This is a genomic window from Pedobacter sp. UYP1, from assembly GCF_040547305.1.
In the GTDB taxonomy this organism is placed as follows: domain Bacteria; phylum Bacteroidota; class Bacteroidia; order Sphingobacteriales; family Sphingobacteriaceae; genus Pedobacter.
Window position 1 is genome coordinate 1 of record NZ_JBEPPL010000006.1, and the last position, 115,343, is coordinate 115,343.

Sequence of the window (115,343 nt, forward strand, 5' to 3'; positions counted from 1 at the left end):
AACTTGTACGTGTTTACCTCGCTACGTTTGTAAATGACATCTCTTTAATGAACTTCTCGGCATTACCTCACGGTTGCCTTTTATATGTTGCAATGACTTTCCTTCTAATCCTCAGGTCTTAATCTTCCTGATTCATTCCCAGTATTTCATCGTTTCAATCTTGTTGTTATCGCCTCGTCAACATCCGTTGTAAAGCTTCCCGTTTTTGTTGGGACTGCAAAGGTAGAAATCTTTTTCGTTTTGTCAAGCTTTTTATTTTTTTATTTTTAGAAAGTTTTAAACCCTTTCTGAAGCTTAACAACAACCTCTACTTTACATCCTTTCAATCCTCAGCACTCATCCTTTTCTCTGTTTCACTTCCTCCGAAGCGGGATGCAAAAGTAGGAAAATAAACCCGGATACCAAACAATAGCACACTAATAATTGTATACAATCGCTAACTGCATGATTTACAACACGAAATACTTCAAACTAAATTCCCCCGCAGCAATACCAGGATATTATTCCCCGTTCAAACCAGCCAAAACAAAGAATCCTACCTCTATTTATGTCCAATGCTATTCTGGTCTATGATTCACAACATTCTTATTATTCCCTTAAAACCCTGATAAAATCCACAAAATGCCCAATTACCACCTGAATTGATTCCAAAAAGACTTCAATTATACCCTCGCAAGTACATTTCACCTGTTCAAATCCCCTTTAAACCCCTTTTCACCGACTGTTCAAGCTCTATTGTGGCTGGGTTGTGTTGCACTTTGATACGGACTTCAAACGGAGTTGATACGGGGTTGATACGGCTCGAAGCGTTTCAACCCCGTATCAACTCCGTTTAAAGTCTGTTACAACCTGCTGGAGAACACAGCCAGTAACTTGCCTGAAACACCAGAAAACAGGGGCACAACATTTCCCATTCACTCTAGCACCGTCTCAATGTCGTTCTAACCCACTACAGTGGCACTTTTCTTCCGTAGTGTACTAGAATCACTTGACCTCATAGGTTATTCTATCGCTTTTACTTTACTTCATCTCTTTTACCAAGTTAATTTTGTCTGCATGCCTCAAAAGAAACCTATCCCCTCAGAAAAAACCTCACACCAAACCCATCTCAACCTAAAATTTGTTGAACTGAATCCCTAAACAAGAAAATCTTAAATTTTGTAATTAAGCAACATCCTCAGAAAGCTGGGCAGCTTTCCCTTCCATGGTTTGCTTGTTGATCATAATAACCGCATCATCCAGCTCTTTGGAAGATACCGCAAGAAAATCAATTAATTCCAGCACATCCTGGTTACCCGGAGAATCTTTAATCAAGCTGATCAATGCAAGTATATTACTCAGCGGCCTTCTCACCTGGTGAGAATTTAACCAGGCAATCTCTTTAAGTTGCTCATTCTGGCTCAGCAGTTGCTGCTCATATTTTTTCTGTTTATCAATATCCTGCATTGCTCCTATCATCCGGACAGGCTCCCCATGCTGATCAAAAATTGCATACCCGCGGTCCCTGATATATTTAAAAGAACCATCAGCACACCTATACCGATATTCCGCAAAGAAGTATTTCTGTTTATCCGTAATAATATTCTTAAAAGATTCCATGACTAATACCCGGTCATCCGGATGGATCTTCTGCATTGCTCTGAAAATATCAGGACTTGAATCTTTTGAATATCCATAAGTCTCATTATAGCCTTGCATCCATTTCAGCTGATCAGCTACAAAATCATAATCCCAAATCACATCATTGGTAGCATGGCTCACTGTTTCATATAAATGAAGCAGATCACTAATCTTCTTTTCATCTTTAATCGACTTATCTATATCTACGACCATGACCACATAAGCTCCATCCTTCAATAAAGGAATACGATGGAAAGTTGTCTTGACATAAAAACACTCTCCATTTTTCTTCCGGTGCAGCCAGATTTCAGATTCAGGATCAGCTTCACCACAATGATTCATAAAATTTCTAATTCGTTCATGCTCTTCTTCCGGGCGGATATCGAAGGTGGTCATCTGCAAAAACTCTTGCGTAGTATAACCATATAATTTTTTCATTGCCTTATTGACAGAAAGGATCTTAAAATTTCCTTTTGCCATCACGTAAATTGCGATTGGACTGGTATTAAATAATCTCTGATAATTTAATTCGGTAGTTTCCTGATTTTTCTGATAAAACCGGATAGAGAAAAAAATAATTACGGCCCCTATCACCATAAATATCAAATCCAGCAATACATGAAAATTAAGAAGAGTGTTATGTACTAAAACTACGGAAGCCCAATCAATCAGTCCATGCCCAATAAGCAGCGCCGTGATGCCAATTAACAGATAAAAAACTATTATTTTAAGCAAGGACAGGTTCTTCATTTGACGGGTATTTCTTCTTAACAAGTATCCTATTTATCTAAAATAGTAATCAATTATCAAAGATTTATACTTTTAGCAATTAATCTTTATCAAAAGATATCAGAATATCCTGTAACACAGCTTTTTCCCTTCCTTCTGAAAATAAATAAGATGACGATATTAAGTCTGAAAAAGCTAAACAAGCAGTATGATAACCTATTGGCAGTATGGTAACCTATTGACAGAATAATCGAAAAGCCCCGTCTGCAGATTTTTCTGTGTTTTATTAACTTATAAAAAGAATAGCTTTAATACTGTCGGTTGGATTAATACTGCCCGGTAGATAATAAAACCAGTGTACATGCTTCAACTGCCTCTATATGGTTTGCTTCCAATAGCGCTTCCAGTTCGTCATTCTCTGTTCCGGGATTAAAAATCACACGTTTTGGCTTTGTTTTAAGAATATAATCAAAATAATCAGGCTGTAGATGAGGCCCGATGTATAAAGTGATCGTATCTACATCAGTATGAATTTCTGAAGGTTTTTCAATTGGAATACCAGCAACTTCGCCGGCTTTGATACCTACGTTCACAATCGAATGCCCTTTTTCTGTCAGCATTTTGGCCGCCAGATAAGCATATCTCGCTGGATTAGGACTCGCACCTATGATTAGTGTGTTCTTCATCATTATCTGTTTTTACGCTTCGGTATCATTAAATATCTTGCGATACTATTTTTAAAAACAGCATCCCCCTTAAATTGTTTAGCTAAACTTCAGGATCGCATTTGCACAATTTACACCATCAATTGCTGCAGAAACAATTCCTCCGGCATAACCAGCTCCCTCGGCACAAGGATAAAGGCCAGCAACTTCCGGATGTTGAAAGGTTTCTCTGTCCCTTGGTATACGCACCGGCGATGAGCTTCTGCTTTCAATTCCTACCAGGATAGCTTCATTGGTATAATATCCTTTCATTTTTTTACCAAAAAGCGGAAGCGCATTCTTCAAACTTGTCGCAATAAAATCGGGTAGCATATCTTTCAGCATCACGCTTTTTGTACCTGGCAAGTAAGAATTCTTTGGTAAATCGGCAGAAAGACGGTCTTCGACAAAGTCGATCATCCGCTGTGCCGGAGCTACTAAATTACCTCCGCCCATCGCAAAAGCCTTTTCTTCAATTTCGGATTGAAAATTCATCATCCGCAGTGGATCTTCACCCGGAACATCTTCCAAAGTGACCTGAACCACTGTTCCTGAATTTGCAAAAGGATTATTACGCTTGGATGGTGACCAGCCGTTCACTACAATTTCATTCTCATAAGTTGCACAGGGCGCGATAATCCCACCAGGACACATACAAAACGAGAATACTCCCCTGCTGCCCACTTGTTCAACCAGGCTATAATAAGCAGGTGGTAAAAACTCGCTTCTTACCGGACAATGGTATTGTGCTTCATCAATAATAGCCTGAGGATGCTCGATCCTGACGCCCATTGCAAAAGGCTTGGCTTCTACCAAGATCCCCTTTTGATGTAATAAAGTATAAATATCACGCGCTGAGTGTCCGGTGGCTAAAATAACCGAGTCAGCGGTTAAAGTATAAAGTTCATTAACAACTACCCCTTTAATTTTTCCTGCTTCAATGATAAAGTCGGTGACCTTTTGATCAAAATGAACTTCACCACCAGCTTTTAAGATAGTTTCCCGGATAGCCGTGATAATATGCGGAAGTTTATTGGTTCCGATATGAGGCCGTGCGTCTACCAGAATATCATCTGTAGCTCCATGCTGAACAAAAATCTGAAGTACTTTGTTGATATCACCGCGTTTATTAGAGCGGGTATATAACTTTCCGTCCGAGTAAGTTCCTGCACCACCTTCACCGTAACAATAGTTAGATTCTGTATTAACGATCCCTTCTTTATTGATTAGTGCAAGATCTCTTCTGCGCTGTTTCACGTCCTTTCCACGTTCCAGCACGATAGGTTTCATCCCGTTTTCTATACACTGCAAGGCTGCAAAAAGACCAGCCGGCCCAGCCCCCACAATGATCACTTCTTTCTGAGCGCTTACATCCGGATAATTGACTGTAAATTCTTCTTCGGGGCGGGGCTCATCAATGAATACCTTAACCTGCATTCTGAAGATAACTTTACGGGAACGTGCATCTATAGATCTTTTAAGGATTTTATATCCTTGGATATGTTCTCTATTTATTGATAAAACAGCGGAGAGTTTGTTTAAAATATGTTCTTCCTGGCCTGCTTCTTCCGGGGCGATGGTAATTTCTATCTCTTTTTGCATAAGTTACGTCAGGTATTTATCCCGAATGGCCGCAAAGATAAGAAAACTGAGGTTAAAATAAAGATAGCTGCCAAAACAGGCGATAAGACATATGAACTTATATTTTTACATACAAGTTGTCAGGTTTTTCTCCTTAAATGTAACAAAGGTACGGAAATTGAGTTCTAATGTGTAAATTAACACGTAGAAACCAAAACATGATAAAAATGAAAAAAGCAATATTAGGAGTTATCGCTGCCTTGTTCATCACCACTACCTTAAGTAGCTGTGGTTATAATAGCATGGTTAAACTGGATGAGGATGTGAAAACCAAGTGGAATCAGGTTGAAACACAATACCAGAGACGTTCTGATTTGATCCCTAATTTAGTAAGTACTGTAAAAGGTGCTGCCAAATTCGAGCAAGGTACATTAACTGCTGTAATTGAAGCACGTGCACAAGCGAGTCAGATCAAGGTGAGTGCAGATGATTTAACTCCTGAAAAGCTAGAAAAATTCCAGGCTGCCCAAGGTCAGATCGGACAGGCTTTAGGTAAATTAATGGTATTGACTGAAAACTATCCGGAATTGAAAGCTACACAACAGTTTAGCGATCTTTCGGTTCAGTTGGAAGGTACTGAAAACAGAATTGCTGTGGCCCGTAAGGATTTCAATGATGCTGTTCAATCTTATAATGTTAAAGTAAGATCGTTCCCTAATAATTTAACTGCTGGTATGTTTGGTTTCAAACAAAGAGCTGGTTTTAAGGCAGATGCCGGAGCACAAAATACGCCTAAAGTAGAATTTTAGTAAACGTTTATAACATTTAAGGGTAATGTGTGTTCTTTTAATAAGTCATGCATTACCCTTATCTGTTTAATTTTGATCATTATGCCATTTCTGACAGAACAAGAACAAGACCTGATAACCAATGCAATTGGTGAAGCTGAAAAGTTGACTTCAGGCGAAATTAGAATTGCTGTAGAAAAACATTGTAAAGGTGAAGCTTTTGAAAGAGCTACTGCCTATTTCTCTAAATTGGGTATGGATAAAACGTCACAACAAAATGGCGTGTTAATCTATCTTGCCCATGGTGACCATAAATTTGCCATTATCGGCGACAGAGGGATTCATAAATTAGTACCGGAAGATTTCTGGGAAACTACACAAATCGCTATGCAGGCTCATTTTGCTGGTGGAAATATTGCAAATGGCCTGATCGCCGGTATTGGACTGATCGGTGAAAAGTTAGCAATACATTTTCCTTACCGCAGCGGAGATATTAATGAATTACCGAATGATATTATTTTTATGGATAAGCAGGAAGCAAATTAGATAAGCCCGGATGAAGAAAATATTAATCGCATTATTTCTTACCGTACTCTGTACAGGTGCATTTGCGCAGGATTATCCTGCCAAACCAAATACACTTGTAAATGACTATACGGGCACGCTGTCTGAATCTCAGAAACAACAGCTTGAAAGTAAACTTGTAGCATTTGACGACTCTACTTCTACACAAATTGCGATTGCAATTGTAAAAAGTGTGGGTGAATACGATATAAACGAATACGCATTGGGCCTGGGCAGAAGCTGGGGTGTTGGGGGCGCAAAAAATAGCAATGGTGTCATGATCGTTGTTGCTTTAGGTGACCGCAAAATTGCCATGCAGACTGGCTATGGTGTAGAGGGTGTATTACCTGATATCATCACCAAGCGGATTATTGACAATGAAATTAAACCTGCATTTAAAGCTGGCGATTACTATGCCGGACTGGATGCGGGTACTACAGCTATTATCAAATATACCAAAGGCGAATATAAAAATGATAACCCAAGAGCGGCCAAAAAAGGTGGTGGCTCTGGCGGGATATTAGTTATTATTATCATCGTTGTAGTGATCATTATTATCATCAGAAAAGGTGGTGGTGGAGATGGTGGCCAGGTGATTGGCGGCCGTGGTGTTGGAGAAGCTTTATTCTGGGGCGCGTTATTAGGCAGCGGCAGAAGTTCTGGCGGTGGCTGGGGCGGCGGTGGCGGCAGTAGTGGCGGCGGCGGATTTGGTGGCTTCGGCGGTGGTAGTTTCGGTGGTGGCGGTAGTAGTGGAAGCTGGTAAACTATGTATAAAAGAGATTTAATAACTGCCGAGATTCAAAAACTTGGACAGGCAATAGCAAGAATCCTGGGATTAAAACAGGAAGGCAGACTGGAAGAGGCTGACAATGGTTTAAATGAAATGCTGGAATCCGATTTCGGAATCCTGTTTACAGACCTGGTAGCTTGTGATGCAACAGATTTCATGGCTTTTCTGACGGAGAAAAATTTTCCTTCAGAAAAGCTGGAAATTCTTTCACAAGTGCTTTACCTCAAATTCAACACCACAGTGCTGACTGAAGAAAATAAGTCTGTTGCAGAAAAGCTACAGCTTACTTATCAGACCTTAGAAGTAAAACATCATGTAGTAAACATGAACAATCTAAGCCGTCAAAAAACAGTCACAGACTTTTTAAAACAGCACGCCTGATACAATACAACGAATGGAGATTAAAAAATGGGAAAAGCTTTCCTCCAGATACCTGGTTCAGGAAAGATGGGCGACGCTACGTGTAGATACCTGTAAATTACAGAACGGTGCAGTAAAAGATGATTATTTCGTATTGGAATATCCTGATTGGGCCAATGCGGTTGCGTTAACAAAAGATAATAAATTGATTCTTGTACGTCAGTACCGCCATGCAGCAGATATTATTTCATTGGAAATACCTGGTGGTGTTATTGAACCGGGTGAAGATCCGGAACATGGTGTCAAAAGAGAGTTACTGGAAGAAACTGGTTATTCCTTTGAAACCTGTGAGCTGATTGCAACACTTTATCCTAATCCGGCGACATCTGATAACAGGACATTTACTTATTTATTGACCGGCGGGATTAAGACACAAGATCAGGATCTGGATGAACATGAGATCTTAAATGTAGAAGAATATACGATTGAAGAAGTCAAACAATTTCTTGTGGAGAATAAAATAGAGCAGTCCTTACATACTTCAGCCTTATTTTATGGATTGATGAAATTAGAGGCGATTAAATAATTAAAATAGTATCAAATAATAAAACGGGCTGCTTTGAGTAAAGGCAGCCCGTTTGCATTGGATTAATTTGTATATTTCTTCTTTAAAAGTGCAATATCATCAGCTTTAAGGCCTAATTCTTCAGTCATAAACTGATCTATACTTCCATATTGCTGAGTGATCGCCCTTACAGTAGCGATCAGGTATTCAGGTTTAACTCCAGCCATATCACGGGCTACCTGCTCCTTAATACCAAATTGCATCATCATTTTCACCATCTTTTCATTCTCTGCTTTCCGGTACTCATTCGTAGCCAGATAATCTTGTAAAATAGTTTCATCGGGTACACCTACAGCATGTAAGAACAATGCTGCACCTATCCCTGTACGATCTTTTCCAGCTGTGCAATGGAATAGTAAAGCGTCGGTGTCTGGCATTTTCAATAGCTCCTGAAAAAATGGTTTATATTTATCTTTCAAATGCGCGGTCTGACTATAGAATGAGATCATTAGCGAATCTCCACTAGTGAGTTTCAGCAGGATAGCCATGATATTACCTAAACTTTCACTACCTGCGGGTAATTGTAAGTAGGAAGCACCGGCAGGTAAACGGTCTTTTGCTTTTGCTACTTCTTCATCACTCCTAAAATCAACAACAGATTTGATATGCTTTTGGGCCAGCAATTTAAGATCTGCATCCGTCAGTTTGCTGATTTCTGCAGAACGGTAAACCTTGCCCCATTTAACCTGTGTTCCCTCATTGGTCTGATAACCGCCAAGGTCTCTGAAATTTACAGCACCCTGAACAGGGACCAACCTGGTGGTATCATTAATGGTAATGCCTGAAGCCTGCAGACTGGCCAGTGCAGAGAAGAATAAAACTACTATTGCTTTCATATATTTATCAAAGATTATTTAAGTAACCACATTTTTTGATTGACCTCATCATTACCTCCATATTGCGCACTAACAGCTGCTTTATAATTTGCGGTATTGTTGTTTTGCTCATCCAGCGGATATTGCCAGCGAACTGGGATCGCACCTGATGGGTTAATTCCAGGCCCGTTATTGGCAAACTCAGGAATTCCGGTACGGCGCCAGTTATAAAATGCTTCCCAGGCAGAGTTCTCAAAAAAGGCTACATATTTTTGCTGAAGGATTTGTTTAAGGCCGTCTGCATTATCCCCTTTATAAACTACATTCGGGTGGTTCAGAAAATCATTGATTTTTATCGTAACCTTACCTAAAGTAACACCTTTAACATCACCAATATCATAACTCTGTCCTTCGGTTAATCCGTAGAAACTGATCGAAGCTTTTATCCCGTTCTGGTACCAGTTTGCTGCAGAGCCAGCTGCCCAACGCCTGTTAATTGCTTCGGCAATGTTAAAACATAGCTCTGGATAACCGATCAGCACTGCTGGATCCGGCCCGGTGAAAGTAGTGAAGTAACGTTTGTAGTTTACATAAGAATACATGCCTTTCGCATCATTTGCAGAAAGTGTACTCTGGGTTAACACAGTACTTCCACCAACGTAAGCCGTAAAATCATTCACTGTTTTACCTGCTTTAATTTCTGCTGGTGCAGGGGTCGCCGCAATAAAAGTACGCGGATCCTGATTTGCAGTGGTCAGATCGAGATAAGTTTTACCCAGGTTTTCAAACACGTTGTAAGTTTCATCAGGGTTATAGATAAACTTATTTACTGTCGCATTGTATTTAAAAGCAAGGTTATCACTATTACCTGTTTGAACAGGATATTTACCTGGATTATTTAAGATATCAGCAAATTGTTGCTTAACGTTCAAGTCTGCATTATCATCTGCACGTTTGCTTAAGCTGATCAACACTCTTAAGCGGTAACTATTGATCACTTTCTGCCATTGCAGATAGGTTAATCCATAAATATCTCCGCCTACAACTGTGTTGGAATTGTCCACACCAACACTGGGTTTAATTGCAATCGTGATAATTGAATTGGCTTCATCCAGTAATTGAAGACTTCTTTTGTAAACATCTTTCTGCGCTTCAAATTTAGGAGTCAGATTTTTTGAATCTCCAGCTTCCCCGGCAGGGATATCTCCAACCCGCTGTGTTAACCAGACAAAGCTGTAAGCTTTGAAAAATCTGCCTAAAGCGCTATAAACACTATTGGTAGTTCCAAGTTGTACCTGCGCCTGGCTTTCCATTTGTTTCACGTATCTCAGCAGATCGTAGGCAGTAGCCGTATTACTGAAAGCATAAGCATTCGTTGCCCGGTAATAAGCATTGGTAGAAACAGTAAATTGATTCCATTTACTCAATTGCCCAAATGGTTCCTCTCCTACTGCGTTTGAAGTTTTTTCTACCACACCGCCGCCCCGGTACATGCTCCAGGTCAAATGGTTTAATAAAAGGGCTACGGGAATATTTGAGTTCTCATTCGCTACGTTCGGGTTAGATAATAAATCGCCCTTCTGGCAGCTCCCCAGTGTAAGTGCAATTGCTATCACGCTGGTTATTTTTATAATATGTAGTTTCATCTGTTTTTAAGATTAAAAAGAGGGATTAAAAGCCTATACTGATATTCACACCATAGCGGCGGGCTGTAGAACTTTGCAGATCGCTTTGTTTACCGCCATTGGCTTTGCTGGAAAGGTTAAATCCTGAAGCATACTGATCAAGATCGATGTCTTTGCGTTTAGCAAAATAAAGCAGGTTTCTACCGATTAAAGAGATACTTGCCGATCTGATACCTGTTTTAGCCAAAAACTTTTTAGGTATCGTATAGCCAATCACTACTTCACGAAGTTTCACAAAGGAACGGCTGATCATAAATGGTTCATCAAACAATCCATAAACTCCGTTTTGTACGTAATTTCTCAGTGTTACTGCTTTTGTATTCTGAGCGAAAGTCAGCTGGTCATAGTTATCAATTTTTCCGTTGGTATAATGTGGGGTACCCGAAGTAATCACCACTCCATTTCCTACCATTGCACCGGTTGCATTGATGGTTCCACCGTTAGTACTCTGCCATTCTTTTAAACGCGCATCCCCGTACTGTCCTTCCACCAAATCAATCGCCGTACCTGCATTTAACATCTGTGCATAGGCATAATCAAATATTTTACCCCCGATACGTCCATCAAACTGAAAGCTGAAACTGAAATTTTTATATCCAAACCTATTATTAAAGCCAAACACGAAATCCGGGTTTGCATAGCCTAATAACTGGTTATTGTTTACACCTGCTTGCTGTGCTAATGGTAATCCACTGGCATCATGGATAATTTGTCCATCCGCAGATCTGACATAAGCACGTCCGTAAATCCCGTCCAGACGCTCTCCGACTTTGTAATTGTGGTTATTGATAGCCCAGCCATCTACGCCGTCATAGATTTTGCTTAAAGTTTCTTTATAGGTGGATACGTTGGCCATCACATCCCAGGTAAAGCCACTTTGAGTTTTAACGGGCGTACCAGTTATAGAAAGCTCCCATCCTTTTTTCTTTGAGGTGATCGCATTTACACTTTCAGTAGCATAACTTGTGGAATTGGCAACCGGCAATTGAAAGACCAGCGGGCCGTTGATAGAAGTGAAATAAGTAAAATCAACACCTAATCTGTTTTTCAGGAATTTGATTTCTGTTCCTGCTTCATAAGATTTCACATCAAATGGCTTAATTTGATTATTTGCGATATTCTTTGAGAAATCAACTGATGGCGTGTTATTGTAATAAGTATTCACGTTATAGGTATTCTGATTATCATAAGTAGGGCCGTCATATGAACTGTATAACTCTGTTCCGTAACCGCCATAAGTACCGCCCCCTAATAAATTACCAACCGTATTACCTGTTAAGGCGTTGTATGCTGTTCCAATTGTCGGACTTGTCAATGCACCTCTTACGTCTGCGAAAGAGCCACGCAATTTCCAGAAAGAGATCGCTTCAGGTAATTTAACATAATCACTGACTACTGAACTTAAGGATACTGAAGGATAAAAGAAGACGTCATTACCTTTTGGTAAGGTAGACAGTTTATCTGCACGGCCTGTAGTATTAATGTTCAACCAGTTCTTAATGCCAAAGTCAAAAGTATAATACCCACTGGATACCTGCATTTTAGAGCCGAAGTTGTAAGATTTAACAGGGCCTTGTGAGTTAGCGAGGTTATAAACGCCCGGTAAGGTTAAAGCATAAGTTGTTGCCCAGGTAGAGTTATATTCAAATGTTCTTAAGTTGGCACCCGCAGAACCTGAGAATGAGAAGTCATCACTGATTTTTTTGTTATAGTTAGCCAGGAAATCGTGGTTATGTTCCACTAAAGTCCGCTGATCTTCTCTGTAGTCTCCATACCAGATGTTATAAACACCATTGGATTTATTGAAATAGTAATCATTTACGTATTGATTTAAGTTCGTGGATGGCGGAACTTTCTCTGTACGCATTTGATTCCAGGTGGTAATTTGAGAACGCAGACTGAAGTTCAGGTTATCATTTACCTTATAACTTAATTTCGCATAGCCATTGATGTCTGTTTTTTTATGGCTGTGCAGCCATTCGTTAGCTGTAAAATAAGGATTGTTATGTCTGCCGTATTCTACGAAATTCTGCACCAATCCCGGACGGCCACGTGGACCACCAAAATAGTCTTTAACATCATTGAGGTCCCAGCTGGAAGATCCGTATACTTTAAACTGGTAAACGTAACTGTTAGGGCCGTAAGAAACGTCCGGAATATTTGGTGTGTACTGCGAGTTTAAATTCAGGTTAGCATCCATTCTCCATTTAGAGCTGAAGTTATAACCGCCGTAAAGATTCAGGTTATCAATATTCAGTTTAGTATTCGGAGCCATCCCCTTTTGATAAGTATGACTTACTGAGGTACGCATATCATATTTTTCGCCTGATGCACTTACTGAAACATTGTTCGTACTCAGGAAACCAGTTTGCATGAAATTCTCAAAGTTTTTACCTCCTTTAGAAAGCCATGGTGTTTTAGTCCGGATTCCGGTTACCGGATCTACCGGGCTATCATATTGTGCTACGCCCTGTCCGTCAAATTTAGGGCCCCAGATGTTTGTCCTGCGGTAACTTCCATCCAAATCGTAAAGGTCATTTCCGTAAGCATATTTATAGTCATTTCCATAACCATATTCTGTTTGTGCTTTTGGAACTGCGGTAAATCCTTTTTCCAGCATCGTGCTGCTATTGAATTCAACACTGAAACCACGGTCATCTTTAGTCCCTTTTTTTGTGGTAACTAATATTGCTCCATTTTGACCTCTGAAACCGTATAATGCCGCAGCATTCGGGCCTTTTAATACCGTATATGTTTCAATATCATCAGCACTGATATTCCAGGTATCTGAATTAACAGGTACACCATCTACTACGAATAAAAGGTCTGTACTTCCTCTCAAAACCAATTGAGGACGGCCAAGCAGCTCAGCGCTTCCTCCAACGGTTAATCCGGCAATTTTACCAGTCAGGGAATTAATTGCATTGGGTTCTCTGGCTTTAACCAGTTCGCTTCCTTTAATTTCCTGGGTGGCATAACCAATCTTTTTGATATCTTTTTTGATGCCAAGGGCTGTCACGACAATTTCAGTTAGCTGTTGTGAATCATTCTTCAATTCTATCTGCAATGCAGTTTCTCCATTGACCAGAATTTCCTGAGTCAGGTAACCGATAGAAGTGATCGTAATAGTTTTGCCTTTTGGTACACTTAATGCAAAAGTTCCATTTGTTGAACTTACTGTACCTGTTGAGGTTCCTTTTATTTTTATACTAGCACCAGGAACAGGGGCTTTAGTTTCGTCTGTGACAGTTCCTCTGATTGGCACATTTTGTGCAAATAGCTGTACAGTGGTTAATAATACAAATGCAGTTGTCAGCAGCATTCTTACAAAATTGGGTAGTTTTTTTTCCATGAGCTTTTTTTAGATTATTACTGCACGAAAATATCTGACAGGTATTAGGGAATTGTTTGCTCTGGAATATGATAAAATGATTTATCAGCTTGTTTTAGGGGACAAGTTGCAGATTTCTGCATTTAATGTTAAGAAATTAAAAAATTCAATACTGAAGGAAGAAACCCCTCAAAAAGATGTAACTTATTGATTACAATAGCTTGTAATATTTGCTGGCAGAATTTGATGAGCGGATAGAAAAGGCGGGTATCCGGATTAACTCATTTTGAGTTTCTTCTGAATATCATGTACATAACCTTTAAATTTCTTGTCTGTATCAATCAGGTCTTCTACAGTCTGGCAGGCATAAATCACCGTAGAGTGATCACGGCCTCCAAAGAAAGCGCCAATAGTTTTCAGAGAAGATTTAGTATGGCTTTTGGACAGGTACATAGAAATCTGCCGGGCTTGTACGATTTCTCTTTTACGGGTAGGTGATTTAACCATGTCTACCGGGACTTCAAAATACTCACATACCAGTTTCTGTATGTATTCCATAGAAATCTCTTTCGTCGTGTTTTTGATAAAGTTCTTCAGCATTTGTTTTGCTAAAGAAAGATCAATATCTTTTTTATTCAAAGTAGACTGGGCAAGTAAAGAAACCATAGCCCCTTCCAGCTCTCTGACATTGTTATCAATATTATTGGCGACGTATTCAACAACTTCTTGTGGAAGTTCAATGCCATCTGCATACATTTTCTTTCTCAGGATAGCGATCCTGGTTTCCAGATCAGGAATCTGCAAATCTGCCGAAAGGCCCCATTTGAACCTGCTCAGTAATCTTTCTTCCAGACCAGCCAGATCTTTAGGCGCTTTGTCTGAAGTCAGGATCACTTGTTTGCCTGATTGGTGCAGGTGGTTGAAAATATGAAAGAAGATATCCTGTGTTTTTTCTTTTCCGGCGAAATTATGCACATCATCCATAATGATCACGTCCATGGCCTGGTAGAAATTCACAAAATCATTAATGGTATTATTTTTCAGGGAGTCAACAAATTGCTGGCAGAATTTCTCGCAGGAAACATAGATAACCAGTTTATCGGGCATCGTCCGTTTAATTTCATTGCCTATAGCCTGACCAAGATGGGTCTTCCCCAGGCCAACTCCGCCATAAATCATTAACGGATTGAATGAAGTTCCTCCGGGTTTTGCTGCAACAGCATAACCTGCTGAACGGGCCAGGCGGTTACAGTCACCTTCAATATAGTTTTCGAAAGTATAATTTGAGTTGAGCTGAGGATCTACATTCAGCTTTTTTAGTCCTGGTATTATAAAAGGGTTTTTAATGTCCTTGTTTATAGAAACAGGTATTGGCATAGATTGCATTTTAGCTTCAGCCCCATTCCCGTTGGAGGGCATGTTAGTAGTATAAGGTGAGCCGCTATTGGAAGATTTATCTACTACGATGTTATATTCCAGTCTGCCTTCATCGCCGAGCTGCTTCTTAACAGTCTTGCGCAGCAGACCAACGTAGTGTTCTTCTAACCATTCATAGAAAAATAAACTAGGTACCTGTATAGTTAAAACTTTGCCATCAAGTTTAAGGGCAGAAATCGGTTCGAACCAAGTTTTAAAACTTTGGCTCGGGATATTGTCCTTAATAATTTGAAGACAGTTTTTCCATACTTCGGTACAAGTTTTTTCCATAGTGCCCTAAATATATTAATGATTTTCCCGAAGAATACAGCCTGCGAAAACTGACGTTCCGAGATATCGAAGATTCAAAAAATTATCAACAAAAAAAACTAAAATTTCATTTATTTAGTAAGTACCTAATCAGCAGAGTAATACCATAGTTAACCTAAATTTATTATGTGGATAACTATTTTTTAACATTCAATTAATACTCTCCGAAAACACTGCGTAATACATCGGCAATCTCTCCTAAAGTGGCATAAGCTTCTACTGCGGTCAGGATTAGCGGCATCAGATTTTCTGTTGACTCTGCTCCTTTCCTCAAGTTAGCTAAAGCGATCGCAACATCCTCATTATTTCTTTCTTTTTTTAGTTTATTAATTTTATCCGTCTGGATAGTTCTTATCGATTCATCAATTCTTAAAGTATCTGTAATTCCTTCTTTCTGCTGCGTAAATTTATTCACGCCGACAATCACCCTGGTGGCTTCTTCAACTTCTACCTGGTAGGCATAAGCTGCATCTGCAATTTCATTCTGAATATACCCGTTTTCGATCGCGTTGACAGCGCCGCCCATGGCGTCAATTTTATCAATGTATAACTGAGCTGCCGCCTCAATTTCATTAGTCAGGTTTTCAACAAAGAAAGAACCTGCTAATGGATCTACGGTTTCAGTTACCCCACTTTCAAAAGCGATAACCTGCTGGGTGCGCAAAGCAATTTTAGCTGCTGCCTCGGTAGGTAAAGACAGTGCTTCATCAAAACCGTTGGTATGCAATGACTGGGTGCCACCAAGAACGGCCGCCATGGCTTGATTAGTCACTCTGATGATATTATTCATGGGTTGCTGTGCGGTAAGCGTAGACCCACCCGTTTGGGTGTGAAAACGCAACATCTGCGCCTTCTCATCTGTTGCTCCCAAAGTTTTGGTAATATTTGCCCACATTCTTCTTGCTGCGCGGAATTTTGCGATCTCTTCAAAGAAATTGTTGTGACAATTAAAAAAGAAGGAAAGCCGCTTAGCAAAAATGTTAATGTCGAGCCCTTTTTCCAATGCTGCATTCAGATAGGCTTTTCCATTGGCTAGTGTAAAGGCTAATTCTTGTACAGCGGTAGAGCCGGCTTCGCGGATATGATAGCCGGAAATAGAAATTGTATTCCATTTTGGTACTTCTTTACTGCAGTATTCGAAAATATCAGTAATGATCCGCATGGATGATTTTGGCGGATAAATATAGGTGCCTCTTGCGGCATATTCTTTTAAAATATCATTTTGTATAGTCCCTGAGATCTGCTTGATATCTGCGCCTTGCTTTTTGGCAAGGGCGATATACATGGCAAGTAAGATAGAAGCTGTAGCGTTGATCGTCATGGAAGTGGTGATTTTCTCCAGTTCAATTCCGTCAAACAGTGTTTCGATGTCTTTAAGGGAGTCAATAGCCACACCAACTTTACCGACTTCACCTTCAGCCATTTCATGGTCAGAGTCATAGCCAATCTGAGTAGGAAGATCAAATGCAACAGACAGTCCCATTGTCCCTTGTTGTAAGAGATAATGGTAACGTTTATTGGATTCTTCGGCTGTACTGAAACCTGCATACTGCCGCATAGTCCATAGCCTGCCACGGTACATGTCTTTTTGAATTCCCCTGGTATAGGGAAACTGACCTGGTTTTTCGGCCATCGGCTGTGCGAGGGTATAAGTCGCTTTTATTTCAATGCCGGAGCTGGTTACAAACTTTTTCTCTTCCATATTAAAATAACTGATGAATGTCTTTTTGAATCAATTCCAAACAAAGGTCATATGGGTTTTCAGAAATCGATGCCATATGTTCCAGAACTTTTCTGCTGAGGTCTATGCCGCTTGCTTCTGCAGGTAGTCCTGCTACTGCATTATTCAGCATTGCGATGGTGTCTTCTTTTAGCTTGCGCAATACGTTCCAGCTGACAGGGTTTACGTAGAGCTGCTGGGTTACATTATGTTGGTACTCTGTTCTGATTTCATTTAAAATGATCCCTTGCAGTTCTCTGGCAGAGATTCCCTGCTGGTGTAGTCTGACAAACAAATTCGCAGGATTAATGCGTTCAATAAAAACAATCATTCTTTCGTGGGCCTGCAACCGGAGCGGTAGTAAATGACTGCGCTCTTCTTTTCTGGCTTCAAAAGATTTCAATTGGAAATATTTCTGCACTTTATTCCTGATCAGGTACCAGGCAAAAGCTACGGTAATACTGCCTCCTATAGCCAGAATGGCCACTAGTGTCAAAAAGTATGGTATGTTCATTTGGTTATGTTTGTCTTCAGCAAAAATGTATTTTTATTTCTAGAAATCTCGTAATTTATTCATTTGTGTTGGGCAGCTTTTTTAGAAGCAGTCTAAATTCTTGACGTCAAATTGACGGTCTTGCCATTTTATGTTATACAGTATAAACCATTTGTTATTATCTTTGCAGGAACAATCCTGATTTTGGACTGAGCACCATAAGGATATATTTGTTATTCCAAATTAGAAATATCATGAGTACAGTAGATACAGCGTTTGCACCAGTTTCATTTACTGAAACGGCTTTAAAAGAACTTTTGAAATTAAAAGATCAGCAGGAAATTGCTGACGATTTTGGTTTACGTGTTGGTGTTGAAGGCGGCGGATGTTCAGGTATGAGCTATTTGCTGGGTTTTGACCAGAAAAAAGACGGTGACCAGGAATTTATAATCAATGGAATGAAAATTTTCATGAATAAGGCACATCAGATGTATTTGCTGGGTATGCAGGTAGATTGGCAGGATGGTTTAAACTCAAGAGGCTTTACATTTAGTAATCCGAATGCAGAAAGCACCTGCGGTTGCGGAACCAGCTTTTCAGTATAATTAAAACATTTTCTTTGTAACATTTTAAAAGTCCCGTTGTCCTAACAGCGGGACTTTTTATTTTTAAGCCCGCCAAATTACATCCCGAAGAAATGACCTATACAGAGAATATAAGACTTGCCCTGCAATCTATAAGAAGTAACCGGCTGCGTACAATGCTGACTGCATTAATCATTGCGATTGGTTTATCGGCACTGGTAGGGATTCTAACTACTCTGGATGCGGTAAAAACGAGTATGACAGATGCTTTTTCGAGTATGGGTGCCAATGCTTTTACCATCCGGAATAAGGGTACCGGGATTCGTTTCGGTGGCCCTGGCCAGGAAGCAAAGTCTTCTAAGGCTATTCGTTATGAGGATGCGATTGCGTTAAAGAAACAGTTTGTGGGCCCGGCTACAGTGACGGTAAGTGTGATAGCGTCTGGTGCTGCAACGGCAAAGTATGGGCAGCAGAAAACAAATCCAAATATTAATATCAGGGGTGTTGATGAGAATGGGTTGAAGTCGTTGGGTGCTGATATTGCGAATGGCCGTAATTTCACGCCTGAGGAATCTGATCAGGGAGCAAATATTTGTATTCTTGGTAGTGAGATTGCCACTACTTTATTCAAGAAGGAGTCTCCGATTGATAAATTTATAAATGCCGGGGGCAACAGGATGAAGGTGATTGGTGTGTTGGTATCTAAGGGTTCAGGTATGGGCTTTAGTACGGACAGAGCAATCTTCTTTCCGCTTTACAAGGCTAAGGTGATTAATGCGGCGCCAAATCCTTCTTATACGATCAGTGTAATGGTGTTGAAGCCCGAACAGATGGAGAATGTGATTGGTGAGGCTACGGCTGAGTTCAGAAATATCAGGAAAATTAAGATCAAGGAGTCGAATGATTTCGAAATCACCAAGAGTGATGCACTTGCGCAGACTTTGTTTAAGGATCTGGCGATGATTGCGGTGGGTGGGATTGCGATTGGTGTGATCACTTTAATCGGGGCTTCTATTGGTTTAATGAACATCATGCTGGTTTCGGTGACGGAGCGTACGCGTGAGATTGGAATCAGAAAGGCTATTGGTGCGAATCCTTCTGTAATCAGAAAGCAGTTTTTAATTGAGGCGATCATCATTTGTCTGATGGGCGGGGCTATGGGTATTTTGTTCGGCGTGTTATTGGGGAATGCGATTTCACTGATGATGGGTGGTTCGTTTATTATTCCGTGGTTGTTTATTTTCGGTGGGTTTATATTGTGTGTGCTTGTAGGGGTTGCATCTGGTTATTATCCGGCGAAAAAGGCCTCGAAGTTAGATCCTGTGGAGGCTTTACGTTATGAATAGAGTTTCGTTTTTCAAAAGTCAAAAACACCAGTAGCCATATTGCTGTCGGCGCCTCCTGAAGAGGAGCCAAGGCCAGCAATATGGCTACTGGTGTTTTTGAACCCAATGAGGCACTCCACGGCCTGGTTGGTGGTAAGTCTGGGATTACTACTCAGACCTACCTGTTATACTGAGTTTGATAATACTTTTGATAGTTTCCTGAAGTAACATCACTCAACCATGTTTCATTCTCCAAATACCACTCCACAGTCTTCTCTAAGCCCTCTTCAAACTGCAAGCTCGGTACCCAGTTCAATTTCTCCTGTAACTTCGTAGAATCGATTGCATATCTCAAATCATGTCCTGCGCGATCCGTCACAAACGTAATCAGTTTCGCAGATTCACCTTCTGCCCTACCTAACTTCTGATCCATAATCTTACACAATAAATGGATCAAATCGATATTTTTCCATTCATTATGTCCACCGATATTATAAGTTTCGCCTGTTTTAGCTTCATGGAAAATAACATCAATTGCACGTGCATGATCTTCTACCCATAACCAGTCACGAATATTTTCACCTTTACCATATACTGGAACAGGAAGGTTATTCTTAATATTATTAATAGCTAAAGGAATCAATTTCTCAGGAAAATGATGAGAGCCATAGTTGTTTGAACAGTTTGAAATCACGATATCAATACCATAAGTATCGTGGTAAGCTCTTACGAAGTGATCTGATGAAGCTTTAGAAGCTGAGTAAGGGCTATGAGGATCATAACCTGTACTTTCAGTGAACATCCCTGTATCACCTAATGCACCATATACTTCATCTGTTGATACATGATAAAAACGTTTAGTCTGATAGTCGCCTTTCCAGTATTCTCTGGCTGCATTTAACAGGTTAACGGTACCAATTACATTGGTCATTACAAATGCTGTAGGATCAGTGATTGATCTGTCCACGTGAGATTCTGCGGCAAGGTGGATCACGGCATCAAAGTTTTCCTTTTGAAATAAGGCATTAATCTCTTCTGCATCGGTAATATCAGCTTTTACAAAGCTGTAATTCGGGTTTGCTTCTATGTCTGTTAAATTGGCAAGGTTACCTGCGTAAGTTAATTTATCCAGATTTACGATTTGATAATCAGGATATTTATTAACGAACCTTCTCACGACATGAGAACCAATAAATCCTGCACCACCTGTTATTAAAATCTTCTTCATTATGCTTATTTTTATCTTCTTTTTTTTTATAGGTATGTCGTTATAATTCTTTTGGAAGGCCCAGCTCTGAAGCTGCCCTTGTTAATTCGTACTGATCAAGTTTCTTTAAGACGATATTGAATTCTTCCTTCAGATCGTATTGTAAGTCTTCGTGCAGTTTCACGTATTTTTTATACAGGGCTAACGTTGTTCTTAAAAAGTATGTTTTCAACCGGTCATTAAATTTTGCCATTGGAGAAAGCACACTCTCATTATACCCTGCAGGTATAGTCTTCAGTAAGTACAATCTCAGTTCTGCTTCCGTATTGAGGTCTTTCGTCACTTTATAATGGTGATTGACCCGCCCATTCAACTTTCGGAGAATGACCAGTGCATCTTTGGAAGTTGCCCTCCTGAGCTGATTCAACAGCGCTACTGACTCATCAATTTCTTCTTTGAGTAATTGATGTCTTTCTTCCAGATCAGACTCGTCTTCCAGGAGTTTAAAGTGGAGATGTTCTGTGAGTACTTTATCTTTTGCGATCAGACGAAGCAATAACTTATCCTTTTCTTTATCAGGAATAGCTGTTATCGCAGCTTTAAGGTCTTTATGATCTTTTAATAACATTTAAAATGGGTTATCTTTAATATAATTTTCCCAGGCCCATGCTGATGACATCATTTGATTAATGTCAAGTTCTGCTTTCCAACCCAGCTGTTCGGCAGATTTAGTCACATCTCCCCATACTTGTTCAATATCACCTTCTCTTCTTGCGCCTATAGTATAATTTAATTGGGCTCCGGTAGATTTTTCAAAAGCACCGATAATTTCCAATACTGACGTACCTTTTCCTGTACCCAGGTTGAATACTTCATAGTTGGATGTTGCCTGACCACTTTCCATACGTTTAATGGCAGCAACGTGTGCTTTTGCAAGATCTACTACGTGTATATAATCTCTTATTGCGCTTCCGTCAGGGGTGTTGTAATCATTTCCATAAACTGTTATCGGCCCGCGTTTACCTATGGCAGATTGCGTAATAAATGGGATCAGATTTTGAGGTACACCAATTGGCAGCTCACCTATCAGAGAACTTTCATGTGCACCAACCGGGTTAAAGTAGCGTAAGGAGGTTACTTTTAAGCTTGGGGTAACAGCACAGGTTTCAGTCAGAATTTCTTCTGCGATCTGTTTTGTATTTCCATAAGGTGATTCTGCTTTTTTAACAGGGGCATCTTCAGTCACAGGCAATTTATCCGGCTGTCCGTATACGGTGCAGGATGAAGAGAATACCAGGTCTATTTTACTATCAAAAGCATTAATCAGATTAATTAATGAATAGAAATTATTTCTGTAGTATTTAAGGGGCTGTTGTACGGATTCTCCTACGGCTTTATAGGCTGCAAAGTGAATCACACCTGTAATCTCAGGATGCGCTGCCGCAAACTCTTTTACTTTTGCTTCATCACAAAGATCAAGTTCAGTAAATTCAGGTTGCTGACCAAGAATAGTTTCCAGTTGTTTCAGAATCTTCCGGTTGGAGTTCGCAAAATTATCTACCAGAATTATTTCATAACCTGCATTGATCAATTCTACTGCAGTGTGAGAACCTATAAACCCTGTTCCTCCTGTAACTAATATTTTTCCCATTTGTAATTAGCGGTTGTATGTTGTAAAATCTTTATGTTCTTTATTTACCAGTGCCTCAGCTGGCAGGCTTTTGAAGTAGGCGTAAGTAATTTTCAAACCTTCTGCACGACTCACTTTAGGCTCCCAGTTCAACAAGGCTCTCGCTTTGGTAATATCTGGTCTGCGCTGTTTAGGGTCATCTACTGGCAAGTCTTTGTAGATGACTTTTTGCGTAGTTCCGGTCAGCTTGATAATTTCTTCAGCAAACTGGCTGATCGTAATTTCATCAGGATTTCCAATGTTTACAGGTTGTGCGTAATCACTTAAGAGTAAACGGTAAATACCTTCTACCAGATCGTCTACGTAACAGAAAGAACGGGTTTGTGAACCATCACCAAAAACAGTCAGGTCTTCCCCTCTCAGGGCCTGGCCAATAAAAGCTGGCAATACACGGCCATCATTCAGACGCATTCTTGGCCCATAAGTATTAAAGATACGGACGATGCGTGTTTCAAGTCCATGAAAAGTATGGTAAGCCATTGTCATCGCTTCCTGGAAACGTTTAGCTTCATCATAAACACCTCTTGGGCCTACAGGGTTTACATTTCCCCAATATTCTTCTGGCTGAGGGTTAACGCTTGGATCACCATATACTTCTGATGTAGAAGCAATAATCATCCTTGCTTTTTTATTTTTTGCGAGTCCAAGCAGGTTATGTGTTCCTAATGAACCTACTTTAAGGGTCTGGATAGGTATTTTAAGATAATCTATCGGACTTGCAGGTGAAGCAAAATGAAGGATATAATCCAATTTGCCGGGTACGTATACAAATTTAGAAACATCATGATGAGAGAACTCAAAGTTCTCTAAAGCAAATAAATGCTCAATGTTCTGAAGGTCACCTGTAATCAGGTTATCCATCGCAATAACATGATAGTCTTCTTTAATAAACCGGTCACATAAATGCGAACCCAGAAATCCGGCTGCTCCGGTAATCAATACTCTTTTACGCTCCATTAATCTATTAGTTTACGGCCTATGCTGTTATAATAATATCCCAAATCAATCATCTTCTGTAAATCGTATAAGTTACGACCATCAAAAATAACTTTATTCGCTAGTTTCTCTTCCATTCTTTCAAAATCAGGATTGCGGAAAACTGACCATTCTGTAGCAATTAGCAGGGCATCAGCGCCCGCCAATGCCTCATATTGGTTTGGTGCGTAGCTAACTTTATCTCCAATCTGAGCTTTCACATTTTCCATTCCTTCAGGATCAAAAACGGTAACTGTTGCTCCGTGTTTAATGAGTTCATCAATAATGTATAAAGCTGGTGCTTCACGGATATCATCTGTCTCTGGTTTAAATGCAAGTCCCCATAAGGCAAAGTGTTTTCCTTTTAAATCGTCTTTATAATAACTCAATAGTTTATTAACCAGTACGGTTTTCTGCTTTTCATTGATTTCCATCACTGCTTTCAGAATTTGGAAATCATATTGATTCTCTTCGGCCGATTTAGCCAGTGCTTGTACATCTTTTGGAAAACAAGAACCTCCATAACCTATACCTGGGAAAAGAAAACGTTTACCAATTCTGCCATCAGAGCCTATTCCTTTTCGGACGGCATCTACATCCGCTCCTACCAGTTCACAAAGGTTAGCCACTTCATTCATGAAAGTGATCTTTGTAGCCAGAAATGAGTTTGCAGCATATTTAGTTAGTTCTGAAGAACGTTCATCCATAAATAGAATCGGATTTCCCTGACGTACGTAAGGTCCGTATAATTCGGCCATTAGTTTCTGGGCGCGTTCGCTTCTTGTACCGATCACTACACGATCTGGTTTCATGAAATCTTCTACTGCCACGCCTTCACGCAGAAATTCAGGATTAGAAACCACATCGATCTGGATTGCGGTATGTTCAGCGAATACAGCTTGTACTTTATCTGCTGTCCCAACCGGAACGGTAGATTTATTGACAATAACTTTGTATTCAGTAACCAGTTTGGCAATGTCCTTTGCGGCTCCCAGAATATAGGAAAGATCTGCTGCACCGTCTCCACCGGGAGGCGTCGGCAATGCCATAAAAATAATCTGTGCAGAAGCGACTGCCACCGCAAGATCGGTTGTAAAGGTTAATCTTTTTTGCTCAATATTTCTAAGGAATAATACATCCAGTCCTGGTTCGTAAATAGGTATTTCCCCATTTTGCATTTTCAGAACCTTTGCTTCATTGATGTCAACACAAATTACAGTATTACCTGTTTCAGCAAGACAAGTCCCTGTTACAAGCCCTACATACCCTGTTCCGATTACGGCAATTTTCATATAGATATTTTAAAATATATTTAACTCGTTTAAATTAATAACGCCTTGGTTCATTCGGTCATCCAAATTTCAACAGGCCCTCAGATACATAACACTAAAGCCTAACGACTTAACATATAATCAGAAAATTTTAAATTTTAATCAAGTATCTTCGGCTAAGATAATAAATAAACAACAAAATGCTTTTGCTTTATAATTTTGGTATCGCGCTTTACAGAGTGATTATATTCATCGCTTCTTTATTTAACCAGAAGGCTGAATTATTTCGGAAAGGCAGAGAAAACATCTTTAATTTTATCGAAACCAAGGTAGATGGAAAACAGAAACATATCTGGTTCCATTTTGCTTCTCTGGGTGAATTTGAACAGGGAAGAACTGTTTTAGAACAGCTAAAAAAGAGCTATCCTGCACATAAAATCATCGTTACTTTCTTCTCTCCTTCTGGTTATGAAATCCGTAAGAATTACGCGCTGGCAGATGGTGTTTTTTATCTGCCGCTGGATACCAGAAAGAATGCAAAACAGTTCATAGACCTTATTCAGCCTGAACTCGCGATTTTCACGAAGTATGAGTTCTGGTACCATTATTTCCAATTGCTGAGGGAAAGAAAGGTACCCCTGCTGATTATTTCAGGAATCTTCAGACCTGAGCAGTTATTTTTTAAATGGTATGGTGGTTTTTACCGCAGTATGCTTGATTGTGTAACTCACTTTTTTGTACAGAACACAGAGAGTGTAGAGTTACTGAGTGGATTAAATTACGATAATGTAAGTTTGAGTGGTGATACACGTTTTGACAGGGTAGCGGAAAATGTGCTGACGGTTAAACCTTTACCCTTGATTGAAAAGTTTTGCGGACAGGCCCCAGTTTTTATTGCAGGTAGTACCTGGCCTCAGGATGAGCAATTGGTGGTGCCTTTGCTTGCTGCTAATCCACAATGGAAGTTCATCATTGCGCCTCATGAAATTGGTACTGCACATATTGAACAGCTGATTAAACTGGTTCCGGGAGCACTGCGTTATACTCAATTGAATGATCAGCTTCCTCAAACAGACAGTCAGGTGATGGTAATCGATAATATTGGCTTACTTTCTTCGATTTACCAATATGGGAAGATCGTTTATATTGGGGGTGGCTTTGGTGTGAGTATCCATAATACACTGGAAGCAGCTGCTTTTGGTTTGCCCGTGATTTTCGGGCCTAAATACGATAAGTTTCAGGAGGCAAAAGATTTACTTGTTTTAAATGCGGCAATTACGATCAAGTCGGCGGATGAACTTTCTGCAGCTTTTGAAAAGCTACAGAAAGATACAAATGCGGGGCCTGCGGCGAAAAAATATGTGCAGGATAAAACTGGTTCGACCAGGCAGATTTTAAGCTATCTGGAACAATATATTTAGTTGGAGTGATGGTCTTTAACCATTTTCACCAGGGCAGCAATCCATTGGGGATGATCGTTCAGGCTGGAAACCAACTGTACTTCTTCTCCTCCTAATTTTTTAAATTCTTCACCGTATTCTACTGTTACTTCGTAAAGTGTCTCCAGGCAATCTGCAACAAAAGCCGGGCAGAATACCAATAGTCTTTTTTTACCTTTTGCAGCTAGTTCTTTAAGGGTATCGGACGTGTAAGGTTGTACCCATGGTTCTTTTCCTAACCTGGATTGGAAACATACGGAATATTGTGTAGCCGGGATATTCAGTTCGGCAGCAATCAGCCTTGCAGTATCATGGCATTGCGCGGAATAACAGAATTTATTCACGTCTGTTAATGTAGCGCAGCAATCAGGACTTTTAAGACAGTGCTGACCGGAGTGGTCACATTTTTTAAGCTGACGCTCTGGTAAGCCGTGGAAACTGAATAAGATCTGATCGTAAGTTTCTGGCTTATATTTTTTCGCGTTGTCAGCAAAGGTACTGATCATCATCTCGTTATCATGGAACGAGTTTACGAAAGATACTGGTGGAATAGTTTGCCATTTACCAACAATCTCCATTACTTTCTGGATCACTGATCCGGTACTTGCTGAAGCATATTGAGGAAATAAAGGAATAACCTGGATACTTTCTACCAGTCCGGCTTTCATTCTTTCCAGGGCAGCTTCGATGGACGGGCTTTGATAGCGCATAGCCAGTTCTACATGGTATGCTGAACCTAGTTGTTCCTGAACTAATGCAGTTTGTATTTTACTGTAATATAAAAGGGGTGAGCCATTTTCATCCCAGATTTCTTTATAAAGTTTAGCAGTTTTCGGACTACGGAAAGGTACAATAACACCTTTTACTAATAATGTCCTGCTCAATGTGCCAATGTCAATTACACGTTCATCCATCAAAAACTGATCAAGATATTTACGCACATCTTTTACTTCCGGACTATCCGGAGTTCCCAAATTCACTAATAATACACCCTTTTTTCCCATAGTTTATGTAAAGAAACAACCCAGATAATAACCGGAGTTGCTTTCTGCAGCAAATATACATTATGCTTGATTTGCCTTAGAACGGCTTTTGAATAATTACTTTTTAATGATGAACGGTTTTCTGGTTAAAAAGACTCTAATCTGGCTTTAACCTGCTCCATTAACCACATTGGGGTAGAGGTAGCTCCGCAAATACCAATTTTATCGTTTACACTAAACCAGCTCATGTCCAGTTCCTCTATATTGGAGATGAAATAAGAGTGTTCATTGTATTTTTTACATACATCATAAAGGACTTTTCCGTTAGATGATTTTTTACCGGATACAAAAATTATCCTGTCATAATTAACCACAAAGTTCTCCAGGTCTTCGTAACGGTTAGAGACTTGTCTGCAAATCGTATCATTGGCTTTTACCTCATAGCCGCGGCTTAATAGCTGTTCTTTAATATGATAAAATTTATCTGTGCTTTTAGTGGTCTGACTGTAAAGGGTAAATTTGCCGGGTAAATCTACGTCATCAAGTTCGGCCAGATCCTGGAAAACAATGGCATTACCATCGGTTTGTCCTTGTAAGCCGATTACTTCTGCATGACCGTGTTTTCCGAAGATCAGGATCTGCTCTTTATCATCATAGGAGTTTTTAATCCTGTTTTGCAGTTTTAAAACAACCGGACAGGAAGCATCAATTAAAATCAGGTTATTTTCCAGGGCCAGCTGATAGGTAGAAGGCGCTTCTCCATGTGCTCTGATCAGTACCTTTTCATTACGGAGCTGCTGTAATTGTTCGTGGTCAATAATCCGCAAACCTTTATCGGTTAAACGTCTTACTTCTTCATCGTTATGCACAATATCACCAAGGCAGTATAAATAATCTTCTTCAGCTAAAATATCTTCAGCCATTTCTATAGCATATACTACCCCGAAACAGAATCCTGAGGCTTTATCTATGGTAACGGCTAAATCGTATTTCATATTCTTTATTTTCACTTGATACTACAAAATTACGCAAAAAGAGTTTCATATCAATAACAGTTATTTTTATATCAATACTAATTATTTTTTGCGCGGCTGAAAGATCCTGACCGAAATTGCCTGTAGTAAAGAGATGACAAGAAAAAACATTTGAACGGGATGAAGCAAAATGTTCCAGATAGCGTTTTGTCCGGATAGGAAAGAAATCATAATTCTACTCAGAAAAATGAGCCCCACCGGAAGAATAAGTAACCTGTAATCGTAATCAGCAAGGATATAAAGTGGGCCTCCTATAATTAACAGCAAGTATAAAAGGGCTACGAAGCTATTATTACCAAAATTTCTTAACAGGCGCTGACCTGTTTTTTGTATTAAATCGTTTTGGTATTCAGATACGTAGCTATAAATCAGTTTATTTCCAACCAGAGTTTCCGCTTTAAATTTTTCTTGTTTAACGGCTTTAACGATTTCCAGCGCTTCGGGTATCTCCCCTTTCATCCGACGGTGCCATTCGTATTTTTTATAGGTAGCGGCATCAAAGAACATACATTGGTTTGTTCCTGCAGAAAATGCAGGACTGGAAAAAAGACGGATGAGCCTTAGCGGGATTAAATTCAGGAGTACAAAATTATTTAGCGGCAGCAAACAATAATTGAAAAATCCACTAATAGATTGGGTAGGAATGATGTTGAGGAGCGTCAGGTTAAAAACTTTAGTCCGATAGATCAAACTATTGATCAATCCATCACAAATGATGGTATGGGTACCTAAAAAAAGAAAATATTCACCGGTGGCTTCATCTTCCACTGCACCAGTTTTCTGCTTCCTGAAGTTAAAGCGATGGTCGGCTGCACAGAAACTGGCCAGCTCTGCCGATTGATCTGCATTTTCATTGCGCTGGATAATAACTTCGATGTCGTAGTAGTCTTGTGCTTTAAGTGTGTGGAGCAGTTCCAGTAAAACTGTGGTATCGGGCGCAGCTTCAATCAATATCGACACCTTGTCATCGAAGTGCCTGCCGTAAATACTCAGTTTAGGGTTAGACAGGAAATTAAATAAGGTTACAGAGAACCGAAGGACGAGGAAAATAAGAATGATATAGATTATGGTGAGTATAAGCATACTAGCTTAAATAAACACCATCCTCCTGCCCTGCTACGTCAAGAATTACATCTACATGCTCTTTTAACACAGTAGCCATCTGCAAACCTACGAAATCAGTTGCTATCGGGTATATTTTATGACTTCTGTCTACCAGCACTACGGTACGGATCTTTTTGTGCGGGGTATTCAGGAATACACCAAATCCATAAGCCAGGGTTTTTCCGCTATTTAATACGTCATCAACCAGGATGATCACTTTATTTTTCACTTTAGCTGGTTCCAGGTCAGTTGTTGCTTTAAGGCAGCTGTTCTCTTTTTCCAGATCAATTCTAAGCATAGTCACCGTCAGATCAGAGATTTCCTCTAAAACAGTTTTCAGTCTGAGGGCAAGTTTATAGCCTCTGTCCCATATGCCTGCAAGTACAATTTCCTTCTCATTTAAATTGTCCTCCAGGATCTGATAAGCCATACGGTTAATTTTCTGCTGAATCTGTTTTTTATCTAAAATAAGTAATTGTGAATCGGCCATCTAAATTATGATTGTTTTAAGGGACAAAAAGAAGGATTTATTATCTCAACCAAATATCAGAAAAATAATTTCAAAATGATGCAACGTTTACGAGGTCTGTGCGTCTAATTTACATAAACCAATAAAACCAAGATGATGAAATCGAACTTTTTACTCAAACCAACATTGCTTTTACTGATCACTGCTTCTTTCAGCGCATTTACTTTAAAGGCTCAAAATACTAAAAACGTAGCCTTAAGTAATGTTTCAGGAGTAAGTGTCCATGCAGGAATTGACTTATTTATTACCCAGGGCAATACGGAATCTGCTAAAATAGTAGCCAATAGTAATGTTATCGATGAGGTCGTGATCGAAAATAACGGAGGAAATGTAAGAGTGAGCTGGAAAGAGAATCACGGTTCAAGCTTTTTGAAAAACAAAAGTGCCAAAGTGTATATCACTTATAAAAAATTAAATAGTATAGCTGCAAGCAGCGGAAGTTCCTTAAAGACTGAAAATACTTTAAAGACCGATGCTTTAGATGCAAAGGTCTCTTCTGGCGCAAGTATGACTGCAAGTATCGTTTGTAGGGATCTCCAGATAAAATCGAGTAGTGGCGCTTCATCTTCTTTTTCCGGAACTGCATCCAATCTTGATGTTAAAGCAAGTTCTGGTGCTGGTGTGAAAGCTTTAGACCTAAAGACTGACTACGCAAATGCAACGGCGAGTTCTGGTGGAGATATTGAAATTAATGTGGCAAAAGCATTGGAAACTACTTCAAGCAGTGGTGGTAGTATCAATTATAAAGGAGGGGCAAGTTTAAAAAACAACTCTTCCAGAAGTGGTAATGTGAACAGGATCAATTAATTTTTGAGTTTTTAAAAGCAAACCCCTGACCTATTTGCCATTGGTCAGGGGTTTTTTATTGATTTTATATCTTTATTACTTTTTATAAGGGTAAAATATGAAATTGGCTCCTTCAGGAACAATGACAAATACACACATAAAGTCTTCTGGCTTTTTATAATTCTTCAGGAAGAGTTCTTTAAGCTCAGGTTTTATGATCCCTTTTTCTATAAATTCTTCAACCATCGAAGCCTGAATATTCCAATTGGTATTCAATTCTTCTTTGTTTAAAATCATCTCTCCTATAGATACTGTATGCTGGTGTGCAACAAATATCGGATTCTGAGATACTCCTTCAGCAATAATCTCCAACGCAATTTCTCTGATAGATTCTGCATAAAGTTCCAGATCTTTTTCCAGGCTAACCAACGGGCTGACCTTTTTTTCAGTTTTCCCTTCTTCAGGCTGTTGAGGCAATAACTCTTCTATATCCATCTGTGCTAATTTATTTGATTAGATTTAATAAGACAACATTCTCTACATGTTGTGTGTGTGGAAACATGTCAACCGGTTTAATACGGCTTACTTCATATTTCTCTTTCAATAAAGCCAGATCTCTTGCTTGTGTGGCTGCATTACAGCTTACATAGACAATTTTCTCAGCTTCCATTTCCAATAATCTTTCGACTACATCGGTGTGCATTCCTGCACGTGGCGGGTCAGTAATCACAACATCTGGTTTACCATGTGCTGCAATAAAATCTGTCGTCAGGATATCTTTCATGTCACCTGCATAAAAAACAGTATTTTCGATACCATTCAACTCTGAGTTGAATTTAGCATCTTCTATAGCGGTGGGTACGTATTCTACCCCGATAACTTGTTTTACACTGCCCGCGATAAAGTTAGCAATGGTCCCTGCTCCGGTGTAAAGGTCATATACCAGTTCATCGCCTTTAAAGCCTGCGAATTCTTTAGTGATTTTATAAAGCTCGTGTGCTTGCAGGGAGTTGGTCTGATAAAATGATTTCGCTCCGATCTTAAATTTAAGCCCGTTCATTTCTTCGAAGATGTAGTCTCTTCCTGCATAAGTGATCACATCCTGATCAAATATAGTATCGTTTTTTTTCTGATTAAGAATGTAAAGCAGGGAAGTTATTTCAGGGAAGTTAACTTTCAGGTGCTCCATTAATCCATTCACCTGTTCTGGTTCTGCATAAGCAAAAACAACTACAACCATAACTTCTCCTGTAGAAGAAGTACGGATGATCAGATTTCTCAGGCTTCCTTCGTGGTTACGCAGGTCGTAAAAACTTAAGTCGTTTTTAAGCGCATAGGCCCTTACTTCATTTCTTAGCGTGTTTGATGGTTCTGCCTGCAGATAGCAATGCTGAATGTCAAGAATTTTATCAAAACGCAAAGGAACGTGGAAACCGAGTGCATTCATTTCCAGATCCTCACGATCTGTCATATCCTGGGCGTTTAACCAGCGTTTGTTGGAGAAAGTATATTCAAGTTTATTACGGTAATATTTATTTTCAGCAGAACCTAAAATTGGTTCCATTGAAGAAGTATCTACTTTTGCAAGACGCTGCAGGGCTGCTTCAACATTCTTTTGTTTGAAGTGCAGTTGCGCATCATATTGCATGTGTTGCCATTTACAGCCTCCACAAGTACCAAAATGCTCGCAGAATGGATCTGTCCGCAGGTCCGAAGCGGTATGCAGTGTTTCAATTACTGCTTCTGCAAAATTCTTTTTCTTTTTTACGATTTTGACATCAACGATATCGCCTGGTACGGCTTTATCTACAAACACAACTAATTCATCTGCTTTGGCTACTCCTTTGCCTTCTTCAGCAATATCAATTATACTTAAATTGGGCAGGATGGTAACCGTTCCAGCTTTTCTATTTCTACTCATTCTGCTGCAAAGCTAAAACTTGTATTTAACAGTTCCTATTTTTTTTAGCTTCCTGAATAGTAAGATGATAAAATTACAACGGATAATCAGGGCACAAGGATTTTATCTGGATATAATTATACCCATCAGCATGGTGAAATTGACTGTTCAGCTTCCAATTCCGAAAACCTTCAGGATGATTCCTAAAAGGCCTCCGTCAAGGTTAAAGCTGACATCAAATTTCTCTTCTACCAGAATGGTAATTTCTAAAACCTCTTTGCTCATTGTAAATGATGTTACAAAGTAAATATAGAGGTTTATATACCGAAAACCAAATTGGTATACACGTTTGATATTAATAAATTATAAACAATTTATACGGTAGCTCTAAAGCGCTGCTTTAACCAGAAAGGGCAGCATTTCTTTTTGGAAGCTGACAAAGTTCTTACGCACGTCTGAGTCACTTACAGAGGTAAAGGCGAAGGAGAAGACGATACTTTTACTTGCTTTTAGTAAAAATGCAAGTCCTTCTCTTCTGGATGGATTATTTTTAAAATGATCCAGGCCCAGATAGGCGGAAAGCAGTAAGGATTCCAGCTGGTCTGAAAGATGTTTAAGAAACTCTTGTGAATTGGCATTTTCCCTGACAAAGTCCCATCCTATAAATTCGTTGCAAACGGTATAGGTGAGCCTGCAGGTTTTCATAACCAATGCTTTCAGGTGTTCTTCTTCATCTACAAACTGGGCTTTATTTTTTAATATTTCATGCAAATTAAGGTCAAGATAATCCATCAGAATAGCATCTAATACTTGTTCCTTGCTTTCAAAATATTTATAAATGGTTGCTTTGGCTATTCTTGCCTTTTTTGCAATCTCATTTACGCTGGTCTTATGATACCCGTATTTCCTGAATAGTTCTTTGGCAGCTCTAATGATGCTCTCTTTAATTTTTTCTGGTTCCATCAATTAGTGACTCGGTAACTGTTATTTCCTGAAATGGTTATATTATATGTTCTCAATGCTGTTTTAGCAGGTGCTTTTGTTGGGGTTCCGTCTATCAGTGAGAATTTCGCACCTGAGCATGGATCAACTACATTATAGGGATTTTCTATAGTTACTGCGCACTTGTTTTCCGGATTTACGGTACTACAACGGTCAAACGCCTTATAACTATATCCCCCACTACCATCAAGACTTACATTGTAGGCAATGATCACTCCTGCAACCCCACCATTAATTAAAATTGCGCCGTTCGCTTTCAGGTCTGATAATTGTCCGGGACTAAAGGAACCGATAATATCAACACCTATATTAGGTACCATGTTCGTTTGCTTTCCACACGCGGAAAATAAAAAAAGGACTAAAAGAAGGCCTGCAATTTTTCTCATAGATAGGTTTTAAATCAACGAAGTTTTAAATTGTTTCAGGAAACGCTGATCGTTTTCTGAGAATAAGCGTAAATCTTTGATCTCAAATTTCAAGTTCGCAATTCGCTCGATACCCATACCAAATGCAAATCCACTATATTTTTTACTGTCAATACCACAGTTTTCCAATACATTCGGATCTACCATACCGCAACCCAATATTTCTACCCAGCCACTATATTTACACAATTGACAGCCTGCTCCTTTACAAATGGTACAAGAAATATCCATCTCTGCAGAAGGTTCTGTGAACGGGAAATATGAAGGACGGAAACGCACTTTAGTACCTTCACCGTATAATTCCTGTACGAAATAGAATAAGGTTTGTTTTAAATCTGCAAATGATACATTCTCATCTACATACAATCCTTCTACCTGGTGAAAGAAACAGTGCGCTCTTGCAGAAATTGCTTCATTACGGTAAACACGTCCTGGCATTAATGCTCTGAAAGGCGGTTTCCCTGCTTCCATCATCCTCACCTGTACAGAAGAAGTATGTGTTCTTAAGGCGATGTCACCATGCTCTCCGCCTTTTTTGATAAAAAAGGTATCCTGCATATCTCTTGCCGGGTGTTCTTCAGGAAAGTTTAAGGCAGAAAAGTTGTGCCAGTCATCTTCTATTTCAGGGCCCTCAGCTACAACAAATCCAAGTTTACTGAAAATATCAACAATTTCTCTTCTGACTAAAGCAAGCGGATGACGCGCCCCCACTTCAAAACCTGCACCAGGAAGTGTTAAATCCAGGCCAGCATCTTTTCTGGTCAGTTCTGTTGAGTCTTGTTCTTTAAGTGTCTGATACTTTGCTTCTGCAAGTTGTTTGAACTCGTTTAGTACCTTTCCAAGCGTTCTCTTTTCTTCAGGAGATACAGCCTTAAATTCATCAAAAATATCTTTTATAATTCCTTTAGTTCCAAGGAATTTTATTCTGAACTGTTCTAATTCGTCTGCGTTTTCCGTAGAAAAAGCATTTATTTCCGTAGTATATTCTGTAATCTTAGCTTGCAACATAATGCCAAATATACAGCTATTTCATTAATATCTTAATAACCGGCAAATGCGAATTATTTTTGACGTTAAAACAAGAAGCCGCCATTCCCTTAACGGAAATGGCGGCTGGTCTTTAGTATATATAGAATAGACTAAGAAATAACTTTTAATTCTTTACCCACTTTAATAAAGGCAGCAATTGCTTTGTCTAAATGGTGTTGTTCATGCCCCGCAGAAAGCTGTACTCTGATACGCGCTTTGCCTTGAGGAACAACAGGATAGTAGAATCCAATTACATAAATACCTTCTTCCAGCATTTTCGCTGCAAATTCTTGTGCAAGTTTAGCGTCGTATAACATCACTGGCACAATTGGGTGAATACCTTCTTTGATATCAAACCCTGCTTCTGTCATTTTCTGACGGAAATAAAGTGTATTGTGCTCTAATTTATCTCTTAATGCTGTACTTTCATTTAACAGGTCCAATACCGCAACTGAAGCGCCGGCAATTGCGGGAGCCAGCGTATTAGAGAATAAATAAGGTCTTGAACGCTGACGAAGCATGTCAATAATTTCTTTTTTCCCTGCTGTAAAACCTCCGGAAGCACCGCCTAGTGCTTTACCTAAAGTACCTGTAATAATATCTATTCTATCAATTACGCCACAGTGCTCATGAGTTCCTCTTCCTGTTTTCCCCATAAATCCGGAACAATGAGATTCATCAATCATCACTAGTGCTTCATATTTATCTGCTAAATCACAGATCTTATCTAATTGTGCAATAGTGCCATCCATAGAGAATGCGCCGTCTGTAACAATAATACGGTGACGGCAGGAAGCTGCTGCTTTTAACTGCTCTTCCAGATCTGCCATATCACTATGTTTGTAACGGAAACGTTTTGCTTTACATAAACGCACACCATCAATAATAGAGGCATGGTTCAGTTCGTCAGAGATAATCGCATCCTGATCGTTAAATAAAGGTTCAAATACTCCTCCATTGGCATCAAAAGCGGCTGCATATAGTATAGTATCTTCGGTACCTAAGAATTCGGATAGTTTTTGCTCTAATTCTTTATGTACATCCTGAGTTCCACAGATAAAACGGACAGAAGACATTCCATAACCATATTTATCAATTGCAGCTTTCGCAGCAGCAGTTACTCTTGGATCCGAAGACAACCCCAGGTAGTTATTGGCGCAAAAATTCACCACTTCCTGACCAGTACTTACTTTGATATCAGCTCCCTGAGGAGTGATGATTACTCTTTCCCGTTTGTATAACCCGTCTTTTTCTATTTGTTCTAATTCCTGTTGAAGAACAGGTTGCAGTGTTTTATACATATATGCTAGTTATTTGATGCTTCCAAAGTTATAAAAATATCAATTTAGAAGCCGTTTAATTTTAGTCTTGTCCCGGTTCATGTATAAAACCTGAAATTAACTACTGTACAATTGCTGTTTCAGCGATAAAGTAACAAGAATGTTTAAATAATAATTCAGGGAGCATACTTTAAAAGAATTTTATTTCTTATCTTGCAATAAATTATAAAGTAATGATAATTTAAGTTAACTTTATAAACTGTATTAAATTAACAATTATTTTCCCCAATTAAATAAATGACTGATAACCAAAGAAAACATTTCGGAGCCAGATTGAAAGAAATCCGGTTGGCGAAGAAAATGACGCTTCAGGAATTCTATAGTCCGATAGCCAAACATGTAAACAACTTCTCGCCTATAGAAAATGGCTCCAGAATGATTGGTAAAAGGCTCGCAGAAGATGTGATTAAACATTATCATATCAATGAAAGCTGGCTGGCAACTGGTATAGGAAAAATATATTCAATAGATGAATTGCTCAGAGAAACTAACCAGCTTAACGCTGAACCTGAGGAAGGTGTCCCTTTTATTAATGTTAATCCTTCAGATTTTTCATCCGAAGAGCTTAACTTTTTAAAGGAAAAGCCAGAGTATTATGTAAACTTCCGCCCTTTTAATGATTGTGATGCCTATTTACCAGTTTATGGGGATAGTATGGTCCCAAAATATTCGAGTGGCGAAATAATTGCTATCCGGGAAGTCGTGAACAAAGACATTATTCAATGGGGAGAGGCTTATTTAATTATGGCCGATGAAAGCGCCAATAACATTACGACTGTAAAATTACTGTTTGAGCATGAGACGCCAGGTAAAATTGTATTGCGAGCTGCAAATGCCGATTATAAAGGTGATACGATTCTGGATAAACAGGCTATTAACCGGTTATTCATTGTTAAAGGAAAGATTACCAGGAATCAGTTGTAGGATAGGATCTGGGACTTCGACTGGTTATGTGACAATTGTCTCTTGAGTCTTCAAAGAGAATTATTGTATCTTTGTCTGTACATTTTAAACTAAAAAAGGCTTTATGTCAATAACATCAGCAGATGAATTATTAGGAATGCAACGTGTAAGTGATGCTGTTGCAAATACACTTAAACAAATGCGTGAATTCGCTCAGCCAGGTATATCAACCAAAGAACTGGATGAGTTCGGCGGAAAAATATTAGCTGGCTATGGTGCGAAATCTGCCCCTAAATTAACTTACGGATTTCCTGGATGGACTTGTATTAGTATTAACAATGAGGCTGCTCACGGTATCCCATCTGAAGAAAAAATACTTGCGAATGGTGACTTGGTCAATATAGATGTATCTGCTGAACTTGATGGATTCTGGGCTGACAATGGAGGCTCTTTTGTCTTGGGAGAAGATATAAATAATCATCAGCCATTGGTAGATGCTTCGAAAGATATTCTTTATAAAGCAATCAGCAAGATCAGAGGTGGTGTTAAGATTGCTGATATTGGCAGGTTAATAGAAACTGAGGCAAGGAAACATGGTTTTACTGTAATCCGTAATTTAGCTGGACATGGTGTTGGCCGTAGTTTGCATGAAGCACCAGATTGTATTTTGAATTGCTATGATAAATACAATACGCAACGATTTAAGAAAAATTCTACGGTTGCGATAGAGACTTTTATTGCTACAACTTCAAATATGGCTGTTGAACAGGCAGACGGCTGGACATTGAAAGGAAATAAAGGTGGTTTTGTTGCGCAACATGAACACACTATACTAGTGACAGATGGAGTTCCTGAAATTCTGACCAGCGCTAATAAAATATAATTAAAGTATTTAGGCCTTAGCCTTATAGGGATGTACTGCAGTACATCCCTTTTTTTTGGACTTTTCAGGATTAATTCATTAAATTAAAGGTGCTAAAAAATTTATAATGTTCTCAAAATAAAAGACTTATGGTAGTGAAAAACTTAATTATTGCTTTCTTAATAACGCTAACCCTGGTTTCTTGTCACAGTGCAGATCATAAAAGTATGACGTTAAAGAATAATGAAGAACTTGTAAGGCTTTATTTTGACCATTTTAATAAGCATGACTGGACAAAGATGGCAGCTTTGTATGCTGAAACCGCGGAGTTCAAAGATCCTTCTTTAGGAAAGGGAACTGTGACTCAAAAAAGGGAACAGACTATAAAGAAGTATAGTGAATTAAGTGTGCAGTTTCCAGATGTTAAGGACAGTATAGTGAATATTTATCCTTCAGGGGATAAAAATATAATTGTAGAATTTGTTTCTAGCGGAACAGCACCTGACAATTCTAAATTCGAATTACCTGTTTGTACCATCTTTACTATTGAGAATGGATTAATTACAAGGGACTTCACTTATTATGATAATTTCCAGGAATAGTAAGCTAAATAAACTTCTATCTTAACAAAAAACAGAAAGATTTTAATCAGAAAATTATGGGTTTTTCAAAGGCGATAATTGCCATTAAAGGGAATCATCTTGATCATTTAGAAAAGGTAGCTGCGATTTTAAATTATTTTGACGGGGTTGATGATCTGGAAGTACTGGAAGAATTATCAGCAACAGCAAAATATGAAAATGACTGGACTTTAATTACGGATGAAGAAATAGTTTATGTAGTCGAGGATGATTTGATTGGAGAGTTGTCACAGGAACTGGATACTGTGGTATACACGTTTACAGCACAGACAGCTTCTGCAAGTTATGGTTTTAGTTACTTTGAGGGGGATAAGAACCGTATTTTCTTAGTCGAAGATGGTGACATGATTACAGATGAGGGGGAAAGTATTGCAATTGAAAAAGATCAGGAGATCAGCAAGGATATTAACGAAGAAGACATTGTAGCTTTAGCAGGGAAATTGAGTATTAGTCTGGAAGAAGCTTAAAACAAGAAAGGGATGTTCCATCCAGACACATCCCTTTTCTAACCAAATATAAACCTGTATGAACGGGTTTTTCTTTTCTGTATCTGAAACAGATACACAGTATTATCTATATAAAAATTGAGCCAGTTTAAAAAAATACTTATTTCTTCTGTATTAAATGGGAAATAGCCCCTAACTGACCTGATTATGAACGCATTCGTATGATTATAAGGTCTAAATGACCTGTTTACTACTCAAATATCGCGAAAACAATCAGTTTCAATCTGATAATTAACAATTTTTAACAATACTGGGTCACCAATTATAATTACCATACGAAATCGAAGAATTAACGTTACTCAAAACCAATTATTATAATTATTCTGCGGAAACAGTAAGTCCTGACACTAATTCAATATATAATCCTTTTCAGGAATTGGTGTTTTAACTTCACGCTCAGAAAGTTCCAGTAAAGTATTTTCTATCATCCTGCAAAGTGAATTCAAAGCAAGGTCGTTTGGTTCAAATCCAAAAGGATCTTCCAGCTCATCCGCAACAGCTTCTAAAGCAACAAAAGTATAGGCTATAAAAGAGACAATAACAGGCATCATCCAGCCTAAACTATCTACAAAACCAAATGGCAATAGGAAGCAGTAAATGTAAACAGTACGGTGAAGTAATACTTTGTAAGTATACGGAATGGGTGTGCTGGCAATTCGCTCGCACCCTCCCAGAATATTTGATAATTCACTTAAATTCTGGTCAAAACTGACAGTAAGAATGGAATCAAAGTCTCCCTTTAATCTATGCTTTTTCACCCAGAGTCCCATTTCTTTGATCAGCATAGCAGGTTTATAAATTGCTGGTTTCAATTTATCCGCTAAATTTTTACCTGAGATTTCAGCAATATCATTTGTAGCATCTGTATGGCGTAATTGATGCTTCAGTGCGTAAGTAAATGAGATCAGCAAATCTACAAAATCGTTAATTTCTTCCTTATCTTCTGTTTGAACAAGAGTCTGCGCTTGCCGGGTTAAGGAACGTGTTGTATTCAACAAGGAGCCCCAGAGCTTTCTGCCTTCCCAAAATCGATCGTAACTAACATTATTTCTAAAACCAAAGAAGATAGCAAGGGCAATTCCAAAAAGTGTAAATGGACCAGGGTTCAGCTGTATTTTATAGTTAAAAAATGAGCCGCGGAAATAAACTATGACAATGGAGATGAACAACAAAAGCAATAATCGAAAGAGAATCTGAGGTAACACAGATCCTTTCCAGATGAAAAGCATTCTTAGCCAGTTTTCCTTTTTCCTGATAATCATAAGTTCTGATTTTAATTTTTTCTATCTTCTATCTGTCGCAATGAAGTAATTCGGATCCTCCAGAATATTAACTTCAATTACGGTTGCTGCATCTTGTAATAAACTCCTGCAATCTGCACTCAGATGTCGCAATTGCAAAGTCTTGTTAGCTTCAAAATACCTTTTTGTTAATTTATGAATAGCGTCTATGGCAGACATATCCGCTATTCTGCTTTCTTTAAAGTCTATTACTATATGCTCCGGATCTGAAGAAATATCAAACTGTTCAGTGAACGTCGTGACCGATCCAAAAAATAAGGGGCCAAATAGCTCGTAATGCATTACTCCTGCTTGATCTGTATATTTTTTGACACGTATACGTTTAGAATTATCCCAGGCAAAAAAGAGCGCTGAAAGAATTACCCCGATCAATACGGCCAACGCCAGATTGTGCAGCCAAACCGTAATTCCAGCAACCATTATCCCCACAAAAATGTCCTGTTTAGGCATTTTGTTTATAATTCTGAAACTCATCCACTCAAAGGTGCCTATTGCAACCATCACCATCACCCCCACCAATGCTGCCATGGGCACTCTTTCAATAATTGGTGCACCCCAGATAATAATTATAAGAATCGTAAAAGCAGCAACAATACCCGATAACCGGGCTCTTGATCCCGCAGAAAGATTGACCAGGGTTTGGGCAATCATCGGGCAACCTCCCATTCCGAAAAAGAAGCCATTTAACATATTAGCGCCGCCTTGTGCAATGCACTCCTTACTACTATTTCCTTTTGTTCCGGTAATTTCATCTACCAGGTTCAGTGTAAGTAATCCTTCGGTCAATCCTACACCTGCCATAATCAGCGCAAATGGAAAGATTATACTGAGCGTATTCAGGTTAAAAGGAATTGCTGGAATGTGAAAGGGAGGAAAACCACCGCTTACCGCAGCAATATTTCTTACAATCTTAGTATCAATCCCCAATGTCAATACGATAACAAATACAACTATGATAGCGACAAGCGAAGAAGGAACAGCTTTAGTTAGTTTAGGCAGTAAAATGACAATGGCTATAGTCAAAGCAACTAAACCCAGCATAATCCAAAGTGGGTTCCCTGATAGCCATGCCGAATGTCCATTAATTACAGTTTTAAACTGCTCTAGCTGTGACATAAAGATAATAATAGCAAGGCCGTTTACAAATCCGAACATTACTGGTTGAGGAACAAGCCTGATAAATTTACCCAGCTTAAAGACTCCTACCAGAATTTGAAATATTCCAGCTAATGCAACCGCAGCAAAGACGTATTCTATACCGTGAGATTTCATAAGTGAAATCAATACAATTACTGTTGCACCTGCACCTCCCGATACCATACCTGGCCTTCCGCCAAAAACAGCGGTAAACAGCCCCATAATAAAGGCAGCATATAAGCCTGCTAAAGGTGGAAATCCACCAAGAATAGCAAAGGATAAGGATTCAGGTATCATGGTCATAGCGACCGTTAAACCGGCAAGAATTTCTACTTTATAATCAATCTTTTGTGAAAAGTCGAAAAGATTTAGTTTTGACATCATTATAAGTCAAAGCTAATCAATAAAATTAAAATGAATAGCCAATGGCTCTTCAAGATCAGGGAAAAGCAGGAAATATTAAGGAAGACAAGTTATATTGCTCAGAAATGAGTCTTTGTCTTTCAACAGATGTTGTATTATGGGAAGTAGAGGCTGCCATTAAAAAATGGCAGCCTCTACTTAATGACTTTAGTAGATTGATTATGTGTATTCGGGTTATGATTTTTTTTCTTGGTGATTTTGTAAGTTCCTAAAATAAGCATCGAAGCTGCTACTACTGTAAAAAGGAAATAAAATGATCTCTTATCCATACATTAAAAATTTAAATTGAAGATGTGCAAAACCTGTGCCTATTCTGATTTGCAGGAGAAATTCTATTCTGAATGAGAAGCGGAAGAATTAGAAGAGCAAATGGTAAGGCACTGATTGTTAACCCTAATTTAAAAAAAATTAAGAATAATAACAAATAATTCAACAAAAATCAGAAAATTTATTTTGGCAAAGGAGAGGTCTGATCAGCATCAATCGCCTGCCAAATCATATCCTTTAACTCCACAAGCCCTTTTTGTGCAACTGAAGAAATAAATACTGAAGGAATATTTGCAGGAAGATCTTTCTTAATTTCCGCTACCAGCTCATCATCCAGCATATCAGATTTAGTGATCGCCAATAAATGAGGTTTTTGCATTAACTCCGGATTGTAGTCAAGCAATTCTGATTTAAGAATTTCGTACTCTGCTGTGATCGTTCTGTTGGTATCTGCAGGAACCATAAATAAAAGTACAGAGTTACGTTCAATGTGACGTAAGAAACGGTATCCTAAACCTTTTCCTTTGGATGCACCTTCAATAATTCCAGGAATATCGGCCATGACGAATGATTTATTCGCACGGTAAGACACAATCCCAAGATTAGGGACAAGTGTTGTAAATGGGTAATCAGCGATTTCAGGTTTTGCTGCTGAAACGACAGAAAGTAAAGTGGATTTTCCAGCATTCGGAAATCCAACTAAACCAACGTCAGCTAAAACTTTTAATTCAAGCACAACCCATTGTTCGGTACCTGACTCTCCAGGTTGTGCGAAACGTGGCGTCTGCAAAGTTGAAGTTTTAAAATGCCAGTTTCCAAGACCTCCCCTGCCTCCTGCTGTCAGGATTTCAGTTTGTCCGTCTTCGGTAATTTCAAAAAGATCTTCTCCGGTTTCAGCGTCTTTAGCGATAGTTCCAAGAGGAACATCAAGGTATTCATCTTTACCAGACTTACCTGTACTTGTAGAACTTGAACCAGGCCCGCCATCGGTAGCAAGAATGTGCTTGCGATATTTTAAGTGTAAAAGGGTCCAGAACTGAGCATTACCTCTCAGGATAATATGTCCACCTCTACCACCATCACCACCATCCGGACCACCTGTTGAGGTCATCTTATCACGGTGTAAATGCGAAGAACCTGACCCTCCTTTTCCTGAACGGCAGCATATCTTAACATAATCTACAAAATTCGAACCCTGTGACATAACCTTTTATTTTTTCTTACCAATAAAAATAGCGGGAAGAACTTACATCCGTCCCGCTATTTTATTATATTATTTTAATTAATATTTATCAAGCACTTCGCACAACTCAGCAAAGATCTCATCGATCTGGCCTATGCCGTTTACTTTTCTTAATTTGTTCTGTGCTTCATAATAAGGCAAAACATGAACTGTTTTGCTGAAATACTCATCAATACGCTTTTGTAACTTATCTGCATGATCATCAACTCTGTTGGTTAATTTCTGACGTTCGGCAATCCGTTTTGTCAGTTCAACCTGGTCAACGTCCAATGCAATTACAACTGCGATAGAACTGCCTTTACTGATTAAAAACTCATCTAATGCCGCTGCCTGAGCTACTGTTCTCGGGAAACCGTCAAAGATAAATCCTTTAGCTCCAGGATTCTTATCTACTTCTTCTTCCAGCATAGCAATCGTAATCTCATCCGGGACAAGTTGTCCGTCTGCTATAAGCGCACTCACTTGTTTGCCAAGCGGGCTTTGATTAGTGATGTGTGCTCTGAAAAGATCACCTGTAGAAATATGTATCAATTGATAACGATCAATCAATTTTTGTGATTGGGTGCCTTTACCTGCACCCGGTGGGCCAAAGAGAACAAAATTTAGCATTTGGGTTGTCTTTAAAATTTTAAAAGCCTTTCCGCAATTTGCTTAAGGCTTTTCAGTTGATTATATTAGCTTCTAAAAAAAAGAGATTTAACCACTGAAAACAATTTATTTATTTTTGTTAATTTAAATCACATTAATCCCTGACTATATCCTCAGTAAAAGCACTGAATAAACAAGAAAAGGTTTAAGTTATAAATCAGCCTTAGCCAAAAAGACGAGCCTTTTGTTCCAATTGACCATTTTTCTTCAGAAGAATTCAGTGCCATAAACAAGAAAATTTCTTCTCTTTATTACAGGTAACCGTAAATCTTTTCAAGGCTGCAAATATATAATTATTAATTTACTATACTTACTTTTTTTCAAAATACTGCCGTATATCAGGCTCTTGATTACCTGGTATTGTTTCTGTTTTATGAGGCTATAAGATCAGGTCCACGCACTGATTTTATGACTGATATGATTCCAGCATTCTTTTAATCAGCATCATCAGCAATGCTGCTCCACCAAAAGCAAACATAACCCAGGGCGTGCTGTGTATTCCATGCGCAGCTATAGAGGCTCCTCCAATGGCCGTTCCAATTGAAATACCCAGGTTCCCAAAAGAAATTGATATACTATTTGCGAATTCAGGTGCTTCTGATGCAGTCTCTATCATATAAGCTTGCGAGGTCAGAAAACAAGGAGTCTGTATAAATCCCCATACCGCTATAATAAGAATGGTAGTGACAGACATAGGTCCAGAAAAATAGATGGGCACAGCAATAAGGGTTAATGCGACCAGAAAAATTGCAGTTATCCGGGTGATATTCCTGGTTAATAGTTTACCGGCAACGTAATTCCCCAGAACACCTGTTAATCCAAATAGTAAAAGCATCAGACTAATTGTTTGCTCATCCATCCCATTAACCTTGCTTAGATAATCAGCAAAGTAACTGTAGGTACTGAAAATTGATCCGATCATCAGAAATGCAAATAGAGCACTGACAATAAAAACAGGCTTTTTTAGTATCTGCAGTTGTAAGCTATAGGATTTTTTCTCCGCAACGGGCATGGAAGGAAGAAGGGCTATAATTGCTATAAGTACGGTTAAACTTATCACTGCCTGTACCATAAAGGAAGATTGCCAGCTATTAAACAATCCGGCAATATAAGTTGCAAATGGTACTGTAGTGATCGTAGCAATTCCAATCCCTCCAATCACAATAGCCATCATTTGATGCACATCTTTTTGATCCGCATGAGTGGTAGCTGCTGCCACAGCTGTGGAGACTAATACCGGATGAAGGAAAGCAGGTAAAACTCTGACCAGCATCAACAGCCAGAACGGAGGTGCAAAGGAGGATACAATTCCGGTGAACAGAAATATAGTCATCGTCAAGGCCATCAGATATTTCCGGTTGTAACCAGATGCGAACATCGTCATGAAGGGGCCCGCCAGCGCAACAACCATTGCATAAGCACTTAATAACATACCTGCTTTATCAATACTAATCTGATAATAATCAGCTACCTGGGGAAGTATTCCAATGACACCGAACTCTGTTGTAATCATCCCGATCAGGCTGAGACACCCGATGAAGGCTATTTTATTTTTCATTTAATAAGCTATTCGAAATGGAACAATCATTCCTATTTTAATAGAACTAGTTTTTTACTGCATCCCAGGCTGCCTGGATATAAGTATCAATAGCCTCTTCTTTAAGCACGATATAATTACTGTGATGCAATTTGACCAGCGACACCAGAGATCCACTTGTAAAACCGATCCAGTCTTTAATGTCTCCATCTTTCATCAACTGCTGTTTTTGACCATCGAGATAAACTTCATCAAGATCTTTAAGGTACAGGCTTCCATGATGTTTAGCTTCTGGATCAATGGTTGGGGAATAATAGAATTGTTCTAAAAACATGAAATCCAAGGGCTCAGACAGGAAATAGGTGATCATTTTCTTCCACAAATAAACAAATCTTTGTTTAACAGAAAGACTTTTGTCATATCCTTCAGCAATTATAGATGATTCTTTGGTTTTTAAATGGAAGTATAACGCATTGACCAAAGACTCTTTATTCGGAAAGTAGTTATATATAGCACCCATGCCTGTATCTGCTGCTTTAGCTATTTCTGACATAGGGGTTGATTCAATACCTTTCTGAACTATTAATTTCAATGTGGCATTTAATATTTGCTCTCTTTTATTCATATAAAATTCTCAATTGAGATTACAAATGTATTAAAAATGGAATAAATATTCCATTTTTAATACATTTAATAATTCTCACCCAATAGTTTTATACTTTTGTGCTATCTGATCAGATCAATCAATATAATTATGGAAAAGAAATTCCCATTACCACCATTCACTCAGGAAACAGCTATACTTAAAGTACAAAATGCTGAAGATGCATGGAATAGTAAAGATCCCGAACGCGTATCTCTAGCCTATACAATAGACACAGAATGGCGTAATCGCGACCAATTCATAAATGGACGTGAGGAAGTAGTCAGTTTTCTCACGGATAAATGGAAAAAGGAACAGAATTACAGGCTTAAAAAGGAACTATGGGCTTTCACAGCCAATAGGATTGCAGTTAGATTTGAATATGAATTTAACGATGAGTCAGGACAGTGGTATCGCGCTTATGGCAATGAAAACTGGGAATTCAATGCAGATGGTTTGATGCAAAAGAGATTCGCCTCTATCAATAATATTCAAATTGAGGAGAAAGACAGGAAACTATTCTAATCTCAATATATTAGCCCCCAAATCCTCATCAAAAACACGTTCAAATTTCTGATCATGTGTAATCACCATAATCTCAAGTGATCCGGTTCCTACAGTACCAGATAAAATATGTCCGCCATAAGCCAGAAAATCATTTCCGGCAACAACTCCATGCAGATGGATGCTTGGTTTTCCTTTCTGCCAGGCAATGGAACCGCTCATACTTGCAAGTTCAACATCCTTGAATTCCCGGGGGTTAAATTTTTTCGCTTTTGAATCGAAAAATCCAAATACTACATTGACAAATCCCATACCTGTAAAATTTGCGGAAAGTATTTTTTCATCTTTAGCAAACGTTTCCAATTGTTCAACAATATTATCTCCTTTTTGAAGCACCAGAAGATAACCGGCTGGTACTTTAGCATATCGCTTATGCGATTCTGCCTTCTGAGCAAAGGTTACCCCTGTGAATCCCAAAAGTAAAATTAACGTGTATACAACTTTTAAGGTATTTCTCATCTTTTTTCTCAAAAATACCCTAAAGATTGAGGTTGTCAAAATCAGTTGGCTGATAGCTAAACCTCATTCAACTAATAAGGGCTCTTTACTCGCATGGCTGTAGCAGAAACAAGATAAATCTGGTGCTTTTTAGCAAAAGCACCAGATTACAGCTACTTACAGGTATAAACCCATTTACTTAAATCTCTTTTCTTAAGAATAGCGGAGTACTTTAAATTCTGAGCTTTAGGGCATACAGTATTCGAGAATTTACTTTGTGAGGTCTGATCAGTGTATTCAACCGCAAACACAGGTTTATTTTGTGCGATATAAGGTTTTACATCATTCTCCCATTTTTGATCAAAGGCATCTTCAGTTAATACCCAGTCAAATTTCTTGCTGTATTCTGCAGACAGTTCAGGTACATTTTTCTGGCCAATGCCCAGACCTCTGTCATGAGCCAGTTTAATCAGAAAATCACAATATAGTTTAGTGTCATTGATACTGATATCGAATCCTGTTTCATTACTGTAACTATCCAGGTTATCTGGTTCTATCGCATCAAATCCTTTACTGATAATTCTATCTATACGGGAATTAAGCCAGGGTCTTAGTTTTTCCCGTTGCCTGATATCAAGCCAGCGCTCCTTTGGCCACTCTGGATATACCTGTCCAATCACTTCTTTTGGAAGCAGATTAATATCAGGCCTGTCGTCTTCAATTGTTCCGGCAGAAATATATGCAATGACTTTTTTACCTTGAGCATGCAGTGCCGCTACCTGCTGGGCAGTTGTCGTAAATGCATCCACATCAACTACTTCTGCGGTAAATGTATCACTGTTTTTCAGGTCATCCAGACACCAGTCAAATGTTACACCTGCTTTGGGTTGCCACCAGGAAACTTGAGCAGCCTCATTCTGATTACCGCCTGTGACATTGTCGTCACCATTGTTTGTATGCTCTTTTTGACAAGCGGTCAAAGAAAGCATCAGCATTGATACTAGAATTGTGTTTTTCATAATTGTAGGTTATTGTTAGTTGTTTAAAATTTATTAGACAGTGCAAATGTGTTTTTAAGATCTTTCCATTTGCCTTTGGTAAAATCAGGAAACTGCTGTGGCATATTCTCTTCCTGTATTGACTTCTCAGAAAGTGGGGTGATGACGCTCATCGTTAATGAATCGTAAATATCTATTGGAGTTTGGATCCGCTGTTTAACAGCTTCCACAAAAGCGTTAAATACAAACCAATCCATTCCGCCGTGCCCTGCACCATCCGCCTCATGCTGATGCTTTTTCCATAAAGGATGGTCATATTTGTCCAGCCATGTTTTGGCCTTGTCCCATTCATCATAGGTCCCGGATTCACCTTCTATATAAATTGAATCTGCAACATCCATCCACAAACCGCGGGTCCCCTGTACCCTGAATCCTAATGAATATGGTCTGGGTAAATGCGTATCATGTGTTAAAGTCACCGTTTCTCCGTTTGCGCAGTTCAGCATAGTGGTAACCAGGTCACCATTTTTGAAGTTTACTGCCAGGTTTTTATTTCCGGGAGACTTTTTCTCAATATATTGATGCAGTCCTCTTGATTTGGAAGCAAACGAAACCAGATTTGTAAACTGATTCCCCCTGTTGATATCGATATAATTCATAATCGGGCCAGCACCATGAGTCGGGTAAATATCTCCATTCCGATCTGCGTTCCATTGTGTGCGCCATTGGGCCTCACCAACTGTATTTGGGCCAAACTCTCCTCCCTTTCCGTCAAAAGATTTTCCATCATTAAACAAAACACCTCTGAGGTCATGTTGGTATCCTCCTTCTAAATGTATCAGTTCTCCGAAAACATTATTCCGGACCATATTCAATACAGCAAGTACATCGCGTCGGTAACAAACATTTTCAAGCGTCATGTAAGGGATTTTCGTCTCTTCATAAACTTTTAAGATCTCCCAATGGTCTTCTACTGTAATACCTGCAATCACCTCACACCCCACATACTTCCCAGCTCTCATTGCATCGATGGCCTGTTCTTTATGAAACTCCCATGGTGTTGCAATAATCACTGCATCTATATCTTTTCGTTCCAGCAGCTTTTTATAAGCATCAAGCCCTCCGGTATATTCGGCTGGAAGTTTCTTACCTGCCTTTACAAACTGTGCACGGCAATATTTTAAAGAACTCTCCTGTGTATCACAAATCGCAGTTATTTCCACATCCGAACGAAGGAGTCCTTCGCTGATATGATTCCGGCCTCTTAAGCCTACACCGATATAACCTAATTTGATCTTGTCTTTAGCATTCGCAAATAATACGTCCGACGGCATTAAAGTAAGCCCCGCCAATCCAACTAATCCGTTGGCACAAAAATGTCTTCTATCCATGATTTTAGCTCTTAATTAACTGATGTTTTTTAGCCTCTTTAAATATTACTTTGTCCATGAGCTGGGCGTGGGCAAACAACTCCTTTAGCAATTGGAGTTGTGCTCTGGTACGTTGAAGATTATGATGGGGAGACTCTATCTTATAATAAATATCTCCGTTAAGGTAGTCTGTTAAAAATCTTACTGCTTGCATATAAGGCAGCAAAAGAACACCTTTAATCAAAGACCTTAATTCCCATTCATTCAGGAATTGCCCGGCTTCTTTCATATAGCCTTTGGTATAAGCCTTAAATAGCGGAAGATTTAATTTGATGTTAAACAGTTCCGCTTCATCCTCGGCCGCTGTATTAATAATGGTACGGATAGCATCCCCAAAATCATAAGCAATGTAATCTGCCATTACCGTATCCAGGTCAATTATGCACTGCGCCTTTCCTTTCAAATTCAACAGCACATTGTTAAACTTGGTATCATTGTGAGTTACACGCATAGGCAAAGTGAGCCGTTGTTCGTCTTCCTGAAAAAACAACATAGACTTAGCGCTGGCTTGTATGGTTTCCAGTTCCGGTAATACGCCCTGGACACGGTCAAAGGAATCTGCATTTACTGCATGTGCCAATTGTCCCAGCCTTTTTTCGATATTATGAAAATCAGGAATTACCTCATACATTACTTCTGGAGAAAGATCGCAAAGCATGGCTTGAAATTTCCCGAAAGCTTTTCCACCTTCATAAGCTTGCTTTTCTGTTTCAACTACATCATAAGTTTTGGTATCCTTTAAGAAATGGCACATTCTCCAATATTCACCAAGACTATCCTGATAAAAATAAGGGCCGGATTTAGTGGCAACCATTGTCATTACCTCCTTTTCGGGATTGCCTTTACCGGCTATAATCATCTTATTTTTAAGATGTGCAATAACTCTGCACATGTTTTCCGTAAGCCTGGGAACATCTTTAAAAACATGGTGGTTGATCTTTTGAAGCAAATAGTCATGTTCCTCACTCACCAGGTTCTTTAGCCGGTAAGTATCATTAATATGTCCTGTCCCATATGATCTGAGAGAAGAAATATCAACATGACATTTAAACTGAGAGGTGATTTCAAATAAATTCTTAATTCTTTTCAAAATATAACTTTAAGATGAATGGATAATTTTAATAAGCTGATTCGTCCGCTCCAATATCTACGCGGCCATTTCTCACTCTCGCTTCTTTATCAATGTCAAATTCTCCAGGTTGAGCCACAAATGAGGGTAAGCCTCTGTTAACACATACAGAAGCATTGCCTAAATGAAGATTTGGATTAGGCAAGGCGGCCGAAACAAAAGAAGGCGCACCGTAATTTGAATTTGCATCTAATCCAGTTCCAGTTTTAAATGCAGCAAAAGAAGGATAGGTAATACCGTTAATCCCACCCCAATCAAAAGTAACAGTGGCCGAAGAGCCAGAAGCAGAGAAATAATTGTTATAATCAAATACCAGATTGGTTGAGGTATAACCAGAAGAGGCGACGATCACAATATTACTTGCAGACTGAATAATATTGTTGCTGATGGTAAGATGATCGGTATTTTGAAGATGGATTTCTCCTCCCCAGCCAGTTTTTGAGTAATTTTTAAATAGGGTATTATTGGTAATTGTCGAATTAATCACCTTGCTGTTTGAAGCATTTGAACCCATTATTATTCCAGCTTCTACATTATTATAGATGAAGTTGCTCCTGATATTGATCCCATCTGTACTATTATTATTGTTTTCACAACCCGCACTAATCCCCGTTGAGTTTTCATAACAGGTATTGCCTTCAATATTGATCCATTTTGCTCCATCTGCATAAATACCGGCAGAAGTTGCCACTGGTGAAACACAACGGTAAACTTTGTTGTATTTCACGTTACCATTGCGGGCAAAGTTGACATTTGCTGGTGCACCTGTCCAGGAATAATTACCCGTCATGTCAATCCCAATATTGGTGATATCATGCACGGTATTATTCTCTATCAGGAAATTCTCTACATTACCTGCTACAGTGAGTCCTTCGCTGTAGCCAGTTGTACAATTATAAATTTCATTGTTCCCAATGTAGATCTGGTTATAGGAGTTCGCAGCTGTTCCCACAATAACTAATGGATTAGCATTATCACTTGAGGAAGGAATAGTGGAGGGATTTGCTGTCCACCCAACGTTGTATATTTTACAAGCTGTAAAATGCACATCTGTCCCTGAGCCCGACATATAAATGCCAGAAGCAAAGCTCCGGATATTATTAGCAATCTGGATAGATTGGATACGGATATGGCTTTTACTTGAAATAGCAATCATTGCATTTTGTGCCGTATTGGTTGCATTGGTACCGTCAAGGATTACAGTACCGCCGTTATAATTAGTCAGGGTTATAGGCTCCGTTGCGGATGCTCCCGAATTAGGCCAGTTCAGCCGTTCTTTATAAGTCCCGCCAGCCACAAAAATTGTACTGCCAGCGCCATCTGTTGTTTTATTTAATGCAGCCTGGATAGTTTTTAATGCCGCAGCTGCTGTTGTACCTGAATTGGCATCGTTTCCACTTGTGCCATTTACATAATAACTGGTCAAAGCAAGCAGCATGGTTTTGTCTTTTGAGGTTGCTGATTGACCGGGTTCTGCATTATTCATTTTGGAACAGGCACTAAAAAGCCCTGCAAGGAGGATAAAAATGATTACTTTTTTCATATCGGTTTAGGTTAAATTTCAGTTTACAGCTTAAAGAATATTTTGTTTTTATATAGCCAGTAACAGAGTGAACATTCTGCAAACCAAACGGCTAAAGCAGAGATCAACCCCGTAAAACTGACAGGCAGATTGAAAATTAAATGCAGCATATCTCCGGTAAAAATCCCGACAGCAGCATTAAGCCATTCATGCCCGACAGTTTCGAAAAAGACATAAATGAAAATGGCATTCATCCCTACTACGGTAAAAACCCAGGCGTATTTTATATTTTGCTTTACATCTACCAGCCAGTAAATCGCTGCCAGCATAAGCAGTACCCAACCTCCGGATGCAAAAACAAAGGAGCTGGTGCTGATTCTTTTGATGATCGGTGTAATGCCAGTCAAATCCATTCCGAAACCAATCAGCAGCCCGACGCTACCTGCAAATACCAATGCTTTGATTTTTTCTGCTGCTGATAGTTTAGAGACTAAGAGCTTACCAGCCAATACGCCCCAAATGGTATGCGCGGCAGTAGGGATAGCATTGATTGCCACCCAGCCATCGCTGTTTATTTTTCCCATAAGCAGGGTATCTACATAAGCTCCAAAATTATGATACTCCACAAAAGGGTGATCAAAGCCTGGTATCAGTACATAACGGTATAAAGTTTCGGTTATAATCAACAGCACTATGGAAAACAAGAACTGAAATACCACAGTCCTGTCAATAATGAGATAAGCGACAATACTGGTAAAGGCAAGTTGAGTCAATACATTCCAAAGTTCAAAAACTGGTTTCCCTGCATAAACACAATGCAGCCCTGTACCAAAAAGGAATAGTTTAAAACTCCGGATTAAAACATGTTTCAAGTTCCGCTGCCATGTGATTCCTTTTTCCACTTTTCTGCTGTAGGAAATATATAATGCAGCTCCTGCCATGAACATAAATGCTGGTTGTACGAGATCCCAGAAACGAAGTCCATGCCATGGGTGATGAAAAAGCTGATCAATTAGAGGTGACCCTTCGTCCAGCCTTTTCAAGGACACAAACACTAAACAACTTTCTGCGCATAGCAGGATCATGATCATTCCCCGCATCACGTCTAAAGACATAAGTCTCCCCGCTACAGTCTGATTATCTGTATTTTTCATCGATATAAATTTGTTTTTTTCGGAGTATTTATTGTTTTTTCATTGAACTTACTCTAACATTTCCAGAAGAAATCCAGGTTGCCCTTCATCGGGTGCGTATCCAAGCGATACAGACCAATCACTCTTGGTTGCGATAATACCTATTCTTGCCCCTGAACCCGTGAGATTTTTCAACTTACCGCGTGCCAGCCGCATTTCAAACTTTAATATCCCGCCCTCTTCTACAATTGTTCCGATTTGATAAGCTTCTGTGATCGGCTGCTGCTGGAAAGAAAAACTGGTTTGGGAACCGTTATGATAAAAAATATCCATGTTCGCAGTGAGCAGTTGCCCTTCTAACAGAATATCATAACCACCTCCTGGAAAACCACCAAGAAAACCAGTAGCACTACTATTGTCTGAATCTATATAAAAATCAAAAATATCAGCATTAGATTTTCCAGAAGCCATCTCCATATAGATGTAGATATAATTTCCATCGTAGTCATATTTAACTTTTCTAAAAACACCTCCTTTAACACCCGAAGTAATGACATTTGTAGTAACCGTATTCCAATCATCCAGTGTCTGGTCATTTAATTTCACAGGACTGCTTTTCGCAATTCTGATCACTGTTGAAGCTTCTGCAGGCTGACCATTAACTGTTGCATAAAGTGTAGGTACATATTTTCCTTTCCCGGGATAAATATGAACAGGGTTTGCTTCTGTTGAAGATTGTCCATCTCCAAAATCCCATTTATAGCTGGATATACCGGTTGTTACTGGTTTAAATTTCACCTGGTTACCATCTACCTCCAGTGTATAAGACAAATCGGTAAATTTTTCACTTTTATCCTTCTTACAGGAACTCCATACTGAACCCATCAGAATCAGTATAAAACCTAATTTTTGTATAGTTTTCATCAGTCTATGATTTATGGGTTTTGAATAGCCTTTGGATTACTAAGTACTTCGTCTACAGGAATAAAATAAATGATTCTTGGATTGGTATAATCTACAACCAGATTTGGATAACCCGCAGGAGTTTTGGAGAGTTCTATATCTGTTTCCTTTAAGCCCTGAATATGATAACCCCAATAGCTTTTATTCATTTTTCGTTTATTTCTGAACACATCGTATGAACGGTGTCCTTCAAAAGCCATTTCTATTCTCTTTTCATCCAGCACCACATCCATCGCTGTTGAGCCAGAGGGAAGTGTTTGATGATAAAGCGATGCTTCCAGCCCCCGGTTAGCGCGAATTTGATCCACATCATCCAGTGCTGCTGCTGTATTCCCTGTTTTCGCCTCGGCCTCTGCTCTGTTTAAATACATTTCACTCAACCTGAATAAAATCGGCGAGCTTAGATTAGGGGAACCATCCTGAAAAGAAAATTTGCTGATATAATAGACTTCGATCCCATTCTTCTTTTGAACGGCTCCATCTCCATCTTTAAGTGGTTTTATATAAGACCATCTGACATCTTCCGGGTGCTTTGACATCAGGTTTCGCAGTGAAGAAGAAGCGTATTCTTCTCCCCATCCGGAATTACCGTCAGAAAAAACCATAGAAGCTATAGATCCGAATTTACCATAGTCATCAATAGCTGTAAATGCCACACATAAGATGGTCTCATTACCGGCCTTTGCATTAGCAAACAAAGCAGGATAAGTAGTTTTTGTTTCCAGTTTAAAGCGGCTCGAAGTAATTACTTTGTTCGAATAATCAATAGTTTTGGCATGATCTTCTTTATAAAGGTTTACTCTGGATAAAAGTGCCCATGCTGCTTCTTTGGAAGCATATTGGACGCCTCTGGAAAGACTCATCAGTGAAGCTCCTTTTTCCGCATCTGCAATGACAGCATCATAAACTTCAGCAACCGTAGACCGGGCCTTCTTTGCCTCATCCGTTAGCGACCTCCGGAGAATAATACCGGGTGAACCAGCATCAACGGAATAGGGCTTGCCAAACAGGCGCACCAGGTTAAAATGGCAATAGGCCCTGATAAAGTAACACTCGCCCAATAGCTGCTGCGTTTTAACATCCTTCTTATCAGATTTCTCTACGGCATCAATTATGGTATTTACCCCAGTTATGATTTTATAAGATACATACCAGAAATAGCGGGTATTACTTTGTCCCGGAGAATGTAAAAGGTTGAAACTATAAAACAAAGGATCTTCAGTAACCTGTCCGCAAACGATGTCATCACTTGCAAAATCAGATAACTGATAAAATTGCCGGAGATACATGTTATTCTGATCGACAATACCATTAAAAGCTATATGATCTTTAAATAAAGCATATGCTCCATTTAAAGCATTTGTCAGGCCTTCTTCTGTGGTGACCAGATCTGTTGTATTAATTGCGTCACTTGGTGAAACCTCTGCATTTTTACAACTGCTTACTGCAATAAAAAACAGAATAAATATAATTTTCTTCATCTTATTAAAAATTAAAATTGACAGTGACCAAGTATTGCCTGTTATTCGGATATTTAAAATCAGATACTCCAGGAGTTGCATTTCCTGGCGTAATGGTGGTTTGGGGATCCTGACCCAGGAAGTTTGAAAAGGTGGCCACGTTATCTGCTGTTACGCCAACGGTAATCCGCTCCATGTTTAATTTCTTCGCAAAAGTCTGAGGCAAAGTATAATTCAAAGCAATGTTCCTGATCGTCAGATAGCTTCCATTTTTCAAATACCGGGTAGAGGTTTCAGTAGAGTTTGCTGAATTCTGAGGGCTTGGTTCTGTGGCATCGGTATCTCCAGGAAAACTCCATACTTTTGATCCCGATGGCATCTGTATCTGGTTATAATATGGCTCATGTCCATCGTTCATCATAAAGCGCAGGTTATTACTAAATACCTTATTACCATAATTGAAATAAGTACTTATCCGCAGATTGAAATTTTTGTATTTAAAACTGTTGTTAAATCCACCTTGATACTTTGGAAGCGCACTTCCAACTTTTTGTATGGTGGCCTCCGAATAATTCATCGTCCGCTCACTCCCTATAGCTTTTCCATCTGCATCATTGATGATCTTTTCCCATACCGGCGCTCCGGTCTGGCTGTCTACACCAAGCCATTTGGGCATATAGAACTCATAAAGATTTCCTCCATTACTGTAGATCTGGGAGATGTTCCAGGAGCCTGTTTTAACAATATCTGATGGCAATCCATACAACTTATTGTCATTAAAGTTGATGGTAAAATCTGTTGCCCATTCAAAGTCCCTGGTTTTAATATTGATGGTATTCAGACCAAGTTCTATTCCCCGGTTAATTACATTTCCTGAATTCTCCCATCTCGTTTCAAAACCAACAGAAAGGGGCTGAGAAACTTGTAATAAAAGATTTTTGGTATTGTTCCGGTAGGCATCTATAGTCAGGTTGACTCTTTTAAACAAACCAATATCAATACCTGCATTGATCTGGTGTTTACTTTCCCAGGTTAACAGCGGGTTTGCCAGCTGAAAAGGCACAGCCCCGATTAAGCCGTTGTATTGGGTGGTTAAAGAATAAAGGCCAAGGTATCTGGAAGAACCAATATCCTGTGTACCAGTAACACCATAACTAAATCTTAATTTCAAATTATCGATTGCACTATGACCTTTCATAAAATCTTCATTACTGATCAGCCAGCTTCCTGATAAGGCAGGAAAAGATGCATACCGGTTAGCTTTGGGAAAAGCTGAAGAACCGTCTACCCGAAAGGAAGCGGTTAAAAAATAGCGGCTTTTATAATTATAATTGACTTGAGAAATTATAGATTGAAGATATTTCTTATCATTTAATCCGGTTACAAGCTGGCCGTTTGAAACGACATTCAATACTTTCAATCCTGCAGGCAACCCTTTCCCCGAACCACCCGAAAGCTCAGTCTGTGATCCTTCTAAAGCTACGCCGGCAAAACCACTGATGGTATGGTCTGATAGTCTGAAGTTAAATTTCAAGAGATTATTTGAAATCCCGCCATAATTAAAGGTGTTCAATTCACTCAGAAATCCTTGTCCATGGTAAGTACCAGCGGTTAGTGGGGAATAGTAATTTGCCACTTTATTAAACGCTGCGGAACCCCGGTTTGTACTAGAAAATGTCAGCCAATCGTTGATATGATAATTTACAGCAAAATCGTAATTCACATCGAAGCCTTTGGTAGGATGATCGGAGTTTTCAACAGAATGAATAGGATTTACTTTATCTCTTGACCACCATTTAAAAGTAGAATTTCCGTCTACATATATTGGTGATCCATTTTCATCATATGGATTATCCCAGGGTAAATTCAGGAAGGCGTAATAAACATCATTGTAATCATAACTGTGCCCGTTTTGTGCACTAATGTTTATATTATTGGTGATACTGAGGTTTTTTGAAAAATTATAAGTTGAATTTGCTCTTAGATTTATCCTTTGAAAATCTGTATTCAGAAAAGTACCCTTTTCTTTATAATAGGAAGCACCTATGTAATAACTGTTTTTCTCCGTTCTGCCACTGGCAGAAAGATAAACGCTATTTATAGGAGCTGGTTTAAAGGATTCATTCGACCAGTCATAATCCTGGTTCCTTAAACTCAGTGGCCGCTCCTGATAGAATCTGGTCAAGTCTATTTTGTAAGAATTGTCTGGAGCTCCAACAATATAATCGCGGTAAAACTCCATTTGATGATCATAAAGTTCATTACTGTTCATCAAATTCATTTTCCCAAAGTCTGGTGTCTTAAATCCGGAAGAAACTTTAACCTCAAAATTGATTTTATCAGTCTTAGCACTCTTTGTAGTAACGATAATCACACCTGCATTTGCTTGTGAACCATATAAAGCAGTAGCACCTGCATCTTTAAGGACAGTGATACTTTCTACATCGTTGGGATCATAATTCCCACCAATAATACCATCGACTACCACCAGAGGGCTTTGGCTTGCATTCACAGAAGAAACACCCCGGAGCCTGATTTCAGGAGCAGATCCTGGTGCGCCCGAGCTATTGATCACTTGTAAGCCAGCAACTTTCCCCTGTAACATTGCCCCAATATTATTGGAAGTTACATCCTTTAATTTTTCTGAAGAAACGACTGATACAGCACTGGTAAGTTCACTTTGCTTCTTGGAATCATAGCCCACTACAATTACATTGTTCAGCTGACTCACATCTTCATCCAGGATAATATGGAGAAGCTGCCCTGGAACTATCTTTACTTCTTTACTCAGATATCCAATAAAAGAGACGGTCAATACTGCATATTCATTGACTCCTTTTAACAGGAAGCCTCCTTCTGTGTCTGTACTAACTACTCTTTTTTGTCCCTTTATGCTGACCGATGCGCCAGGTAAAGGACGCCCATCTTTATCGATGACCTTTCCTTTTACATCAACATCTTTAATTATAATTTCTGGTAATACGGGGACAACGGATTTCGCCTTAATCAATATTGTTTTCCGGTCAATTTTATAGGTTAAATTTTGGCCTTTCAATAAGATCTCCATCACCTGATCAAGTTCTGAATTCTTAAAATCTACATTAATTTTCAACTGACCATTTACATTTTGATCAGAATACAAAACTCTGAACCCTGCTTGTTTTTTGATTTCCAAAAAAACCTGCTGAAGCGTAGTATTCTGTTTTGTATAACTGATCCGTTGTGCAAAACCAGCCGCACTAACTTGCAATAAGCAAGTTGTAATGATGGCGACAATCAGGTTAATTCTCATTAGTAATTTTCTTTTATTCTTTGTTAAGGCTTGCTGAATAACAAATTTCAGGATAAATAAAAGTTTAGGATATAGCCATATGCGTAGCATACCTAGGTTAAAAGCATTTAATTTCATACTTTCGTAAGCTTGGGTTAATACATGAACGGATCTCAATTTTGTTTTTTGGGTTAACTCAGATCTTTGCCATGGAAGTGCTGATACACTTTCATGGCTTTCTCTTAAAAACCGGCTTATTAACTTGCTTTTCCCTTGATTCTTTTCATTTTGTTTTGGTTTAGTTGGTTGGTTGGTTTGCTGGTTGGTTGGTTACCGGATTGGTCAGATCCTCTTTTAGTCTATTTATTTAGTGATTATATTGATTAATCTTCCTTCAATAGAGAAGCGCACATTACTGGTTTCTTCCAGCATTTTTAAAACACCTGATATATTTTCAGATCGGGAAACGGAGCCCGTAAACGTGGGTACGCTTACCGGGGTATGAACATACTTGATCTCGACGTCATACCATCGTGAAACTTTTTTCAGAATGCTGGTTAAGGATTCATTCGTAAATACAAATTCTCCGTTTTTCCAGTCAATGGCATCGTTAACATTTACCTGTTTCACACTGAATTTTTCGCCCGTGAGCGAAGATTGTTCACCTGGTTTTAAAATAACTTGTTCATTTAACTTTACAGAGCCTTCCAACAGCGTGGTTTTAATCAGCTGTTCATCAGGATAAGCATTCACATCAAAGTGAGTTCCTAAGACCTGAACTTGTTGTCTTCCGCTTTTCACAATAAAAGGATGTATTTTATCTTTGGCAACTTCAAAATAGGCCTCTCCGCTTAATTCAACTCTACGCTCTTTTAAAGCAGCAAAAGAGACCGGATATTTCAAGGAAGAGGCTGAGTTAAGCCAGATTTTGGTTCCATCAGGTAAATTCAGCTGATACTGCCCTCCACGAGGTGTTTCAATCCTATTGTAACCTGCAATTCCCTTTTCCCCCTGATCGGCAACGGTGTAAACCAATTGCCCGTCTGCAGTTTTAGTAATCTTTATTCCTGCTTCTTCTGCAAGTTTCCCGTTAGCCGAATTTGTCAATACAAGTTTCTTCCCATTGGCCAATGTCAGATAGGCTTTGTTACTCCCTGCAGGGATGTCATTTGTATAAGCTCCAGACTGGATTGGTTTAGATAAGGGCTGCTGCTGATTAAAATACAGACCAACACCAACGATCAAAGCTAAAGATGCCGCTGCGGCCATATAAACCACTGATTTCCGATATTTATGATTCCAGGATTGTTTTTTATTTCGCTCCAGTGATAACCACATCTGGTCACTTACCTCATGAAGTTCTTTTTCCGAAAGACCGGCTTCATCATTCTGGTGAAGTTGATGCAACCAAAGTTTGGCAATAGCTTCTTCCTCCGGATTATAATTGCCCGAACTTATCTTATCCAATACCTCTTTTACATCTTTATTCATTTGAATTCTTTCCTGTTATTGCCCAACAAGATTAAAGACGATTTAGCAAGATGAATTAGGTACAGCTAGTGAAAATAAAAATGCAACAAACTGATATACAGATCAATAATTTAAATCTATATTTTTAAGATCCACAAAAGATAAGCTACCAAACCTAGCTTTATCCGGAGATGTTTCATTGCTCTCTTAAGTTGTGTGGATACAGTATGCTCGGAGACGCCTAGGTGCAAGGCAATTTCTTTGGTACTTAAATAGTTCTTTCTTTTTAAAATATAGATCTCTCTCATTTTAGGCGGCATTGCGGCAATTTCCTGTTCTATTAAACTGGAAATATCCTTTTCCCGGATCAGGTAATCCGTTTCTACAGAATCGAGTTCAATATAATGCGCTCCGCTTTCGGCATATCTTTTAATAATCCCTTTATGTTTGAAAATATCAAATATTTTATGAAGTACCGCTTTATAAAGGTATGCAGATAAACATACCTTTAAATGAATCTTGTTGCGGTTGTTTAATAACCAGGTAAAAACGTCCTGAACAACATCTTTAGCCTCTTCTTTGTTTCTCAGCTTTTTATAAGCATACAAGTACAAAAGTTTATCGTACCGGAGATAAATTTCCCTAAACGCAGCATCATTGTCCTCGTTTAACAAAAGAATCAATTCACTGTCAGTAAGGGCATTATATTTGGCCATAAAGCATACAAGTTATTCATTTTATTAAGAAAAGGAAGTCGTAAAATTATATTTCTGATCCTTTTTCAAAGAAAACGATTTTTATGCTTTACCTGCTATATCCTGAAAATTAAGTTTAAAGGTGCTCCTCTAATTCCTATTACCGCTTTTAGCTTGTCTGATTGCCTGATTATCTTTGAGATTAAGACGATATACAAAGGTCAGCCGATAGCGTGCCGCATTTGGAATACTGGTCTGTGCCATTACATAATCATTTCCAGTTGTGGTGGTCTGATACCGATGAAGATTGAATGCATTTGTTATATCAAGTAATAAGGTTGCCTTATCTTTCAGCAAGTTCTTACTTGCGCCAAGGTCAATTGAAATTATGAGTTTCACACCATCGGGTTTGCTTAAAACGGTAAGCATTGAATTCAGTATTCAGTTGCAACCATTGCAGTGGATTATATAAAGCAGACAATTCTGCTCCCTGTCGTGTTTCCCCATCAATATTTACAGGCGTAGTGACAAAAATACCATCCTGATTCCTGAAAATATAATTTTGAATAGTTCCTTTATTATTTTGATAATATACTGAAGGGTTCAGTGTAAAAGTATTCCAGCGCTGCAAGAAGCCCAGTTCAAAAACATTCGCATAAGAAGGATTCAATTCCGGATTACCAACAAACCTGGCATTAAAAGATCAGGCAGAAAAAATAATTATACGTCCGGGAAGTAGTTATAGCCTCTTACTTAAGAATGGTGAAATACTACCTATTGGCAGATCAAGGTATAAGGAGCTAAAACGAAAGATGATTTAACGCTTTGAATTTTCAATAAACTTTTCATTATTATTGGCACATGAATATTGAATTAATAAAGGTGTCAGTCTCCAATATCATTAAATTACAAGCAATCTGCGTATCCGCTTATGCTGAAAACTTCGGCGACCACTGGAACGAAAATGGTCTCGAACTTTATCTTGAAAGTGAATTTAGCCAGGAAAAACTTACTGCAAATCTGAAAAACAAGTTTTTGGAATACTATTTCATTAATCTTAATGAGGAATGTATTGGGTTCATCCAGGCAAATTACCAGGCGAATCTTCCAGAGCAAATAAATAATGAGGCGGCCGAACTGAAGAAAATCTATATGCTGCCAAATTATAAGGGCGGTGGAATCGGGACTTCCGTAATCAAACAGTTCATAGAAATTGTCCGCTCAAAAGAGAAAAAGATTTTGTTCCTGTATGTGATAGATCAGAACTCTGCAGCAATCAGGTTTTACGAAAAAACAGGATTTAAATATCACAGTAAAACAGTTCTTGATGTTCCTTTCTTCAAAGAGGAACTTAGAGGCATGAACTGTATGTGTATGACTTTATAGCTGGGCAAATCCAAATTAACTCCATGGAAAAACCTCAACTTTAATTGTAATAGATGTGATCAAGCTGGCTAACATAGTTACTCTTATTCCGCAAAAAGTTATAAGATGAATTTCAGTGAAGGAGTACACTCATTTTAACAATAAAACCTCAGTATGGTACTTAGGTTTTATTGTTAATCAAAAAATGAAAATTATTTGTAATTGTAATCGACAATTACTCCATTAATAGCTAAACGTTTATTTTTAACCTGCATTTTACCCTGAGCAGGAACGCTGATCAAAACAACTGATCTTAGTGCTGGAATAGTAACATTAACTGCTTTAGATACATTGCGGGCCACATAGCGCTGAGCAACCAGATCGTAAACATCTGATTTCGCCCCGGCAACTTTGAAAGAAATGCTTTTAGATGTAGGGTAAGGATTATAAAATAAATGTGTCGGATAAGCATCTTGTTTAAAGAAGTCGGTAGCCAGTAAATCCAAACCTAAAATACCTTTCACTTCTGTCTCTTTGACGATGCTGCCAAAAATCCCGGCATGCCCGCTTCCATATACACTAAATTGCGAAACCTCCGGATTTTGACCAGGGACCCATTTGGGGCCGTCGCCCTGTGCTACCGGAGCTTTCAAAGTCTGGTATAAAGTGTCAAAAGTAGAAGCCTTTGCAAAGCCTTCATAGGCAATTACCCCTTTGGTCACATCGGCCAGATCAGGGATGGTTTGATGTTCCACTGGCATATACTGGGGATAGAAAAGTCGCGACGCATTCACGGCATTCAACATCCATTTTCCGATGGCGTCTGCATATTCAGGTTTATACCTCACCATAGGGACCAATGGCCATGCCGCATCAAAAGTATTCATTAAAAAGGCATACCCACCATGATCTACAGTGCTACCCACGGTTCCGGAAATATCAAAACCATTCCAGTTCCCAACCAGGAAACCCCAGCCCTCTCTACAAACTGCATTACCATCAAACGTCCAGTCCAGCATTTTAGCCACATCAAAATTTGTTCCTTGTTCTGCATTCATCCTGGCCGCTACATAAGCGCCAAAAGGCATCAGCAACTCATAAGTAGGATTGATCTTTTCACTTTCCAAAGCCTTCATGGCACTTATTGCACCTTTCAAATAACGTGGATCACCAAACTTTTTATAGGCTGAATACAAAACGTATGCATGTCCAGCGGCTACGTCCGGTTGGGCACAGATGTGTGTAGACATAGGTTTCATTTGTCCATAATCAAAATATGAATATTTGTAATTGCCGTTCAAAATGGAATCGGCCTTGTAAAATTTCTCTGCGATGCTTCTGGCCATAATTTCAAAACCAGGCTCTGATGGGTATTTGTCGTAAACTGCATAAAACAACACATTGGGATACACATCGTACCACCAATCGCGACCGTAACCACCACCCAACAGTGCAACTTCAGGCGCGGTATTATTCATCATGATGCCCCATCCAGTATCCTTGTTGAAATAATTCCGCAGCATACCTACATAGTTTAACTCTTGTTGTTTGCTTTTATCGAGTCCGACCAGGGTAGCGCCTAAAACAGCCCCCATATTGGCCAGCGCTTCATGAAACATGCCTTTATTATGATTTAATCCTTGTCTCACATCTCCAACAGCGGTATACATTCCTAAGGTTGGTTCTTTAAAGTTTTTGCCAGTACTGTCTATCCAGACCATTGGCCAATATTTCCCTTTAGCGTTGAAATCATATATGGTGCGATCAAATTTAAGTGCCATAGCTTTCCAATCTATAATTTGAAGCGGTTGAGGCAGATCGGCCATCGCGTCCACACGACTGATATTAACTTGCTTAACCTGAGCCTGTGAAAGCGTAAATAAAAATAAGGCAAGGAAGGTAGAAGAGGAAATCAGTTTAAATTTCATAAACAAAAATATTATATCTAAAAATAAAGGAAAATACTTTGGTTATGAAGCAATTGGATAATTAGAGTATTTACATTTTGGGAATATCATGGATCAAGTGATAAACTTGTGGAGCAGGCTGTTTTTTAAGCATAAATTTTGGCACGCTCAACAGAAAGTCTTTGCGATCACGGGTTGCGCTTACGCCTGTGGAAGTTGCGCTGAAAGCTTTCAATTTGCATCGGAATGACTCAGGGGAAACAAGTCCGGGCTGTTCGTAAATAAATTCAAAATAGCTGAATAATAAATCTGTATCGGCCGGGTACTGCCCGGGTACTGCCTGAGTACTCGTTAGGGTAAGAGCAGTGCTAAAGTAACGCGAGAGCATGGCAAGTCCAAGTCAAAACAACTAGTTGAAATGACTTAGAGTTGCTATGCTTAAAGCCTGTTTACAACCTGCTTTCACCCCGATCTCTATTCAGGCACAACTAGATCATAACCGGATGAAGATTAATGGAATTATAATTTTCCCTTTGACTAACACACGGACAACTGCGGACAATTGCAGACAGCTGCGGACAATTACGGACATTTTTTACGCATCAGGATAATCTTTAACGCTAATAGCCTACATTGGTGGAAAGGCATTTATTTATTTATTATGGGAAGTTTAACGGGTAAATTTTCAAAGGGAATCCTGGGCGATTTCATTTTTAAAGCAGCAGTTTGGAGTACAGGTTGTTTCAAAAGTTCTGTAAGGGGCACAATGAAACAATCAATGGAAACCGAAAGCCATCAGAGAACTTTCGTAAAAGTAGCAAGCCTGGAAAAATCAGGAAGTAATCAGCTGAGTAAAGAATCGTAACCAGCTGCTTTGAACTCAAAAAATATCAAACCCAAAACTTGAAATTTAATCCCTGATCCACAAGTTGATGACTTGATCCAATATCATGGACTGTAGAACCTGCCATAAACAAGAAAAGCCTTAGATTTCTCTAAGGCTTTCAGTGCACTTGTAGGGATTCGAACCCCAAACCTTCTCATCCGTAGTGAGATGCTCTATCCAATTGAGCTACAAATGCATTTCCCAATTCTGTATCGCTTTGGGATTGCAAAAGTAGTATTTCTATTTGAAATTCAAAACTTTTTTCAAATAAATATTCAAATAAATAAAGCGTCTTACCCTTATTAGCCCTCTACAACTTTCTTAATTGCATCGAAATCAGGAAGATCACCTGCCGATTCTAAAACTTCAGCATAAATAATTTTTCCTTCTTCATCGATCACAAAAGCCGCTCTTTTTGATACACCTTTCAAATTATAGACGAATTCTTCATAAATTGACTGGTAAGCAGCAGACGTTTCTTTGTTAAAATCTGATAATAAAGGGAACTGGTAGAACTGTTCTTCTTTAAATTTAGCTAATGTAAAAGGTGAATCCACAGAAATACCTAATACTTCAGCATTCATTCCCTGGTAAAAACCAAAACTATCTCTCATTGTACAAAGCTGAGTAGTGCATGTACCAGTAAAAGCCATTGGAAAAAACTGTAATACTAATTTCTTTCCTTTGAAATCAGCTAATGATGTTTCTTTTAAATCGGAGCTGAATAATTTAAAATCCGGAGCCTGATCGCCTATTTGTAATCCCATTTTAATATATGTTAGTTGTTTGTATAATTAGCTATTTGACTTCCTGTTCACTCAGCCTGTCTCTTTCTTTCAACTGTATGTCCAGTAAAGCCAGTCCCTGCTCAAAACTACGTGGTGCATAACCAAGCTCAAGAATAGCCTTATCTAATATAAAACCAGTCCTTACTGGCCTTGGTGCCGACTGATTAAGAGAGGCCGCACTAATCTCTGTAATCAATTCCTTATTTAAACTCCAGAAATCAGCAACTTTGAATACCAGTTCTGAAATACCCATCATATCCTTCCCAGAAATATTAAACACACCCTGTGCATCTTTCTCTATTACTAAAAGGCAGGCATCTGCCAGGTCTTCTGCAAGAGTCGGCATTCTCCACTGATCATTTACTACGTTAATAGGAGTTCCTTTTTCCAGCGCGCCCTTAGCCCATAATACAATATTACTTCTGCTCTCATCACTGATAATACCATAGACAATAATAGTGCGCAGAATAGCCCATTTGCACAAAGCATTTTTTATCAGTTGCTCCGCTTCTAATTTTGTCTTTCCGTAATAACTTAAAGGGTTCGGGGCATCCGACTCAAGATACGGGCCATTTAGCCCATCAAAGATAAAGTCCGTAGACAAATGAACCAACTGTATAGCGTATTCTTCACAAATCGTGATTAATGTTTTTACCGCTTCCACATTAAGTGCATAAGCCAGCTCTTTTTCCGTCTCACATTTATCAACATTTGTTAGTGCTGCAGTGTGAATGACTGCATCGGGCTTATAACGCCCCAAAACTTCTCTGACATTCGCAGGATCAAGTATATCCATTTCTGCATAGGCATAGCCCAGAGCAGTCTTAAAACGATTTTTACCTTTCGAAGTTGCCACCAGGTTAAACTGCTTCCCCGACAATATTGCGGAGGTAATTTTCTGTCCGAGAAGCCCGTTACTGCCCGTAACTAATACTGTTTTCATGCCTACTAAATTATTGATAAAAAAACTGTGGAAAAACTTTTTATTTATATACAAAAATTATATCGAAAATCCTTAGCTTTGCAAACCGAATTGAAGCCTTTAAAACGGCCTTTAACAATTTGATATTTATAATTTTACCAAAAACAATATATGCCTAACATTGGAAAAATAGCGCAGATTATAGGACCGGTAGTAGACGTGAGTTTTGCTGACGATGCTCATTTACCTCAAATCTTCTCTGCATTAGAGATTGAAAAAGAAAACGGACAGAAGATCGTTTTAGAAGTTCAACAACATCTTGGTGAAGACCGTGTCCGTGCAATTGCAATGGACTCGACTGATGGTTTAGTACGTGGAATGGCCGCAGTAGATACTGGCTCTCCTATCAAAATGCCTATTGGTGATCAAATCAAGGGTCGTTTATTCAATGTTGTAGGTGAAGCTATTGATGGAATTAACGCAGTTGATAAAACTGGTGGTAAATCTATTCACAACGCCCCTCCACGTTTCGACGAACTGTCAACAGAATCAGAAGTACTTTATACAGGTATCAAAGTAATCGATTTATTAGAGCCTTATGTTAAGGGTGGTAAAATCGGATTATTTGGTGGTGCAGGTGTAGGTAAAACTGTATTAATCATGGAATTGGTAAATAACATAGCGAAAGCATATGCTGGTTTATCAGTATTCGCAGGTGTTGGTGAGCGTACACGTGAAGGAAATGACCTTTTACGTGAGTTCATTGAATCTGGTGTAATTAACTATGGTGATGAGTTCCTTCATTCAATGGAAAAAGGTGGATGGGACTTAAGCAAAGTTGATACAGAGAAATTAAAAGAGTCAAAAGCAACATTGGTGTTCGGTCAAATGAACGAGCCTCCCGGAGCTCGTGCACGTGTAGCTTTATCAGGATTAACTGTAGCTGAATACTTCCGTGATGGTGATGGCGAAGGCGCTGGAAAAGATATCCTTTTCTTCGTTGATAACATCTTCCGTTTCACTCAGGCTGGTTCTGAAGTATCGGCACTATTAGGTCGTATGCCTTCTGCAGTAGGTTACCAACCAACCCTGGCAACAGAGATGGGATTAATGCAAGAACGTATTACTTCAACTAAACGTGGATCAATTACTTCCGTACAAGCAGTTTATGTACCTGCGGATGATTTAACTGACCCGGCTCCGGCTACAACGTTTGCCCACTTAGATGCAACAACAGTATTATCACGTAAAATTTCTGAGCTAGGTATTTACCCTGCTGTAGATCCACTGGATTCTACATCACGTATCCTTTCTCCAGCTATTTTAGGAGATGAGCACTATAACACTGCACAACGTGTGAAAGAAATTTTACAACGTTACAAAGAGTTACAGGATATCATCGCGATCTTAGGTATGGACGAGTTATCTGAAGAAGATAAATTAATCGTTCACCGTGCACGTCGTGTTCAACGTTTCTTGTCACAACCTTTCCACGTAGCTGAGCAATTTACAGGCTTAAAAGGTGTATTGGTTGACATTAAAGAAACCATCAAAGCATTTAACATGATTATGGATGGTGAAGTTGATGAATACCCTGAAGCTGCATTTAACTTAGTAGGTGGCATCGATGATGCAATTGAAAAAGGAAAGAAACTATTAGCTGAAGCAAACGCTTAATTAAAGCGTATACACTCAACATATGACATTAGAAATATTAACACCAGATAAAAAAGTCTTCGAAGGCGAAGTTACAGCAGTTACTGTACCAGGAACGATGGGATCTTTTCAAATTTTGAGAGACCATGCTCCTATTATTTCAACTTTAGAAGATGGACCAGTAATTATTAAAAGCAAAACTGATGAACAAACCTTTATTATTAAAGGTGGAGTTGTAGAGGTTTTAAAGAACAAGATTATTGTTTTAGCTGAGGGTGTAGCTTAATATTTAATCATAAATTATCAAAAGAGAGTGCTCCAAAAGGGCACTCTCTTTTTTTATGCGCTATTCATACTTTAATGCGTCCACAGGGTTTGCCTTCGCTACCTTGAAAGTTTGCAGACTAACAGACAGTACCGCAATCAATACTGATAATATCAATGCCGTTAAAAAAGGCCAGTAACTAATTTCTATCTTATAATCATACTTTTGCAGCCATTTAACCGCCAGGATATAAGCCACAGGAATCGAAATTAAGTTGGAGATAATCACCAGTTTAATAAAATCCTTGTTCAAAAGAATCAGTATATTTTTCATATCCGCCCCTAACACTTTACGAATACTAATTTCTTTACTTCGCTGCTCTGCCATATATAACGCTAAGCCAAGTAAACCAAGGCAGGAGATAAAAATAGCGAAACCACCAAACACATTAGACAGCGTACTTAAAATCTTCTCATCATGGAGCTTTTCTGCCATTTGCTGATTAACAAAAGTCATCTCAAAAGGATAATCGGGATTAAGTTTCTGACTTAATACCTTTATCTTCTCTATAGACTGGGTTATATTGGCTGCTGGGTTAAGACGCAATACGAGCATATCAGCATTATCTTTTTCCGTATAAAAATATAATACAGGTTCCACCTTTGTTCCTAAAGACGAATAGATGTAATCCTTCATCACACCAATAACTGTAAAAGTCTGGCCCCAATCACCATTGCTGATTTGAGCACCAATAGGATTTTTAAGATTCATTGTTTTCACCGCAGTCTCATTCAGCACAACAGCCAATGAATCACTGCCAAAAGCACGGTTAAAATCACGTCCCAAAAGTATTTTAGAACCAATAGTTCGTGTAAAATCATAACCAGAAAAATGGAGTTGCATCTTTATTTGTTCATTCTTCTGTTGGCCTGGCCATCCTATTTTCTCTGTACTCACCGAATTGTTTGTCACTCCGTTGGCTGTTTCTGTCGCCCCGGCTATTGCACCAGATTTAATCAATTCCGCTTTAAAAAGATCCAGCTTTTGGTGAGTTCTCAAAGTTCCTGACCTCCACAACTGGACCAGGTTATCTTTATTAAACCCCAGAGGCTTGGTGTTCATATACTGCATCTGATTATGTACAACTATTGCGCATACAATCATACATATAGAAAAACCAAACTGAAGAACCACCAATACTTTACGTACAGGCAAGGAAGTCTTGCCTGCTCCCCTGAATCCTTTCAATACTTTAACAGGAATAAATGACGACAAATAAAATGAGGGATAGCTTCCTGCAAGCAAGCCTGTGATTATAATCAGCAGAATTAGTACCAGCCATATACCATAAGAATTATAAGCAACAGCTATATGAATACCTAAAAGATTATTAAAATAAGGCAATGAAATTTCCAGCAGAACAAATGCGAGCACCATTGCCAAAAAAGACAACAATAGAGATTCTATGAGGAACTGCCATGCTATTGCCTTTCTGGATGATCCCAGCGTTTTACGAACACCGACCTCTCTGGCTCTTTTCTCAGAACGCGCAGTAGAAAGATTCATATAATTTATACAGCCGATAAATAACACGCAGCCGGCCAGCATTAAATATAACCTCACCTGGTCAATATTACCGCCAATCAGCTTTCCATTTTCAAAAGAGTTGTATAAATGATTTTTCTTAAATGGGAAAAGAAAAAACTCAATGTATTTATCGCCATTCTGTTTCTGCATGAATATCTTTCTCATTTGTGCATCTGCAGCTGTAAACGAACTTTTATCTTTCAATTGAATGAGTGTATTCAATGCCCCATCACTCCAATCCATGCGTGTAAAGTAAGGCCGCTCCTTTTCCAGTAAAGACCAGGTCATCAACATATCAAACTGATGACTTTGATTCGCTGATAATTTCTTAATAACCGCAGTCACCACTAGCGGAACACGGTTATCAAATTTTATGGTCTTACCTACAGGGTCCGCACCTCCAAAAAACACCCTGGCCGTTTCTTCCGTAAGCAATATGGATGAAGGCGCTGATAAAGCTGTTGCAGGATTCCCTTTGATAAATTCGTAATCGAACATCTGGAGAAAAGAAGGGTCAGTATAAATGATTTTTTTATTATAACTGTTCTCCTTATAGCTGAAAAGTCCCCCACTCTCTGCTAAACGACAAGTATATTCAATTCCAGGTATGATTTGCATAGCAGTAGCCGCAAGCTGACTGGGCGTACAATAGGCACGATTCGTAGTAACCTTGTCACTCATCCGGTCATTTTCATACACAGAATATATCCGGTCAATATTCTTAAACTGCTTATCGAAACTCCATTCGTAATTCACATATAATAACAATAGCAAACAACTGGCGAGCCCGATTGCCAGTCCGCCGATATTGATCAGCGAAAAGACTTTGTTATTCCATAGGTTCCGCCAGGCGATTTTTAGGGTAAGTTTGTACATGTCAGTTTACTATGGTTAAGATATCAGTTAAAATCGGAAGATGCTAACTTTATGCCAGACTCAAAACACAGATTAAACCACTTAACAATCAGCATTTTAATTAAAAATAAAAGAGTTACTGTACATAATCGAACATAATTGTTCGATTATGTACAGTAACTCTTTTTCAGGTATGTATTTAACTGGGTCCTTCATTTTAGCCGACAGCATTATTCAAGGTCTTCCAAATTACCTTTGATCTATAATCCTGTTTCAGACATAATTTTCGCTAAGGTTCTTGACCCAATTTTTTCAAATTTTTTAAGACTTCCAACCATTTTAAGCAGAATTTCTCCAAAATTATAATGCAAGCATAAAACCTATACCGAATACCGATATCATATTTGGTATAGTAGACACCAGTTTTAGAAAGGTTAATCCTATTTCATGCAAAATTTTATATTGAATTAACACCTATTTTATACATTATATTTTTTTTCATTTATTTTCATTCTGCTATTGACAGTTTGTAAAGCAAAAACTAAATTGTATTTATATAAAGCAAACATAAAATACAAGAAAATGCAAGGTTTATTCAAAGCGCAAATTAATGTCATTATTAACCTGATTATTCTGCTGATTCTTCAGGAGAGTAAGGCGCTGTAAATGAATATTTAACCTAGAAAAATATCCGAAAGCGCCTCCCAACAGAGGCGCTTTTTTAGTAAGAGCAAAACCAAACCACCGAAACCAAGAAAAAATGCAATACTACGATTCAGCCACAGTACTTTACCTAAACGGGAAGTTTATCAAAGCCCCGGAAGCCAAGACAAGCTTGTATAGCCAATCTTTACATTACGGCTATGCAGTGTTTGAAGGTATCCGTGCGTACAACACACATAACGGAACCAGAATATTTAAAGCTAAAGAACACTATGAGCGTTTGAAGCGTTCTGCTGAACTGATGCACATTCCATTTCCATACGATATTAACGACCTGATTAAACAGACCTATAAATTACTGGAAAAGAATAAATTAAAAGACGCTTATATCCGTCCTTTAGTGTATTGCGCACCTAATATGACCTTATCACCGGCAACAGAAGTTTCGATTATGATCTGTGCCTGGGAATGGGGAGCATATCTTGGAACACAATTACAGAAAGTTTGCATTTCCAGCTACCAAAGACCAAATCCTAAATCTACACATGTAGAAGCTAAAGCCAGCGGACACTATATCAATTCAATATTGGCGACTACCGAAGCAAAAAGCAAAGGTTTTGACGAAGCTATTTTACTGGATATGAATAACAATATCGCTGAGGCACCGGGAGCTAATATTTTCATTGAGAAAAACGGTAAATTATATACACCGCCACTGGGAAATATACTTGCTGGAATTACCAGGGCAACGGTTCTCAGATTATGCAAAACACTAGATATAGAATGTATTGAAAAACACTTATCGGTGGATGATTTGAAAAATGCAGACAGTGCTTTCTTCTGCGGAACAGCGGCAGAAGTTATTGGTATAGCCTCTGTAGATGAAGCAGTTTTCCCTGCAATCTGGACAGAAACCTTAGGTGCAACTATACAACGCACCTATAAAGCATTAGTATTAGAGAAACAAAACTACGAAGTAATCATATAAAACCTATAAAAAGAGAAGATGTCACAAGAAGCACCAGAACTGAACCGATACAGCAAAGTTTTTACACAAGATCCTACCCAACCAGGCGCACAAGCGATGTTATATGGTATTGGTTTAACCACAGAAGATATGCAAAAAGCACAGGTGGGTATTGCCAGCATGGGGTATGATGGAAACACCTGCAATATGCACTTAAATGATTTGGCTAAAATCGTTAAAGACGGCGTGTGGAAAAATGATATGGTCGGTTTAACCTTCGGTACAATTGGTGTGAGCGACGGGATGTCAAATGGTACAGACGGCATGCGCTACTCACTGGTTTCCAGAGATGTAATTGCAGACTCCATTGAAACAATCTGTGGAGGACAATACTACGACGGTCTGATCACTATTCCTGGTTGTGATAAAAACATGCCAGGCTCAATCATGGCCATGGGACGCTTAAACAGACCTTCGATTATGGTTTACGGAGGAAGTATCCATTCAGGAAAATACAAAGGAAAATCTTTAAATATAGTCTCCGCTTTTGAAGCACTAGGAGAAAAATTAGCGGGTAACTTATCAGAAGAAGATTACCAGGGCATTATCCGCCATACCTGCCCCGGCGCGGGAGCTTGCGGCGGTATGTATACTGCAAATACCATGGCCTCAGCAATTGAAGCCTTAGGTATGAGTTTGCCATACAGCTCCTCTTATCCAGCATTAAGTGACGAGAAGAAAGACGAATGTTTCCGTGCAGGAAAAGCAATCAGAGTCCTGTTAGAGCGCAACATTCTTCCTTCAGATATTATGACTGACAAAGCATTTCACAATGCAATTGTAACGGTAATGGTGTTAGGCGGGTCGACAAACGCAGTACTGCATTTAATCGCTATGGCTAAATCTGTAGGCTTAAGTTTGAAATTAGAAGATTTCCAGAACATCAGTGACAACACACCTGTTTTGGCCGATTTAAAACCAAGCGGTCAATATTTAATGGAAGATGTTCACGAAATAGGTGGCATACCAGCCGTGTTAAAATACCTGTTGAAAGTTGGATTGATCCACGGAGATTGCATTACTGTTACTGGTAAAACCATAGCAGAAAACGTAGTCGATGCAGTTGATCTTAATTTCGATGAACAGAAAATCATTTTCCCGGTAACCAGCCCGTTAAAAGCTACTGGTCACTTACAAATGCTTTATGGTAACCTGGCCGAAAAAGGTGCAGTAGCTAAAATCAGCGGTAAAGAAGGAGAAAAATTTGAGGGTCCCGCCCGTGTATTTGAGGGTGAACAAAAATTGATTGCAGGAATTCAAAGTGGAAAAGTACAACGCGGTGATGTAGTTGTAATTACCAATGTTGGTCCAAAAGGAGCACCAGGAATGCCGGAAATGCTTAAACCAACTTCTGCAATTATTGGTGCAGGTTTAGGTAAATCAGTGGCATTGATTACTGACGGACGCTTTTCGGGAGGTACCCATGGTTTTGTAGTCGGTCATATTACACCAGAAGCCTGGGATGGAGGAAACATCGGGTTAGTTAGAGATAACGATATTATCACGATAGATGCAGTAAACAATACATTGCAATTAAACATATCTGACGAGGAACTTGCACAAAGAAGATCCGAATGGAAACAGTTACCACCACCCGTCAAAAGCGGCGTCCTTTATAAATACCTGAAACAAGTAAGTAATGCGAGCGAAGGCTGTGTTACTGATGCTTACACTGATTAATTAACCTAAGCCCCAATTTAAACGCGAACAAAATGGACACTACACAAGAGGTAACGACCAAGCTGGCAGAACCTAAAAAGACCACGCAGGTAACAGGCTCGGTAGCCTTGCTGGAAGGATTAATTGCCGAAGGAACTGAAACTATTTTCGGCTATCCAGGCGGAGCGATTATGCCCATCTATGATGCTATTTATGACTATAAAGAAAAGTTAAACCACATATTAGTAAGACATGAGCAAGGCGCTACACACGCCGCTCAGGGTTTTGCCCGTACTTCGGGTAAAGTCGGCGTAGTCTTCGCCACCAGCGGCCCTGGAGCAACCAACCTGGTTACCGGACTGGCTGATGCACAAATAGACAGTACTCCTTTAGTTTGTATTACAGGACAAGTATTTGCGCACCTTTTAGGAACTGATGCCTTCCAGGAAACTGATGTAATCAATATTACTACACCAGTTACCAAATGGAACTACCAGGTAACAGATGCCAGTGAAATCCCTGCTGCACTGGCCAAAGCATTTTACATTGCCAGAAGCGGCAGACCAGGTCCGGTATTAATTGATATCACCAAAAATGCGCAGATGCAATTATTTGATTACGAAGGGTATGTTCCTTGTAATCATATCCGGAGCTACCGTCCAAAACCAATTGTCAGAAATGAATATATTGAGCAGGCAGCGGCTTTAATCAATAATGCAAAAAAACCATTTATCCTTTTTGGACAAGGCGTATCCTTAGGTAATGCAGAAGAAGAATTCAAAGCTTTTGTTGAAAAAAGTGGTATCCCTGCGGCCTGGACTATTTTAGGAGCTGGTGCAATTCCGACAGACCACCCACTGAATGTAGGAATGCTGGGCATGCATGGTAATTATGGCCCTAACGTACAAACCAATTCATGTGATGTCCTGATTGCTATCGGAATGCGTTTTGACGACCGGGTAACAGGTCGCCTGGATAAATATGCAAAACAGGCAAAAGTTGTCCATTTAGATATTGACCCCGCTGAAATTGATAAAAACGTAAAAGCAGACGTACCTGTTTGGGGAGACTGTAAAGAAACCCTGCCTTTATTAACAAAACTCGTTACTGAAAAAACACATGCAGGCTGGTTAGCAGAATTCAAGGCTTATGAAAAAATTGAAAAAGAAGAGCTGATCGAACCTGAATTGAATCCGCAAAGCGGAGAGCTGACCATGGGCGAAGTTATTCATCAATTGAATATCCTGACCAAAGGCGAAGCCGTCATTGTAAGTGATGTAGGCCAGCACCAGATGGTAGCTTGCAGATACGGGAAACTGAATGCAACCCGTCTTACGGTAACCAGTGGTGGACTAGGAACTATGGGCTTTGGTTTACCAGCGGCCATAGGTGCCAAATTCGGCGCGCCAAATCGTACAGTAGTTGCAGTAATTGGTGATGGAGGATTCCAAATGACCTTACAGGAGTTAGGCACAATTATGCAATTCGGTGTTGATGTCAAAATCCTGATCCTGAATAACCAGTTTCTGGGTATGGTTCGTCAATGGCAGCAATTATTTAATGAGAAACGTTACTCATTCGTAGACATTACCAGTCCTGATTTCGTCAAACTTGCTGAATCGTATTATATCGCCGGCAAGAAAGTTACTGAACGTACTGACCTGGTTGGTTCATTAGAACAAATGCTGCAGCATCCCGGATCATTCCTTTTAGAAGTGATGGTAAGTAAAGAACATAATGTATTCCCTATGGTTCCTCAGGGCTGTAGTGTAAGTGAAATCAGACTTAAATAATTAACGATTATGAGCAATTCTCAGGATATAGAGTTAGCCAATGCTAAACAAGAATTTACCATTACGGTATATACTGAAAATCAGATCGGTATACTTAACCGTATTGCGATTATATTTTCAAGACGGAAGATCAATATTGAAAGTTTGAATGTTTCACCTTCTGAAATTGAACACATCCACCGTTTCAATATTTTAATTACTGAAACCGAAGAAGTGGTTCGTAAACTGGCCAGACAAATTGAAAAACAGGTAGAGGTTCTCAAAGTATACTTTAATACAAATGAGGATATCATCTGGCAGGAATTAGCCCTGTACAAAGTACCTACGGATACTATTGTAGAGAAAGTAGTCGTTGAACGTTTACTTCGTGAAAATGGCGCCAGAGCTGTTGTGATCCGTAAAGATTACACTGTATTTGAAACTACAGGTCACCGTACAGAAACAGACAAACTGATCGAAGTATTACAACCTTACGGGCTGATTGAATTTGTCCGCAGTGCACGTGTTGCGATTATCAAAGACAGCGAAGGCTTCAATAGTAAACTAAGAGAATTTGAACGCCTTGATCCAGGTCAGGATGTGATTGAAAATGAATTCCTCGACAAAGAAAAGAACGTATTTACAATGTAATCCATTGTGGGATAAAAGTTAGCCAATAAACAATTAAAAGAACCTTAAAAATCAAAAAACAATAAACGATGTCAAATTATTTTAACACACTTCCTCTTAGAGAAAAATTAAACCAATTAGGTGTTTGTGATTTCATGGACAGTTCAGAATTCCTGGATGATGTAAACGCATTAAAAGGAAAAAAACTAGTTATTGTAGGCTGTGGTGCACAAGGACTAAACCAAGGTTTAAACTTAAGAGATAGTGGTTTAAATGTTTCTTATACTTTGCGTAAAGAAGCTATTGAAGGCAAAAGAGATTCATGGAAAAATGCAACAGAGAATAATTTCACTGTAGGTACTTACGAAGAATTAATTCCTGAAGCTGATGTTGTCATCAACCTGACTCCGGATAAACAACATACTGCAGTAGTTACTGCAATTATGCCATTAATGAAAAAAGGCGCTACTTTATTGTATTCACACGGTTTTAACATCGTAGAAGAAGGCATGCAGATCCGTAAAGATATTACGGTAATCATGGTAGCTCCTAAATGTCCGGGGAGTGAAGTAAGAGCAGAATATGTAAGAGGTTTTGGTGTACCAACTCTAATCGCTGTACACCCTGAAAATGATCCGGAAGGAAAAGGTCTGGTACAAGCAAAAGCTTACTGCGTTGGAACAGGCGGACACAGAGCTGGTGTATTAAAATCATCTTTCGTTGCCGAAGTGAAATCAGATTTAATGGGTGAGCAAACTATCCTTTGTGGTTTATTGCAAACAGGTTCTATCCTTTCTTTCGATAAAATGGTTGAAAAAGGAGTAGATGCAGGTTACGCTTCTAAACTTGTTCAATACGGTGTTGAAGTGATTACTGAAGCTTTAAAACAAGGTGGAATCACTGCCATGATGGACAGGTTAAGTAACGTAGCGAAGATCAAAGCTTTTGAAATCTCAGAAGAATTGAAAACAATTATGCGTCCATTGTTCCAAAAGCATCAGGATGATATCATGAGTGGTGAATTTAGCCGTACCATGATGGAAGACTGGGCAGCAGGAGATAAAAATTTATTAGCATGGCGTGCGGCTACTGGTGAAACAGCTTTTGAAAAAACACCAGCAGGCAATGTAAAAATCGGAGAACAAGAATACTTTGACAATGCTTTGTTAATGGTTGCCTTTATCAGAGCAGGTGTTGAATTAGCCTTTGAAACTATGGTAGAAGCGGGAATTAAACCTGAATCTGCTTACTATGAGTCTTTACATGAAACTCCACTGATTGCCAATACCATTGCGCGTAAAAAGTTATTTGAAATGAACAGAGTAATCTCTGATACTGCAGAATATGGTTGTTATTTATTTGATCATGCTTGTAAGCCTTTACTGGCAGATTTCATGAAACAAGTGGATACTGATCTGATAGGTAAAAACTTTAACGAAGGCAAAGATGGTTCAGTAGACAACAGAGCACTGATCGCAGTTAATGAAGTTATCCGCTCTCATCAGGTTGAAACTATCGGTGCAGAACTGAGAAAAGCAATGACCGCAATGAAATCAATTAAAACAGCATAAGAATAATATAAAACCTCTCAGGTTAATAACCTGGGAGGTTTACAAAACAAGCATAAGATGTCAAAAACATTAGTAGAAAAAATATGGGATGCACACGTTGTAAAAAGCGAAACAGGGTTTCCTGATATTCTATATATTGATACGCACTTAATCCATGAGGTAACCTCACCGCAAGCTTTCGATGGCTTACGCAAAAGAGGCTTGCCAGTTCTCCGTCCGCAACAAACGGTGGCTACTGCCGACCATAATGTACCCACTATCGATCAGCTGCTGCCGATCAAAGAAGAGCTATCCCGTTATCAGGTTGATATGCTGACTAAGAACTGTGCAGAATTCGGTATCGAACTTTATGGTCTGGGACACCCGTTTCAAGGAATCGTTCACGTAATCGGACCTGAACTGGGAATTACGCTACCAGGAAAAACGATGGTTTGCGGCGATAGTCACACTTCTACACACGGCGCTTTTGGTGCAATTGCATTCGGTATTGGTACCTCACAAGTAGAACAGGTTTTTGCGACACAATGTTTATTGCAGCAAAAACCGAAGACCATGAAAATTGAGGTTAACGGTACTTTAGGAAAAGGCGTGTCTGCTAAAGACATTATTTTATACATTATTTCTAAAATATCAGCCGCAGGCGGTACTGGTTATTTTATAGAATATGCAGGTTCGGCAATTGAGGCTTTAAGTATGGAAGCCCGGATGACGATTTGTAATATGAGCATAGAAATGGGTGCCAGAGGTGGATTAATTGCACCTGACCAAATCACTTTCGATTATATCAAAGGCAGAGAATTTGCCCCTGCAGGTGCAGAATGGGATAAAGCCCTCGCCTACTGGAAAACTTTGTACAGTGATGCAGACGCCAAATTTGATAGTGTATTAACCTTCAAAGCTGAAGATATTGCTCCAATGATTACTTACGGGACAAATCCGGGTATGGGTATGGGCATTCAGGAAAATATTCCATCTACAAGCTCACAACCAGATAAAGAACAATTGTCTTATCAAAAAGCACTTGATTATATGGGATTCGATGATGACTCTTCATTAATCGGAAAACCTGTTGACTATGTATTTATTGGAAGCTGCACCAATTCCCGCATCGAAGATCTGCGTGAAGTCGCAGAATTTGTAAAAGGAAAACAAAAAGCAGAAAATGTAACGGTATGGATTGTTCCAGGTTCAAAACAGGTGGAACAACAAGCCAAGAATGAAGGCCTTGACCAGATATTTGAACAAGCGGGCTTTCAACTTCGCGAACCAGGCTGTAGTGCATGTTTGGGAATGAATGAAGATAAAATACCTGCTGGAAAATACTGTGTTTCTACTTCAAATAGAAACTTTGAAGGTCGCCAGGGCCCAGATGCAAGAACTTTACTGGTAAGTCCGCTAACAGCGGCAGCAGCGGCAGTTACAGGAAAAATTACAGATGTAAGAGAAATGTTGACCAGAGCCTAGAAAAAAACGTGATGAAACCATCATGTGCAGCAGAATAAAACCGAAGCGAACAAAATCAGCTAGCACACGATAGCTTCATGACCATTAAACCACGCAGTGCTCTTGAGTACCAGTAAAAACATTAGCACAGCGAAAAAAAACAGTAATATACTGATGAGAAAATTTGAGAAACTAACATCGGCAATTGTGCCATTAAATATAGAAAACATTGATACTGACCAGATCATTCCGGCCAGGTTCCTGAAAGCGACGACCCGTGAGGGTTTCGGTGAGAACCTGTTCCGCGACTGGCGCTACAATGGGGACAATACTTTAAAACCTGATTTTGTACTGAATGACCCCACGTATAGTGGCCAGATTTTAGTCGCAGGAAAGAACTTTGGTTGTGGCAGTAGTCGTGAACACGCAGCATGGGCTATCCAGGATGCAGGTTTTGACGTAGTGATCAGCAGTTTCTTTGCTGATATCTTCAAAGGAAATGCTTTAAACAATGGTTTGTTACCTATTCAGGTCAGTGAAGATTTCTTAGCGGCAATTTATACTGCAGTTGGTAAAAACCACAAAGCACAACTGGATGTCGATCTGGAAAAACAGACTGTAACTATCGTAGATAGCGCAGAGCAAGCCAGTTTTGAAATCAATGCCTATAAAAAATCATGTCTGATCAACGGCTATGATGATATCGACTTTATCTTAAACCAAAAACATTTGATCGCAGCATTCGAGCAAGCAAAATAATGACGCAACCCATCGTAAATATCACAAACCTGAACTTGAAGTACCAGCATAAACCGGTACTTCGGGAACTGAGCTGGACAATAAACAGCCATGAAAACTGGTTGTTACGTGGGATTAGCGGAAGCGGAAAAACTTCACTGGCGAAAGCAATTGCTGGTCTGATTAAATTTCAAGGTGATATTGAAATTAACTTTGACCCAAAAAGCAACCTGGCCCCTATGGTTCATTATGTAGCGAACTGGTATCAATTTAAAGACCTGGAAGGCCAATCTAACTTCTATTATCAGCAGCGCTACAATAAACAGGCGACCGAAACTACGGCTACGGTTAAGTTCGAATTGGAAAATTATGGTAAAAAACATCAGCTTCAGTTCGGCGAAGCAGAAAAGCTTTTGGCTGCCTTGGGATTTTCAGATTTAATAGATTCTACCTTGATCCAATTGTCAAGTGGTGAACATAAAAAATTGCAATTGGTTAGCGCTTTATGGCTTAAACCACAGCTATTAATCATCGACCAGCCCTATAACGGGTTAGATAAACTTTCCCGCCGTAATTTAAACCTGCTGTTTGAAGAGCTTACCGAAGCTGGTACAACTTTGATTTTAATCAGTAATGATAAAGAATTACCTCCATGCGTCCATCGCTTTGCTACAATGAGCGAAGGTCAGTTACTTGAAATCTCGGCCGATGAACATACACTGGAATTTGACGAACAAGAAAGCAAAGTAATTCCTGATTTTTTAAAAGAAGCTCCGGTTTCCTCTGCAGACAGCGTGATCAAAATGATCGATGTCTATATCAGCTATGGTGAAAAGCAAGTTTTAAAAAATATCAACTGGGAAGTTAAAGCAGGAGAAAAATGGTTGCTGCAAGGCCCTAACGGATCTGGCAAATCAACGCTATTAAGTTTAATCACGGGTGATCATCCTCAGGCTTATGCGAATAATCTTTATCTGTTCGGTCATAAAAGAGGCAGTGGTGAAAGTATCTGGGATATTAAAAAACGTATCGGTTTGATCTCACCAGAATTACACTGGTACTTTGATCCTCTGGCAACTGTCAAACAAAGTATCATTTCCGGATTCTTTGATAGTTCAGGCTTATTCCGTGAACCGGATTATACTAAAAAAACACAGGCAGCGGAATTAATTGATTATTTCGGACTTACTGAATATCAGGATACCCTGCTCAACCAACTCCCTTTAGGGAAACAAAGACTGGCTTTTTTAGCCCGTACCATTATCAAAAACCCCGAACTGCTCATCCTGGATGAACCTTGTCAGGGCTTAGATCAGCAGCAAACACAATATTTTAACAGGCTCGTAGATGAATTGTGTAAAAATGGAACCACCTTAATTTATGTTGGCCACTTTGAAACTCAGCTGCCAGCTTGTATTGAGAAAAGAATTTTATTGGAAAACGGCGAAGTAAAATCCGCCGGAAAAATATTAGAACCCGTATTAAAATGAAGAAAAACATATTAGTTATACCAGGAGATGGCATTGGACCAGAAGTAACCCAATGGGGGAAAGCCGTATTAGAACAAATTGCAATCAGCTTTGATCATGAGTTTACTTTTGATGAAGCTTTAATGGGACATGCAGCTATTGAAGCGACTGGTAATCCATTACCAGATGAAACTTTAGAAAAAGCTAAAAAAAGTGATGCGATCCTCTTTGGCGCAGTAGGTCATGCCAAATATGACAATGATCCTTCGCTAAAAGTACGTCCGGAACAAGGACTGCTTAAAATTCGCAAAGAACTTGGACTTTATGCAAATCTGCGCCCTATCTTATTATTTGATGAATTATTAAACGCATCAAGTATTAAAGCACATATTCTGCGCGGTACAGATATTTTGTTTTTCAGAGAACTGACTGGCGATGTTTACTTCGGCGAAAAAACAAGATCTGAAGATAAAAACACAGCATCAGACCTGATGATTTATCACAAATATGAAGTAGAGCGAATTGCACATAAAGCTTATGAAGCTGCTATGCAACGTGGCAAAAAACTATGTTCTGTAGATAAAGCAAATGTGCTGGAAAGTTCAAGATTATGGAGAGAAACGGTTCAGGAAATAGCTAAACAATACCCAGAAGTAGAAACACAGCATTTATTTGTTGATAATGCGGCAATGCAACTGATTAAAGACCCTAAACAATTTGATGTGGTATTAACAGCAAATCTGTTTGGTGATATTTTAACTGACGAAGCTTCACAAATTGCAGGCTCAATGGGGATGCTTGCTTCTGCTTCAATTGGGGATGGAACAGGATTTTTTGAGCCCATCCACGGCTCTGCACATGATATCACAGGTAAAGATCTGGCTAACCCGCTAGCTTCCATCCTATCTGTTGCCCTGATGCTGGAAATTAGTTTTGGCTTAAAAGAAGAAGCACAATTAATCATTTCGACTATTGACAGGGTATTAAAAGATGGCTACAGAACCAGTGACATCGCAGACGATTCTACCAGCCCGTACAAAGTATTAGGTACTCAGGATATGGGTAAACTCGTCTTAAAATTCATTACACAACAAACTTACACTAACTAAACCATGACTATGCTACACGATCCTAATAGAGTTTACGTATTTGACACGACCCTTCGTGATGGAGAACAAGTTCCAGGCTGCCAGCTTTCTACACCAGAAAAAATAGAAATCGCATTAGCACTGGAGGCACTCGGCGTAGACGTGATTGAAGCTGGTTTCCCAATATCCAGTCCTGGTGATTTTCAGAGTGTAGTTGAATTATCCAAAGCCGTAAGAGAGCCAATTATTTGTGCACTGACCAGAGCAAACAGAAAGGACATTGATTCGGCCGTAGCTGCTTTACAATATGCTAAACGCCCAAGAATACATACCGGAATAGGCTCTTCTGATATGCACATCAAATACAAATTCAACAGCACACGCGAAGAAATTCTGCAACGTGCCGTAGAAGCTGTAAAATATGCCAAACAATTTGTAGAAGACATCGAGTTTTTTGCGGAGGATGCGGGCCGTGCAGATAATGCATTCCTGGCTCAAATGATTGAGGCCGTAATTGCAGCAGGTGCAACCGTCGTGAATATTCCTGATACCAACGGCTATTGTCTGCCGGAACAATACGGTTCAAAAATCCTTTACCTGAAACAAAATGTTCAAAATATAGACCAGGCCATTATTTCTGTGCATTGCCATAATGATTTAGGTCTGGCAACTGCCAATACTCTGGCCGGTGTGATCAATGGTGCACGTCAGGTAGAATGTACGATCAATGGTATTGGAGAACGTGCTGGTAATACCGCACTGGAAGAAGTGGCCATGGTTTTAAAAACACACCATGCGCTGAACTTGAAAACCAATATCAATACCAAACACTTCAGCGAGATCAGTGCTAAAGTGAGCCGTATGATGAGAATGCCGGTACAGCCGAACAAGGCAATTATCGGACAAAATGCCTTTGCACATAGCTCAGGTATCCACCAGGACGGTTTCCTTAAACACAGAGAGAATTACGAAATCATCAACCCTGAAGATGTAGGGATCGATGCAGCAGGCATTATTCTGACTGCAAGAAGTGGTCGTCATGCCTTAAAACATCACCTGGAAAGATTAGGTTATGTGATTGAGAAGATCAATCTTGATCAGGTATATGAAAAATTCCTTTTACTTGCTGATCAGAAATTAGAAATCTCGGATGATGATTTATTATCATTAATGAGTGATGGTGAAGAACATACTTATAAAAACGGTTATAAACTGAACTCTTTACATGTAGTTTGCGGAGATTCAGCGCTACCGGTAGCAGTTGTAAAATTAGAACATGAAGGCGTAGAAAAAGAAGCTAAAGCTGAAGGTAATGGACCAGTAAATGCAACAATTAAAGCTATAGAAAGCATTATTGGTAAAGATATTCAGTTGAAAGAATTTACTATTCAGGCGATGCATGGCGGTAGCGATGACACGAGTAAAGTAAATATGAGAGTGATTTTCGAAGAACGCTCTTATTTAGGTTATGGCTTCAGCACTGATATTGTTAAGGCATCCGCAGACGCTTATCTGGACGCATTAAATAAATTTTTATAACATGGAGCAGGAAAAGGAAGTAGAACTGGATTTTGAAGCCGCGGCCGCACGTATTGCAGATACCGTCAAACGTACTCAATTAGAGTATAATGAAGGATTATCACTAAAATACAATGCAAAAATCTATCTGAAAAGAGAAGATTTGCAAGTAGTACGTTCTTATAAATTGCGCGGTGCTTATAATATGATCAGCACATTGGATCAGACACAAACCAGCCGTGGTGTGGTTTGTGCAAGCGCTGGAAATCATGCCCAGGGGGTTGCCTATTCTTGCAAGAAATTAGGTATCCAGGGTGTTATTTTCATGCCTGAAATTACCCCAAGACAGAAAATCAAACAGACTGAGATGTTTGGTGGAGATAATATCAAGATTATCCTTGTCGGTGATACTTTTGATGACTGTATGAAGGAAGCACTAGCATATACCACTGAGCATCAGATGGTCTTTGTTCCTCCTTTTGATAATATTAAAGTGATAGAGGGTCAGGGAACTGTAGGTGTTGAAATTTATCAGGATCTTCCGGAAACTGAGATTATTGTAATGCCTATTGGCGGTGGCGGTCTGGCTTCAGGAGTAGGCAGCTACTTCAAAAATATCAATCCGCAGATTAAACTGATTGGTGTAGAACCTGAAGGTGCACCTTCCATGAATCAGGCTTTAAAGAATGGTAGTCCGGTTACACTGGATTATATTGATCGCTTTGTAGATGGTGCAGCCGTAAAACGTGTAGGTAACCTCAATTTCAAATATTGTAGTGATCTACTGGATGAGATGTTATTGATTCCAGAAGGTAAAATCTGTACGACTATCTTAAAGTTATACAATGAAGATGCGATTGTTGTAGAACCAGCAGGAGCGCTTGCTGTAGCTGCACTCGATCAGCTTAAGGATACAATTGCTGGCAAAACCGTGGTTTGTATCGTGAGTGGAGGTAACAACGATATTGAGAGAATGCAGGAAATTAAAGAGAAATCTTTACTTTTCGAGGGCCTGAAGCATTATTTTATTGTTCGCTTTCCACAAAGACCAGGTGCATTGAAATCATTTGTGAATAACGTATTAGGTCCTCATGATGATATCACCCGTTTTGAATTTATCAAAAAGACAAACAGGGAAAATGGCCCTGCACTGGTTGGCATAGAACTACAGGAAAGTTCCGACTACACTTCATTAAAGGAGAGAATGGCAGAATTTAAGTTTGAAGTTATTGATCTGAATGACGATCAGACTTTGTTTGAATACCTGGTTTAATCATCTTTCTTTTTCCATAACAAAAAGAGCTTAGCTATTCACTTAGCTAAGCTCTTTTTTGATGCTATTGCCTGCTGTTTTTTATACCTGATATTAACTTTCAACTTGAGATTAGCTTAACTTAAATTGGTTTAACCTGAATTGGCTTAACTTGAATTGGCTTCAACTTAAGAGTAGTTTCAACCTCCAATTGCCTTCAATGTCCGATTATCTTCAATGTCCGCTTAAACATTCTCTTTTAACCGGCATCCCATACCAGCAGCAAGCGCATACAAATAAGCAGCAACAGCTTTTAATTTACTTCCCTCCTTCTTAAAATTCCAGACATCATTCATAAATAAAGGAAAATTCTTACTATTCAGCTGATCAAAAGCTACTGAAATTGTAGGCGACAGGGAATGCGCCGTATGCCAGATCCCAAAAGGGATATATAGTGTTTCTCCTGCACTTACTTTAAAGCTAATTGGCGTAGCATGTTTAAATTCAGGATGCTTCTCTAAGTCAGGATTAAAAACATTCACTTCTGAACGCCATTGATTCTTTGCTGTGGCATATAAAAACTTCTCCTGCCCACGTGGAAAAACTGTAAACATTTTCTCCCCATACAGTTGATTGATCCATGCACTCAAGTGATAATAATCTTTATGCACGTAAGGAAATTTGCCACCCGGCCCACCAACAAAAAGTTCAATAATCCCACCCCAATTTCCACGTTTAAATGAAGATGACTCTAACCAGTTCGGCTTTGCGTATCCCAAATTAAGCGGCAACAATAAATCCAGCATTTCAGGAATTTCCTTACTGATATTAAAAGTAAGCGGATAAGGCGCAAGTTTTTCTTCAGAACTATTTTCTGCCAGATCCATGACCTCTTTCATTTTATAAAGTTTCCCTGTCTCCTTATTCAAAACATCACTTTCCTTCTCCGGATAATTCTCGCGAAACCAATCTGGCGTAAACAAACCATTTGCCTTCCAGACCTTCGTTGCATCCGTTAAAATCACAGGAATTCCGGGATTATGATGCTCGTCCATAAACTCCTGATAACTGAGGTTTGACTTTCGTTGAATTTCCATAAAACTCTAATTATTAATTGATAACAATTATAGCGTAAATATTATCAAGTCTCCAAGAAATAATAAAGGCAGCTCTTAAAGCTGCCTTCCTGTTATAAAAATTTTTCATCAATGATAATCATACCTACTTATAGTTATCAGGCAGATCACCCTTAAATAGCTGCAGAAACTACAATACGTAATCCGGATATAAATATTTGAACCCGGCCAGATCTCCAGCAGATAAAGCAGTTCTTTGTGATCCAAAAGTAGACCCATCAAGTTTTGTAATCGTAGGCTCCCCATTACTAGAGAAAGCACTGGAAGGATACATCATGATCGATCCGAAATCAAATGCACCAGTTTGTCCGCCAGTATATCCTCTATCTGCCCAGGTATCGAAATTATGCTCATAACCAGCCTCAATATTGTCCTTATTGATAATTACGTAATCATCGCGGTCGGTTCTGCTTTGCTCATGGAGTAACCCAAGTGCATGTCCTATTTCATGAATAGCATTACCCGTCGAGCAGCTCGATGATAAGTTCAATTTCTGAGCTCCTCCAATCATTCCTAAAGAAGAAGAACAACCAGACCCAACTACAAACCTGATATAATTTGCCTGGTTGGTACGTACCGTAAAAGTTAGCTTGGTTTTAGCTTTCCAGTGTGCGATTGCATCAGTAATCCTCGCCTGGTTTGGCACATTCGTATCAATAGCATAATATACAATACCATTAGTCCATCTCTTATTCAGGTAATCAACAAACGTACTTTCTGTTGAAGCTCCGGAAGCATCGGCCTTCTGCTTCAGTAAGGAAACCTGGTCATTACTGAGCAGGATGTCCCCTCCCAGAATAAACTGATCATTCTTTTTGGTCAAACTGATCTTTTTTGCTCCATTCCCAAAAGAGATTACCTGTCCTTTAATCTCAGGGAAAGCTTGTTCAACAGCACAATTGCAATCACTTTGTTTAGTATCCGCTAATGGAGCCTCTTGTCCACTTTGTTTCTTACAAGCGGTTGTGAAAGCTGCGAAGGCGAGTGCAACTAATAATGTTTTGTTTTTCATAGGTTTAGGTTTAGGTTTAGGTTTAGGTAAAAACTTAGTAGATAGGTATTTAATAAACTTAGTAGTTTTTGATAGAAACCAGTAACCTTTGCTATAGGATGGTATAAAAAAGATAGTCTATTGTCAACAAAGAGTATACAATAACCACTTAGATAACAGATAATAAATGTTGATACAATTAAAAATTAGTATTAAACCCTAATTTCAAATCAATAATATTATATTTACATATAAAGACAGAAATACAGCTGCTATTCAATAGCATTTAAAAGTTAAAAACTGTTAATTATTATGACCAGCAAGAACTTGGCAATACATTTGCTAAGTAAACAAGAAACACACAAATATGAAAAAATACCTACTATTACTCTTAAGCATCACGGCAATTGGATTGTCTTCATGTAAGAAAGAAGTCATTGCTAATAATCAGACTACGAACAGAACTATTTTGGTTAATGTTCCAAAAGAAAACTGGAAAGCAACTAGTGATAACAAATCCTGGTTTACAACTATTACAGTTCAGGAAAACGATGCTTATTTCAATAAAAATGGTCATGTCGTAGTTGCGATGGCAATCGACGATCCAAACGTTTTTGAAGCTCTTCCCCAGGTTTATAAAAATATTGCTTATACTTTTGACTCTGGTATAGGTTTTGTAAATGTATACTTCAGTGACCCTGCAGGTAATGCAATTGGAAAGCCAACCTTTAACTCAACGGTAAAAGTAACACTAATAGATTCTTATCTGATTCAATAATCAGAGACTTAAAATTCTAAAAAACGACCAATGTTCGCCTGAACGTGGTCGTTTTTTTTATGCTCTCCCCTGTTCAGCTGAATGGCCCTGATAACTACCCCATTTCTCTCCAGCAACAGTTCTTCATAAAAACCCTTATAATAAACGTCCTTCACCTCATACCTTTTACTATTCCATCCACCCTTTAACTCTACCCACTCCGGGTAAAACACCACAGACTCCTGCTTAGCTTGAACACCTAACTTAATCGCGTCCTGCGGCTGTAGCACAACCGCATTTCCCAATAATTGTGCAGTATAAATATGTTCAGGATGGTTGTAAACATGAGCAGGTCTGCCCTTTTGAATCAGCATCCCATCTTTCATCAAGATTAACTCATCTGCCAGAAATAACCCATCAGCAGGATCATGAGATACAATAATAACAGTCACTCCCGTTTCAGCAGCAATACGCTTAATATCCGCACGCAATTGATTCTTCAATAAAGCATCCACCTGACTAAAAGGCTCATCCAGCAACAAAACACTTGTATCCGTAACCAAAGCCCTGGCAATCGCCACACGCTGCTGCTCACCTCCACTCAGTTCAGTTATCTTTTTATTCCTCAGATGATCAATATGCAAATGCTCCATCATCCTCACCGTTTTCTCTTCCTTCCCCTTTACATCCGTATTAGAAAGCACAGAAGCAATATTATCATACACCTTCGCATAAATATTCAACGAGAAATCCTGAGTCACAATCTTCATTTCCTTATGTCCCGGAATAAGCTGCTCATGCGGCCCCAGCACACGCTTACCATTTAGCAAAACCTCCCCCTCATCAACCTTCAGCAAACCAAATATAGACTTCAGCAAAGTGGACTTCCCACTGCCACTCTCGCCAATCACCGCAATGATGTCTCCCCGCTTAATGTCAAAAGTGATATTTCTGATTCCTGAAGCCTGTTCAGTTTGATATTGCTTAGTTAGTTGTCTAACGCTGATGATAATTTCGTCCACACGGTAAAGATACGCTTCAGAGAGAAAATACCTAATATAAGCACCGAATTGAACCCCATATGACATAAAAAAGCCTCAGGACAATAATATCCCGAGGCTTCTCAAGCTTACAAATACTTCCTAATGAATCCCAAAGGTAATACCAAAAGCTAAATTCTTAAGTCCCTTCTGCGCCTCAGTATCAAACATATCATTGAAGTAATACTTAGTAAACAAGCCAATTCCAGAATATCCAACTCTCAATGTACCGCCTAAACGAACCTTTTGAAAATCATAATCATTCCTGAACTTCTGCTTGCCACGCTCTTCACTAATCTGCTTAACCTTTCCATTCAGCAAAAAACTCACTTCAGGCCCGACAACAAAATAAAATCTTTTTCCCCTTTGATTCTCGTTCGTCCTGAACTCAAAATTCAATGGAATATGGACATAACTGCTCGAGAACCTATTCTTACTAAAATCAATTGGTTCATCCACGTAAGTGAGATCCGGCGTATTCTTTTGAATAGTAATATTTTTCTCCAATCTTATCAAAGTCCAATCAAAACCTGCCGCTGCATAAATCCTGAAATTAGGATTAAAGCGATACCCAAAGTAAGCCAAATCAAAAGATATCGTACTCGTTTTGCTTCCCCTATAATCCAGAAAATCATTTTTAGGAGAAAGCTTAAAACTTCCATTATCAATCAACCTTGAAAAACCAATATCCAACCTCGTAAAAGTAAGTCCGTAACCGAAACGCCCTTTAGAAGCCGGCACATTCCTCACACTATCCTCATCACGTCCAAAAGAAACATCTAATTTATATTTCCGGCTCTTTACCGGGCTTTTAGTAGTTTGCACTACCGTTGTATCAATATTATCATTGGATTGTGCAGCCGCCGTTAAACAGGCTACTCCCATCATCCCCGTCAGCATTAAAGTCGTTAGTAAATTCTTCTTCATATTATTAGTTCAGTTTCTATATCTCATTCAATAACCCGTCTATATCTATACTATTAACCGGTTTCTATGCATTAATGTTCTTTACAAAGACCATTCTCCTATGATCTCCACATCAAACTATATCATTATCGTTTCCAGCGGCTAAATTTAAGCATTCCTTAATTTAATACAATCATAGAAAAATAATCAAATCATATCTAATATGATCAACAAACCTATCATAAGTTTCACACCAGCAGAAATAAATATTTAACCAATGTATCTTCTACATCCGGTTTCACCACCCAATCTTTCCACCCAGTTTCGACATCTAGTTTCTCCACCCAGTCTTTCTACTCGGTTTCTCCACCTAGTCTGTCCATCTGGTTTCGACACCCAATCCTTCCACCCAGTCTTTCCACCCAGTTTCTACATCTAGGTTCGCCACCCAGTCTTTCCACCAAACCAAACAAGCAATTCTCGCAGTAAACATCCTGCATGTAAAAAACACCTTCAGAGAAATAAAAAAAACACCATGCAGTATTTCGAGCCTTATTCATCCCTTCAGATGAATTCCAGCCGAAATACTGCATGGTGTTTTTTTATTTCCCTCTTACAGTACCCTTTTACTCTCCCCGTTTCTGACGATAATTCTTGTACAACTTAACAGCTGTCATAATCCCCCCAGAAAACACGATCAATCCGATCAACCCATAAACCCAGTCAACCGCACTCTTCAACACTACCGTAAAAACAATTGCCACCAATAAAACCGTAGCCACCTCATTCCACAACCTCAGCTTAAAAGAACTCAATTTAAAAATCCCATTCTTCATCTGTTTCATTAACCGCTGGCAAATAAAATGATAAACCAGCAATAACAAAACAAAACCAAGCTTCACATGTAACCACGGTGTGCTTAACAAACCCGGTCTGATACAAATCATACCAATCCCTGCAAGCACAGCAAAAGTCATTGCCGGGTTCGTAATAATATGCCACAACTTGTGCTCTATCTTAATAAACTCCTTTTGAAGAATCTCTTTCTCGACCTCAGGACGATCATTCGCCTCCGTATGATAAATAAACAAACGAACACTATAAAACAACCCCGCCATCCAGCTCACCACAAAGATGATATGGACAGAAAGTACATATGGATAATAAGAGTCCATTAATAGCGGAATTCTTTAATGAAATCAATCGCATACTTCACATTATCAAATGGGATATCAGGCATGATACCATGACCTAAATTGAATATAAACCCTTTCTCACCGCGCATACGCTCAAACAACTGTAAAATATGTTTCTTAATCACCGGCTTCTCAGCATATAAAATATGCGGATCAAGATTACCCTGAACAGCAATACCAGCAGGTAAAGCCTGTTTAATATTTAATAAATCAGCATTCCAATCCACAGAAATCACATCCGGTTTTGCAGTAGCCATAATCGGTGCAAACACAGAACTACCCTTACAGAAAGAAATTACAGGAATATCTTTTCTATTTAAATTAGCGATGATCTCCTGGATATAACGGTGAGAAAACTCCTGATAATCATTCCATGACAAAGCCATAGCCCAGCTATCAAAAATCTGTATCGCATTCACACCAGCAGCAATCTGTAAATTCAGATAATCAGCAGTTACATTAGCAATTTTAGCTAATAACTTATGCGCAACCTCAGGGTGATTATGCATCAATAACTTCGTCAACTTGAAATCTTTCGAAGAAGCACCCTCTACCAGGTAACTCATTACCGTAAACGGGGCACCCGCAAAACCGATCAAAGGAATACTTCCATTCAACCGCTGCTGAATCACTTTAATCGCATCAGCAACATACTCCAGCTGATCTAAACAATCAACATTCAGGTTTTCTACATCCTTCAACGTACGTACAGGATTTGCAAAACGTGGCCCGATACCTTGCGTAAAGCTAAGATCGCCACCCATTGCCTCACCAGTAACCAATATATCACAAAACAAAATAGCCGCATCAATACCTAATAAATCTACCGGTAACATCGTTACATCAGCAGCAATTTCAGGCGTTTTGCACATCTCTAAGAATGAATACTTGTTTTTAATCTCCCAATATTCCGGCATGAAACGACCAGCCTGACGCATCATCCATACCGGTGGACGTTCAGTTTGTTTGGACCATGCTGCATCTAAAAATAAAGTGTTCATCTAATCTTAATTTGTTGGTAAGCTATTTGCTTCTTTTTCTATTTTATTAATTATCTCTTTCGTTCTCTCCGTATTTGCAAGATCTTTTGCTTTATCAGCATAAGCCAATGCTCTTACTTTATCTTTTTTGCGCAGCGCAAGATTAGCCAGGTGTATCAACACAAAAGACTTATCACTTCTTGTGCCCAGAGGAAACCTGCTCGCTACCTGAAAATGATATTCAGCAGCCTGGTAATCCTCCTTCTTCAACGCAATATTCGCAATCATAAATTCATAGTAACCCCGTCTGTTTTTGGCCAGACGATCCGGATTTGGCACTTCTGCCAATAGTTCCTCAGCCTTATCGTAATCCCCATTCTTAAAATACTTCGAAGCAATTAAGATAGAGCTACTTTTAAAATGGCTCCAGACTACAAATCCAGCCATTAATACTGAGATTACTGCCAGCTGGAACTGGTCATAAAAAAGGCACACCCCAGCGGCAATCACAAAAATTGCCATCAGAGCATACCTGCCTTTTGCGTTATACATTAGTTATGGATATCCGTAAATTTATAGCCTACACCACGAATTGAGTGGAAGTAAACCGGGTTTTTCTGATCTGGTTCAAAATACTTACGGAAAGTAAGGATAAAGTTATCTATCGTACGCGTCGAAGGATAAACATCATAATTCCAAACAGTCTCTAAAATCTGCTCTCTTGAAACTGCTTCATTTTTACGCTCAATCAGTAACTTAAGCAGCATGGTTTCCTTTTTAGTTAAAGGTACAATCACACCATCATCCTGTTTCAGCTCAAACGAATTGAAATAGATAGTTTTTTCACCGATTTTATAAGAATTTAACTCTTTTAAATCGTCAGACTTCATGCTGCGTTTAACCAGGATACCAACTCTTAAGATCAGCTCTTCTAAATTGAAAGGCTTCACTAAATAATCATCAGCACCTTTCTTAAGGCCCATTACACGGTCTTCACTCGTGTTTTTAGCTGTTAAAAATAAGATAGGAACCTCCGTGTTTTCTAAACGAATAGTTTCACAAACCTGGAAACCATCCATTTCAGGAAGCATCACATCCAGGATAATCAGGTTAAAACGTTCCTCTTTGAAAATCTTCAAAGCCGTTTTACCATCCTTCACTGCATGGACTTTGTAACCTTCTAATTCAAGGTTTAATTTTATAGCATCTAATAAATGGTCTTCATCTTCGACCAATAAAATTCTTAATTTCTGTTGCATAATGATCAACTAAATGTGATTTCAAAAATCGTACCCTGCGGCACATTGTCTCTGACGCTGATATCAGCGTCATGTTTTTGCAAAACTTCTTTGACTATAAACAATCCCAGTCCAGTTCCTTTCGCTTTCCTTGTGTTCTCTTCACCAACGCGGTAAAACTTATCAAATATGAGCATTTTTTCCGCATCCGGAATACCAGGCCCTCTATCAGAAACACTCAGGAAAGGATGTCCATCACGCATTCCCAGTTCAACCCCCACTTCAGCACATGGGCCAGAATACTTCACCGCATTTTCTACCAGGTTAGTCACCACAGATGAAAGGGTAAAAGGATCACCCAAAACAATCACATTCGGCTGGATCACAGGATTAATCACCTGTTCACATCCGCAAGAATGAATTTGTAGCCTGTCAGTTATTTTGGTAACCAGTTCTGAAAAATCAAACTCTTCCTTAGGGAAGGAATACGAGCGGTTTTCAATTTTTGTAGCCAATAGCATATTTTCTACCAGATCATCCAGGCGTTCAATATCCTTTAATGAATTATTCAGTAAAGAAGTCTGGCGCGCTTTATCCAGATCGCGTTTCACAATCGTCTGAAGTGATAATTTAATAGCTGCCAGAGGTGATTTCAATTCATGTGTAACAGATAGCAGGAAATTCTGCTGCTGCTCTCTTAACAGATCTTCCTTTTTGATCGACTGGTGCAGGAAATAAGCCCCTACACACAAAAGAAACAAAAACACAGATCCCTCTCCCATAACCATGGCCATTCTGGAAGGCTGGAGCTTCACCACAAGCGTTCCCCAGGAGATCAGCTGTACCAAAGAGTACAGCAACATGAAATAAAATATGATTATTGATTTCTTCAAAATGTTTAAATCTCTTGGAACTGTTCAAAATCAAACAGTTCTTAAATATACGCTAATTTACTTATTTCCTAAAAACAATGTCCAGCGCTTCAAGAATCGCTCTTTTAGCTTTTTCCAACTCTATTTTTGTATGTGCTGCAGAAACAAATCCTACCTCGTAACCAGAAGGGCCTAAATAAATGCCTCTGTTTAACAATTCACGATGCATCACTTTAAATTTCTCCATACTTGCAGGATCAATATCCTCCGCACACTGTATTTTATCCTTATCCGTAAAAGCGAACCAGAAAATAGAACCTACATGAAATACTTTGAATTTATAGCTTCTTGCCGTAGCAAAACGCTGGATACCTTCTGCAAACTCAGTAGCTTTTGCATTCAGCTCTTTATAGAAACCAGATTTTAACAACTCGGTCAGCTGGGCAATACCTGCCGACATGGCTACAGGGTTTCCTGATAAAGTACCCGCCTGGTAAACACCGCCATCAGGAGAAATATGTCCCATGATTTCGGCAGATGCCCCATACATTCCTACAGGTAAACCACCACCTAATATCTTACCATAAGTAACGATATCTGGTTTTGCATTATAATAACCCGCAGCACCTTCAAAACCTAAACGGAAACCTGTGATCACTTCATCAAAAATCAGCAAAGTACCATTGTCCTTACAGATTTTCTGTAAGAATTCAATATAAGCAGGATCCTGAATCAGTAAACCGTTATTTGCAGGAATACCTTCAATAATAACCGCAGCAAGCTGATCTTTAAATTGTGCAAAAGCCTGTGTTAAAGCTTCCGTATCATTTAAAGGAATTACAATTGTTTCTTCCGCAAAAGATTTAGGGACACCCAAAGATGAAGTTTCACCAAAAGTAACCAGGCCTGAACCTGCTTTTACCAATAATGAATCACTGTGTCCATGATAACAACCCTCAAATTTCAGGATTTTATCTCTTCTGGTATAACCACGTGCCAGACGGATCGCAGACATTACCGCTTCCGTACCAGAACTCGTAAAACGAATTTTTTCTACGTGTTTGTTATTTTTGATAATCAGTTCAGCCAGCTCATTTTCCAAAGCGGTAGGTGCACCGAAACTCATCCCATTTTGCATGGTTTCAATTACTTTCTCTCTTACTTTAGGAGGATTATGACCTAGAATTAAAGGGCCCCAGCTACCGCAAAAATCAATAAATTGATTCCCGTCAGCATCCCAGACGAAACATCCATCACCTTTTTGAATAAATAACGGCGTTCCGTAAACAGATTTAAAAGCTCGTACCGGTGAATTTACGCCACCAGGGAAATAGGTTTTTGCCTTTTCATACAGCTCTTTGGATTTCTCTCTTGAAATATCTGGTTTACTTCCAGTATTTACAGGCATATCTCCTTCGTTGCCGGAAAACATCTTTTTTAACGATTCTAACATATTACATCCAGTTCTTTTCTACAATATCTCTTATATGGTAAGTGGTAATTATGCTTGCTCCCGCACGTGCAAAGGCATACATAGTTTCCATTACAATCTTTTGTTCATCAATCCAGCCCTTTTGTGCAGCCGCTTTCACCATTGCATACTCTCCCGATACATTGTAACAGGCAATAGGCAAATCAGTATTTTGTTTCAGGTTATGAATGACATCCATGTAAGCCAATGCTGGTTTTACCATTAATACATCCGCACCTTCACTTTGATCAAGCAATGCCTCACGCAAAGCCTCTTCAGGATTTCTGAAATCCATCTGATAAGCCTTACGGTCACCTTTACTTGGCGCACAATCCGCAGCCTCCCTGAACGGCCCGTAATAAGCAGAAGCAAATTTAGTCGCATGCGACATAATCGCTGCGTTTACATAACCATGCTGATCCAGTAAATTACGCATGGCACCGATACGCCCATCCATCATATCTGATGGCGCTAACATATCTGCTCCGGCCTGCGCATGTGTCAAAGCCATTTTAGCAATCACCTCTACCGTTTCATCATTCTGCACATAATCGTTTTTCAAAATACCACAATGACCATGCGTGGTATAAGAACAAACGCATACATCTGTAACTACATATAAATCATCACCAAAGTTTTTCTTTAATTCACGAACAGCAGCAGGTACCAGCGAATGATCATGGTAAGCAGAACTTGCATCCTCAGACTTTTCATCCCCCACACCAAAAAGCATGATCTTGTTTACGCCTAGTTCAAGCCCCTTTTCAACATCTCTGATCAACATATCAGTTGAAAAATGGTTTACTCCAGGCATCGAATCAATACCATGTTTCACTCCGTTTCCAGGAACGATAAAATATGGATAAACAAACATGTCTTTTGACAGTTTTGTTTCGGCCATCATCTCTCTTACAATTGGGTTCTTTCTTAATCTACGCGGACGGTGCAACATAATCAACCTCTCTTTTTTTATTTAATATCAATTCCGAATACTGCTTCTGCAAGGCCGATTTCGTCAGGTGAATAAGGAAGGACATACTCCACTCCCATTTCCTCAAATTTCTTCCCTGTTGAATTTCCGATGGCAATTACCTTTTGTCCCGGATCCAGTAAATTGTCAGCGAAATAAGCTTCCACATTGGATGGGCTGGTAAAAATCAATACATCAGCATAAGTATGATCTATATTTTCTTCAATGACTGTCTCATAAATAGGCAGATCAATGACTTTTGTATCTTCAGCTAAAGATTTCTGGATGCTTAACAATGAATCCTGTGCACGTGGGAATAAGACAGTCTGATTGCTAACCAATACTGCGAAATCTTCCGCTACCTCAGTAATATCACCACTTTCACCTACATAATCAGCTTTATGACCATGTTTACGAAGCGCATCTTCTGATCCTCTGCCAACTACACCAAACTTCACGTGTTTAGGTAATACAGGCTTCAGTTTAAAGAAGTATTCTACTCCATTACGGCTACTGAAAAAGATCCAGTTAATATGTTTCAGATAAAAAGGATCCAATACATTGACAATAGGGAAAGTACGGATCAACGATCTGCCTTCTATTTCTATATGATTAGTTTCCAGTGCTCTTCTAAAATAATTATGTTCCCCGATTTCTCTGGAAATAAATACCCTTGCAGGCAACTTTCTGTCTTTATCAAATTTAGCTACGATTTTTTCTGCCAATCCTTCCAGGCTATCTACCCTGAAAAATAAGCGGTTTGGAAAATCATCAGCTGTTAGTGCTTTTGAAGTCCACACCTCATATTTACCGTTTTCTTTTTTACAGTAACAACCTAATGGCATATGGCAACCACCTTCAAAAAGGTTCAGCACTTTACGTTCTACGCCAATCTCTTCTGCAGTATCTGCATCATGAATCCCTTGCAGCACATCAAATAATTCATGGTCATTTTCTCTGATCTGAATCGCCAGTACCCCTTGTGCAGGAGCAGGAATCAGTTCAGTAGTGTCTATCACTTCCATATGGAATTCAGACAAATCAAGATTCAAACGGTTTACACCTGCTTTTGCAAGTAAAATAGCATCATAGTTTTCATCTCTTAGTTTTTGAATACGGGTGTTTACATTACCACGTAAGTCTTCAATGTTAAGATCTGTTCTCAAAGCAAGCAATTGTGCTTTACGTCTGTTTGATGAGGTACCAACCTGTGCACCTGTTTTCAAAGAAAGTTTTTGCGTAACATCTACACAATCTTTCAAAATAAGTAATAGCTCCGAAGCGTCTTCCCTACCAGAAACTGCTGCAATTGTTAATCCGGCCGGGTGGGTAGTTGGTAAATCTTTATGAGAGTGTACAGCGATATCAATGCTGCCGCTTAAGAGTTCTTCTTCAAGCTCTTTGGTAAAAAAACCTTTTCCTTCAAGTTTATCCAGCCTCAGGTTTAGTATTTTATCACCCTGGGTTTTAATGATCTTCAGTTCTGCTTCGACACCAATTTCCGCAAGTTTGTCTTTCGTATAATTAGCCTGCCATAATGCAAGATCACTGCCTCTTGTTCCGATAATAAGTTTTTTCATCAGTATATAATTGTTCTTTTATAAGGCCGCCGTCAACCGTTAATAAATAACGTTGAGTTAAGCTTTTGTAGATATCACGTATTTAGATTCGCGCAAATTTAACCTAAAAGAGCTATAGTCTTAAATAATAAACAAATAATGTATTTGTGCTGACTAATCTACCCCGGAAGGCTAGCTGTTGTTGACCAGAATTTCTTTTGCCATGATCATCGGTACGCTAATATATTTCTTTTCCATGTAATCCATCACCCGTTCAAGAACCAGTCTTGAATTTTCATCCAGTGTATTGATTTCCTCTGCAAAAACAATGTCCAGTGCTTTACTTTTAATTGCTTTAATTTTCTGAGGGACTTCACTCATCGCGATTTCTATTTTGCGCTGGCGAAGTACTAAATCAAATTCTTTGATATTCTGATCGATAATTTGCTCTGCATTAACCAATTCATCATAACGTTCCTGAATATTTTTGCGGGCGATCTCTTTTAAAGATTCAACCTCAATATAATGTATAGGGAAGTTTTGGATAACAGCTGGTGCAGTATCATTAGGAATTGCAAGATCTACAATAACTTTTTTGCCCGTTTCGCCATTTAATAGCTTACGGTAAATTTTTTCTGTGATGATTGGTTCAGTAGCACCGGTACAGGTAATGATAACATCAAAACCCTGATCGAAATTTTCCAGTGCGGTCAATGGATAAGCGATACCGTTTAAATCTTTCGCAAGAGATTCTGCATTTTCTACCGTTCTGTTGAAGATAGAAAAATTAGAGTACTTGTGTTTTTTAAGGTATTGTGCTAAGTTTTTGTTAGTCTCACCAGCTCCTATAATCAGAATTCTTGAGCTGGCAGTTATAGTCAGGTCCCTTAATTTGCGGTAAGCTAAAGATACTACCGAAACCGGGTTTTTAGAGATATTCGTATGGGTATAAACTTCCTTTGCTGTTTTAACTACGCGGTTCATGATCATTCGCATATAATCGGCTGTAAAGCCAGAGACACGGCATGCTTCATAAGCCCGGCGTACCTGGGCAAGGATTTCTTTTTCACCAACCACTAAACTTTCCAATGAGCAGGAAGTACGCAATAAATGGTTGAAAGCTTCCACCTGTTCATAAACAGAAACGCTTTCCAGGAACTTATCCATATACGCTTCAGGTAAACCCATGTCAAGCACAGTCAGGAAACGAAGGATAAATTCACGGTCCAATTCGTGAGCAGTGGTAAAAACAAACTCAACGCGGTTACATGTACCGATATAAAAAATTTCTTTTACATCCAGTTCATTTTGAATATTCTTCAGTCTGTCATCCAGTGTCTGCTCACAGATAACTAATTTCCCTAAAGACTTTAAGTCAATTTGTTTATGAGTGAAAGCAAGTATCTTTAAATATTCCAATTTGGGTTTGTGTTGTGTTTATATAGTGGAAACAAAAGTAACAAGACCTCTCTTAGTGTCTGTCATTATGCTGTAATTAAGATCAATTTAGAAAGATTTTAAATTAAACATTCTCAGGAAAAACAAGAGATCATTATGTTTGTTAATAAGCTAACCACCTATAAAAGAAAGTTATGATAAAAAAAGAGCACTTTATTCTGTCCGGATCTAAAGATAAAACCATTTCAGGTGACCTTACATATGACGATAAAGATACAAACCAACCCTGCATTTTATTCGTACATGGCTTCAAGGGATTTAAAGATTGGGGTGCCCATAACCTCGTAGCGTCCTTTTTCGCCTCCAATGGCTACCGTTATTTTAAATTTAACCTGAGCCATAGCGGCGTGACTGAACAAAAACCAGACGATGTTACTGATTCAGAAGCTTTTGCTGCAAACACCGTCAGTATGGAGCTTAAAGACGTAGACACAGCCATTAATTACATTGCACATACTTACCCGCTCAGCCCTGTTTATGTCATTGGCCATAGCCGTGGTGGTGCTTTAGTTATTTTAAAAGGTGCAGCCGATAAACGCATCAACAAAATAATTACCTGGTCTGCTATCTCAGATTTTAGTTCTTTATGGAAAAAAGAGCAAGAGAAAGAATGGTTATCAACTGGAAGAATCTTCGTGGAAAATGCCAGAACAAAAGAAAAAATGCCTTTGAACAGCACACTTCTGGAAGATTTCAATGCACATCAAGAAGAATTTGATTTGCTGCATGCCGCTGCAAAGATCAAAATCCCCTGGCTAATTTTGCATGGTGATGAGGATGTAAATGTAAAATTCAGTGTAGCACAAGAGCTCGCACAGGCACAACCGAAAGCTCAATTACAGAAAATCAAGGGTGCTAACCATGTTTTTGGAGCTTCACATCCTTATACCGCAACCGAACTACCTGCTCAATTGCTGGAAGTTTGCGAAAAAACGCTTGCCTTTATCAAAAATGCCAGCCTGTAATATAAATACAAGCTGGCATCTCCATGCTTTATTAAAATAAAGTACTATTTCACTTCTGTCCAATTGCCATCCTCTTTGATCAGGTCTATCAGATCATCGAGCGCTTTGGCAGAATTCACATTTTTTTTAACCACCTCTTTGCCACGGTATAAAGTAATTTTACCAGGGCCCGTACCTACATAACCATAATCAGCATCTGCCATTTCACCAGGGCCATTCACAATACAGCCCATAATTCCAATTTTGATTCCTTTCAAATGATCAGTTCTGGAACGGATCAGTTGGGTAGTTTCCTGTAAATCAAATAGTGTTCTACCACAACTTGGGCAAGAAATATATTCTGTTTTCGAGATTCTCGTCCGGGTTGCCTGAAGAATTCCAAAACTGGTAGAATTCATAACCGGAAGGCCTACTGCTTCAGGAGCATCAATCCATACCCCATCACCAAGCCCATCTGTAAACAATGCGCCTAAATCGGTCGCCGCATATAGCTGCAGGTCATCTGCACTGATTGCAGCATAAGATCTCTTAATGATAACCGGAATCTGATTCCCGTTCTTCAGCAGGTCAATGAAAAAGGCTCTCTGCTCGATTGTTCCTTGCTCAGAAGAAGTTTCCAGCACCAGCACTACTGTTTCATCCAATAGTGATAATAATACTTTACTATAGTCCTTTGCATTCACAATAACGAGGTTCAGTATAGGATCTTTCTGAGCCACCGCTGCATAATCTTCCAGTTTAATCAACGGGTGACAATTGCTTTTATCCTTCAGTGCTAACCAGGTTCTGTAATTATAAATCTGACGTAAATTACCCGGAAAAGAAAAAGAAGGCAGTTCATCACCCAAATAAACAAGATCACAGGCCTGATCGGCCATATTATATTTATCCAGTCCTGCACTATATTTGTATCCAGCTTCAGTCAGGAAATAAGGATCTTTCAAATTTTTCGAAGACACATCCAGCATCACTACCGGATGGTGATGTCCTCCAATGTGCTGCACCGGTAAAGTCGCCCTGCGGTTATATTCATAAGGATTATAAGGTAAATCCCTGATCTCAATTTTTTCCTTCTCTACCACATTTAAAGCACGGTTTACATAACGATCGGCCAGTGCTTTGGCTACCGGAGCTTCAAACTCAGGATCTTCAGTCAGAGAAACCCTGATCGTATCCCCTAAACCATCTTCCAGTAAAGTACCAATACCAACCGCAGATTTAATTCTTCCATCCTCTCCATCACCAGCCTCAGTAACCCCAAGGTGCAGCGGATAGTTCATCCCCTCCTTCACCATAGTTTCTACCAGCAAACGATAAGCCTGAACCATCACCTGCGTATTACTCGCTTTCATGGAAATCACCAGGTTATAATAATTCAGATCCTCACAGATCCTCATAAATTCCATAGCCGATTCCACCATACCGCGTGGCGTGTCTCCGTACTGGCTCATAATCCTGTCCGATAACGAACCATGGTTTGTACCAATACGCATTGCAGTACCATATTCCTTACAAATTTTCACCAATGGTGAGAACTTCTTATAAATCCTTTCGAGCTCAGCCTGATAAGCCAGCTGTGTATATTCTATATTTTCAAAACGTTTCTTATCCGCATAATTACCCGGATTAACTCTGACCTTCTCTACAATACGGGCAGCAGCTTCAGCAGCATTTGGTGTAAAATGTATATCCGCCACCAAAGGAACATTATAGCCTCTGAACCTCAGCTCTTTCTTAATATTAGCAAGATTTTCAGCCTCCTTCATACTCGGCGCGGTAATCCTCACATATTCACAACCAGACTCTACCATCCTGATGGTCTGTTCTACCGTCCCCAGCGTATCCATAGTGTCAGTAGTGGTCATAGATTGTATCCTGATCGGATTCAACCCGCCCATAGGGATATCCCCTATAGAAACCTCACGTGTTAAGAACCTGGAATACTGGTTTAGATGATTACAATACCCTCCGGCTAATTCTTTTTGTGCTGCTACGTTTTCCATAAGGGTACAAAGATAAAGATTATGTTTTGTATGTGAATTCACATCAAAATTATAAAGATTAAGTTTTATATGTGAATTCAGATAAATTCCAAATAATAAATGATTCTGGTTCTGTACGCCAAGGCCACGTTTTGAATTTTCTTCCTATCATGACTGGTAATCGCAATAATGGTGGTGGAGAAAAAACAAAAAAGGGGTAGCCATATTCCAGACATTATTCATTATTCATGAACGCAAACCAGCATACGGCTATCCTTTTTTTATTTTTAGATCAGGCGATCCTTGATGACCAAAGTGCCCGCAGCCACATCGTGAAAACACTGTTGCTTCTTATTCAAAAAACTATACAGATATCCAAAAAACAATGGGGCAACAGATAAAACCTTCCCCAGGTTCCTTAAAAAAGACAAACCAATACTTACCCTTGCCCCTCTCATATCCGTTACCTTAATACTTAACAATCTTTTCCCGATTGTCCCCTGCTTCGCAGAAGCCTCCGCAAAAACACCATAAATGAACTTAAACACCGGAATAAGTGGTAACAACAACAAAGCAAAAGAAATTCTTTCCTCTTGCCCGGTCACAAATACAAAACAGCAAAGCACCATTACAATGTAAACCAAAAACAAAATAAAGTAATCAATCACAGCAGCCAGCAAACGCTGATCAAACGAAGCAAAATACTGCGGAGCAGTCTGTTCATAGCTGAAACCAAAAAGCGCACGAAGTTCGGGGAACTCGTGCGCTTCTTTATAATCGTCCATTCCGGGCTTCCTTACAAAGGTTCCCGCTACAATACTCATATGCTTTAACTGCTCAAAATCGTATGGCCCCTCAGGCTTTCCATTAACGACTATAATATAATTAGATTCCAATAGCTCTTAGTGTCTGGTTACTTCAAAATTACTCAATCCACCATCCAGATTAATAAAAATCTTTTTCGCAGATCCGTTATAATTTGAAGTCTCATAATTATTATTATCAATCTTGATAAAACCAGGAAAATCTTTTGCAGAAAGCCCGGTTTTTGTTTTAATTCTACAACCCGAAGCTTCAGGAATACTGATTTCTATTGAGGCAACACCAGTTTTCACAACCACATCAGTAATAGGTAATAAAGAACCTACCTTAAGATCAACAGAAGCCGCACCACCATCAAATCTAAAACTTCTGACCTTATAATCGCTCAGATCTAAATCTACCTCACCAGCACCCATATTCATATTTACAGTCCATTCAGGTCTTTTATTCAACCTTAAATCAACATTGTTCCCTCCATTTCCAAGAGACCAGTTTCCTTTCTTTTCTTTCATTTTAAAAGTTACTGTATTCACTGAGTCTGAAGTCTCTTTCTGTAAAATGAAATTGCCATTTTTACGTTCGACATCAGCTGTAATCAGCTCTTCAGTTTCCCCTTTCAAGTTAAAAGATGTTCCACCGCCAGAAATATTAAGTACAGTCTTTTTTGAACTGTCTCCAGCAATAAATGGCTCTGTAAATTTGATATTCTGACTCTCTTCATCTCCCGCACTATCTAAATCCAGGTCCAGATCTTTCGTCAGCCTGTCGCCTATCCAGTTCTTGTTACGCGGAGGCTGCTGCCCCCGGTAAAATACAAAACCAAGCATCAACACCAGTACAGCTAAAGAAATTATGTTTCCGGTCTCCGATTTGTTTCTGTTAAACAGGATATTCACTCCGGCAATAATCAGGAATACAGGCCAGAAGCTCCATACATTTCTCCAGTAAAAATTAATAACGTCAAAGTTTTCTAATAAAAGGACAGCACCTACAAACAGTAGTATTACGCCCCACATTACTCTATTCAGTTTCATAAGATTATTTGTTAGGGGTTTTACAATTGATTCTCTGGAGCCTGGTCTGCAGGTTTTGCAGGCTCTTGTGCAACAGGCTGCTGTGCTGAAGTATTTACATCCTCAGGCTGCTCTTTTTTCCAGTCTTCCCATTTATTTTGTCGTTTAGCTTTCAGAATGAAACTTAAGCCTATCGCCACGAATAATAAAGGCCATAATTTACCTAGCCTGAACCAATAAGGGATCAGATTAAACTCATTCATCAAAAAATATAAACCGATTACCAACAGGACTAATCCTCCAACGGTCCGCCCTGTATCGTTATTTTTTGGCAAAGATTTAAAATCTAACGGGTTCTGCCAGTCCTGTGCAGGTGCACTTTTCACGTCCGGGTTTCCGGCTGCTGCAGATGGCGGTTGCTGCCCAAATGGCGGTGGCGTATTAAATCCCTGAAAATCATTCTGTTTCTTGAAATAATCATTAAATTTTGAAAATCTCGCAGCCGGATCATTATTTACCGGCACTACAATCCACATCACCAGATAAACCAGGATACCAGTTCCAACCAAAAATATAGTTGACAACACAAATAATAACCGGATGATAGTTACATCCACCTGCATATATTCTGCTAATCCCGATGAAACGCCTGCAATTATCTTGTCATGTTCGTTTCTTAACAATCTGTTTTCCATAAATCACTCTCCTATATTAGTAACAATAAAATCATTATCGGTCTTAACAACGTTTATAATGTTTAAGTTTCACAAGCTATAAACATTGATTAAGCCTCAATACACAATTAAGACTGAGCAAGTTCTATTTAGTTACAAAAGACTGCAAAGCATTTTTTCCTGTTGTTGACAATTCTATAGATCTAATCCTAACCGGCTGCAAAAAACCGCATTATTCATCAAATAGCAGAATATTTTTTTGAAATAAACAAACCCACAACATTTTTTGTTGTTTCTTTGTATTATTATAGTATTAATACATTAGCTAATTTCTTACTGAATGAACTTCACCAATTTTGGTAAATATCTGTTGCTGTTAAAAGCAGTTTTCAGAAAGCCCGAAAAGTTTAAAATATATCTTAAAGCCATCTTTCAACAGATGGACTTTGTCGGAGTAGGTTCTCTTGGCTTAATTGCCATTATTTCTACTTTTATCGGGGCCGTTATGACTTTACAGATCGCCTTCCAGTTGGTGAGTGATTTTATTCCCAAAACTATTATTGGTTCAGTAACACGTGATTCAAGTATTCTGGAACTCAGTCCGACTATTACAGCCATTGTACTTGCGGGTAAAATTGGTTCCGCTATTTCTTCGGAAATTGGTACCATGCGTGTGAGTGAACAGATTGATGCGCTAGAAATCATGGGGATCAATTCACCTGGTTACCTGATTCTTCCCAAACTGATTGCAGGAATTACAATGGTTCCTGTCCTGGTAATTTTTGCGATGGTATTAAGTATAACTGGTGGTTATTTAGGTGGTACTTTATCAGGGGCAGTAACTCCGGCAGAATATATCCAGGGTATCACTACTGATTTTAATCCTTATACTATTGTTGTTGCGCTAGTTAAAGCATTTGTTTTTGGTTTCATCATTACCACGGTTCCTGCCTACGAAGGTTTTTACGTAAAAGGTGGTGCATTAGAAGTTGCTCAGGCAAGTACAAGAGCAGTTGTAGTAAGCTGTATCAGTATCCTGGCTTGTGATTACATTGTAACCCAATTATTATTATGATCGAAATCAAAGACATTGAAAAATCTTTCGGGTCCAATACTGTCCTGAAAGGTATATCAGGTATATTCAAGGAAGGGTTAACGAATTTGATCATTGGTGGTTCAGGTTCAGGAAAAACTACCTTGCTAAAATGCATGATAGGTTTGCATACACCCGAAAAAGGAAGTGTACAATATGATGGAAGAGAATTCATTGATATGGATTTCGAACAACGTATTGAAATCCGTAAGGAAATCGGCATGCTTTTCCAGGGTTCAGCACTTTTTGACTCCATGACTGTGGAAGAAAACATCATGTTTCCATTGAATATGTTTACCGATCATGCTTTTAAAGAAAAACTGGAACGTGTTAATTTTTGCCTGGAAAGGGTCAACCTGGAAGGTAAAAACAAACTTTTCCCCGCTGAACTTTCAGGAGGGATGAAAAAACGTGTTGGAATTGCCCGTGCAATTGCCATGAACCCAAAATATCTTTTTGTTGATGAGCCGAATTCAGGCCTTGACCCGAAAACATCTATCGTTATTGATGAGCTGATTAAGGAAATTACAGAAGAATACAATACCACCACGATCGTAGTTACCCACGATATGAACTCAGTAATGGGTATTGGTGATTATATTCTTTTCTTACACGAAGGAAAGAAATTCTGGGAAGGTTCTAATAAAGAAATCGCCCATACAGACATAGCAGAACTTAATGATTTTGTTTTTGCCAGCCGTTTCATGAAAGCTGCCAAGAAAAACTTTTAATAACATTTGTACAAAAATATTTTATGATAAGCCTACTTACCCCCACGCACTGGAAAGATTATGAGTTGATTGACTGTGGAGATTTTGAAAAATTAGAGCGCTTTGGCAATCTTATCCTTTGCAGACCTGAGCCTCAGGCTGTATGGAAAAAAATGCTTCCTGAACAGGAATGGAAAAAGTTAACACACATCAGGTTCAAAGGTCGTTCAGCGACTTCCGGAGAATGGGTAAAATCTGCTGGAAATGTACCTGACCGCTGGAATGTGGAATATAAAAATGATGAGGTAAAAATCAACCTGCGTCTTGGTTTAACCTCATTTAAGCACGTAGGTGTTTTTCCTGAGCAGGCAGTAAACTGGGATTACATCTCTTCTTCTATTAAAAAGTTCAAAAATCCAAAACCGAAAGTACTTAACCTTTTTGCTTATACAGGTGCAGCGTCATTAATTGCACAGGCTTCAGGTGCAGATACTACACACGTGGATTCTATCAAACAGGTAGTGAACTGGGCAAATGAGAACCAGGAATTATCTCAGTTGAAAGATGTAAGATGGGTTGTGGAAGATGCTTTAAAATTTGTACAGCGTGAGTTGAAACGTGGTAAAAAATATAATGGTATCATTTTAGATCCACCTGCATTCGGTCATGGCCCGAATGGAGAAAAGTGGAAACTGGAAGATCATATTCAGGAAATGATGCAGGATGTAGTACAATTACTGGATGAGGAAGAACACTTCCTGATTCTGAATACGTACTCCTTAGGATTCTCTTCTGTAATTGTGGAAAATCTGATCAAGACTTCTTTCCCTCAGGTAAAAAATCTTGAAACTGGTGAGTTATATCTTCAGGCTACTTCAGGAATAAAATTACCGCTGGGTGTATTTGGAAAATTTAATACTTTCTCTTCTTAACAAGAGAAAGTATTATTGCTTTAAGCTGAATTAGGTGGTTCCGGGAGTTATTGCCGCATCCACCAATCTATATTCGATAACGGGTGCACCCGCTATCCCACCGTCAGCATTACTGGAACTTACAAACCTGAGTTTATAAACGTTTCCATCTGCATCTTTAACCACATAAAAACGATCTCTGTTAACTATTGGTCTACCATCTGTAGTTAATGATCTCCACTTTACTCCAATAGCTTCCCGCGTATTTAAATAGCTGATCCCGGTCAGTTTCTCTTTGTTGAAATTCTCATATTCATTTGCAGCCTGATCTGCAATCTTCACTTCTGCAGCAGTTACGCCTCCCAAAAAGTTAATGAGTACAAAATCATGAGTCGCCACTGCTGTGGTACCTGTGGCACTTGCATCGGCAACTGTAGAAGTGGTCCATGTCCATTGTATATCCCATAATGATTGTGCAGGCTCTCCGACTGCAGCCGGGCTGGTGAAACTGAAAAAATTAAAATTATAGGAAAGATCTTTATTGACTATAAACTCAGTAAAAGAAGGGTTATCAATATTCATTCTCGCATGTTTAATGCGATAACCATTAGTTCCCTGGTAAATTTTCACTTTATACCATGGTCTTTTAACTGGTACAGATGGAATAGCTGGTGTGGTTGGAGTAGCCGGCACAGCGGTAGTCATATCCGGAAGTCCTGCATAACCACTGTTTACAACATAGATATTACTTGCCCCCTCAGATGCACCTACTTTTATAGTGACTAGTTTAGCTAAATAATCAGTTGCAGTACCAGTAACAGGGTCTACATAGGCTCCGCTCCCTGCTGCACCAAGTTTCATCTTATCTACAAAATCAATAGAATCTTTTTGTTGTACATCAGCAAAGTTTTGCTTCCCTGTATCGTAAGCCATTGCTCCCATCGTATGGTTGAGAATAACTTTAAAATCTGCTCCGGGATAAAGACCCAGATCCCAGTTTGCTCTTCTTACCGGAGTCACCACGCCTTTACTAAAATCAACAAAAACACTATTAGCAGCATTCAAGCCGAGCTCAGTTCCTGCAACACCAGGAAGTGTCACTTGTTGTCCGGCAAAGGGCTGTGGATATCTGTAGTCGACACTGTCTTTTTTACATCCTGCAAAAGCAAAAACCACACAGCAGCAAATAATAAGTATATTATTTTTATTCATGTTAAATCTCTAATTCTCTAAAACGCTAAGAAGCGTAAAGATAATATTCCTGACCTTGAATTTTTCACAAATCTGGTGCGGATCAGGCAGATTATCTCAGCTTCAGCGGCCTGACTCTTATTAATTTGATAATTCTTTTACGGATTGGAGATTTTGTCAGCCGAATGTGTAGTTTTGCAACCACACGAATTCATATTTAAATCACTTTATAACCTATGAAAATACCACAACTCGCGGGAACATTATTAATTGCATTTACCACAGTCACACTTTTTACCAATTGTACTTCGGGTACTGATAAAAAAGGTGAAAAAACAAAAACGACTATAAATGCATCAGGAGATTCTTCGGAAGTTGCTGTTACTGATACCTCACGTAAGCCTATTGATACTGCAAAATACAATGCTTTAATGCTTAAGCTTGCACATGGAGATACTACGGGAAGATGGCCTGTTAAACCTCAGCCTTACCCACTGCCTGGTGCAATTTTACCTTACAAAAGGATTGTTGCTTACTACGGAAATATATATTCAAAAAGAATGGGTGCTTTAGGGGAATATGCACCTAAAGAAATGTTATCCAGACTGGATGCCGAAGTAAAAAAATGGGAAAAGGCCGATCCTTCTACCCCTGTTCAGCCTGCTTTACACTATATCGCTGTAGTAGCCCAGGGTGACCCTGGTAAAGATGGCAAACACAGATTCAGAATGCCGGATAAACAAATTGATTCTGTACTGGCTATTTCAAGAATGCGCAAAAACATGATCGTGTTCCTTGATATTCAAGTATCGTTAAGCACCATCAGAGATGAATTACCTTTATTGGAAAAGTATCTGAAAATGCCAAATGTTCATTTAGGTATAGATCCTGAGTTCTCTATGAAAGAAGGGGTGAAACCAGGAAAAAGAATAGGTACATATGATGCTGCTGATATCAATTACTGTTCACAATTCCTTGCTAACCTGGTAAAAAAATACAATTTACCTCCGAAGGTTTTTACGGTTCACCGTTTTACAAAGAAAATGATAACGAATTACAAGAACATCAAGCTACGTCCTGAGGTTCAAATCGTAATGCATATGGATGGATGGGGAGAGCCTGAGCTTAAAAAAGGTACTTACCGTCACTTCATTTTCAGCGAGCCTGTTGAGTTCACTGGTTTCAAATTATTCTACAAAAATGATTTGAAAAAAGCACCAAACAGATTAATGACGCCAGAAGAGTTATTGAAACTTACACCGATACCTGTATATATACAATATCAGTAGTTCTGTTGATCTTCTACAAGAAACGCCCTGTTAATGATTAACAGGGCGTTTTTTTTATTCCTATAAAATTTAATTTCTAAAACGGTTATGCTGTAATTTTATTGCTCTCTGGCTTTGGGGTTACTACGATTATATTTTCATTGTTAATTAAAAATTAATAAGTTTGGTGCATGCAAGATTTCCCGTTATACTTCGAATTGGGTTGGCAACATATATTAAACTGGAAAGGATATGATCATATTCTTTTTGTGATTGTGTTATGTGGAGCTTATACTTTAACAGATTGGAAGAGGGTATTGTTGCTGGTTACCGCTTTCACGATTGGCCACAGTATCACGCTTGCTTTAAGTGTGTTAAAAGTGATCACAGTCAAAACTAATTTGATTGAGTTTCTGATTCCGGTCACGATATTAGTTACTGCAGCTTCGAATATCCTTGGTGGGAAATCATCAAGGCCCAAGGGTGTCCAGTTGAAGTATATACTTGCCCTTTTCTTCGGATTGATCCATGGAATGGGCTTTTCCAATTATCTGAATAGCTTGCTGGGTAAAAGCACCAATATTGTAGCAGAGTTATTTGCTTTCAATATCGGGCTGGAATTCGGTCAGATTATTATCGTAACTGGCATATTGCTGATTTCTTTTATCCTGATCAATATCTTCAAGGTCAAAAAATGGAATTGGAATTTCTTCCTGTCTTCCGCAATATTTGGTATCTCTTTTATTATGGCCGCAGAGCGGTGGCCTGACTTATTCCGTTAGAATAAGCCAAGCTGACCTTTATCATCGATCTCTACATCATCAGGATTAGTGATCTCGAATTTGACATTTTTATTGAGCGACGCTTCTTTGGTGACTTTACTTTTAGCATCGTCAGTTTTCTTTGGCTTCGCTGGTTTAGTTACTGGTGTTTCTGTTTTTTCAGGAACAACTGGTGTTTCAACTGTTACAGGAGCAACCGGTGTTGCTATCACTTGTGGAGTAACTAAAGCTTCAGCTTCCACAGGGACAACCGGTGTTGCTATCGCTTCCGGAGTAACCGGTACTGCTGCTTTCACAGGAACCACTGTTGTTTCTTCGGCTTCTGGAGTAACTGGTACTGCTGCTTCCACAGGAACTACTGGTGTTTTTTTCACTTCTGGAGTAACTTGTACTGCTGCTTCCACAGGAACTACTGGTGTTTTTTCCACTTCTGGAGTAACTGCGACTACTTTCTTAGTACGTTTTACTGGAGTTTGTACAGCTTTATCTGCTTCTTCAACCGGTTGAATTATACTTTCCTGCCTAACCCATTCTTTCTTAACAACAGGAGCCTCTTTTTCCTCTTCAACTACAGAAGGGCTCTCTTGATCCACGATAGTAGTATCTTCAATTTCTATTACTTCTTCTTCAATAATTACTTCTTCGGCTATTGCGTCAGAAACATCTTCAACTTGTGCGGTTTCTTCTTGAACTGATTGAATTTCATCATTAATTTCAGTTTCATCATCAGTTTCAGTTTCATCATCCTCACTTTCAGCTTCATCATCCTCATTTTCAGCTTCATCATCCTCATTTTCAGCTTCGGTTAATTCTGCTGTAGCTGATGATGGCTCCTGATCATCTTCAGAAACTTGCGCTATTGCAGCAGTACTCTCTTTAACCTCTTCTTCCAGCACAGGCTCATTTTCCTCTGCATTACTGATTGTAATATTTTTCACATCGTGCTGACTTAACCTGTTACCGTTAGCTTTGATACCTTTTAAGTCGATAAAATCTGCAAGCACGATTTCCAATGTCTCAGGAATCTGTGTTTTACCTTTCAATACATCTATGGTTAAGGTAGCTTCAGGATTACTAGTCAGGTGCAGGAACCTCGAACCAGTTTCCTCACTGATCAGCGTTTGTTTTTTTCCTATTGCAATAGGTTCAAAAACAAAGCGCTTAATAAAGTAATTCTTAGCTTTTCCTTCATACTGCACTACTGCAAATGCTTTTTCAGGATCAAATTTCTGAATCAGCAATAAATCAGCATCAAAATGATTACTCAATTCGAAAGAACTCAGTTCATACCAACCCTCTTTATGTACCTGAAGGATCTTATCGTCACCATCAAATTCACCGAGGTATTTACCTCTTCCATCAACATTTAATCTTCTTAATAAATCATCATACCAGATTTTCAAACCTGAAAGTGTAGACACACCTTTGCTCTTCAATAAAACCTTCTTAACAGGATATTTAGAAACTATGTTTCCCTGAGAAGCACGTCCTTTAATAGCAATATCTGCAAAGTCTATATCAAATTGCAATTTCTTTAGCTTAGTATGCGGCTTAAGCATTACGGTAACGATCTCCGCTTCACCATTAGGGTTAGGCGTGAAATATAACATCTTCGACCCTTTACTTCCTTTTGTCAAGTCGTATTCTTTGTCACGGGTCACCCCCATTACAGCAAAACGTTTAATATAAGAAGTACCGCTTGCCCCATCTTTGTAAATCAGGTTATAAATGGTACGGTCGTCATTCTTTTTAAATACTTGTGCGTAAACAATCCCTTTACCCACAAATGTTTTATCTGCGACTTTAGTAATTGTGCATTTGCCATCCTCTCTGAAAACAATGATTTCATCCAGATCAGAACAGTCGGCAATAAATTCGTCTTTTTTAAGACCGGTTCCGATAAAACCATCTTCCCGGTTCATATAAAGTTTAACGTTGGCCAGCGCAACTTTAGAAGCTTCCACTCTGTCAAACAGACGGATCTCCGTTTTACGCTCTCTGCCTTTTCCGTATTTATCTTTTAATTTCTGATACCATGCAATCGCATAATCAGTCAGATGACGCAGGTGATTTTTTACCACCTTAATATCATCCGCCAATGCTTTCATCTGGTCATCCGCTTTCTTAACATCAAAGCGGGTAATACTGCTCATCGGTTTATCGATCAGCTTTTTAAAATCTTCTGGCAGGATTTCTCTGTATAGTTGTGCTTTGAAAGGAGCGAACAGGATATTCAGTACTTCTACTACGGCATCAAAATTAGTTGCATTCTCATATTCCGCATGCTTGTACATTCCTTCCTGAATGAAGATCTTCAATAAAGAACTGAAGAAAATCTTCTCCTGAAGTTCATGAAGTTTGATTTCAAGCTCCTGCTTTAACAGGTTTTTAGTATTCTGAGTGTTTTCTATCAGAATAGCATTCACAGTCAGAAACTGAGGCTTATCATCTTTAATGATACAAGTATTCGGAGAAATAGAAACCTCACAAGAAGTGAATGCATAAAGTGCATCTATAGTTACATCCGGCGAAATACCAGGAGCTAGCTGAATGACAATCTCCACATGTGCGGCTGTATTGTCTTCAATTTTCTTGATTTTGATTTTACCTTTATCATTGGCAGAAAGAATACTGTCAATTACAGAGCCCGTTGTTGTACTATAAGGAATCTCAGTAATCACCAGGGTCTTTTTATCCTTTTCAGTGATTTTAGCACGTACACGAATCTTACCGCCACGCATTCCTTCGTTATAAGCAGAAAAATCTGCCATACCTCCAGTAAAGAAGTCGGGAAGAATATTAGGTTTTTCACCTTGCAGGATGGCAATAGAAGCATCAAGCAATTCGATAAAGTTATGTGGCATAACTTTAGTAGCCAGACCTACTGCAATCCCTTCGGCTCCCTGCGCCAATAGCAGCGGAAATTTTACTGGTAAAGT

The 115,343-nt window shown here is 39.0% G+C and carries 104 protein-coding genes, 1 tRNA gene and 2 pseudogenes (1 of these 107 running past the window's edge); 37 read left to right on the forward strand and 70 right to left on the reverse strand.

Translation table 11 applies throughout. The features are described from left to right. Positions 1-1,164: 1,164 nt before the first annotated feature. From ABIB30_RS13655 to ABIB30_RS13665, 3 genes are all read right to left on the reverse strand, one after another. A complete protein-coding gene (locus ABIB30_RS13655; protein ID WP_354302886.1) occupies positions 1,165-2,370 on the reverse strand; it encodes a PAS domain S-box protein in 1,206 nt (401 codons plus the stop codon). 305 nt (positions 2,371-2,675) lie between these two features. Next, a complete protein-coding gene (locus ABIB30_RS13660; RefSeq protein ID WP_354303340.1) occupies positions 2,676-3,035 on the reverse strand; it encodes a CoA-binding protein in 360 nt (119 codons plus the stop codon). 78 nt (positions 3,036-3,113) lie between these two features. After that, positions 3,114-4,655: an NAD(P)/FAD-dependent oxidoreductase gene (locus tag ABIB30_RS13665; protein ID WP_354302888.1), complete on the reverse strand. Its 1,542-nt coding sequence runs from the start codon at positions 4,653-4,655 to the stop codon at positions 3,114-3,116. Positions 4,656-4,861: 206 nt separating this feature from the next. On the opposite strand from ABIB30_RS13665, the gene ABIB30_RS13670 reads away from it, so the two are divergent. From ABIB30_RS13670 to ABIB30_RS13690, 5 genes are all read left to right on the forward strand, one after another. Next, on the forward strand, positions 4,862-5,443 hold the full coding sequence (locus ABIB30_RS13670) for a LemA family protein (protein ID WP_068406961.1): 582 nt from the start codon (positions 4,862-4,864) through the stop codon (positions 5,441-5,443). An 81-nt stretch (positions 5,444-5,524) separates the two neighbouring features. Then, positions 5,525-5,968 carry a TPM domain-containing protein gene (locus ABIB30_RS13675; protein WP_111636433.1) on the forward strand — a complete coding sequence of 148 codons (444 nt, stop codon included), beginning with the start codon at positions 5,525-5,527 and terminating at the stop codon, positions 5,966-5,968. Positions 5,969-5,978: 10 nt separating this feature from the next. Next, positions 5,979-6,749, forward strand: coding sequence for a TPM domain-containing protein (locus ABIB30_RS13680; RefSeq protein ID WP_354302891.1), 771 nt, complete (start codon positions 5,979-5,981; stop codon positions 6,747-6,749). Positions 6,750-6,752: 3 nt separating this feature from the next. Further along, positions 6,753-7,157: a hypothetical protein gene (locus tag ABIB30_RS13685; RefSeq protein ID WP_354302893.1), complete on the forward strand. Its 405-nt coding sequence runs from the start codon at positions 6,753-6,755 to the stop codon at positions 7,155-7,157. A 13-nt stretch (positions 7,158-7,170) separates the two neighbouring features. Beyond that, a complete protein-coding gene (locus tag ABIB30_RS13690; protein WP_354302895.1) occupies positions 7,171-7,722 on the forward strand; it encodes an NUDIX hydrolase in 552 nt (183 codons plus the stop codon). A 62-nt stretch (positions 7,723-7,784) separates the two neighbouring features. On the opposite strand, the gene ABIB30_RS13695 is transcribed toward ABIB30_RS13690, so the two are convergent. The 6 genes from ABIB30_RS13695 to ABIB30_RS13720 all read right to left on the reverse strand — a co-directional run bounded on the left by ABIB30_RS13695 (position 7,785) and on the right by ABIB30_RS13720 (position 17,572). Continuing rightward, positions 7,785-8,597, reverse strand: a complete 813-nt coding sequence (locus ABIB30_RS13695) for a tyrosine-protein phosphatase (RefSeq protein ID WP_354302897.1) — start codon at positions 8,595-8,597, stop codon at positions 7,785-7,787. Between the two features lie 14 nt (positions 8,598-8,611). After that, the gene (locus tag ABIB30_RS13700) at positions 8,612-10,222 is read right to left on the reverse strand and encodes a SusD/RagB family nutrient-binding outer membrane lipoprotein (RefSeq protein WP_354302899.1); all 1,611 of its coding nucleotides are present in this window, start codon (positions 10,220-10,222) and stop codon (positions 8,612-8,614) included. Positions 10,223-10,247: 25 nt separating this feature from the next. Next, positions 10,248-13,613, reverse strand: a complete 3,366-nt coding sequence (locus tag ABIB30_RS13705; protein WP_354302901.1) for a SusC/RagA family TonB-linked outer membrane protein — start codon at positions 13,611-13,613, stop codon at positions 10,248-10,250. 255 nt (positions 13,614-13,868) lie between these two features. Continuing rightward, the gene (gene dnaA / locus ABIB30_RS13710; protein WP_068394970.1) at positions 13,869-15,299 is read right to left on the reverse strand and encodes a chromosomal replication initiator protein DnaA; all 1,431 of its coding nucleotides are present in this window, start codon (positions 15,297-15,299) and stop codon (positions 13,869-13,871) included. 193 nt (positions 15,300-15,492) lie between these two features. After that, complete coding sequence (locus ABIB30_RS13715) at positions 15,493-17,040, reverse strand: acyl-CoA mutase large subunit family protein (protein WP_354302903.1); 1,548 nt, start codon at positions 17,038-17,040, stop codon at positions 15,493-15,495. A gap of 1 nt (position 17,041) precedes the next feature. Further along, on the reverse strand, positions 17,042-17,572 hold the full coding sequence (locus ABIB30_RS13720; protein ID WP_354302905.1) for a DUF7935 family protein: 531 nt from the start codon (positions 17,570-17,572) through the stop codon (positions 17,042-17,044). A gap of 233 nt (positions 17,573-17,805) precedes the next feature. Here ABIB30_RS13720 and ABIB30_RS13725 point away from each other — a divergent pair, with 233 nt between their 5' ends. Both ABIB30_RS13725 and ABIB30_RS13730 read left to right on the forward strand, forming a co-directional pair. After that, the gene (locus ABIB30_RS13725) at positions 17,806-18,156 is read left to right on the forward strand and encodes a HesB/IscA family protein (RefSeq protein WP_068406949.1); all 351 of its coding nucleotides are present in this window, start codon (positions 17,806-17,808) and stop codon (positions 18,154-18,156) included. A gap of 92 nt (positions 18,157-18,248) precedes the next feature. Continuing rightward, positions 18,249-19,481: an ABC transporter permease gene (locus ABIB30_RS13730; RefSeq protein ID WP_354302907.1), complete on the forward strand. Its 1,233-nt coding sequence runs from the start codon at positions 18,249-18,251 to the stop codon at positions 19,479-19,481. Positions 19,482-19,638: 157 nt separating this feature from the next. Here ABIB30_RS13730 and rfbB read toward each other — a convergent pair whose 3' ends face one another. From rfbB to ABIB30_RS13755, 5 genes are read right to left on the reverse strand one after another with little or no spacing between them, the layout of a single operon-like run. After that, positions 19,639-20,688 carry a dTDP-glucose 4,6-dehydratase gene (gene rfbB / locus ABIB30_RS13735; RefSeq protein WP_354302909.1) on the reverse strand — a complete coding sequence of 350 codons (1,050 nt, stop codon included), beginning with the start codon at positions 20,686-20,688 and terminating at the stop codon, positions 19,639-19,641. Positions 20,689-20,728: 40 nt separating this feature from the next. Continuing rightward, a complete protein-coding gene (locus tag ABIB30_RS13740) occupies positions 20,729-21,295 on the reverse strand; it encodes a hypothetical protein (RefSeq protein WP_354302911.1) in 567 nt (188 codons plus the stop codon). Continuing rightward, positions 21,296-22,318: a UDP-glucose 4-epimerase GalE gene (gene galE, locus ABIB30_RS13745; protein WP_354302913.1), complete on the reverse strand. Its 1,023-nt coding sequence runs from the start codon at positions 22,316-22,318 to the stop codon at positions 21,296-21,298. Between the two features lie 6 nt (positions 22,319-22,324). Further along, a complete protein-coding gene (locus tag ABIB30_RS13750) occupies positions 22,325-23,314 on the reverse strand; it encodes a UDP-glucuronic acid decarboxylase family protein (protein WP_068406929.1) in 990 nt (329 codons plus the stop codon). After that, positions 23,314-24,624, reverse strand: coding sequence for a UDP-glucose dehydrogenase family protein (locus ABIB30_RS13755; RefSeq protein WP_354302915.1), 1,311 nt, complete (start codon positions 24,622-24,624; stop codon positions 23,314-23,316). Before ABIB30_RS13755 ends, ABIB30_RS13750 begins: the two co-directional genes overlap by 1 nt. Before the next feature lie 179 nt (positions 24,625-24,803). Between ABIB30_RS13755 and ABIB30_RS13760 the strand changes: the two genes are divergently transcribed. After that, positions 24,804-26,024, forward strand: a complete 1,221-nt coding sequence (locus tag ABIB30_RS13760; protein WP_354302917.1) for a 3-deoxy-D-manno-octulosonic acid transferase — start codon at positions 24,804-24,806, stop codon at positions 26,022-26,024. Here the strand turns inward: ABIB30_RS13760 and hemH are convergent. From hemH to ABIB30_RS13780, 4 genes are all read right to left on the reverse strand, one after another. After that, positions 26,021-27,046 (reverse strand): ferrochelatase, encoded by a 1,026-nt coding sequence (hemH, locus tag ABIB30_RS13765; RefSeq protein WP_354302919.1) that lies wholly within the window; start codon positions 27,044-27,046, stop codon positions 26,021-26,023. The two genes, ABIB30_RS13760 and hemH, sit on opposite strands and share 4 nt — an antisense overlap. A gap of 125 nt (positions 27,047-27,171) precedes the next feature. Continuing rightward, a complete protein-coding gene (locus ABIB30_RS13770) occupies positions 27,172-28,020 on the reverse strand; it encodes a 4-hydroxy-3-methylbut-2-enyl diphosphate reductase (protein WP_354302921.1) in 849 nt (282 codons plus the stop codon). 81 nt (positions 28,021-28,101) lie between these two features. Then, on the reverse strand, positions 28,102-29,142 hold the full coding sequence (locus ABIB30_RS13775; RefSeq protein WP_354302923.1) for a glycosyltransferase family protein: 1,041 nt from the start codon (positions 29,140-29,142) through the stop codon (positions 28,102-28,104). A 1-nt stretch (position 29,143) separates the two neighbouring features. Next, positions 29,144-29,653: a phosphoribosyltransferase family protein gene (locus ABIB30_RS13780; protein ID WP_354302925.1), complete on the reverse strand. Its 510-nt coding sequence runs from the start codon at positions 29,651-29,653 to the stop codon at positions 29,144-29,146. Positions 29,654-29,785: 132 nt separating this feature from the next. On the opposite strand from ABIB30_RS13780, the gene ABIB30_RS13785 reads away from it, so the two are divergent. Further along, entirely contained in the window at positions 29,786-30,499 is a 714-nt protein-coding gene (locus ABIB30_RS13785; protein ID WP_354302927.1) for a head GIN domain-containing protein, read from the forward strand. A gap of 75 nt (positions 30,500-30,574) precedes the next feature. Here the strand turns inward: ABIB30_RS13785 and ABIB30_RS13790 are convergent, their stop codons facing one another. The 7 genes from ABIB30_RS13790 to kbl all read right to left on the reverse strand — a co-directional run bounded on the left by ABIB30_RS13790 (position 30,575) and on the right by kbl (position 36,135). After that, the gene (locus tag ABIB30_RS13790) at positions 30,575-30,973 is read right to left on the reverse strand and encodes a hypothetical protein (RefSeq protein WP_068406903.1); all 399 of its coding nucleotides are present in this window, start codon (positions 30,971-30,973) and stop codon (positions 30,575-30,577) included. A 10-nt stretch (positions 30,974-30,983) separates the two neighbouring features. After that, positions 30,984-32,399, reverse strand: a complete 1,416-nt coding sequence (gene rlmD / locus ABIB30_RS13795; protein WP_354302929.1) for a 23S rRNA (uracil(1939)-C(5))-methyltransferase RlmD — start codon at positions 32,397-32,399, stop codon at positions 30,984-30,986. A gap of 147 nt (positions 32,400-32,546) precedes the next feature. Next, complete coding sequence (locus tag ABIB30_RS13800) at positions 32,547-32,663, reverse strand: phenylalanyl-tRNA synthetase subunit alpha (protein WP_354302931.1); 117 nt, start codon at positions 32,661-32,663, stop codon at positions 32,547-32,549. 102 nt (positions 32,664-32,765) lie between these two features. Then, positions 32,766-33,341, reverse strand: a complete 576-nt coding sequence (locus ABIB30_RS13805; RefSeq protein WP_068406893.1) for a TetR/AcrR family transcriptional regulator — start codon at positions 33,339-33,341, stop codon at positions 32,766-32,768. Then, positions 33,341-33,700, reverse strand: coding sequence for a Rieske (2Fe-2S) protein (locus ABIB30_RS13810; protein WP_354302933.1), 360 nt, complete (start codon positions 33,698-33,700; stop codon positions 33,341-33,343). The genes ABIB30_RS13805 and ABIB30_RS13810 overlap by 1 nt, the downstream gene beginning before the upstream one ends. Before the next feature lie 75 nt (positions 33,701-33,775). Beyond that, a complete protein-coding gene (pheS, locus tag ABIB30_RS13815; RefSeq protein ID WP_354302935.1) occupies positions 33,776-34,813 on the reverse strand; it encodes a phenylalanine--tRNA ligase subunit alpha in 1,038 nt (345 codons plus the stop codon). Positions 34,814-34,944: 131 nt separating this feature from the next. Continuing rightward, positions 34,945-36,135, reverse strand: coding sequence for a glycine C-acetyltransferase (kbl, locus tag ABIB30_RS13820; RefSeq protein WP_354302937.1), 1,191 nt, complete (start codon positions 36,133-36,135; stop codon positions 34,945-34,947). A 276-nt stretch (positions 36,136-36,411) separates the two neighbouring features. Here kbl and ABIB30_RS13825 point away from each other — a divergent pair, with 276 nt between their 5' ends. The 4 genes from ABIB30_RS13825 (at position 36,412) to ABIB30_RS13840 (ending at position 39,047) form a co-directional block, all read left to right on the forward strand. Then, positions 36,412-37,098, forward strand: a complete 687-nt coding sequence (locus tag ABIB30_RS13825) for an XRE family transcriptional regulator (RefSeq protein WP_354302939.1) — start codon at positions 36,412-36,414, stop codon at positions 37,096-37,098. A gap of 103 nt (positions 37,099-37,201) precedes the next feature. Next, positions 37,202-37,960, forward strand: coding sequence for a type I methionyl aminopeptidase (gene map, locus ABIB30_RS13830; RefSeq protein ID WP_354302941.1), 759 nt, complete (start codon positions 37,202-37,204; stop codon positions 37,958-37,960). A gap of 128 nt (positions 37,961-38,088) precedes the next feature. Further along, on the forward strand, positions 38,089-38,541 hold the full coding sequence (locus ABIB30_RS13835) for a nuclear transport factor 2 family protein (RefSeq protein ID WP_354302943.1): 453 nt from the start codon (positions 38,089-38,091) through the stop codon (positions 38,539-38,541). Between the two features lie 56 nt (positions 38,542-38,597). After that, a complete protein-coding gene (locus ABIB30_RS13840) occupies positions 38,598-39,047 on the forward strand; it encodes a hypothetical protein (protein ID WP_354302945.1) in 450 nt (149 codons plus the stop codon). 386 nt (positions 39,048-39,433) lie between these two features. On the opposite strand, the gene ABIB30_RS13845 is transcribed toward ABIB30_RS13840, so the two are convergent. Continuing rightward, entirely contained in the window at positions 39,434-40,348 is a 915-nt protein-coding gene (locus ABIB30_RS13845; protein WP_354302947.1) for a bestrophin family protein, read from the reverse strand. Between the two features lie 21 nt (positions 40,349-40,369). Next, a complete protein-coding gene (locus ABIB30_RS13850) occupies positions 40,370-41,908 on the reverse strand; it encodes a SulP family inorganic anion transporter (protein ID WP_354302949.1) in 1,539 nt (512 codons plus the stop codon). Between the two features lie 41 nt (positions 41,909-41,949). Here ABIB30_RS13850 and ABIB30_RS13855 point away from each other — a divergent pair, with 41 nt between their 5' ends. Next, complete coding sequence (locus tag ABIB30_RS13855; protein WP_354302950.1) at positions 41,950-42,159, forward strand: hypothetical protein; 210 nt, start codon at positions 41,950-41,952, stop codon at positions 42,157-42,159. A 236-nt stretch (positions 42,160-42,395) separates the two neighbouring features. On the opposite strand, the gene obgE is transcribed toward ABIB30_RS13855, so the two are convergent. The 4 genes from obgE to ABIB30_RS13875 all read right to left on the reverse strand — a co-directional run bounded on the left by obgE (position 42,396) and on the right by ABIB30_RS13875 (position 46,267). Then, positions 42,396-43,418, reverse strand: coding sequence for a GTPase ObgE (gene obgE, locus ABIB30_RS13860; RefSeq protein WP_354302952.1), 1,023 nt, complete (start codon positions 43,416-43,418; stop codon positions 42,396-42,398). 78 nt (positions 43,419-43,496) lie between these two features. Further along, entirely contained in the window at positions 43,497-44,066 is a 570-nt protein-coding gene (locus ABIB30_RS13865; RefSeq protein ID WP_354302954.1) for an adenylate kinase, read from the reverse strand. A 445-nt stretch (positions 44,067-44,511) separates the two neighbouring features. Continuing rightward, positions 44,512-45,663: an MFS transporter gene (locus tag ABIB30_RS13870; RefSeq protein WP_354302956.1), complete on the reverse strand. Its 1,152-nt coding sequence runs from the start codon at positions 45,661-45,663 to the stop codon at positions 44,512-44,514. A 46-nt stretch (positions 45,664-45,709) separates the two neighbouring features. Beyond that, complete coding sequence (locus tag ABIB30_RS13875) at positions 45,710-46,267, reverse strand: TetR/AcrR family transcriptional regulator (RefSeq protein WP_354302958.1); 558 nt, start codon at positions 46,265-46,267, stop codon at positions 45,710-45,712. Positions 46,268-46,396: 129 nt separating this feature from the next. Between ABIB30_RS13875 and ABIB30_RS13880 the strand changes: the two genes are divergently transcribed. Then, on the forward strand, positions 46,397-46,810 hold the full coding sequence (locus tag ABIB30_RS13880) for a DUF1348 family protein (protein WP_354302960.1): 414 nt from the start codon (positions 46,397-46,399) through the stop codon (positions 46,808-46,810). Here ABIB30_RS13880 and ABIB30_RS13885 read toward each other — a convergent pair. The 13 genes and pseudogenes from ABIB30_RS13885 to ABIB30_RS13945 form a co-directional block, all read right to left on the reverse strand. Further along, entirely contained in the window at positions 46,802-47,308 is a 507-nt protein-coding gene (locus tag ABIB30_RS13885) for a PPC domain-containing DNA-binding protein (RefSeq protein WP_354302962.1), read from the reverse strand. The genes ABIB30_RS13880 and ABIB30_RS13885 overlap by 9 nt on opposite strands. Before the next feature lie 152 nt (positions 47,309-47,460). Continuing rightward, positions 47,461-48,306 carry an endo alpha-1,4 polygalactosaminidase gene (locus ABIB30_RS13890; RefSeq protein WP_354302964.1) on the reverse strand — a complete coding sequence of 282 codons (846 nt, stop codon included), beginning with the start codon at positions 48,304-48,306 and terminating at the stop codon, positions 47,461-47,463. A gap of 23 nt (positions 48,307-48,329) precedes the next feature. Continuing rightward, positions 48,330-49,676 (reverse strand): Gfo/Idh/MocA family protein, encoded by a 1,347-nt coding sequence (locus ABIB30_RS13895; protein ID WP_354302966.1) that lies wholly within the window; start codon positions 49,674-49,676, stop codon positions 48,330-48,332. A gap of 4 nt (positions 49,677-49,680) precedes the next feature. Then, entirely contained in the window at positions 49,681-50,805 is a 1,125-nt protein-coding gene (locus tag ABIB30_RS13900; RefSeq protein WP_354302968.1) for a phosphotransferase enzyme family protein, read from the reverse strand. A gap of 28 nt (positions 50,806-50,833) precedes the next feature. Further along, complete coding sequence (locus ABIB30_RS13905; protein WP_354302970.1) at positions 50,834-52,387, reverse strand: right-handed parallel beta-helix repeat-containing protein; 1,554 nt, start codon at positions 52,385-52,387, stop codon at positions 50,834-50,836. A gap of 23 nt (positions 52,388-52,410) precedes the next feature. Beyond that, positions 52,411-53,520 carry an acyltransferase family protein gene (locus tag ABIB30_RS13910; RefSeq protein ID WP_354302972.1) on the reverse strand — a complete coding sequence of 370 codons (1,110 nt, stop codon included), beginning with the start codon at positions 53,518-53,520 and terminating at the stop codon, positions 52,411-52,413. Positions 53,521-53,568: 48 nt separating this feature from the next. Continuing rightward, positions 53,569-54,423 carry a PKD domain-containing protein gene (locus ABIB30_RS13915; protein ID WP_354302974.1) on the reverse strand — a complete coding sequence of 285 codons (855 nt, stop codon included), beginning with the start codon at positions 54,421-54,423 and terminating at the stop codon, positions 53,569-53,571. Between the two features lie 11 nt (positions 54,424-54,434). Further along, a complete protein-coding gene (locus ABIB30_RS13920; protein ID WP_354302976.1) occupies positions 54,435-55,943 on the reverse strand; it encodes a RagB/SusD family nutrient uptake outer membrane protein in 1,509 nt (502 codons plus the stop codon). A gap of 4 nt (positions 55,944-55,947) precedes the next feature. Beyond that, positions 55,948-59,214: a SusC/RagA family TonB-linked outer membrane protein gene (locus ABIB30_RS13925; protein ID WP_354302978.1), complete on the reverse strand. Its 3,267-nt coding sequence runs from the start codon at positions 59,212-59,214 to the stop codon at positions 55,948-55,950. A 342-nt stretch (positions 59,215-59,556) separates the two neighbouring features. Next, positions 59,557-60,684 (reverse strand): FecR family protein, encoded by a 1,128-nt coding sequence (locus tag ABIB30_RS13930; RefSeq protein ID WP_354302980.1) that lies wholly within the window; start codon positions 60,682-60,684, stop codon positions 59,557-59,559. 116 nt (positions 60,685-60,800) lie between these two features. Continuing rightward, on the reverse strand, positions 60,801-61,379 hold the full coding sequence (locus tag ABIB30_RS13935) for an RNA polymerase sigma factor (RefSeq protein WP_354302982.1): 579 nt from the start codon (positions 61,377-61,379) through the stop codon (positions 60,801-60,803). Between the two features lie 129 nt (positions 61,380-61,508). After that, positions 61,509-61,757: an outer membrane beta-barrel protein gene (locus ABIB30_RS13940; RefSeq protein WP_354302984.1), complete on the reverse strand. Its 249-nt coding sequence runs from the start codon at positions 61,755-61,757 to the stop codon at positions 61,509-61,511. Continuing rightward, positions 61,735-62,046 (reverse strand): annotated as a pseudogene (locus ABIB30_RS13945) (TonB-dependent receptor domain-containing protein); the annotation flags it as partial. The gene ABIB30_RS13940 and the pseudogene ABIB30_RS13945, both read right to left, overlap by 23 nt. A gap of 173 nt (positions 62,047-62,219) precedes the next feature. Here ABIB30_RS13945 and ABIB30_RS13950 point away from each other — a divergent pair. Beyond that, entirely contained in the window at positions 62,220-62,744 is a 525-nt protein-coding gene (locus ABIB30_RS13950) for a GNAT family N-acetyltransferase (RefSeq protein WP_354302986.1), read from the forward strand. Between the two features lie 191 nt (positions 62,745-62,935). On the opposite strand, the gene ABIB30_RS13955 is transcribed toward ABIB30_RS13950, so the two are convergent. Further along, the gene (locus tag ABIB30_RS13955) at positions 62,936-64,651 is read right to left on the reverse strand and encodes a hypothetical protein (protein WP_354302988.1); all 1,716 of its coding nucleotides are present in this window, start codon (positions 64,649-64,651) and stop codon (positions 62,936-62,938) included. 70 nt (positions 64,652-64,721) lie between these two features. Beyond that, a complete protein-coding gene (locus ABIB30_RS13960) occupies positions 64,722-65,018 on the reverse strand; it encodes a hypothetical protein (RefSeq protein ID WP_354302990.1) in 297 nt (98 codons plus the stop codon). A 273-nt stretch (positions 65,019-65,291) separates the two neighbouring features. Between ABIB30_RS13960 and ABIB30_RS13965 the strand changes: the two genes are divergently transcribed. Beyond that, entirely contained in the window at positions 65,292-65,495 is a 204-nt protein-coding gene (locus ABIB30_RS13965; RefSeq protein WP_354302992.1) for a hypothetical protein, read from the forward strand. Between the two features lie 143 nt (positions 65,496-65,638). Here ABIB30_RS13965 and ABIB30_RS13970 read toward each other — a convergent pair. The 3 genes from ABIB30_RS13970 to ABIB30_RS13980 form a co-directional block, all read right to left on the reverse strand. Then, a tRNA-Arg gene (locus ABIB30_RS13970) sits at positions 65,639-65,712 on the reverse strand. Between the two features lie 106 nt (positions 65,713-65,818). Then, positions 65,819-66,283 carry a redoxin domain-containing protein gene (locus ABIB30_RS13975; protein ID WP_354302993.1) on the reverse strand — a complete coding sequence of 155 codons (465 nt, stop codon included), beginning with the start codon at positions 66,281-66,283 and terminating at the stop codon, positions 65,819-65,821. Between the two features lie 31 nt (positions 66,284-66,314). Then, positions 66,315-67,247, reverse strand: a complete 933-nt coding sequence (locus tag ABIB30_RS13980; protein ID WP_354302995.1) for an SDR family oxidoreductase — start codon at positions 67,245-67,247, stop codon at positions 66,315-66,317. A 150-nt stretch (positions 67,248-67,397) separates the two neighbouring features. On the opposite strand from ABIB30_RS13980, the gene atpD reads away from it, so the two are divergent. After that, positions 67,398-68,903 (forward strand): F0F1 ATP synthase subunit beta, encoded by a 1,506-nt coding sequence (gene atpD / locus ABIB30_RS13985; protein WP_068406747.1) that lies wholly within the window; start codon positions 67,398-67,400, stop codon positions 68,901-68,903. A gap of 22 nt (positions 68,904-68,925) precedes the next feature. After that, complete coding sequence (atpC, locus tag ABIB30_RS13990) at positions 68,926-69,168, forward strand: ATP synthase F1 subunit epsilon (RefSeq protein WP_068406744.1); 243 nt, start codon at positions 68,926-68,928, stop codon at positions 69,166-69,168. A gap of 60 nt (positions 69,169-69,228) precedes the next feature. On the opposite strand, the gene ABIB30_RS13995 is transcribed toward atpC, so the two are convergent. After that, entirely contained in the window at positions 69,229-71,610 is a 2,382-nt protein-coding gene (locus tag ABIB30_RS13995) for an ABC transporter permease (protein WP_354302997.1), read from the reverse strand. A 739-nt stretch (positions 71,611-72,349) separates the two neighbouring features. On the opposite strand from ABIB30_RS13995, the gene ABIB30_RS14000 reads away from it, so the two are divergent. From ABIB30_RS14000 to ilvA, 11 genes are all read left to right on the forward strand, one after another. Beyond that, complete coding sequence (locus tag ABIB30_RS14000) at positions 72,350-73,240, forward strand: branched-chain amino acid transaminase (protein WP_354302999.1); 891 nt, start codon at positions 72,350-72,352, stop codon at positions 73,238-73,240. Positions 73,241-73,258: 18 nt separating this feature from the next. Further along, positions 73,259-74,959, forward strand: coding sequence for a dihydroxy-acid dehydratase (gene ilvD, locus ABIB30_RS14005; RefSeq protein ID WP_354303001.1), 1,701 nt, complete (start codon positions 73,259-73,261; stop codon positions 74,957-74,959). Between the two features lie 32 nt (positions 74,960-74,991). Then, positions 74,992-76,731, forward strand: coding sequence for a biosynthetic-type acetolactate synthase large subunit (ilvB, locus tag ABIB30_RS14010; protein WP_354303003.1), 1,740 nt, complete (start codon positions 74,992-74,994; stop codon positions 76,729-76,731). A 9-nt stretch (positions 76,732-76,740) separates the two neighbouring features. Further along, on the forward strand, positions 76,741-77,361 hold the full coding sequence (gene ilvN, locus ABIB30_RS14015; RefSeq protein WP_183868717.1) for an acetolactate synthase small subunit: 621 nt from the start codon (positions 76,741-76,743) through the stop codon (positions 77,359-77,361). 68 nt (positions 77,362-77,429) lie between these two features. Next, positions 77,430-78,911, forward strand: coding sequence for a ketol-acid reductoisomerase (gene ilvC, locus ABIB30_RS14020; protein WP_354303005.1), 1,482 nt, complete (start codon positions 77,430-77,432; stop codon positions 78,909-78,911). Positions 78,912-78,968: 57 nt separating this feature from the next. Then, the gene (gene leuC / locus ABIB30_RS14025) at positions 78,969-80,375 is read left to right on the forward strand and encodes a 3-isopropylmalate dehydratase large subunit (RefSeq protein ID WP_354303007.1); all 1,407 of its coding nucleotides are present in this window, start codon (positions 78,969-78,971) and stop codon (positions 80,373-80,375) included. Positions 80,376-80,528: 153 nt separating this feature from the next. Further along, entirely contained in the window at positions 80,529-81,113 is a 585-nt protein-coding gene (leuD, locus tag ABIB30_RS14030) for a 3-isopropylmalate dehydratase small subunit (protein ID WP_354303009.1), read from the forward strand. Next, positions 81,113-82,582 carry an ATP-binding cassette domain-containing protein gene (locus ABIB30_RS14035; RefSeq protein WP_354303011.1) on the forward strand — a complete coding sequence of 490 codons (1,470 nt, stop codon included), beginning with the start codon at positions 81,113-81,115 and terminating at the stop codon, positions 82,580-82,582. The genes leuD and ABIB30_RS14035 overlap by 1 nt, the downstream gene beginning before the upstream one ends. Further along, positions 82,579-83,670: a 3-isopropylmalate dehydrogenase gene (gene leuB / locus ABIB30_RS14040; RefSeq protein ID WP_354303013.1), complete on the forward strand. Its 1,092-nt coding sequence runs from the start codon at positions 82,579-82,581 to the stop codon at positions 83,668-83,670. Before ABIB30_RS14035 ends, leuB begins: the two co-directional genes overlap by 4 nt. Before the next feature lie 9 nt (positions 83,671-83,679). Then, positions 83,680-85,188, forward strand: a complete 1,509-nt coding sequence (locus tag ABIB30_RS14045; RefSeq protein ID WP_502931090.1) for a 2-isopropylmalate synthase — start codon at positions 83,680-83,682, stop codon at positions 85,186-85,188. Position 85,189: 1 nt separating this feature from the next. Beyond that, positions 85,190-86,440 carry a threonine ammonia-lyase IlvA gene (ilvA, locus tag ABIB30_RS14050; protein WP_354303016.1) on the forward strand — a complete coding sequence of 417 codons (1,251 nt, stop codon included), beginning with the start codon at positions 85,190-85,192 and terminating at the stop codon, positions 86,438-86,440. Between the two features lie 224 nt (positions 86,441-86,664). On the opposite strand, the gene ABIB30_RS14055 is transcribed toward ilvA, so the two are convergent. Together ABIB30_RS14055 and ABIB30_RS14060 are read right to left on the reverse strand one after the other, a co-directional pair. Continuing rightward, positions 86,665-87,516: a cupin-like domain-containing protein gene (locus ABIB30_RS14055; RefSeq protein ID WP_354303018.1), complete on the reverse strand. Its 852-nt coding sequence runs from the start codon at positions 87,514-87,516 to the stop codon at positions 86,665-86,667. Between the two features lie 169 nt (positions 87,517-87,685). Beyond that, positions 87,686-88,567 carry a M12 family metallopeptidase gene (locus tag ABIB30_RS14060; RefSeq protein WP_354303020.1) on the reverse strand — a complete coding sequence of 294 codons (882 nt, stop codon included), beginning with the start codon at positions 88,565-88,567 and terminating at the stop codon, positions 87,686-87,688. Between the two features lie 346 nt (positions 88,568-88,913). On the opposite strand from ABIB30_RS14060, the gene ABIB30_RS14065 reads away from it, so the two are divergent. Further along, complete coding sequence (locus ABIB30_RS14065) at positions 88,914-89,324, forward strand: hypothetical protein (RefSeq protein ID WP_354303022.1); 411 nt, start codon at positions 88,914-88,916, stop codon at positions 89,322-89,324. 8 nt (positions 89,325-89,332) lie between these two features. Here ABIB30_RS14065 and ABIB30_RS14070 read toward each other — a convergent pair whose 3' ends face one another. The 12 genes from ABIB30_RS14070 to hemA all read right to left on the reverse strand — a co-directional run bounded on the left by ABIB30_RS14070 (position 89,333) and on the right by hemA (position 100,954). Next, the gene (locus ABIB30_RS14070) at positions 89,333-90,325 is read right to left on the reverse strand and encodes an ABC transporter ATP-binding protein (protein WP_354303023.1); all 993 of its coding nucleotides are present in this window, start codon (positions 90,323-90,325) and stop codon (positions 89,333-89,335) included. Between the two features lie 120 nt (positions 90,326-90,445). Next, complete coding sequence (locus ABIB30_RS14075) at positions 90,446-91,270, reverse strand: outer membrane beta-barrel protein (RefSeq protein ID WP_354303025.1); 825 nt, start codon at positions 91,268-91,270, stop codon at positions 90,446-90,448. Positions 91,271-91,619: 349 nt separating this feature from the next. Next, positions 91,620-91,742, reverse strand: coding sequence for a hypothetical protein (locus ABIB30_RS14080; protein WP_354303027.1), 123 nt, complete (start codon positions 91,740-91,742; stop codon positions 91,620-91,622). A 133-nt stretch (positions 91,743-91,875) separates the two neighbouring features. Further along, positions 91,876-92,424: a CopD family protein gene (locus ABIB30_RS14085; protein ID WP_354303029.1), complete on the reverse strand. Its 549-nt coding sequence runs from the start codon at positions 92,422-92,424 to the stop codon at positions 91,876-91,878. Then, on the reverse strand, positions 92,424-93,446 hold the full coding sequence (gene hemE, locus ABIB30_RS14090) for a uroporphyrinogen decarboxylase (protein WP_354303031.1): 1,023 nt from the start codon (positions 93,444-93,446) through the stop codon (positions 92,424-92,426). Before hemE ends, ABIB30_RS14085 begins: the two co-directional genes overlap by 1 nt. Before the next feature lie 6 nt (positions 93,447-93,452). Then, on the reverse strand, positions 93,453-93,977 hold the full coding sequence (locus ABIB30_RS14095; RefSeq protein WP_354303033.1) for a tetratricopeptide repeat protein: 525 nt from the start codon (positions 93,975-93,977) through the stop codon (positions 93,453-93,455). After that, the gene (locus tag ABIB30_RS14100; RefSeq protein ID WP_041887337.1) at positions 93,977-94,684 is read right to left on the reverse strand and encodes a response regulator transcription factor; all 708 of its coding nucleotides are present in this window, start codon (positions 94,682-94,684) and stop codon (positions 93,977-93,979) included. The genes ABIB30_RS14095 and ABIB30_RS14100 overlap by 1 nt, the downstream gene beginning before the upstream one ends. Before the next feature lie 5 nt (positions 94,685-94,689). Further along, entirely contained in the window at positions 94,690-95,556 is an 867-nt protein-coding gene (locus ABIB30_RS14105) for a sensor histidine kinase (protein ID WP_068406668.1), read from the reverse strand. A gap of 61 nt (positions 95,557-95,617) precedes the next feature. Beyond that, the gene (gene hemL / locus ABIB30_RS14110) at positions 95,618-96,988 is read right to left on the reverse strand and encodes a glutamate-1-semialdehyde 2,1-aminomutase (protein ID WP_354303036.1); all 1,371 of its coding nucleotides are present in this window, start codon (positions 96,986-96,988) and stop codon (positions 95,618-95,620) included. Between the two features lies 1 nt (position 96,989). Further along, a complete protein-coding gene (gene hemB, locus ABIB30_RS14115) occupies positions 96,990-97,958 on the reverse strand; it encodes a porphobilinogen synthase (RefSeq protein WP_354303038.1) in 969 nt (322 codons plus the stop codon). Between the two features lie 17 nt (positions 97,959-97,975). Next, positions 97,976-99,556, reverse strand: coding sequence for a hydroxymethylbilane synthase (gene hemC / locus ABIB30_RS14120; protein ID WP_354303040.1), 1,581 nt, complete (start codon positions 99,554-99,556; stop codon positions 97,976-97,978). Positions 99,557-99,727: 171 nt separating this feature from the next. Then, a complete protein-coding gene (gene hemA / locus ABIB30_RS14125) occupies positions 99,728-100,954 on the reverse strand; it encodes a glutamyl-tRNA reductase (RefSeq protein WP_354303042.1) in 1,227 nt (408 codons plus the stop codon). A 173-nt stretch (positions 100,955-101,127) separates the two neighbouring features. Between hemA and ABIB30_RS14130 the strand changes: the two genes are divergently transcribed. Continuing rightward, positions 101,128-101,958 (forward strand): alpha/beta hydrolase family protein, encoded by an 831-nt coding sequence (locus tag ABIB30_RS14130; protein ID WP_354303044.1) that lies wholly within the window; start codon positions 101,128-101,130, stop codon positions 101,956-101,958. Positions 101,959-102,002: 44 nt separating this feature from the next. Here the strand turns inward: ABIB30_RS14130 and ispG are convergent, their stop codons facing one another. The 4 genes from ispG to ABIB30_RS14150 form a co-directional block, all read right to left on the reverse strand. After that, positions 102,003-103,961, reverse strand: a complete 1,959-nt coding sequence (ispG, locus tag ABIB30_RS14135) for a (E)-4-hydroxy-3-methylbut-2-enyl-diphosphate synthase (RefSeq protein ID WP_354303045.1) — start codon at positions 103,959-103,961, stop codon at positions 102,003-102,005. 266 nt (positions 103,962-104,227) lie between these two features. Continuing rightward, positions 104,228-104,836: an RDD family protein gene (locus tag ABIB30_RS14140; RefSeq protein WP_354303047.1), complete on the reverse strand. Its 609-nt coding sequence runs from the start codon at positions 104,834-104,836 to the stop codon at positions 104,228-104,230. Positions 104,837-104,842: 6 nt separating this feature from the next. After that, complete coding sequence (locus ABIB30_RS14145; protein ID WP_354303049.1) at positions 104,843-105,796, reverse strand: toast rack family protein; 954 nt, start codon at positions 105,794-105,796, stop codon at positions 104,843-104,845. A gap of 20 nt (positions 105,797-105,816) precedes the next feature. Continuing rightward, a complete protein-coding gene (locus ABIB30_RS14150; protein ID WP_354303051.1) occupies positions 105,817-106,470 on the reverse strand; it encodes a PspC domain-containing protein in 654 nt (217 codons plus the stop codon). 319 nt (positions 106,471-106,789) lie between these two features. Here ABIB30_RS14150 and ABIB30_RS14155 point away from each other — a divergent pair, with 319 nt between their 5' ends. The 3 genes from ABIB30_RS14155 to ABIB30_RS14165 are packed head-to-tail and all read left to right on the forward strand — an operon-like array spanning position 106,790 to position 109,184. After that, on the forward strand, positions 106,790-107,524 hold the full coding sequence (locus ABIB30_RS14155) for an MlaE family ABC transporter permease (RefSeq protein WP_068406641.1): 735 nt from the start codon (positions 106,790-106,792) through the stop codon (positions 107,522-107,524). After that, the gene (locus ABIB30_RS14160) at positions 107,521-108,273 is read left to right on the forward strand and encodes an ABC transporter ATP-binding protein (RefSeq protein WP_068406637.1); all 753 of its coding nucleotides are present in this window, start codon (positions 107,521-107,523) and stop codon (positions 108,271-108,273) included. Before ABIB30_RS14155 ends, ABIB30_RS14160 begins: the two co-directional genes overlap by 4 nt. A gap of 23 nt (positions 108,274-108,296) precedes the next feature. Continuing rightward, a complete protein-coding gene (locus ABIB30_RS14165) occupies positions 108,297-109,184 on the forward strand; it encodes an RsmD family RNA methyltransferase (protein ID WP_068406634.1) in 888 nt (295 codons plus the stop codon). 30 nt (positions 109,185-109,214) lie between these two features. Here ABIB30_RS14165 and ABIB30_RS14170 read toward each other — a convergent pair whose 3' ends face one another. Further along, a complete protein-coding gene (locus ABIB30_RS14170) occupies positions 109,215-110,375 on the reverse strand; it encodes an HmuY family protein (RefSeq protein WP_354303054.1) in 1,161 nt (386 codons plus the stop codon). Between the two features lie 215 nt (positions 110,376-110,590). On the opposite strand from ABIB30_RS14170, the gene ABIB30_RS14175 reads away from it, so the two are divergent. Next, positions 110,591-111,643, forward strand: a complete 1,053-nt coding sequence (locus ABIB30_RS14175; protein WP_354303056.1) for a hypothetical protein — start codon at positions 110,591-110,593, stop codon at positions 111,641-111,643. Between the two features lie 170 nt (positions 111,644-111,813). Next, positions 111,814-112,404 carry a HupE/UreJ family protein gene (locus tag ABIB30_RS14180; protein WP_354303058.1) on the forward strand — a complete coding sequence of 197 codons (591 nt, stop codon included), beginning with the start codon at positions 111,814-111,816 and terminating at the stop codon, positions 112,402-112,404. 725 nt (positions 112,405-113,129) lie between these two features. Here the strand turns inward: ABIB30_RS14180 and ABIB30_RS14185 are convergent. Then, positions 113,130-115,343, reverse strand: a pseudogene (locus ABIB30_RS14185) (DNA gyrase/topoisomerase IV subunit A) (its annotated part continues 465 nt past the right edge of the window); the annotation flags it as partial.

What these genes read in the sequence shown, in the direction of transcription:
- ABIB30_RS13655 (WP_354302886.1), bottom strand. Translation starts at nt 2,370, where the DNA reads ATGAAGAACCTGTCCTTGCTTAAAATAATAGTTTTTTATCTGTTAATT.
- ABIB30_RS13660 (WP_354303340.1), bottom strand. Translation starts at nt 3,035, where the DNA reads ATGAAGAACACACTAATCATAGGTGCGAGTCCTAATCCAGCGAGATAT.
- ABIB30_RS13665 (WP_354302888.1), bottom strand. Translation starts at nt 4,655, where the DNA reads ATGCAAAAAGAGATAGAAATTACCATCGCCCCGGAAGAAGCAGGCCAG.
- ABIB30_RS13670 (WP_068406961.1), top strand. Translation starts at nt 4,862, where the DNA reads ATGAAAAAAGCAATATTAGGAGTTATCGCTGCCTTGTTCATCACCACT.
- ABIB30_RS13675 (WP_111636433.1), top strand. Translation starts at nt 5,525, where the DNA reads ATGCCATTTCTGACAGAACAAGAACAAGACCTGATAACCAATGCAATT.
- ABIB30_RS13680 (WP_354302891.1), top strand. Translation starts at nt 5,979, where the DNA reads ATGAAGAAAATATTAATCGCATTATTTCTTACCGTACTCTGTACAGGT.
- ABIB30_RS13685 (WP_354302893.1), top strand. Translation starts at nt 6,753, where the DNA reads ATGTATAAAAGAGATTTAATAACTGCCGAGATTCAAAAACTTGGACAG.
- ABIB30_RS13690 (WP_354302895.1), top strand. Translation starts at nt 7,171, where the DNA reads ATGGAGATTAAAAAATGGGAAAAGCTTTCCTCCAGATACCTGGTTCAG.
- ABIB30_RS13695 (WP_354302897.1), bottom strand. Translation starts at nt 8,597, where the DNA reads ATGAAAGCAATAGTAGTTTTATTCTTCTCTGCACTGGCCAGTCTGCAG.
- ABIB30_RS13700 (WP_354302899.1), bottom strand. Translation starts at nt 10,222, where the DNA reads ATGAAACTACATATTATAAAAATAACCAGCGTGATAGCAATTGCACTT.
- ABIB30_RS13705 (WP_354302901.1), bottom strand. Translation starts at nt 13,613, where the DNA reads ATGGAAAAAAAACTACCCAATTTTGTAAGAATGCTGCTGACAACTGCA.
- dnaA (WP_068394970.1), bottom strand. Translation starts at nt 15,299, where the DNA reads ATGGAAAAAACTTGTACCGAAGTATGGAAAAACTGTCTTCAAATTATT.
- ABIB30_RS13715 (WP_354302903.1), bottom strand. Translation starts at nt 17,040, where the DNA reads ATGGAAGAGAAAAAGTTTGTAACCAGCTCCGGCATTGAAATAAAAGCG.
- ABIB30_RS13720 (WP_354302905.1), bottom strand. Translation starts at nt 17,572, where the DNA reads ATGAACATACCATACTTTTTGACACTAGTGGCCATTCTGGCTATAGGA.
- ABIB30_RS13725 (WP_068406949.1), top strand. Translation starts at nt 17,806, where the DNA reads ATGAGTACAGTAGATACAGCGTTTGCACCAGTTTCATTTACTGAAACG.
- ABIB30_RS13730 (WP_354302907.1), top strand. Translation starts at nt 18,249, where the DNA reads ATGACCTATACAGAGAATATAAGACTTGCCCTGCAATCTATAAGAAGT.
- rfbB (WP_354302909.1), bottom strand. Translation starts at nt 20,688, where the DNA reads ATGAAGAAGATTTTAATAACAGGTGGTGCAGGATTTATTGGTTCTCAT.
- ABIB30_RS13740 (WP_354302911.1), bottom strand. Translation starts at nt 21,295, where the DNA reads ATGTTATTAAAAGATCATAAAGACCTTAAAGCTGCGATAACAGCTATT.
- galE (WP_354302913.1), bottom strand. Translation starts at nt 22,318, where the DNA reads ATGGGAAAAATATTAGTTACAGGAGGAACAGGGTTTATAGGTTCTCAC.
- ABIB30_RS13750 (WP_068406929.1), bottom strand. Translation starts at nt 23,314, where the DNA reads ATGGAGCGTAAAAGAGTATTGATTACCGGAGCAGCCGGATTTCTGGGT.
- ABIB30_RS13755 (WP_354302915.1), bottom strand. Translation starts at nt 24,624, where the DNA reads ATGAAAATTGCCGTAATCGGAACAGGGTATGTAGGGCTTGTAACAGGG.
- ABIB30_RS13760 (WP_354302917.1), top strand. Translation starts at nt 24,804, where the DNA reads ATGCTTTTGCTTTATAATTTTGGTATCGCGCTTTACAGAGTGATTATA.
- hemH (WP_354302919.1), bottom strand. Translation starts at nt 27,046, where the DNA reads ATGGGAAAAAAGGGTGTATTATTAGTGAATTTGGGAACTCCGGATAGT.
- ABIB30_RS13770 (WP_354302921.1), bottom strand. Translation starts at nt 28,020, where the DNA reads ATGAAATACGATTTAGCCGTTACCATAGATAAAGCCTCAGGATTCTGT.
- ABIB30_RS13775 (WP_354302923.1), bottom strand. Translation starts at nt 29,142, where the DNA reads ATGCTTATACTCACCATAATCTATATCATTCTTATTTTCCTCGTCCTT.
- ABIB30_RS13780 (WP_354302925.1), bottom strand. Translation starts at nt 29,653, where the DNA reads ATGGCCGATTCACAATTACTTATTTTAGATAAAAAACAGATTCAGCAG.
- ABIB30_RS13785 (WP_354302927.1), top strand. Translation starts at nt 29,786, where the DNA reads ATGATGAAATCGAACTTTTTACTCAAACCAACATTGCTTTTACTGATC.
- ABIB30_RS13790 (WP_068406903.1), bottom strand. Translation starts at nt 30,973, where the DNA reads ATGGATATAGAAGAGTTATTGCCTCAACAGCCTGAAGAAGGGAAAACT.
- rlmD (WP_354302929.1), bottom strand. Translation starts at nt 32,399, where the DNA reads ATGAGTAGAAATAGAAAAGCTGGAACGGTTACCATCCTGCCCAATTTA.
- ABIB30_RS13800 (WP_354302931.1), bottom strand. Translation starts at nt 32,663, where the DNA reads ATGAGCAAAGAGGTTTTAGAAATTACCATTCTGGTAGAAGAGAAATTT.
- ABIB30_RS13805 (WP_068406893.1), bottom strand. Translation starts at nt 33,341, where the DNA reads ATGGAACCAGAAAAAATTAAAGAGAGCATCATTAGAGCTGCCAAAGAA.
- ABIB30_RS13810 (WP_354302933.1), bottom strand. Translation starts at nt 33,700, where the DNA reads ATGGTACCTAATATAGGTGTTGATATTATCGGTTCCTTTAGTCCCGGA.
- pheS (WP_354302935.1), bottom strand. Translation starts at nt 34,813, where the DNA reads ATGTTGCAAGCTAAGATTACAGAATATACTACGGAAATAAATGCTTTT.
- kbl (WP_354302937.1), bottom strand. Translation starts at nt 36,135, where the DNA reads ATGTATAAAACACTGCAACCTGTTCTTCAACAGGAATTAGAACAAATA.
- ABIB30_RS13825 (WP_354302939.1), top strand. Translation starts at nt 36,412, where the DNA reads ATGACTGATAACCAAAGAAAACATTTCGGAGCCAGATTGAAAGAAATC.
- map (WP_354302941.1), top strand. Translation starts at nt 37,202, where the DNA reads ATGTCAATAACATCAGCAGATGAATTATTAGGAATGCAACGTGTAAGT.
- ABIB30_RS13835 (WP_354302943.1), top strand. Translation starts at nt 38,089, where the DNA reads ATGGTAGTGAAAAACTTAATTATTGCTTTCTTAATAACGCTAACCCTG.
- ABIB30_RS13840 (WP_354302945.1), top strand. Translation starts at nt 38,598, where the DNA reads ATGGGTTTTTCAAAGGCGATAATTGCCATTAAAGGGAATCATCTTGAT.
- ABIB30_RS13845 (WP_354302947.1), bottom strand. Translation starts at nt 40,348, where the DNA reads ATGATTATCAGGAAAAAGGAAAACTGGCTAAGAATGCTTTTCATCTGG.
- ABIB30_RS13850 (WP_354302949.1), bottom strand. Translation starts at nt 41,908, where the DNA reads ATGATGTCAAAACTAAATCTTTTCGACTTTTCACAAAAGATTGATTAT.
- ABIB30_RS13855 (WP_354302950.1), top strand. Translation starts at nt 41,950, where the DNA reads ATGGCTCTTCAAGATCAGGGAAAAGCAGGAAATATTAAGGAAGACAAG.
- obgE (WP_354302952.1), bottom strand. Translation starts at nt 43,418, where the DNA reads ATGTCACAGGGTTCGAATTTTGTAGATTATGTTAAGATATGCTGCCGT.
- ABIB30_RS13865 (WP_354302954.1), bottom strand. Translation starts at nt 44,066, where the DNA reads ATGCTAAATTTTGTTCTCTTTGGCCCACCGGGTGCAGGTAAAGGCACC.
- ABIB30_RS13870 (WP_354302956.1), bottom strand. Translation starts at nt 45,663, where the DNA reads ATGAAAAATAAAATAGCCTTCATCGGGTGTCTCAGCCTGATCGGGATG.
- ABIB30_RS13875 (WP_354302958.1), bottom strand. Translation starts at nt 46,267, where the DNA reads ATGAATAAAAGAGAGCAAATATTAAATGCCACATTGAAATTAATAGTT.
- ABIB30_RS13880 (WP_354302960.1), top strand. Translation starts at nt 46,397, where the DNA reads ATGGAAAAGAAATTCCCATTACCACCATTCACTCAGGAAACAGCTATA.
- ABIB30_RS13885 (WP_354302962.1), bottom strand. Translation starts at nt 47,308, where the DNA reads ATGAGAAATACCTTAAAAGTTGTATACACGTTAATTTTACTTTTGGGA.
- ABIB30_RS13890 (WP_354302964.1), bottom strand. Translation starts at nt 48,306, where the DNA reads ATGAAAAACACAATTCTAGTATCAATGCTGATGCTTTCTTTGACCGCT.
- ABIB30_RS13895 (WP_354302966.1), bottom strand. Translation starts at nt 49,676, where the DNA reads ATGGATAGAAGACATTTTTGTGCCAACGGATTAGTTGGATTGGCGGGG.
- ABIB30_RS13905 (WP_354302970.1), bottom strand. Translation starts at nt 52,387, where the DNA reads ATGAAAAAAGTAATCATTTTTATCCTCCTTGCAGGGCTTTTTAGTGCC.
- ABIB30_RS13910 (WP_354302972.1), bottom strand. Translation starts at nt 53,520, where the DNA reads ATGAAAAATACAGATAATCAGACTGTAGCGGGGAGACTTATGTCTTTA.
- ABIB30_RS13915 (WP_354302974.1), bottom strand. Translation starts at nt 54,423, where the DNA reads ATGAAAACTATACAAAAATTAGGTTTTATACTGATTCTGATGGGTTCA.
- ABIB30_RS13920 (WP_354302976.1), bottom strand. Translation starts at nt 55,943, where the DNA reads ATGAAGAAAATTATATTTATTCTGTTTTTTATTGCAGTAAGCAGTTGT.
- ABIB30_RS13925 (WP_354302978.1), bottom strand. Translation starts at nt 59,214, where the DNA reads ATGAGAATTAACCTGATTGTCGCCATCATTACAACTTGCTTATTGCAA.
- ABIB30_RS13930 (WP_354302980.1), bottom strand. Translation starts at nt 60,684, where the DNA reads ATGAATAAAGATGTAAAAGAGGTATTGGATAAGATAAGTTCGGGCAAT.
- ABIB30_RS13935 (WP_354302982.1), bottom strand. Translation starts at nt 61,379, where the DNA reads ATGGCCAAATATAATGCCCTTACTGACAGTGAATTGATTCTTTTGTTA.
- ABIB30_RS13950 (WP_354302986.1), top strand. Translation starts at nt 62,220, where the DNA reads ATGAATATTGAATTAATAAAGGTGTCAGTCTCCAATATCATTAAATTA.
- ABIB30_RS13955 (WP_354302988.1), bottom strand. Translation starts at nt 64,651, where the DNA reads ATGAAATTTAAACTGATTTCCTCTTCTACCTTCCTTGCCTTATTTTTA.
- ABIB30_RS13960 (WP_354302990.1), bottom strand. Translation starts at nt 65,018, where the DNA reads ATGCTCTCGCGTTACTTTAGCACTGCTCTTACCCTAACGAGTACTCAG.
- ABIB30_RS13965 (WP_354302992.1), top strand. Translation starts at nt 65,292, where the DNA reads ATGGGAAGTTTAACGGGTAAATTTTCAAAGGGAATCCTGGGCGATTTC.
- ABIB30_RS13975 (WP_354302993.1), bottom strand. Translation starts at nt 66,283, where the DNA reads ATGGGATTACAAATAGGCGATCAGGCTCCGGATTTTAAATTATTCAGC.
- ABIB30_RS13980 (WP_354302995.1), bottom strand. Translation starts at nt 67,247, where the DNA reads ATGAAAACAGTATTAGTTACGGGCAGTAACGGGCTTCTCGGACAGAAA.
- atpD (WP_068406747.1), top strand. Translation starts at nt 67,398, where the DNA reads ATGCCTAACATTGGAAAAATAGCGCAGATTATAGGACCGGTAGTAGAC.
- atpC (WP_068406744.1), top strand. Translation starts at nt 68,926, where the DNA reads ATGACATTAGAAATATTAACACCAGATAAAAAAGTCTTCGAAGGCGAA.
- ABIB30_RS13995 (WP_354302997.1), bottom strand. Translation starts at nt 71,610, where the DNA reads ATGTACAAACTTACCCTAAAAATCGCCTGGCGGAACCTATGGAATAAC.
- ABIB30_RS14000 (WP_354302999.1), top strand. Translation starts at nt 72,350, where the DNA reads ATGCAATACTACGATTCAGCCACAGTACTTTACCTAAACGGGAAGTTT.
- ilvD (WP_354303001.1), top strand. Translation starts at nt 73,259, where the DNA reads ATGTCACAAGAAGCACCAGAACTGAACCGATACAGCAAAGTTTTTACA.
- ilvB (WP_354303003.1), top strand. Translation starts at nt 74,992, where the DNA reads ATGGACACTACACAAGAGGTAACGACCAAGCTGGCAGAACCTAAAAAG.
- ilvN (WP_183868717.1), top strand. Translation starts at nt 76,741, where the DNA reads ATGAGCAATTCTCAGGATATAGAGTTAGCCAATGCTAAACAAGAATTT.
- ilvC (WP_354303005.1), top strand. Translation starts at nt 77,430, where the DNA reads ATGTCAAATTATTTTAACACACTTCCTCTTAGAGAAAAATTAAACCAA.
- leuC (WP_354303007.1), top strand. Translation starts at nt 78,969, where the DNA reads ATGTCAAAAACATTAGTAGAAAAAATATGGGATGCACACGTTGTAAAA.
- leuD (WP_354303009.1), top strand. Translation starts at nt 80,529, where the DNA reads ATGAGAAAATTTGAGAAACTAACATCGGCAATTGTGCCATTAAATATA.
- ABIB30_RS14035 (WP_354303011.1), top strand. Translation starts at nt 81,113, where the DNA reads ATGACGCAACCCATCGTAAATATCACAAACCTGAACTTGAAGTACCAG.
- leuB (WP_354303013.1), top strand. Translation starts at nt 82,579, where the DNA reads ATGAAGAAAAACATATTAGTTATACCAGGAGATGGCATTGGACCAGAA.
- ABIB30_RS14045 (WP_502931090.1), top strand. Translation starts at nt 83,680, where the DNA reads ATGCTACACGATCCTAATAGAGTTTACGTATTTGACACGACCCTTCGT.
- ilvA (WP_354303016.1), top strand. Translation starts at nt 85,190, where the DNA reads ATGGAGCAGGAAAAGGAAGTAGAACTGGATTTTGAAGCCGCGGCCGCA.
- ABIB30_RS14055 (WP_354303018.1), bottom strand. Translation starts at nt 87,516, where the DNA reads ATGGAAATTCAACGAAAGTCAAACCTCAGTTATCAGGAGTTTATGGAC.
- ABIB30_RS14060 (WP_354303020.1), bottom strand. Translation starts at nt 88,567, where the DNA reads ATGAAAAACAAAACATTATTAGTTGCACTCGCCTTCGCAGCTTTCACA.
- ABIB30_RS14065 (WP_354303022.1), top strand. Translation starts at nt 88,914, where the DNA reads ATGAAAAAATACCTACTATTACTCTTAAGCATCACGGCAATTGGATTG.
- ABIB30_RS14075 (WP_354303025.1), bottom strand. Translation starts at nt 91,270, where the DNA reads ATGAAGAAGAATTTACTAACGACTTTAATGCTGACGGGGATGATGGGA.
- ABIB30_RS14080 (WP_354303027.1), bottom strand. Translation starts at nt 91,742, where the DNA reads ATGTTTACTGCGAGAATTGCTTGTTTGGTTTGGTGGAAAGACTGGGTG.
- ABIB30_RS14085 (WP_354303029.1), bottom strand. Translation starts at nt 92,424, where the DNA reads ATGGACTCTTATTATCCATATGTACTTTCTGTCCATATCATCTTTGTG.
- hemE (WP_354303031.1), bottom strand. Translation starts at nt 93,446, where the DNA reads ATGAACACTTTATTTTTAGATGCAGCATGGTCCAAACAAACTGAACGT.
- ABIB30_RS14095 (WP_354303033.1), bottom strand. Translation starts at nt 93,977, where the DNA reads ATGTATAACGCAAAAGGCAGGTATGCTCTGATGGCAATTTTTGTGATT.
- ABIB30_RS14100 (WP_041887337.1), bottom strand. Translation starts at nt 94,684, where the DNA reads ATGCAACAGAAATTAAGAATTTTATTGGTCGAAGATGAAGACCATTTA.
- hemL (WP_354303036.1), bottom strand. Translation starts at nt 96,988, where the DNA reads ATGTTAGAATCGTTAAAAAAGATGTTTTCCGGCAACGAAGGAGATATG.
- hemB (WP_354303038.1), bottom strand. Translation starts at nt 97,958, where the DNA reads ATGTTGCACCGTCCGCGTAGATTAAGAAAGAACCCAATTGTAAGAGAG.
- hemC (WP_354303040.1), bottom strand. Translation starts at nt 99,556, where the DNA reads ATGAAAAAACTTATTATCGGAACAAGAGGCAGTGATCTTGCATTATGG.
- ABIB30_RS14130 (WP_354303044.1), top strand. Translation starts at nt 101,128, where the DNA reads ATGATAAAAAAAGAGCACTTTATTCTGTCCGGATCTAAAGATAAAACC.
- ispG (WP_354303045.1), bottom strand. Translation starts at nt 103,961, where the DNA reads ATGGAAAACGTAGCAGCACAAAAAGAATTAGCCGGAGGGTATTGTAAT.
- ABIB30_RS14145 (WP_354303049.1), bottom strand. Translation starts at nt 105,796, where the DNA reads ATGAAACTGAATAGAGTAATGTGGGGCGTAATACTACTGTTTGTAGGT.
- ABIB30_RS14150 (WP_354303051.1), bottom strand. Translation starts at nt 106,470, where the DNA reads ATGGAAAACAGATTGTTAAGAAACGAACATGACAAGATAATTGCAGGC.
- ABIB30_RS14155 (WP_068406641.1), top strand. Translation starts at nt 106,790, where the DNA reads ATGAACTTCACCAATTTTGGTAAATATCTGTTGCTGTTAAAAGCAGTT.
- ABIB30_RS14160 (WP_068406637.1), top strand. Translation starts at nt 107,521, where the DNA reads ATGATCGAAATCAAAGACATTGAAAAATCTTTCGGGTCCAATACTGTC.
- ABIB30_RS14165 (WP_068406634.1), top strand. Translation starts at nt 108,297, where the DNA reads ATGATAAGCCTACTTACCCCCACGCACTGGAAAGATTATGAGTTGATT.
- ABIB30_RS14170 (WP_354303054.1), bottom strand. Translation starts at nt 110,375, where the DNA reads ATGAATAAAAATAATATACTTATTATTTGCTGCTGTGTGGTTTTTGCT.
- ABIB30_RS14175 (WP_354303056.1), top strand. Translation starts at nt 110,591, where the DNA reads ATGAAAATACCACAACTCGCGGGAACATTATTAATTGCATTTACCACA.
- ABIB30_RS14180 (WP_354303058.1), top strand. Translation starts at nt 111,814, where the DNA reads ATGCAAGATTTCCCGTTATACTTCGAATTGGGTTGGCAACATATATTA.